General features: G+C 61.4%; 71 protein-coding genes, 9 tRNA genes and 2 pseudogenes (1 of these 82 running past the window's edge). 59 read left to right on the top strand and 23 right to left on the bottom strand.

Features of this window, described 5'->3' with window-relative positions:
* Nucleotides 1-663 carry the 5' end (the start) of a glycoside hydrolase family 15 protein gene (locus AB4N73_RS04240; protein ID WP_460142957.1) on the bottom strand. 1,164 nt of this gene lie to the left of the window's left edge, so 663 of the gene's 1,827 nt are visible here — the first part of the coding sequence; the start codon lies at nucleotides 661-663; its stop codon lies beyond the left edge, outside the window.
* The gene (locus tag AB4N73_RS04245) at nucleotides 656-1,456 is read right to left on the bottom strand and encodes a glucose 1-dehydrogenase (protein WP_252869101.1); all 801 of its coding nucleotides are present in this window, start codon (nucleotides 1,454-1,456) and stop codon (nucleotides 656-658) included. The genes AB4N73_RS04240 and AB4N73_RS04245 overlap by 8 nt, the downstream gene beginning before the upstream one ends.
* Nucleotides 1,457-1,690: 234 nt before the next feature.
* Here AB4N73_RS04245 and AB4N73_RS04250 point away from each other — a divergent pair, with 234 nt between their 5' ends.
* Nucleotides 1,691-2,863: an MFS transporter gene (locus AB4N73_RS04250; RefSeq protein ID WP_460093812.1), complete on the top strand. Its 1,173-nt coding sequence runs from the start codon at nucleotides 1,691-1,693 to the stop codon at nucleotides 2,861-2,863.
* 141 nt (nucleotides 2,864-3,004) lie between these two features.
* Here the strand turns inward: AB4N73_RS04250 and AB4N73_RS04255 are convergent, their stop codons facing one another.
* The gene (locus tag AB4N73_RS04255; RefSeq protein WP_460093810.1) at nucleotides 3,005-4,138 is read right to left on the bottom strand and encodes a cupin-like domain-containing protein; all 1,134 of its coding nucleotides are present in this window, start codon (nucleotides 4,136-4,138) and stop codon (nucleotides 3,005-3,007) included.
* A 136-nt stretch (nucleotides 4,139-4,274) separates the two neighbouring features.
* Here AB4N73_RS04255 and AB4N73_RS04260 point away from each other — a divergent pair, with 136 nt between their 5' ends.
* From AB4N73_RS04260 to AB4N73_RS04285, 6 genes are all read left to right on the top strand, one after another.
* Nucleotides 4,275-5,015, top strand: a complete 741-nt coding sequence (locus tag AB4N73_RS04260; RefSeq protein ID WP_056784290.1) for a thioesterase II family protein — start codon at nucleotides 4,275-4,277, stop codon at nucleotides 5,013-5,015.
* Between the two features lie 35 nt (nucleotides 5,016-5,050).
* Nucleotides 5,051-6,034, top strand: coding sequence for a TauD/TfdA family dioxygenase (locus AB4N73_RS04265; RefSeq protein ID WP_041479063.1), 984 nt, complete (start codon nucleotides 5,051-5,053; stop codon nucleotides 6,032-6,034).
* A gap of 187 nt (nucleotides 6,035-6,221) precedes the next feature.
* Nucleotides 6,222-9,623, top strand: a complete 3,402-nt coding sequence (locus AB4N73_RS04270; RefSeq protein WP_460142958.1) for an amino acid adenylation domain-containing protein — start codon at nucleotides 6,222-6,224, stop codon at nucleotides 9,621-9,623.
* Nucleotides 9,620-17,443, top strand: coding sequence for an amino acid adenylation domain-containing protein (locus AB4N73_RS04275; RefSeq protein WP_460142959.1), 7,824 nt, complete (start codon nucleotides 9,620-9,622; stop codon nucleotides 17,441-17,443). The genes AB4N73_RS04270 and AB4N73_RS04275 overlap by 4 nt, the downstream gene beginning before the upstream one ends.
* Before the next feature lie 13 nt (nucleotides 17,444-17,456).
* Nucleotides 17,457-29,771, top strand: a complete 12,315-nt coding sequence (locus AB4N73_RS04280) for a non-ribosomal peptide synthase/polyketide synthase (RefSeq protein WP_460142960.1) — start codon at nucleotides 17,457-17,459, stop codon at nucleotides 29,769-29,771.
* A gap of 69 nt (nucleotides 29,772-29,840) precedes the next feature.
* On the top strand, nucleotides 29,841-30,803 hold the full coding sequence (locus tag AB4N73_RS04285) for an alpha/beta hydrolase (protein WP_406228692.1): 963 nt from the start codon (nucleotides 29,841-29,843) through the stop codon (nucleotides 30,801-30,803).
* 892 nt (nucleotides 30,804-31,695) lie between these two features.
* Here the strand turns inward: AB4N73_RS04285 and AB4N73_RS04290 are convergent.
* The 5 genes from AB4N73_RS04290 to pvdM form a co-directional block, all read right to left on the bottom strand.
* Nucleotides 31,696-34,179 (bottom strand): TonB-dependent siderophore receptor, encoded by a 2,484-nt coding sequence (locus AB4N73_RS04290; RefSeq protein ID WP_177342708.1) that lies wholly within the window; start codon nucleotides 34,177-34,179, stop codon nucleotides 31,696-31,698.
* A gap of 114 nt (nucleotides 34,180-34,293) precedes the next feature.
* Nucleotides 34,294-35,943, bottom strand: coding sequence for a cyclic peptide export ABC transporter (locus tag AB4N73_RS04295; protein ID WP_150635778.1), 1,650 nt, complete (start codon nucleotides 35,941-35,943; stop codon nucleotides 34,294-34,296).
* Nucleotides 35,944-36,052: 109 nt separating this feature from the next.
* Nucleotides 36,053-36,940, bottom strand: a complete 888-nt coding sequence (gene pvdO, locus AB4N73_RS04300; RefSeq protein WP_460142961.1) for a dihydropyoverdine dehydrogenase — start codon at nucleotides 36,938-36,940, stop codon at nucleotides 36,053-36,055.
* Between the two features lie 36 nt (nucleotides 36,941-36,976).
* Nucleotides 36,977-38,263, bottom strand: coding sequence for a pyoverdine-tailoring periplasmic protein PvdN (gene pvdN, locus AB4N73_RS04305; RefSeq protein ID WP_460142962.1), 1,287 nt, complete (start codon nucleotides 38,261-38,263; stop codon nucleotides 36,977-36,979).
* Nucleotides 38,260-39,624, bottom strand: a complete 1,365-nt coding sequence (gene pvdM, locus AB4N73_RS04310; protein ID WP_460142963.1) for a pyoverdine-tailoring dipeptidase-like protein PvdM — start codon at nucleotides 39,622-39,624, stop codon at nucleotides 38,260-38,262. Before pvdM ends, pvdN begins: the two co-directional genes overlap by 4 nt.
* A gap of 207 nt (nucleotides 39,625-39,831) precedes the next feature.
* Between pvdM and pvdP the strand changes: the two genes are divergently transcribed.
* A complete protein-coding gene (gene pvdP / locus AB4N73_RS04315) occupies nucleotides 39,832-41,457 on the top strand; it encodes a pyoverdine maturation tyrosinase PvdP (RefSeq protein WP_460142964.1) in 1,626 nt (541 codons plus the stop codon).
* 580 nt (nucleotides 41,458-42,037) lie between these two features.
* Here the strand turns inward: pvdP and AB4N73_RS04320 are convergent.
* The 3 genes from AB4N73_RS04320 to AB4N73_RS04330 are packed head-to-tail and all read right to left on the bottom strand — an operon-like array spanning nucleotide 42,038 to nucleotide 46,574.
* The gene (locus AB4N73_RS04320; protein ID WP_460142965.1) at nucleotides 42,038-43,432 is read right to left on the bottom strand and encodes an efflux transporter outer membrane subunit; all 1,395 of its coding nucleotides are present in this window, start codon (nucleotides 43,430-43,432) and stop codon (nucleotides 42,038-42,040) included.
* Nucleotides 43,433-43,439: 7 nt separating this feature from the next.
* Nucleotides 43,440-45,410, bottom strand: a complete 1,971-nt coding sequence (locus AB4N73_RS04325) for a MacB family efflux pump subunit (RefSeq protein ID WP_310215382.1) — start codon at nucleotides 45,408-45,410, stop codon at nucleotides 43,440-43,442.
* The gene (locus AB4N73_RS04330; protein WP_460142966.1) at nucleotides 45,411-46,574 is read right to left on the bottom strand and encodes an efflux RND transporter periplasmic adaptor subunit; all 1,164 of its coding nucleotides are present in this window, start codon (nucleotides 46,572-46,574) and stop codon (nucleotides 45,411-45,413) included. It lies immediately after the preceding gene.
* A gap of 279 nt (nucleotides 46,575-46,853) precedes the next feature.
* Between AB4N73_RS04330 and AB4N73_RS04335 the strand changes: the two genes are divergently transcribed.
* The 10 genes from AB4N73_RS04335 to AB4N73_RS04380 all read left to right on the top strand — a co-directional run bounded on the left by AB4N73_RS04335 (nucleotide 46,854) and on the right by AB4N73_RS04380 (nucleotide 61,318).
* Complete coding sequence (locus AB4N73_RS04335) at nucleotides 46,854-47,336, top strand: sigma-70 family RNA polymerase sigma factor (RefSeq protein WP_041478511.1); 483 nt, start codon at nucleotides 46,854-46,856, stop codon at nucleotides 47,334-47,336.
* A gap of 133 nt (nucleotides 47,337-47,469) precedes the next feature.
* Entirely contained in the window at nucleotides 47,470-48,807 is a 1,338-nt protein-coding gene (locus AB4N73_RS04340) for a lysine N(6)-hydroxylase/L-ornithine N(5)-oxygenase family protein (RefSeq protein ID WP_460142967.1), read from the top strand.
* 560 nt (nucleotides 48,808-49,367) lie between these two features.
* The gene (mgtA, locus tag AB4N73_RS04345) at nucleotides 49,368-52,067 is read left to right on the top strand and encodes a magnesium-translocating P-type ATPase (RefSeq protein WP_460142968.1); all 2,700 of its coding nucleotides are present in this window, start codon (nucleotides 49,368-49,370) and stop codon (nucleotides 52,065-52,067) included.
* Between the two features lie 230 nt (nucleotides 52,068-52,297).
* A complete protein-coding gene (locus AB4N73_RS04350; RefSeq protein ID WP_375123381.1) occupies nucleotides 52,298-52,732 on the top strand; it encodes an ANTAR domain-containing protein in 435 nt (144 codons plus the stop codon).
* 125 nt (nucleotides 52,733-52,857) lie between these two features.
* Nucleotides 52,858-53,490 carry a response regulator transcription factor gene (locus AB4N73_RS04355; RefSeq protein ID WP_056784337.1) on the top strand — a complete coding sequence of 211 codons (633 nt, stop codon included), beginning with the start codon at nucleotides 52,858-52,860 and terminating at the stop codon, nucleotides 53,488-53,490.
* Nucleotides 53,491-53,500: 10 nt separating this feature from the next.
* Nucleotides 53,501-56,707 (top strand): transporter substrate-binding domain-containing protein, encoded by a 3,207-nt coding sequence (locus tag AB4N73_RS04360; RefSeq protein WP_460142969.1) that lies wholly within the window; start codon nucleotides 53,501-53,503, stop codon nucleotides 56,705-56,707.
* A gap of 158 nt (nucleotides 56,708-56,865) precedes the next feature.
* Nucleotides 56,866-57,732 (top strand): pirin family protein, encoded by an 867-nt coding sequence (locus AB4N73_RS04365; protein ID WP_110598727.1) that lies wholly within the window; start codon nucleotides 56,866-56,868, stop codon nucleotides 57,730-57,732.
* Between the two features lie 330 nt (nucleotides 57,733-58,062).
* Nucleotides 58,063-59,505, top strand: coding sequence for a mechanosensitive ion channel family protein (locus AB4N73_RS04370; RefSeq protein ID WP_110646436.1), 1,443 nt, complete (start codon nucleotides 58,063-58,065; stop codon nucleotides 59,503-59,505).
* Between the two features lie 83 nt (nucleotides 59,506-59,588).
* Complete coding sequence (gene xth / locus AB4N73_RS04375) at nucleotides 59,589-60,383, top strand: exodeoxyribonuclease III (RefSeq protein ID WP_252887644.1); 795 nt, start codon at nucleotides 59,589-59,591, stop codon at nucleotides 60,381-60,383.
* A gap of 101 nt (nucleotides 60,384-60,484) precedes the next feature.
* Nucleotides 60,485-61,318: an arylamine N-acetyltransferase family protein gene (locus AB4N73_RS04380; RefSeq protein WP_252883497.1), complete on the top strand. Its 834-nt coding sequence runs from the start codon at nucleotides 60,485-60,487 to the stop codon at nucleotides 61,316-61,318.
* Here AB4N73_RS04380 and AB4N73_RS04385 read toward each other — a convergent pair.
* Nucleotides 61,315-61,650: a BrnA antitoxin family protein gene (locus tag AB4N73_RS04385; protein ID WP_150741429.1), complete on the bottom strand. Its 336-nt coding sequence runs from the start codon at nucleotides 61,648-61,650 to the stop codon at nucleotides 61,315-61,317. The two genes, AB4N73_RS04380 and AB4N73_RS04385, sit on opposite strands and share 4 nt — an antisense overlap.
* Before the next feature lie 301 nt (nucleotides 61,651-61,951).
* Between AB4N73_RS04385 and AB4N73_RS04390 the strand changes: the two are divergent.
* A pseudogene (locus AB4N73_RS04390) lies at nucleotides 61,952-63,474 on the top strand (nucleobase:cation symporter-2 family protein).
* A gap of 113 nt (nucleotides 63,475-63,587) precedes the next feature.
* On the opposite strand, the gene AB4N73_RS04395 reads toward AB4N73_RS04390, so the two are convergent.
* A tRNA-Asn gene (locus tag AB4N73_RS04395) sits at nucleotides 63,588-63,663 on the bottom strand.
* 219 nt (nucleotides 63,664-63,882) lie between these two features.
* Here AB4N73_RS04395 and AB4N73_RS04400 point away from each other — a divergent pair.
* Nucleotides 63,883-64,113, top strand: a complete 231-nt coding sequence (locus AB4N73_RS04400) for a hypothetical protein (RefSeq protein WP_460142970.1) — start codon at nucleotides 63,883-63,885, stop codon at nucleotides 64,111-64,113.
* On the opposite strand, the gene AB4N73_RS04405 is transcribed toward AB4N73_RS04400, so the two are convergent.
* A complete protein-coding gene (locus tag AB4N73_RS04405; RefSeq protein WP_056784354.1) occupies nucleotides 64,110-64,310 on the bottom strand; it encodes a hypothetical protein in 201 nt (66 codons plus the stop codon). The two genes, AB4N73_RS04400 and AB4N73_RS04405, sit on opposite strands and share 4 nt — an antisense overlap.
* A gap of 224 nt (nucleotides 64,311-64,534) precedes the next feature.
* Nucleotides 64,535-65,731 (bottom strand): amino acid aminotransferase, encoded by a 1,197-nt coding sequence (locus tag AB4N73_RS04410; RefSeq protein ID WP_016773918.1) that lies wholly within the window; start codon nucleotides 65,729-65,731, stop codon nucleotides 64,535-64,537.
* A 337-nt stretch (nucleotides 65,732-66,068) separates the two neighbouring features.
* Between AB4N73_RS04410 and uvrB the strand changes: the two genes are divergently transcribed.
* The 13 genes from uvrB (at nucleotide 66,069) to AB4N73_RS04475 (ending at nucleotide 77,769) form a co-directional block, all read left to right on the top strand.
* Entirely contained in the window at nucleotides 66,069-68,084 is a 2,016-nt protein-coding gene (uvrB, locus tag AB4N73_RS04415; protein ID WP_071171644.1) for an excinuclease ABC subunit UvrB, read from the top strand.
* A gap of 164 nt (nucleotides 68,085-68,248) precedes the next feature.
* On the top strand, nucleotides 68,249-69,730 hold the full coding sequence (gene gltX, locus AB4N73_RS04420) for a glutamate--tRNA ligase (protein WP_071171803.1): 1,482 nt from the start codon (nucleotides 68,249-68,251) through the stop codon (nucleotides 69,728-69,730).
* Nucleotides 69,731-69,918: 188 nt separating this feature from the next.
* Nucleotides 69,919-69,994 (top strand) — tRNA-Ala (locus AB4N73_RS04425).
* A gap of 79 nt (nucleotides 69,995-70,073) precedes the next feature.
* Nucleotides 70,074-70,149 (top strand) — tRNA-Glu (locus tag AB4N73_RS04430).
* Between the two features lie 53 nt (nucleotides 70,150-70,202).
* Nucleotides 70,203-70,278 (top strand) — tRNA-Ala (locus tag AB4N73_RS04435).
* An 80-nt stretch (nucleotides 70,279-70,358) separates the two neighbouring features.
* Nucleotides 70,359-70,434 (top strand) — tRNA-Glu (locus AB4N73_RS04440).
* A gap of 182 nt (nucleotides 70,435-70,616) precedes the next feature.
* A complete protein-coding gene (locus AB4N73_RS04445) occupies nucleotides 70,617-71,156 on the top strand; it encodes a TetR/AcrR family transcriptional regulator (RefSeq protein WP_041478525.1) in 540 nt (179 codons plus the stop codon).
* 30 nt (nucleotides 71,157-71,186) lie between these two features.
* Nucleotides 71,187-72,020, top strand: coding sequence for an alpha/beta fold hydrolase (locus AB4N73_RS04450; protein WP_016773922.1), 834 nt, complete (start codon nucleotides 71,187-71,189; stop codon nucleotides 72,018-72,020).
* Nucleotides 72,021-72,066: 46 nt separating this feature from the next.
* Entirely contained in the window at nucleotides 72,067-72,510 is a 444-nt protein-coding gene (locus tag AB4N73_RS04455; RefSeq protein ID WP_460142971.1) for an acyl-CoA thioesterase, read from the top strand.
* A gap of 175 nt (nucleotides 72,511-72,685) precedes the next feature.
* Nucleotides 72,686-73,645 (top strand): tRNA dihydrouridine synthase, encoded by a 960-nt coding sequence (locus AB4N73_RS04460; protein WP_460142972.1) that lies wholly within the window; start codon nucleotides 72,686-72,688, stop codon nucleotides 73,643-73,645.
* Nucleotides 73,646-73,764: 119 nt separating this feature from the next.
* On the top strand, nucleotides 73,765-74,211 hold the full coding sequence (locus AB4N73_RS04465; protein WP_016773925.1) for an Hsp20 family protein: 447 nt from the start codon (nucleotides 73,765-73,767) through the stop codon (nucleotides 74,209-74,211).
* 193 nt (nucleotides 74,212-74,404) lie between these two features.
* Nucleotides 74,405-75,100 carry a DUF1266 domain-containing protein gene (locus tag AB4N73_RS04470; RefSeq protein WP_056784370.1) on the top strand — a complete coding sequence of 232 codons (696 nt, stop codon included), beginning with the start codon at nucleotides 74,405-74,407 and terminating at the stop codon, nucleotides 75,098-75,100.
* On the top strand, nucleotides 75,097-77,769 hold the full coding sequence (locus tag AB4N73_RS04475; protein WP_460142973.1) for a DUF805 domain-containing protein: 2,673 nt from the start codon (nucleotides 75,097-75,099) through the stop codon (nucleotides 77,767-77,769). Before AB4N73_RS04470 ends, AB4N73_RS04475 begins: the two co-directional genes overlap by 4 nt.
* On the opposite strand, the gene AB4N73_RS04480 is transcribed toward AB4N73_RS04475, so the two are convergent.
* The 3 genes from AB4N73_RS04480 to AB4N73_RS04490 all read right to left on the bottom strand — a co-directional run bounded on the left by AB4N73_RS04480 (nucleotide 77,766) and on the right by AB4N73_RS04490 (nucleotide 83,784).
* A complete protein-coding gene (locus tag AB4N73_RS04480) occupies nucleotides 77,766-79,457 on the bottom strand; it encodes an Hsp70 family protein (protein ID WP_460142974.1) in 1,692 nt (563 codons plus the stop codon). The genes AB4N73_RS04475 and AB4N73_RS04480 overlap by 4 nt on opposite strands.
* 94 nt (nucleotides 79,458-79,551) lie before the next feature.
* Nucleotides 79,552-82,830, bottom strand: a complete 3,279-nt coding sequence (locus tag AB4N73_RS04485; RefSeq protein WP_024012383.1) for a PAS domain S-box protein — start codon at nucleotides 82,828-82,830, stop codon at nucleotides 79,552-79,554.
* 63 nt (nucleotides 82,831-82,893) lie between these two features.
* Nucleotides 82,894-83,784, bottom strand: a complete 891-nt coding sequence (locus AB4N73_RS04490) for a LysR family transcriptional regulator (RefSeq protein ID WP_024012384.1) — start codon at nucleotides 83,782-83,784, stop codon at nucleotides 82,894-82,896.
* Nucleotides 83,785-83,923: 139 nt separating this feature from the next.
* Here AB4N73_RS04490 and leuC point away from each other — a divergent pair, with 139 nt between their 5' ends.
* From leuC to AB4N73_RS04605, 23 genes are all read left to right on the top strand, one after another.
* A complete protein-coding gene (leuC, locus tag AB4N73_RS04495; RefSeq protein WP_041478531.1) occupies nucleotides 83,924-85,354 on the top strand; it encodes a 3-isopropylmalate dehydratase large subunit in 1,431 nt (476 codons plus the stop codon).
* A gap of 2 nt (nucleotides 85,355-85,356) precedes the next feature.
* The gene (gene leuD / locus AB4N73_RS04500; protein WP_460142975.1) at nucleotides 85,357-86,001 is read left to right on the top strand and encodes a 3-isopropylmalate dehydratase small subunit; all 645 of its coding nucleotides are present in this window, start codon (nucleotides 85,357-85,359) and stop codon (nucleotides 85,999-86,001) included.
* Nucleotides 86,002-86,133: 132 nt separating this feature from the next.
* Nucleotides 86,134-86,901 carry a class I SAM-dependent methyltransferase gene (locus AB4N73_RS04505; protein ID WP_056784380.1) on the top strand — a complete coding sequence of 256 codons (768 nt, stop codon included), beginning with the start codon at nucleotides 86,134-86,136 and terminating at the stop codon, nucleotides 86,899-86,901.
* A 55-nt stretch (nucleotides 86,902-86,956) separates the two neighbouring features.
* Nucleotides 86,957-88,039, top strand: a complete 1,083-nt coding sequence (gene leuB, locus AB4N73_RS04510; RefSeq protein ID WP_016773933.1) for a 3-isopropylmalate dehydrogenase — start codon at nucleotides 86,957-86,959, stop codon at nucleotides 88,037-88,039.
* A 65-nt stretch (nucleotides 88,040-88,104) separates the two neighbouring features.
* The gene (gene asd, locus AB4N73_RS04515) at nucleotides 88,105-89,217 is read left to right on the top strand and encodes an aspartate-semialdehyde dehydrogenase (RefSeq protein WP_016773934.1); all 1,113 of its coding nucleotides are present in this window, start codon (nucleotides 88,105-88,107) and stop codon (nucleotides 89,215-89,217) included.
* A 245-nt stretch (nucleotides 89,218-89,462) separates the two neighbouring features.
* Complete coding sequence (locus tag AB4N73_RS04520; protein WP_041478533.1) at nucleotides 89,463-90,473, top strand: aspartate-semialdehyde dehydrogenase; 1,011 nt, start codon at nucleotides 89,463-89,465, stop codon at nucleotides 90,471-90,473.
* Nucleotides 90,474-90,682: 209 nt separating this feature from the next.
* Nucleotides 90,683-93,340 carry a FimV/HubP family polar landmark protein gene (locus tag AB4N73_RS04525; protein WP_460142976.1) on the top strand — a complete coding sequence of 886 codons (2,658 nt, stop codon included), beginning with the start codon at nucleotides 90,683-90,685 and terminating at the stop codon, nucleotides 93,338-93,340.
* 273 nt (nucleotides 93,341-93,613) lie between these two features.
* Entirely contained in the window at nucleotides 93,614-94,438 is an 825-nt protein-coding gene (gene truA, locus AB4N73_RS04530; RefSeq protein ID WP_016773937.1) for a tRNA pseudouridine(38-40) synthase TruA, read from the top strand.
* 64 nt (nucleotides 94,439-94,502) lie between these two features.
* Nucleotides 94,503-95,135 carry a phosphoribosylanthranilate isomerase gene (locus AB4N73_RS04535; RefSeq protein WP_460142977.1) on the top strand — a complete coding sequence of 211 codons (633 nt, stop codon included), beginning with the start codon at nucleotides 94,503-94,505 and terminating at the stop codon, nucleotides 95,133-95,135.
* 199 nt (nucleotides 95,136-95,334) lie between these two features.
* Complete coding sequence (accD, locus tag AB4N73_RS04540; RefSeq protein ID WP_016773939.1) at nucleotides 95,335-96,255, top strand: acetyl-CoA carboxylase, carboxyltransferase subunit beta; 921 nt, start codon at nucleotides 95,335-95,337, stop codon at nucleotides 96,253-96,255.
* Nucleotides 96,252-97,559 carry a bifunctional tetrahydrofolate synthase/dihydrofolate synthase gene (gene folC, locus AB4N73_RS04545; protein WP_460142978.1) on the top strand — a complete coding sequence of 436 codons (1,308 nt, stop codon included), beginning with the start codon at nucleotides 96,252-96,254 and terminating at the stop codon, nucleotides 97,557-97,559. Before accD ends, folC begins: the two co-directional genes overlap by 4 nt.
* Nucleotides 97,543-98,202: an SPOR domain-containing protein gene (locus AB4N73_RS04550; RefSeq protein ID WP_460142979.1), complete on the top strand. Its 660-nt coding sequence runs from the start codon at nucleotides 97,543-97,545 to the stop codon at nucleotides 98,200-98,202. Before folC ends, AB4N73_RS04550 begins: the two co-directional genes overlap by 17 nt.
* 98 nt (nucleotides 98,203-98,300) lie before the next feature.
* On the top strand, nucleotides 98,301-98,861 hold the full coding sequence (locus AB4N73_RS04555) for a CvpA family protein (RefSeq protein WP_016773942.1): 561 nt from the start codon (nucleotides 98,301-98,303) through the stop codon (nucleotides 98,859-98,861).
* A gap of 41 nt (nucleotides 98,862-98,902) precedes the next feature.
* Nucleotides 98,903-100,408, top strand: a complete 1,506-nt coding sequence (gene purF / locus AB4N73_RS04560; RefSeq protein ID WP_016773943.1) for an amidophosphoribosyltransferase — start codon at nucleotides 98,903-98,905, stop codon at nucleotides 100,406-100,408.
* A 71-nt stretch (nucleotides 100,409-100,479) separates the two neighbouring features.
* A complete protein-coding gene (locus AB4N73_RS04565) occupies nucleotides 100,480-101,691 on the top strand; it encodes an O-succinylhomoserine sulfhydrylase (protein WP_310215434.1) in 1,212 nt (403 codons plus the stop codon).
* A complete protein-coding gene (locus AB4N73_RS04570; RefSeq protein ID WP_252879799.1) occupies nucleotides 101,688-102,464 on the top strand; it encodes an SDR family oxidoreductase in 777 nt (258 codons plus the stop codon). Before AB4N73_RS04565 ends, AB4N73_RS04570 begins: the two co-directional genes overlap by 4 nt.
* 166 nt (nucleotides 102,465-102,630) lie before the next feature.
* Nucleotides 102,631-102,706 (top strand) — tRNA-Val (locus tag AB4N73_RS04575).
* A gap of 55 nt (nucleotides 102,707-102,761) precedes the next feature.
* Nucleotides 102,762-102,838 (top strand) — tRNA-Asp (locus AB4N73_RS04580).
* Between the two features lie 93 nt (nucleotides 102,839-102,931).
* Nucleotides 102,932-103,008, top strand: a tRNA-Asp gene (locus AB4N73_RS04585).
* Between the two features lie 490 nt (nucleotides 103,009-103,498).
* Nucleotides 103,499-106,330, top strand: coding sequence for a xanthine dehydrogenase family protein molybdopterin-binding subunit (locus AB4N73_RS04590; RefSeq protein WP_056784400.1), 2,832 nt, complete (start codon nucleotides 103,499-103,501; stop codon nucleotides 106,328-106,330).
* Nucleotides 106,323-106,862, top strand: coding sequence for a (2Fe-2S)-binding protein (locus AB4N73_RS04595; RefSeq protein ID WP_016773947.1), 540 nt, complete (start codon nucleotides 106,323-106,325; stop codon nucleotides 106,860-106,862). The genes AB4N73_RS04590 and AB4N73_RS04595 overlap by 8 nt, the downstream gene beginning before the upstream one ends.
* A gap of 2 nt (nucleotides 106,863-106,864) precedes the next feature.
* Nucleotides 106,865-108,100, top strand: coding sequence for a c-type cytochrome (locus AB4N73_RS04600; protein ID WP_460142980.1), 1,236 nt, complete (start codon nucleotides 106,865-106,867; stop codon nucleotides 108,098-108,100).
* Nucleotide 108,101: 1 nt separating this feature from the next.
* Complete coding sequence (locus tag AB4N73_RS04605; protein ID WP_460142981.1) at nucleotides 108,102-109,073, top strand: XdhC family protein; 972 nt, start codon at nucleotides 108,102-108,104, stop codon at nucleotides 109,071-109,073.
* Between the two features lie 129 nt (nucleotides 109,074-109,202).
* Here AB4N73_RS04605 and AB4N73_RS04610 read toward each other — a convergent pair whose 3' ends face one another.
* Complete coding sequence (locus tag AB4N73_RS04610; protein ID WP_460142982.1) at nucleotides 109,203-110,486, bottom strand: NAD(P)/FAD-dependent oxidoreductase; 1,284 nt, start codon at nucleotides 110,484-110,486, stop codon at nucleotides 109,203-109,205.
* 183 nt (nucleotides 110,487-110,669) lie between these two features.
* Here AB4N73_RS04610 and AB4N73_RS04615 point away from each other — a divergent pair.
* Together AB4N73_RS04615 and AB4N73_RS04620 are read left to right on the top strand one after the other, a co-directional pair.
* Nucleotides 110,670-110,746 (top strand) — tRNA-Val (locus AB4N73_RS04615).
* 463 nt (nucleotides 110,747-111,209) lie between these two features.
* Nucleotides 111,210-111,664, top strand: a pseudogene (locus AB4N73_RS04620) (DUF2214 family protein).
* Between the two features lie 219 nt (nucleotides 111,665-111,883).
* On the opposite strand, the gene csrA reads toward AB4N73_RS04620, so the two are convergent.
* Entirely contained in the window at nucleotides 111,884-112,078 is a 195-nt protein-coding gene (csrA, locus tag AB4N73_RS04625) for a carbon storage regulator CsrA (RefSeq protein WP_003179932.1), read from the bottom strand.
* A gap of 250 nt (nucleotides 112,079-112,328) precedes the next feature.
* Between csrA and AB4N73_RS04630 the strand changes: the two genes are divergently transcribed.
* Nucleotides 112,329-112,694, top strand: coding sequence for an SPOR domain-containing protein (locus tag AB4N73_RS04630; protein ID WP_056784413.1), 366 nt, complete (start codon nucleotides 112,329-112,331; stop codon nucleotides 112,692-112,694).
* Between the two features lie 84 nt (nucleotides 112,695-112,778).
* Here the strand turns inward: AB4N73_RS04630 and AB4N73_RS04635 are convergent, their stop codons facing one another.
* The 3 genes from AB4N73_RS04635 to AB4N73_RS04645 form a co-directional block, all read right to left on the bottom strand.
* The gene (locus AB4N73_RS04635; protein WP_041478547.1) at nucleotides 112,779-113,468 is read right to left on the bottom strand and encodes an endonuclease; all 690 of its coding nucleotides are present in this window, start codon (nucleotides 113,466-113,468) and stop codon (nucleotides 112,779-112,781) included.
* 4 nt (nucleotides 113,469-113,472) lie between these two features.
* Nucleotides 113,473-113,742, bottom strand: coding sequence for a DUF1654 domain-containing protein (locus AB4N73_RS04640; protein ID WP_016774035.1), 270 nt, complete (start codon nucleotides 113,740-113,742; stop codon nucleotides 113,473-113,475).
* A 197-nt stretch (nucleotides 113,743-113,939) separates the two neighbouring features.
* Nucleotides 113,940-115,028 carry an asparaginase gene (locus AB4N73_RS04645; RefSeq protein ID WP_460142983.1) on the bottom strand — a complete coding sequence of 363 codons (1,089 nt, stop codon included), beginning with the start codon at nucleotides 115,026-115,028 and terminating at the stop codon, nucleotides 113,940-113,942.
* Nucleotides 115,029-115,343 lie beyond the last annotated feature (315 nt).

Genomic DNA, 115,343 nt, shown 5'->3' on the forward strand with positions numbered 1-115,343 from the left:
ATAGTTGGATTGGCCGATCCAGCCGCGCCAGTATTTGAGGGTGCGCTCCATGCACAACTCGCCGGCGCCTTTGGCAAAACGCGGATCGTCGCTGCCGCCGAGCATGAACGCGGCGGTTTCATTGTGCTTGAGGGTGAACTGCGCGACGGCCGCTTGTGCATCGATTTGCAGTGCCTGATCTGAAGCCAGGCGTATCGACGGCTGGCCAGCGGCGTGAAACGTTACGTCTTTTTCGTCCATTTCTGCCCGGGTGTCGGCGCGGCCGTAGTCGTGGCGCACCGCGCAACGCAGATTGAACGTCGCCGAGCCGCTGACCACGCGCACCCGGCGCATCAGTAGCGGCAGTGCGTCGACATCGTCACCGATGGGCAACAGATCGGTGATTTCCACCACCGCGTGTTCGCTCAGCCAACGGGTCTGCAAGACGTTGGTGTCGGGCAGATAAATCTGTTCTCGGCGCGCGTCCGGCAAGTCTGGCGCGAGCTGGAAAATCCCTGCTTGCGGGGTGTCGAGCAGCGAGCAGAAGATCGTCGGGCTGTCGAACTCCGGCCAGCAGAAAAAATCCACGCTGCCCTTGTCATTGACCAGTGCGGCGCTGCGCATGTCGCCGATGATGCCGTGGGCACCGATGGGACTTTGTTGTTCCACTTTAGGCTCAGCCATTGCCGCGAAACTCCGGATAGAGGCTCATCCCGCCATCGATGAACAGGGTGGTGCCGACGATGTAATCGGACAGGTCGGAAGCGAGGAAAACCACTGCGTTGGCGACATCCTCGACATCGCCGATGCGCCCGTACGGAATCAGCTCAAGAAGTTTGTCGCCGGCCGCGCCTTCAGTGGCTTCTGTGTTGATAGCCGTGCTGATCGCACCGGGCGCGATGCTGTTGATGCGGATGCGCTGGTGGCTGACTTCCTGGGCAAGGCTTTGCATCAACTGATCGACGCCGCCCTTGGACGCCGCGTAATTGACATGCCCGGCCCATGGAATCCGCTGGTGCACCGAACTCATGTGAATGATCTTGCCCGCCGCGCGCGACACGCCTTCGCGCACGCCCTGACGCTGGAAAATCCGCAACGCCGCCCGTGCGCAGAGGAACTGCCCGGTGAGGTTGACGCCGATCACCGTGTTCCAGTCGTCGAGGGTCATGTCCACGGCGGCAGCGTCTTTTTGCAGACCGGAGTTGGCCACCAGAATGTCCAGCGAGCCGAAGGCTTCGACGGTCTCGGCGAACAGCCGCTCGACCTCGTCCTCTTTCGAAACATCGGCGCCGATAGCGAGGGCCTTGCCGCCCTTGGCGTTGATTTGCGCGGCCAGTTCTTCCGCAGGTTCAGCGCTGCTGTTGTAGTTGATCACGACCGCAGCACCGGCCGCAGCGAGTGCTTTGGCGGCGGCATGGCCGATGCCGGAGCTGGCACCCGTGACCAGCGCCACCTGATGAGCGAGGGAAATCTGCATGACGATTCGCGCCTTGGTTCCAGAGACTTAAGTAGCTGACTGATGGCAGACGCTGAGAGTTCATTTGCTGGATGCGGTGATTGCGCCGGCCCCTTCGCGAGCAGGCTCGCTCCCACCGGGGGACGGCATTTCGAATGTGCGAGCGAAGGGGCCTTCACAGACCGCTAACAATTGCGCGCTTCCACGGCATTCAAGGCTATGGCAACTTGGCCGCCCCTGATGAGGCTGCAATCGATGGCAAATCCCTACCGCGAATTGTTCACCGCCCCCGGCGCCCGTGCGTTTGTGCTGGCCGGGATGCTGGCGCGCATGCCCATTTCCATGACCGGCATCGGCCTCATCACCATGCTTGCGCAGTTGAACGGCGGTTATGCGCTGGCGGGGGCGGTGGCGGCGACGTTTGCCTTGGCCACGGCGTTTTGCGCGCCGCAGGTATCGCGGTTGGTGGACCGTTATGGTCAGGGGCGGGTGCTGCCGATCGCAGCGCTGACCGGTGGCGGCGGGTTATTGAGTTTGCTGCTGTGCACGCGTTTGCAGGCGCCGGACTGGACTTTGTTCGTCTTTGCCGCGCTGGCCGGGTGCATGCCGAGCATGTCGGCGATGGTGCGGGCGCGCTGGACTGAAATCTACCGTGGCCAGCCGCAATTGCAGACGGCGTATGCCCTGGAGTCGGTGCTCGACGAAGTGTGTTTTATCGTCGGGCCGCCGCTGTCGGTGGGCTTGTCGGTCGCGGTGTTTCCCGAGGCCGGGCCGCTGGCGGCGCTGTTGGCCCTGGCCATCGGCGTGACGGCGTTTGTCGCCCAGCGCAGCACCGAACCACCGGTGCACGCGCAGGAGTCGCAGCATCAGGGCTCGATCATTCGCTCGACCGACGTGCAATGGCTGCTGGCGTTGATGCTGGCGATGGGCGTGATCGTCGGAGTCATCGATGTGGTCAGCGTCGCTTTCGCTCAACATCAGGGCCAGCCGGCAGCGGCGAGTATTGTTTTGTCGGTGTACGCGATCGGCTCATGCCTGGCCGGCATCGCCTTCGGTGCGATGCGTTCGAAACTGCCGCTGCCGCGCCTGTTTCTCTACGGCGGTGTGGCGACGGCAGTGACCACGCTGCCGCTGTTATTGGCGAGCAATATTCTCGGCTTGTCGATCGCGGTATTTATCGCCGGGCTGTTCTTCTCACCGACGCTGATTGTGGCGATGGCGTTGATCGAACGCATCGTGCCACCGGCCAAACTGACTGAAGGCCTGACCTGGCTGGTGACCGGACTGAGCATCGGCGTGGCGATCGGCGCCGCCGGTTCCGGCGCGCTGGTCGATGCGTTTGGCGCGCGCAGCGGCTTCTGGCTGGCGATTGCGGCGGGGGCGGTGGTGCTGATTTCCGCGTTTCAAAGTTTCCGTCACTTGAAATAACAGTCCTGTTGTAGGAGCTGACGAGTGCAACGAGGCTGCGATCTTTTGACTTTGACTTTGGATTTTGAAGATCAAGATCAAGATCAAAAGATCGCAGCCTCGTTGCACTCGTCAGCTCCTACGCTCCTACAGGAAATGGGGTTACCAGCCGCGTCCTGAGTCGACCCAGAAGTTGACTGACAGCGAAGTCGACACCGACTCCACCTGATGGAACCAGCCCTCTGGCAAAAACAGCAGATCCCCAGCCTCCAGCGTCACCCGCAAAAACGTCACCTCCCGCGCTGCCGGGAAACGCTCATAGTCCGGCGCGTCCGGGTTGAAATCGCAGCCATCCAGGCCACCCTTGGGCGCGGTCGACCAGGTGCCCAGCGCTTCGCGATGATGTGGTGCGGCAAGGGTGAATTTTTTCTGCCCCCAAACCTGGGCGAAGAGGTTGTCGGTGTCATCGCGGTGCAACGGCGTCAGCGTGCCCTTGGGGCCGATCCAGATACGTGGCGGAATGAACAGCGACGTGTCGAAGTAGGGCGGGTACTGGATCTGCTGCAACAATTGCGCGGGCAGGATGTTGTTGCCCATGTACGCCGGCGGCTCGCCATCCGCGCCTTTGACCGCCGGGCTGTCCAGCGAGGCGATGAATTCGGCCATCGAGGTCGAGCGGAAATCACGCTCGGTGGAAAAGGTCTTCTTCACATAATCGCCATGGCGGGTGATGCCCTGCAGTTCAGCGAAATGCACCAGCGATTCCTCGCGGCTCAGGCTGAACAATGGCCAGTCGTGCAGGGCATTGCTGATCACCAATGGAATGCCGTTGGGCAGATACCGGGTTTCGAATTCGTGCCGGCTCAACCCTTCGCGCGCACGGCGTTCGATGCTGGTCTGCCGAGGCAGCGCGGCAGTGAGCTTTTCGCTGAAGCGCGGTGGCGTCGGGTAGCGCTTGTTCATGTCAACCTTTTCCACCGTGCCGCCACCCTGGCGAGCGTGGTCGATGATCTGCGGCAACATCGTCGCCAGGCCCATGTTGCCGCCGATCTTCAGGCGCCCGCTGGCGAACAGTTCCTCGACATTGACCACGCCGGCCATGATCCCGAGAAATTCCTTTTGCGCCACTTCGATGGTCACGTCCGGGCTTGGATGGCGCCCGATTTCCGTGCGCTGGCTGGTCTTGATGTCGTACCAGTACGCCTGTTGCGCGCTGAAGATGAACTGGAAAACGCCCTCGATGCCGACCGCGCCGGCGTTGGCGAACAACTTGCCCAGAATGCTCTGCAGGTCCACGGTGATTCCCTCGCGATTGTTGTTTTTTTCCTGAACAGGCAACGAGCGGCTGGCGGGGGAATTTAGCGACCGGGCGACTAATTTGTCCGGCGAGTGATCCGTCTTTCTTGCAGACACATTTTTCAAGGAAAGCGCGGTGACCAAGCTGACATTGCTGTGCCTGCCCTATTCGGGCGCCAGCGCCATGGTTTACAGCCGCTGGCGGCGTCAACTGCCGACGTGGCTGCAATTGCAACCGGTGGAACTGCCGGGACGTGGCGCGCGGTTCGATGAACCGCTGCAAACCGACATGCGCGCACTGGCGCGGCAACTGGCGCGCGAGCACAAGCCGGGGCTGCAAGGCCCGTATGCGTTGTTCGGGCATAGCCTCGGTGCATTGCTCGCCTGCGAAATGGCCCATGCCTTTCGCGAATTGGGTGTGCCGGAGCCGCTGGCGCTGTTCGCCTCCGGCACCGCCGCACCGTCCATGCGCAGCGATTACGACCGAGGCTTTGCCGAACCGCGCAGCGATGCAGAACTCATCGAACAGTTGCGCACTTTTCAGGGCACCAGCGAAGAAGTCCTCGCCAATAAAGAGCTGATGAGCCTGACCCTGCCGGTGCTGCGCGCCGATTTCATGATGTGCGGGCGCTTCACGCCTGCCGAGCGGCCCTTGCTCAATTGCCCGGTGCACGTGCTCGGTGGCAAGGAAGACCGCGCCACCACCGAACAATTGATCGGCTGGAGCAAAGAGACCCTGGGCAGTTTCTCGGTGGACATGATGACCGGCGGGCATTTCTTCATTCATGAGCATGAAGCGCGGGTCATTCGCACGATCAAGACGCATCTGGAAGTGCATCACCGGCGCCATGCGCAGGCCGCGCAACCGGCGTTCTGAGACGCGACCCATCTATCATTTTCAGGAGGCCAGTCATGGCTGTTGCTCTGGGGTTTTCCGTGCGGCCACTGCTGCCGCAGCGCGGGCGCTTGCCGCTGCTGGTCGAGGCGGGCGATGCCGACACCGATCTGTTGGCGGTATTCGATGAATTGAAGGCGTTGGTCGACGAGCACCTGCTGCGCGACGGTGGCGTGCTGTTTCGCGGTTTTCGCCTCGACGGCGCCGAGCAGTTCCGCCAGTTTGCCGCGAGTTTCGGCCATCCATTGCTCAACTACGAGTTCGGCTCGACGCCGCGCACCAACGTCACCCAAGGCGTGTACACCTCCACCGAATACCCGGCGCACCAGAGCATTCCGTTGCACAACGAGCAGGCCTATTCCCGCGACTGGCCGATGAAGATCTGGTTCTACAGCATGATCGCCGCCAGGTCCGGCGGTGAGACGCCGATTGCCGACAGCCGCGAAGTGTACCGGCGCATCCCGGTGGCGATCCGCGAGCGTTTCGTCAGCAAAGGCCTGATGTACGTGCGCAACTTCGGCAATGGCCTCGATGTGGCCTGGGAAGACGTGTTCAACACCGAAGACCGTGAAGTCGTCGAGGCCTACTGCAAGGCTCACGGCATTGTCTGCGAGTGGAAGGACGACGGTGAGCTGCGCACGCGCCAGATCTGTCAGGCGGTGGCGGTGCATCCGGTGACCGGCGACCACGTCTGGTTCAATCAGGCGCACCTGTTTCACATCTCCAACCTGCCAGCGGACGTGCGCGAAAGCTTGCTCGACATCGTCGACGAAGAAGACCTGCCACGTAATGTCTACTACGGCGACGGCTCGCCGATCGAAGACGAAGTGCTGGCGCAGATTCGCGCGGTGCTCGACGACTGTGCGATCAGTTTCCCCTGGCAGGAGGGCGATGTGCTGATGCTCGACAACATGCTCTCGGCTCACGCGCGCTCACCGTTCGAAGGGCCGCGCAAAGTCATCGTGGCCATGGCCGAGGGGCATTCGCAGGACGTGCGCTGACCTGTTCGCAACCCTTCAACTCAAATGCCGAATCCGGGCCTGTACCGGCTTCGGCATTTGTCTGTCTGGCCTTTGAACCGTCGGGCCGTGATTGCCGCTGGCGCGCTAAATCATCGCGCGGGCCATTCGTTCTTGTTGATACGACCGGGTCTCCAGGTCACGCCGCCGATCAGCAAGGACTCCACGCATGAATGCCGCAGACGCACAGAAACTAGCCCGCCGCTTTATCGAATTGCCCCAGGACAAACGCCGTCTGTTCCTCGCCGGCATGGCCCGCGAAGGCATCGATTTTGCGCAGCTTCCCATGACCGCCTGCGACGGCATCGCCGAGCGAGACGGCCTGTCTTACGCGCAGCAGCGCATGTGGTTTCTCTGGCAACTGGAGCCGACCAGCGCCGCCTACAACCTGCCGATGGCTGTGCGTCTGGATGGTGAGTTGCAAGTCGAGGCACTGGAGCAGGCCTTCAGCCGTCTGGCGGCGCGCCACGAATGTTTGCGCACCACCTTCGGCCAGAATGGCGAGCGGGCCTTCCAGCGCGTGGCCGAACCAAAGCCACTAAAACTGCCCGTCACTGACCTGAGCACGGTGCCCGAAGCCCAGCGCTGGCCGCTTGCGCAGCAGCACATGATGGCCGAGGCGACGCAGGCCTTCGACCTGCAGAATGGCCCGCTGCTGAGTCTGCGTCTGTTGCGCCTGGCCGAGCAGGAACATGTGTTGCTGCTGACCCTGCATCACATCATCGCCGACGGCTGGTCGATGAACATTCTGATCGACGAACTCATGCGCACTTACGACGCGTTGGTCGCCGGGCGTGATCCGACGCTGGCGCCGTTGAGCGTGCATTACCGCGACTACGCACTGTGGCAGCGCAGCTGGCTGGAGGCCGGTGAGCGCGAGCGGCAACTGGACTACTGGCACACGCAACTGGGCGACGAACATCCGGTGCTGGAATTGCCCACCGATCGCGCCTATCCGGCGCAGTCCAGCCATCAGGGCGCACGCCTGGAAACGGTGATCGACGCAGCCCTGCGCGAAGAGCTGAAAAACCTTGCCCAGCGTCAGGGCGTAACCTTGTTCGTGGTGTTGCTGGCAGCGTTCAAGACCCTGTTGCATCGCTACAGCGGCCAGACCGATATTCGTGTCGGCGGGCTGATCGCCAACCGCACCCGCAGTGAAACCGAAGGGTTGATCGGCTTCTTCGTCAACACGCAGATTCTGCGCAGCGTGGTCACCGCACAAACGCCCTTCACCGAGTTGCTGCAGAACCTGCGCCAGGCCGCCCTCGGCGCCCAGGCCCATCAGGATCTGCCGTTCGACGCCCTGATCGAAGCCCTGCAACCGGCGCGCAGCCAGAGCCACAATCCGCTGTTTCAGGTGATGTTCAACCATCAGCCGCTGGTCACCGATTTGCACCAGGCGCAACTCGCTTCCGGCTTGCGCGTGGGCTATCTGAGCGAGGAGCAACTGGCCGGCAGCGGCCGGCAACATGCGGCCACCAGTGACCTGATGCTCGACACTCGCGAGGAGGGCGAGCAATTGTTTGCTGCCTTCACTTACGCCACGGATATTTTTGATGCTTCAACCATCGCCGCGCTGGCCGGGCATTGGCGCAACATTCTCCAGTCGGTGTGCCGCGATCCGCAGCAGTTGATCGGCGAAGTGGCGATGCTTGCCGAAGACGAACGCCACGCCATGATCCAGGCCACCGCGCCAGCGCCTCGTTTCATTAGCGTGCAAAGCCTGTTCGAAGCGCAGGTCGCGCGCACTGGGCAAGCGCCGGCGGTGCGGTTGGCCACTGCGCCTGCGCCGGCATTCAGCTTCGACGAACTCAACAGCCGCAGCAATCGTCTGGCCCATCAATTACGCGTACAGGGTGTCGGCCCGGACGTGCTGGTCGGCGTCGCGCTGGGGCGTTCGCTGGAATTGGCGGTGGCGCTGCTGGCGGTGCTCAAGGCCGGTGGTGCCTATGTGCCGCTGGACCCACAGACCCCGGCCGAACGCCTGCGCCACGTGCTCGCTGACAGCGGCCTGAAACTGTTGCTCGGCGACCGGCAAAGCCTCGCCAGCCTGCCGCCGCTCGACGGCATCGAATGCCTGTGCCTGGAGCAGTTGCCCGCCAGCGAGCAGAGCGGCAACCTGCCGGTCACGGTCGAAGCCGACAACCTCGCTTATGTGATCTACACCTCGGGTTCCACCGGGCGGCCGAAAGGCGTGGCGGTCAGTCATGGCGCGCTGAGCGAGTTCATCGCCCGCGCCATCGACTACAGCGATTTGCGCGAAGGCGACCGGGTTCTGCAATTCGCCACCAGCAGTTTTGATGGCTTCGTCGAGCAGTTTTTCCCACCGCTGTGCCACGGCGCCAGCGTGGTCATGCGCGACGCGCCGTTGTGGGACAGCGCGACTTTGCATCAGGTCATCCACGATCAGGGCATCACTCTGGCCGACCTGCCGGCGGCTTATTGGTATTGGCTGGTGCAGGAATACGCGGCGAAACCCCCGGCAAGTTTCGGTGCGCTGCGGCAGATTCACGTTGGCGGCGAAGCCATGGCGGTGGACGGTTTGCGCTTGTGGCAACAGGCCGGGCTCGGCCATGTGCGCCTGCTCAACACCTACGGCCCGACCGAGGCCACGGTGGTCTCGACGATTCATGACTGCACCGCGCTGACCGCCCAAGACGTGTCGTGGCGCGGCATGCCGATCGGCCACGCACTGGCAGCGCGGCGTCTGTACGTGCTCGACGATGATCTGAACCTGCTGCCGCAAGGCGCGGTGGGCGAGTTGTACATCGGTGGGCCGGGTCTGGCGCGCGGTTATCACCGCCAACCGAGCCTCAGCGCCGAGCGTTTCATTGCCGACCCGTTTGCCGACGGCCAGCGCCTGTATCGCACTGGCGACCGTGCGCGGCTGCGCGGCGATGGCGCGCTGGAGTACGTCGGCCGGGTCGATCATCAGGTGAAGATTCGCGGCTTCCGCATCGAACTGGGCGAGATCGAATCGCGCCTGCAGCAATGTCCGGGCGTTCGCGAAGCAGTGGTGCTGGCGGTGCCGTTCGCGGGCGGTGCGCAACTGGTCGCCTACGTTGTGACAGAACCTGCGGTGCTCGCCAGCGCGGCGACGCAAGCGGCATTCCGTCAGCAGACCCGCGCCGCGCTGCAAGCCAGCCTGCCGGATTACATGGTGCCGGGGCATCTGCTGTTGCTGGCGAACCTGCCGCTGACGCCGAGCGGCAAGCTCGACCGCAAGGCCTTGCCAGCGCCGGATCCTGCGCAGTTGCAGGGCGATTACCGCGCCCCGCAATCACCGGCTGAACAATGTCTGGCGCAGGTCTGGGCCGAGGTGCTGCACGTGCCGCGTGTGGGCCTGGACGATCACTTTTTTGAACTGGGCGGCCATTCGTTGCTGGCCGCGCAGGTGATTGCCCGGGTCAAGGAGCAGATGGGCGTGGTGCTGCCACTGCGCAGCCTGTTCGAAAACCCGCTGCTGGCGGATCTGGCCGAGGTGCTCGGGCAACTGGCCGAGGTGAGCGGCGACGACGACTGGTCCGACATGGATCAGTTCATGAATGCTTTGCAAGGAGAAGAAGTATGAGCGGCACGATGGCGGAACGTATTGCAAAAAGGTTCGTCGGCTTGCCGCTGGAACAGCGTCGGCTGTTTCTCGCCAAACTGCGCGAGGAGGGCAAGGACTTCAGCCTGTTGCCGTTGCCGGTCAGCCGCCACGACTGCGGGCAGATTCCCCTGTCGTTCGCCCAGCAACGCCTGCTGTTCCTGTGGCAACTGGAACCGCACAGCGCCGCGTACAACATGGCCGCTGGCTTGCGTCTCAAAGGTTCGCTGAATGAGTCAGCCCTGAGCCGCTCGTTCGATCATCTGCTGGCGCGCCATGAAGTGTTGCGCACGGTGTTTCACACCGACGGCGATCAAGCGCATCAGCTGATCCTCGAGCAGCAAAGTATTGCGCTGCAACGCTTCGATCTGACCGGCACCGCCGCGCAAGAGCGCGAAGAACTGCTCGCGCAACACGTGCAAGACGTCACCGCGCAACCGTTCGATCTGCGCCACGGCCCGCTGTTGCGCGCCAGCCTGTTTGCTTTGGCCGACGATGAGTTCGTGCTGGTGGTGAGCATGCATCACATCGTCTCCGATGGCTGGTCGATGGACGTCATGGTCAAGGAATTCGTGCAGTGCTATCAGGCGTTCAGCCTGCAGCGCGAGCCGCAATTGCCGGCGCTGCCGTTGCAATACGCCGACTATGCGATCTGGCAGCGGCGCTGGCTGGAGGCCGGCGAGGGTGAACGCCAGCTCGACTACTGGCGTCAGCAATTGGGCGACGAACATCCGCTGCTGGAAGTGGCGCCGGACTTTGCCCGACCGCTGACGCAAAGCTTTGCAGGACAGACCCTGAGCTTTGATTTCGGCACCGACCTGTCGCAACAGCTCAACGTCTTCGCCCGCAGCCAGGGCATCAGCCTGTTCATGCTGGTGCTGGCCGGGTTCTCGCTGTTCCTTTCGCGTCTGGCCGGCGAGCGCGACATTCGTGTCGGCGTGCCGAATGCCAACCGTGGCCGCGCCGAAGTCGAGGGACTGATCGGTTTCTTCGTCAACACCCAGGTGCTGCGTTGCCAGGTCGATGAGCGCGGCAGTTTCGCCGATTTGCTCGCGCAGGTGCGTGAAGCGGCGTTCGGCGCACAGGCACATCAGGAGTTGCCGTTCGAGCAACTCGTCGACGAATTGGTCGCCGAACGCACCCTGGGCCACAACCCGCTGTTCCAGGCCAAGTTCAACCAGAACGTCGGCATGCAGAAACAACGCTCGATGGCCTTGCCCGGCCTGACTGTCGGCGAATACCCGCTGGCCAAGGACGGCACGCATTTCGATCTGGCCCTGGACATCACCGACGACAGCGCACTGATCCACGGTCAGATGACCTACGCCAGCGATCTCTATCGGGCGGAAACGGTCGCCGGTTTTGTGCCGATGTTGCTGGACCTGTTTACACAGTTGCTCAACTCGCCGCAGGCGCCATTGCACACCGTAGCCACGCGGCGGCCTGCTGCGCTTGCCATTCACCGCGAACCGGCGTTGACGGTGTTGCAACACTGGGCGCGTGAAGTGGCGCGGCAGCCACAGGCGCTGGCCGCTCGGGATCTCAAGCAAACGGTGACTTTCCAGGCGCTGGATGAACAAGCCAACCGTCTCGCCCATTATTTGCGTGCGCAGGGCGTCAATGTCGGCGAACCGGTGGCGGTGCTGCTGGAACGTTCGCTGGACTGGCTGACTTGCGTATTGGCGATTCTCAAGGCTGGCGCGGTGTACATGCCGCTCCACGTCAAGGCGCCAAGCGCGCGCCTGAAGCAGATGCTCGGCGCTGCGCAGGCGCGGGCGCTGATCGGTGCTGAAGGCGACGCACGGCTCAGCGAACTGGCGGCTGAGGGCTGTCAGGGTCTGGAGTTTGCGCCGGGGCAATGGCAGTCGCTGCTGGCATCCGCGCCTGAGCTGACGCTGTATGCGCAGTCGCCGGCCTACGTGATTCACACCTCCGGTTCCACCGGGCAACCCAAGGGCGTGCTGGTCAGCCACGGCGCGCTGGGCAGTTATGTGCGCGGTGTACTCGAGCGTCTGGCGCCGGCGCCGGAGGCGAGCATGGCGCTGGTCTCGACCATCGCCGCCGACCTTGGCTTCACGGTGCTGTTCGGCGCGTTGTGCTCGGGCCGATTGCTGCATGTGCTGCCGGAAGAACTCGGCTTCGATCCGGATCGCTTTGCCGAATACATGGCCCGCCATCGCGTTGGCGTGTTGAAAATCGTCCCCGGACATCTCGCCGCGCTGTTGCAGGCGGCCAAGCCTGCCGATGCGTTGCCGGAACACGCGCTGATCGTCGGCGGCGAAGCCTGTTCGCCGGCGCTGGTCGAGCGCGTTCAGCAACTTAAGCCGGGCTGCCGCCTGATCAACCACTACGGGCCGAGCGAAACCACCGTGGGTGTGCTGACCCATGAGGTCGAAGAACTCCCCGCCCAGGCGCGTAGTGTTCCGATCGGCGCAGCGCTGGCCGGTGCCCATGTCTATGTGCTCGACGATGTGCTCAACCCGGTAGCCGATCAGGTCGCTGGTGAGTTGTACATCGGTGGCGACAGCGTTGCCCTTGGCTACCTGAATCAGCCGGCGCTGACCGCCGAACGATTCCTGCCCGACCCGTTCGGCGCAGCGGGCGCGCGGGTCTACCGCAGCGGCGACCGGGTCCGGCGCAACCGCAAGCAGGCGCTGGAATTCATCGGTCGTGCCGACGACCAGGTCAAAGTGCGCGGCTACCGTGTTGAGCCTGCGGAAGTCGCGCGGGTGTTGCTCAGCCTCGACGGTGTCAGCGAAGCCGCCGTGCTCGCGCTGCCACTGGATGACGATCCGGCGCGCCTGCAACTGCTGGCATGGTGCGTGCCGGCAGTGGGCGCGAAGGTGCAGGCGCAGGATCTGCGCGAGCAATTGCAGGCGCGGCTGCCGGATTACCTGGTGCCGGCGCAGTTAGTGTTGCTGGAAAAGCTGCCGCTGACCGCCAACGGCAAACTCGACAAGCGTGCCTTGCCAGTGCCCGGCGTGGTCAGCCAGCAGTTCGTCGCGCCGGTCGGTGAGATCGAAGAGAAACTGGCCGCGATCTGGGCTGAGGTGCTCAAGCTTGAGCGGGTCGGCAGCAGCGATAACTTCTTTGAACTGGGCGGCGACTCGATCCTCAGCTTGCAGATCATCGCCCGGGCCAAGCGCCAGGGCATCAAGCTCAGCCCCAAGCAGTTGTTCGAAAAACAGACCATCGGCCAACTGGCTGCCGTGGCCAGACTGATCGAAGCCAAACCGGCTGCCGTCGCCGCACCTGTGGCACGCGGGCCGTTGCCGTTGCTGCCGATTCAGGTGCGCTTCTTCGAGACGCCGATTGCCCAGCGTCAGCACTGGAATCAGTCGGTAATGCTGCAACCGACCCTGGCGCTGGACGCCGTGCATTTGCGCAAGGCGCTGGCGACGTTGGTCGAACAGCACGAAGCGCTGGCCTTGAGCTTTGTGCAGTCGGGCGATCACTGGCAGGCACTGCCGCAGCCGCAGGGTGATGCCGAATTGCTCTGGGTACGCGAGCTGGACAGCCTCGATGCCTTGCCGGCCGTGGCCGACGCGGCGCAGCGCAGCCTGGATTTGCAACGCGGGCACTTGCTGCGCGCGGTGCTGGTCAACCTGCCGAACGCCGAGCAGCGCTTGTTGCTGGTGATCCATCATCTGGTGGTCGACGGCGTGTCGTGGCGCATTCTGCTTGAGGACTTGCAGCAGGCTTACCAGGCATTGGCGGCGGGGACGGCGCCGGTGTTGCCGGGCCAGAGCAGTTCGCTGCACAACTGGGCCGAGCAGTTGCATCGTTATGCACAGAGCGAAACGTTGGCGGCCGAAAGCGCTTATTGGCGCCAGACCCTGGCGGCGGCTGACGCGGCACTGCCACGGGATTTCGCCGAGGACAGCCAGACCCGCGCCCAGGCTGCCCGCGCCAGTACGCGCCTGAGCCAGACATTGACCGACAAACTGCTGAAAGTCGCCCCGGCGGCCTACCGCACGCAAATCAACGACCTGTTACTGACCGCATTGGCGCGGGTGTTGTGTGACTGGAGCGAGCAGCCTTCGGTGTTGATCCAGCTCGAAGGCCATGGTCGTGAAGACCTGTTCGACGACATCGACCTGAGCCGCACGGTCGGCTGGTTCAGCAGCCTGTTCCCGGTGCGCCTGACCCCGCAGGCCAATCCCGCTGCATCGCTGTGTGCGATCAAGGAGCAACTGCGCGCCGTGCCGGGCAAAGGCATCGGTTATGGCGTGCTGCGTTACCTCACGCGTGCTGCCGAGTTGCAGACGCTGGCGCAACCACGGGTGACCTTCAATTACCTCGGTCAGTTCGACGGCGCGTTCAGCGCCGAGCAAGGCGCGTTGTTCTTGCCAAGCAGCGACGGCACTGGCGCCAATCAGGATGGACAGGCACCGCTGGGCAATTGGCTGAGCGTCGACGGACAGGTTCTCGGCGGTGAGCTGGAACTGACCTGGACCTTCGGCACCGGCATGTACCGCGCCGAGACCATCGAGGCGCTGGCCGAGGCCTATCGCCGCGAACTGCAACGCCTGATCGAACATTGCTGCGCGAGCGGCGCAGGTGGCGTGACACCCTCGGATTTCAACCTCGCCAACCTGACCCAGGCGCAGCTGTCGGCGCTGCCGATGGCGCCGCGTGACATCGTCGATCTGTACCCGCTGTCGCCGATGCAGCAAGGCATTCTGTTCCACAGCCGCAACGAGCCGGACAGTCCGGCTTACACCAATCAGCTGCGCGTCGACGTCGAGCAGCTCGACGCCGAGCGCTTCCACCAGGCCTGGCAGCAGACCCTCGAAGCCCACGATATTCTGCGTACGGCGTTCGTCTGGCCGCAGGATGCCGCCGCGCCCGTGCAGGTGGTCCGCAGCCGTGTGCAGATGCCGTGGCAGGTGCAGGACTGGCGCGGTCGCGCTGGCCTGGATGCCGCGCTTGATCATCTCGCCGCTGAAGATCTGCACAACGGTTTCGATCTGCTCGACGCACCGCTGTTGCGCGTGACGTTGGTGCGCATCGATGAGCACACTCATCACCTGATCTACACCTGCCATCACATCCTCATGGACGGCTGGAGCACTTCGCAGTTGTTCGGCGAAGTGCTGCAACGTTACGCCGGCATCGTGCCGAGCACAGGGCAGGGGCGTTATCGCGATTACATCGAATGGCTCGGCCAGCGCGATCCGCAAGCCAGTCGGCAGTTCTGGAGCACGGCGCTGGCGGATCTCGAAGAGCCGACGCGACTGGCCAGTGCCATGCCGGTCAGGCTCGCGGCCAGCGGCTATGCCGATCACCAGCATGTGTTCAGCGAACCGCTGACCGCGGAACTGAACCGCTTCGCCCGCGAGCAGAAAGTCACCCTCAACACGCTGGTACAAGCGGCGTGGCTGCTGCTGTTGCAGCGCTACACCGGCCAGGATCACGTGGCGTTCGGCGCGACTGTCGCCGGGCGGCCGACGGATTTGCCGGGTGTCGAGCAGCAGATCGGCCTGTTCATCAACACCTTGCCGGTGGTGGCGGCGCCATCGCCGGAGATCGGCGTCAGCCAATGGCTGCAACAGGTGCAAGACCTCAACCTGGCCTTGCGCGAGCACGAACACACGCCGCTGTATGACATTCAGCGCTGGGCCGGGGCGGGTGCCGGCGCGTTGTTCGACAGCATTCTGGTGTTCGAAAACTACCCGATGGCCGAGGCCTTGGCTCAGGGTCCGCAGACCGGCCTGAAATTCTCGGCGATCCGCCGTCAGGAGCAGACCAATTATCCGCTGACCCTGGTGGCGATCACCGGCCGTGAGCTGAGTCTGGGCGTGAGTTACGATCAGGCCAGTTTCGACGCTCAAGCGATCAATGCGTTGAGTGCGCAGTTGCAAGGCCTGCTCGAGCAGTTCCTCGCCGACGCCACGCAGCCGCTGGGGGCGCTGCAACTGCTCGCCGAGCCACAACGGCAACAAGCGATCGAGTGGGGCAAGGCGCCGGTTACCACGCCGGATCAACGCACGGTGCTGGCGCACATTGCCGCGCAAGTGCAACGTCAGCCGCAGGCGAACGCGGTGCTGTTCGCTGAGCAATCCATCGCTTACCAAAACCTCGATGCCCGAGCCAATCGTCTGGCGCACAAGCTGCAAGGCATGGGCGTCGGGCCGGAAGTGCGCGTCGGCGTGTGCATGCGCCGCACGCCGGACATGCTGGTCGGCTTGCTGGCGATCCTCAAGGCCGGTGGCGCCTACGTGCCGCTCGATCCGGATTACCCGCAGGAACGCTTGCTGCACATGCTCGACGACAGCCGCGCGGCGGTGCTGCTCACTGAGCCAGCGGCATTGGCGATGCTGCCCGAAACCTTGAGTGCGCAGGTGCTGCTGGTGGACGAGAACGTCGCCAGCGAATGCCCGGCCACTGCGCCGCTGGTTAACCTCGCGGCTGAAAATCTGGCGTACGTGATCTACACCTCCGGCTCCACCGGCAAACCGAAAGGCGTAGCGATCAGCCACGGCAATCTGTCGGCGCTGATTCAGTGGTCAGCGGGTGTCTATCGCGAAGAACAATTGCGCGGTGTGCTGGCCTCGACCTCGATCTGCTTCGATCTGTCGGTGTGGGAAATCTTCGTCACGCTGGCCTGCGGAGGCTGTCTGGTATTGGCCGACAACGCTCTGGCGCTGGCGGATTTGCCGGCGCGCGAGCAGGTCACCCTGATCAACACTGTGCCGTCGGCGATTGCCGCGTTGCAACGGGCCGGGCAGATCCCGACTTCGGTCGGCACCATCAATCTGGCCGGCGAGCCGCTCAAGCAGAGTCTGGTCGACAGCCTCTACGCCAGCACTCAGGTGCAGCAGGTCTACGACCTCTACGGGCCGTCGGAAGACACCACTTATTCGACCTTCACCCTGCGCACGCCGCAGGGGCAGGCGAACATTGGCCGGCCGCTGGACAACACCGTGGCCTACCTGCTCGACAGTCAGTTGCAGGCGCTGCCCGAGGGCGTGGCGGCCGAGCTGTACCTCGCTGGTGCCGGGGTGACGCGCGGCTATCTGCGCCGCGCCGCGCTGACCGCCGAACGCTTTGTGCCGAATCCTTACGCGAGCAATGGCGAGCGCCTGTACCGCACCGGCGATCTGGTGCGCCAGGGCGACGATGGCAACATCGAGTACATCGGTCGCGCCGACCATCAGGTGAAGATTCGCGGTTTCCGCATCGAACTCAGCGAGATCGAAGCGCGCCTGCTGGAACTCGACGATATCGGCGAAGCGGTGGTACTGGCGCAGGACGGCGCCGCTGGCAAACACCTGCATGGCTACCTCGTCGCCGCGCCGGACAGCGAGCGGTCGACGCTGGCCGAGCGGGTACGCAATGCCTTGGCCAGTCGCTTGCCGGCGCACATGCTGCCGGGGCATCTGCACCTGATCGATGCGATCCCGCTGACGCCCAACGGCAAGCTTGATCGCAAGGCGCTGATGGCGTTGGGCGAGAGCCCGACGCAGGAGCAATACCAGGCACCGCAAAGCGACTTGCAGTGGGAGGTCGCGACGATCTGGCAGCAAGTGCTGGAAGTCGAGCGGGTAGGGCTGGCGGACAACTTCTTCCAGCTCGGCGGCCATTCGTTACTGGCGACGCTGGTGGTGACCCGGGTGCAGGAGCGTCTCGGCGACAAGGTGCCGCTCAAGGCGCTGTTCGAAACCGACACCCTCAAGGATTTCTGCGCGCGGATCGAAGCGCTGCGCGTCGAAATGTCGCCCGTTCAGGATGAATTGGCTAAATCACTGGAGGCCCTCAAACGTCTATCCCTCGATGATCTGGAAAAACTGATTTCTTGAGAGGGAAAAACGCGTGCAAGAGTTAATCGAGTCGGTAGGACAACTTTCGGCTAAGCAAAGAAAGGCTCTGGCGGTTCTGCTCAAGCAGAAAGGCGTCAACCTCTTTGACATTGCCCCGGTTTTCAAGCGCACGGCTGAAGAGCCGTTGCTGCTGTCCTACGCTCAGCAGCGCCAGTGGTTCCTCTGGCAGTGGGCACCGCACAGCGCGGCCTACAACATTCCGACGGCCCTGCGCTTGCAGGGGCCGCTGGATGTGCCGGCACTGGAGCGCAGCATCGCGGCGTTGATCGAGCGCCACGAAACCTTGCGCACGGTGTTCTCTCAAGACAGCGCGCAACCCTTGCAAGTGGTCCTGCCCGCAGGACCTTTTACCCTCGATATTCATCACCTGAGCGCTGATCTGGCGAATGACCCGGAGCGTTCGATCGAGGCTTTCGTCCAGACCCAGAGCCAGAAGACTTTCGACCTGCAGCACGGCCCGTTGCTGCGTGCCGCGCTGCTACAGGTCAACCCCGCTGAGCATGTGCTGGTGCTGACCCTGCATCACATCGTTTCCGATGGCTGGTCGCTGCAAGTGATGATCGAGGAACTGGTGCAGCTCTATGCCGGTTTCAACCTCGGTCACGACGCCGGTCTGCCGGCGCTGCCGATTCAATACGCCGATTACGCCTTGTGGCAGCGCCAGTGGATGGAGGCCGGTGAGCAGGAGCGGCAGCTGGCCTACTGGCAGGCAAAACTCGGCGGCGAACAACCGGTGCTGGAGTTGCCGCTGGATCGCCCGCGCGCGGTCGATCAAAGCTTCGCCGGCGCCAGCCATAACCTGATTCTTGATCCGGCGCTGAGCCATGCCCTCAAGGCCTTTGCCCGGCAGGAAAACGTCACCCTGTTCGTGTTGCTGCTGGCTTCGTTTCAGGCCTTGCTGCATCGCTACAGCGGGCAAAGCGACATCCGTGTCGGCGTGCCGGTGGCCAACCGTGGCCGAGTGGAAATCGAGCGCCTGATCGGCTTCTTCGTCAACACCCAGGTGCTCAAGGCGGACATCGACGCAGAGCTGCCGTTTGTCGAACTGCTGCGTCAGGTCAAACAGACCGCGCAGGAGGCGCAGGCGCATCAGGACTTGCCCTTCGAGCAACTGGTCGAAGCGCTGGAGCCGGGCCGCAGCCTCAGCCACAGTCCGCTGTTCCAGGTGATGTTCAACCACCAGGCCGAGCGCCGCGCAAGCGTCGCCACACGCCTCAACGGCCTGAACATCGAACCGCTGGAATGGCAGAGCCAGACCGCGCAATTCGACCTGACCCTCAACACTACCGAACAGGCGCACGGTATCGAAGCGGTACTCAAGTACGCCACCGACCTGTTCGACGCAGCGACCATCGAGCGACTGGCGCAACACTGGACCGCGCTGTTGCAGGCGATCGTCGCCGAGCCGACCCGGTGCATCGGCCAATTGCCGATGCTCGACGCCGGCCAGCAGCAACAGCTGTTGGCGCAATGGAATCCGTCGCTGATTGAACAACCGCTGACGCCGTGCATCCAGCAAGCCATTGAGGCCCAGGCCGAGCGGCATGCCGACGCGGTGGCCGTGACCTTCGCAGGACAACGCCTGACCTACGCTGAACTCAATCGCCGCGCCAACCTGTGGGCGCATACGCTGCTCGAGCAGGGCGTCGGCCCGGACGTGCGCGTCGGCGTGGCGGTGGAGCGTTCGCTGGACATGATCGTCGCCATTCTCGCGGTGCTGAAAGCGGGCGGCGCCTATGTGCCGCTGGACCCGAGCTACCCGGATGAGCGCTTGAGCTACATGATCGACGACAGCGGTATTCGATTGCTGTTGACCCAAGGCCATTTGCTCGGGCAATTGCCGCTGCCGCCGGGGCTGGTCTGCCTCGATCTGAATCAGGCGCCGGAACACGGCATCTCGAGTAACCCGCCATGCCTGACCACGCCGGACAATCTGGCCTACGTCATCTACACCTCCGGTTCCACCGGCAAACCCAAGGGCGCGTTGCTGCCGCACGGCAACGTCATGCGCCTGTTCAGCGCCACCGCGCACTGGTTCGATTTCGGCGCGCAGGACAGCTGGACGCTGTTCCACTCCTACGCGTTCGACTTTTCGGTGTGGGAGATTTTCGGCGCGCTGTTGTACGGCGGCAAACTGGTGGTCGTGCCCCACGACGTCAGCCGTTCGCCAGAGGATTTCTACACGCTGCTGTGCGATGAAAATGTCACGGTGCTGAACCAGACACCGTCGGCATTCAAGCCGTTGATGCAAGTCGCCTGCGAGTCGAGTCGCAGCAATGCCCTGCGTTACGTGGTGTTCGGCGGCGAGGCGCTGGAAGTACAGAATCTGCGTCCGTGGTTCGAGCGTTTTGGCGATCACGCGCCGACGCTGATCAACATGTACGGCATCACTGAAACCACCGTGCACGTGACCTACCGGCCATTGTCGCTGGCGGATATGCAGAGCAATCACAGCAGCCCGATTGGCGCGCCGATTGTCGACCTGTCGTGGTACTTGCTCGACAGCTCGCTCAACCTGGTGCCGCAAGGCTGCATCGGTGAGTTGTACATCGCTGGCGCCGGTCTCGCCCGTGGTTATCTGAATCAGGCCGGAATGAGCGCCACCCGCTTCGTGCCCGACCCGTTCAATCGCAAGGCAGGCGAGCGCCTATACCGTACCGGCGACCTTGCACGGCTGCGCGGCGACGGGGTGATCGAGTACATCGGCCGTATCGACCACCAAGTGAAGATCCGTGGCTTCCGCATCGAGCTCGGCGAAATCGAAGCGCAACTGCTCAAGCATCCACAGGTGCGCGAAGCGGTGGTGCTGGCGGTGGACGGTCTCAGCGGTCAGCAACTGGCGACCTGGGTCGTGCCCGTCGAGGCAGTGAACGCGGACGAGCAGGGCGCCCTGCGCGATTCGATCAAGGCGCACCTGCGCGAAACCCTGCCCGATTACATGGTCCCGGTCAGTTGGGCGTTCCTCGACCGACTGCCGCTGACCGCCAACGGCAAGCTCGATCGCAAACAACTGCCGCAGCCGGACGTTGCGCAAGTGCAAGAGGCTTATGCGGCGCCGCGCAGCGAACTGGAACAGCGTCTGGCGGAGATCTGGCAGGACGTGCTCAAGGTCGAGCGGGTCGGGCTTCACGATAATTTCTTCGAGCTGGGCGGCGATTCGATCATTTCGATTCAAGTGGTCAGCCGCGCGCGGCAGGCCGGCATTCGCTTTACGCCCAAGGACATTTTTCAGCATCAGACCGTGCAGCGTCTGGCCACCGTCGCGCAACAGAGCGACGCCGTGCAGACGGAGCAGGGTGAAGTGCTTGGCGATGCGCCGCTGACGCCGATCCAGCAGTATTTCTTCCACAGTGACATCCCGGCGCGGCATCACTGGAACCAGTCGATCCTGCTGTCCCCGGCGAAAACCCTGCAAGCCGCAGCGCTGCAACAGGCCCTGGCGCAGATGCAAAAACAGCATGACGCCTTGCGTCTGCGTTATCGCCAAACCGAGCAGGGCTGGCAGCAAAGCCACGGCGCGGCGGATCAGCCACAAGCGTTATTGCGCACTTTCACGCTGGACGACGGCGCGGCATTGCCAGCGCTGTGCCTTGACCTGCAACGCAGCCTCGACCTGCACAACGGCCCGCTGATCCGCGCGGCGCTGGTCGATATGCCGGACGCCAGTCAGCGTCTGTTGCTGGTGATTCATCACCTGGTGGTCGATGGCGTGTCGTGGCGAATCCTGCTCGAAGACCTGCAAAGCGCCTATCAGCAGATCAGCAGCGGACAGAGCGTGCATCTGCCGGCCAAGACCAGCGCGTTCAAGGACTGGGGCTTGCGCCTGCAAGAACATGCGCGCAGCGCGGCGCTGGGCAGCGAACTGAGCTACTGGCGCGAACAGTTGCGCGACGTTCCGCTCGGTTTGCCGCTGGATAATCCGCAGGGCCAGTTGAACAACCGCTTCGAACGCAGCGTCGACACGCGGCTGGACGCCGAACGCACTCGCCAGCTGCTGCAACAGGCCCCGGCGGCCTACCGCACTCAGGTCAACGACCTGCTGCTGACCGCACTGGCGCGGGTGCTCTGCGAGTGGACCGCTAGCGACAGCACGTTGGTGCAGCTCGAAGGCCATGGCCGCGAAGACCTCTTCGATGACATCGACTTGAGCCGCACCGTGGGCTGGTTCACCAGCATGTTCCCGGTGCGCCTGACACCAAACGCCAGCCTGGAAACCTCGATCAAAGGCATCAAGGAGCAACTGCGCGCGATCCCGAACAAGGGCATCGGCTTCGGCTTGCTGCGTTATCTCGGTACCGCCGAAGCACAAGCGGCACTGCATGAACTGGCGCAACCGCAGGTAACGTTCAACTACCTCGGCCAGTTCGATAACAACTTCGACGAAGACGCCTTGTGGCGGCCGGCCACCGAAGACAAGGGCGCCGGTCAGGACGCAAACGCGCCGATGGCCAATTGGCTGACCATCGATGGCCGGGTTTATCAGGGCCAGTTGAGCCTGACCTGGACCTACAGCAGCGACGTCTTCGAGGAGGCGACCATTGTCGGTTTGGCCCGCGCCTACGAAGTGGCGCTGAGCGAATTGATCGAGCACTGCCTCAGTCATTCCGGGGGGCTGACTCCGTCCGACGTGCCGCTGGCCGGTTTGTCCCAGGCGCATCTGGACAGCCTGCCGATCGCCGCCCAGCGCATCGAGGACATCTATCCGCTGGCGCCGATGCAGCAGGGCATTCTGTTCCACAGCCTGTACGACGCGGATGCCAGCGCCTACGTCTATCAGATGCTGCTGGACATCGACGGCCTCGACGTCGCGCGGTTCCAGCAAGCCTGGCAACGGGTGGTCGATCGCCATGAAGTGCTGCGCGCCGGTTTCATCTGGGGCCGCGATGGCCTCGATGCGCCGTTGCAGGTGATCAACCGCCAACTGACCCTGGAAATGCCGGAAATCGATGTGCGCGATGCCGCCGATCTGCCGGCGGTGCTTGAAGCACGGGCGCAGGCCGACCGCGAACGTGGCTTCGATCTGCAGAATCCGCCGCTGTTGCGCCTGTGCCTGCTGCGCACTGCCGACGATCGCCATCGACTGATTTTCACCTGCCACCACATCCTCATGGATGGCTGGAGCAACTCGCGGATGTTCGGCGAGGTGCTGCAGGATTACGCCGGCCAGCCGGTGCCGAGCGCGCAGGGTCGCTATCGGGATTTTCTGGTGTGGCTACAGGGCCAGGACAAGGCGGCCGCGCAGGAATTCTGGCGCGGGCAACTGGCCGAACTCGACGAGCCGACCCGACTGGCCTCCGCCTGCCACGGACGCACCGTGCCGGGGCCGGGCAAACAGATGCATCGTCTGCATTTCGATGAAGCGTTGACCCAGCGTCTGAACAGCTTCTCCCGTCAGCAACAGGTGACCCTCAACAGCCTGGTGCAGGCGGCATGGCTGCTGGTGTTGCAGCGCTATACCGGCCAGGCCACCGTTGCGTTTGGCGCCACGGTATCCGGGCGTCCGGTGGATTTGCCGGGCATCGAAGAACAGCTGGGGCTGTTCATCAACACTCTGCCGGTGATCGCCAGCCCTCAGGCCACCCTCAGTGTGGGCGACTGGGTGCGCAGCGTGCAGGACAAGAACCTGCTGTTGCGCGACTACGAACAGACGCCGTTGCAGGACATTCAGCGTCTGGCCGCATTGAGTGGCGAAGCGTTGTTCGACACTTTGCTGGTGTTCGAGAACTACCCGGTGTCCGAAGCGCTGGAGGGCAATCCGGGCGGGCTGCGCTTTTCCGGTCTGGAGCATCGCGAGCAGACCAACTACGGTCTGACCCTGATCGCCGGCGCCAGCCAAGTGCTCAACCTCGATTTCAACTACCTCACCGAACACTTCGCCGAGCGCAGCGTGCTTGGTCTGGCGGCGCATTTGCGTGAAGTGCTCGAGCAATTTATCGCAGCGCCGCAGCGGGCACTCGGCGAGATCGGTCTGCTGCCGCTGGCCGAACGGCAGACGCTGGCGCAGTGGAACGACAATCACGCGGCTTATCCGGCCGAGCGGCTGATCTCGCAGAGCTTTGAAGCAAGGGTCGCAGCACATCCGCAGGCACTGGCGTTGAGTCATGCCGGCGTGGCCCTGAGCTACGGCGAACTGAACCGGCGGGCAAACCAGTTGGCCCGGCATTTGGTGACGCTGGGTGTCACCGCCGAAGTGCGCGTCGGCGTGGCGCTGCCGCGTTCGGCGGAACTGGTGATCGCCCTGATGGCGGTGCTCAAGGCCGGCGGCACCTACGTGCCGCTGGACCCGGACTACCCGGCCGACCGCGTGGCCTACATGCTCGACGACAGCCAGGCGAAAGTTCTGCTGACCCAGCAAGCGTTGCTGGCGCAACTGCCATCCAGCGAAGCACACGTGGTGCTGGTCGAGGCCGGCGGCGAGGCGTTCGCCGCGCAGGCACCTGACAACCTGCCGGCGCGCGCCGATTCGGCCAATCTGGCCTACGTGATCTACACCTCCGGTTCCACCGGCAAACCGAAAGGCGTGGCCATCGCCCATCGCAACGTGCAGGCGCTGATTCATTGGTCCGCCGAGGTCTACAGCGAGGACGATCTGCAAGGCGTGCTGGCCTCGACGTCGGTGTGCTTCGACCTGTCGGTGTGGGAGATTTTCGTCACCCTTGCGCGCGGCGGATCCATGGTCATCGCACGCAATGCTCTGGAGCTGGCGGACTTGCCCGAGCGTGATCAGGTGCGCCTGATCAACACCGTGCCATCGGCGATTGCCGCGCTACAACGCATCGGCCAGATCCCGGCGGGCGTGCGCATCATCAATCTGGCCGGCGAGCCGCTCAAACAGGCGCTGGTTGACACCTTGTACCGCGAGACTTCGGTCGCCCACGTTTACGATCTGTACGGGCCTTCCGAAGACACCACGTATTCGACCTGGACCCGCCGCGAACTCGGCGGCCAGGCCAATATCGGCCGGCCACTGCGCAACACCACCGCGTACCTGCTCGACGGGCAATTGCAGGCAGCACCGCTCGGCATCGCAGCGGAGCTGTATCTGGCCGGTGAGGGCATCACCCGTGGCTATCTGTTGCGCCCGGGCCTGACCGCCGAACGTTTCGTGCCCAACCCGTTGGCGAGCAACGGCGAGCGCATGTACCGCACCGGCGACCTGACACGTTTTCTGGATGACGGCCGTATCGAATACGTCGGCCGCATCGACCATCAGGTCAAGGTGCGCGGCTTCCGTATCGAACTGGGGGAAATCGAAGCGCGTCTGCTGGCCCAGGCCAGTGTGCGCGAAGGCGTGGTGCTGGCGGTGGATGGCGTTGGCGGCCAGCAACTGGTGGCTTATGTGGTGCCGGCCGAGGCTGATCAGAGTCTTGCGCAACTGGACGCGCTGAGCACTGCGCTGCAAACCGCGCTCAAGGCGCATCTGCCGGACTACATGGTGCCGGCGCAGTGGCTGTTCCTCGAACAGTTGCCGCTGACACCCAACGGCAAACTTGATCGCAAGGCTCTGCCGGCACCGGACGCCAGTCAGGCGCAACGCGATTACGTCGCGCCTTCGACGCCGCTGGAGCAGCAGTTGGCCGAGGTCTGGCAGGACATTCTGAAGATCGAGCAGGTCGGCGTGACCGACAACTTCTTCGCCCTCGGCGGCGATTCGATCATCTCGATTCAACTGGTCAGCCGCGCTCGGCAGCAGGGCATTTGCTTCACGCCCAAGGACCTGTTCCAGCAGCAGACGGTGCAGAAACTGGCCGCAGTGGTTTCGCTTGAAGACGCGCAATCCGCCAGCGTCAGCGACTACCCGTTGGCGCAATTGGATCAGGCGCAACTCGATGCCTTGCCGGTGCCGGCGGAACTGATCGAAGACGTCTATCCGCTGTCGCCGATGCAGGAAGGCATGCTGTTCCATACGCTGTCGGATAACGGCAGCAGCCTCTACGTGCAACAGGTCAGCCTGCCGATCAAGGGCCTCGACGTGGAGCGTTTCCGCAAGGCCTGGGAATTCATCATTGTCCGTCAGGCGATCCTGCGCACCAGTTTCCATTGGCAGGATGGGCTGGCCAAGCCGCTGCAGGTAGTGCATCGCCAGGCGCCGTTGCAGATGCAGGTGCTCGATTGGCGTGGGCAGGACTGCAGCGAGGCGGCGATTGCCGAATTTGCCAGTGCCGACCGCGCGCTGGGCTTCGACTTGTCCGAGGCGCGTTTGCAGCGGGTGACCCTGCTGCAGCTGGGCGACGAGCAGTACCAGATGATCTGGACCAGCCACCACATTCTGATGGATGGCTGGAGCAGTTCGCGGTTGTTCGGCGAGGTCTTGCAGTTCTATTCCACGGGCCAGGTGACTGGCGAAAACGGCCGCTATCGCGACTTTATTGCCTGGTTGCAGGCGCAGGATCAGGATGCCCAAGAGCTGTTCTGGAAGGCGCGTCTGGCGGTGGTCAACGAACCGACCGCGCTGAGTCAGGCGATGCACCCGCGCCACAGTGCCGACGTTACCGGTCACGATGCGCTCTATTCAAATTGGGACAAAGCGCAAACCGCGCGCCTGCTGGAGTTCTGCCGCGATTTGCGCATCACCCCCAACACGCTGATTCAGGGCGCGTGGCTGCTGCTGTTGCAACGCTACACCGGCCAGCAGACGGTGACCTTCGGCGCCACCGTATCGGGGCGTCCGGAAAGTCTGCCGAACGTCGGCAACATGCTCGGCCTGTTCATCAACACGTTGCCGATCATTCAGACCCCACAGGCCGATCAGCGCCTGGCCGACTGGCTGGGCGAAGTGCAGGCCTACAACCTCGACATTCGCGATTACTCCCAGGCACCGCTGGCCGATGTGCAGCGCTGGTCGAACCTCGGTGGTCAGGCGCTGTTCGACAGCATCGTGGTGTTCGAGAACTTCCCGATCGACGAGCGCTTGCAGGAAGAAACCGACACCGAGCTGACCTTCGGCAAATCCATCGGCCACGGCGTGACCAACGTGCCGATGGACCTTGCGGTGATGCTCGGCGACGAATTGTCGATCGAGTACCTGTACCTGCGCAGCCACTTCAGCGCCGAGGCGGTAGAAGGCATTCGCCTGACCCTGGAAAACACCCTCGCGGCGATGATGGCCGCGCCGTATGAGCGGCTGGGCAACTTGCAGCGTCTGTCCGCCGAACAATGGCAAGCGGCGCAGACCTGGAGCGCCGAGCCGGCGCACCGCCATGAACCTCGCCTGTTGCCGGAGTTGATCAGTCGTCATGCGCAACAGCAGCCCGACGCGATCGCGGTGCAATGCGCCGGCGAAAGCCTGAGCTACGCAGAGCTGGAGCGGCAGGCCAATCGACTCGCGCAGTGCCTGATCGCGCACGGCGCCGGGCCGGAAGTGGTGATCGGCGTGGCGTTGCCGCGCTCGCTGGAAATGCTGGTGAGCTTCCTCGCCGTGCTCAAGAGCGGTGCGGCGTACGTGCCGCTGGACATCGATTATCCGCCCGAGCGCTTGGCGTACATGATCGAAGATTCGCGCATGGCGCTGCTGCTGACGCAAACCAGCCTGCGTGCGACGTTGCCGGCGCCTAACGGCGTGCGGCGTCTGGAAATCGATCAGCTCGATCGCAGTCTTTACAGTGACGCGGTCCCGGTCTGCGATGTTCATGAGCAGAGCCTGGCCTATCTGGTTTACACCTCCGGCTCCACCGGACGGCCGAAAGGCGTGGCCGTGACCCAGGGACCGCTGAGCATGCACTGCCAGGCGATCGCCGAGTTGTACGAAATGGACGCGAGCAGTTGCGAGCTGCACTTCATGTCCTTCGCTTTCGACGGCGCTCACGAACGCTGGCTGAGTACGCTGTACAGCGGCGGTCGTCTGGTGATCCGCGACGGTTGTTTGTGGACGCCGGAGCAGACCTATCAGGCCCTGCACGATTACGGCGTGACCATCGCTTGTTTCCCGCCGGCCTATCTCAAGCAACTGGCCGAGTACGCAGCCGCCAGCGGCATTGCGCCGCCGCCAGTGCGCATCTACTGCTTCGGTGGCGATGCGGTGCCGGAGCAGACTTTCGAACAGGTGAAAGCGGCGTTGCGTCCGCAATACTTCACCAACGGCTACGGCCCGACCGAAACCGTGGTCACGCCGATGCTCTGGAAAGTCGCCATCAGCCAGCAGTGCGAAGCGGCATACGCGCCGATTGGCCGCGCGGTCGGTGCGCGTTCGTTGTACGTGCTCGACGACGATCTGAATCCGCTGCCGCCGGGTTTTGCCGGTGAGTTGTACATCGGCGGTTACGGCGTCGCCCGTGGTTACTACGGACGCCCCGATCTGACCGGCGAGCGCTTCGTGCCCAACCCGTTTGCGCCCGGCGAACGCCTGTACCGCAGCGGCGATCTGGTGCGCCGTCGCCCGGACGGCGTGGTCGATTACGTCGGGCGCATCGACCATCAGGTCAAGGTGCGTGGCTTCCGCATCGAGCTGGGCGAAGTCGAGGCCAGCCTGCGTCAGTTGCCGGCGGTCAGCGATGCGCTGGTGATTGCCCGCGACAATGCCTCCGGCAAGCAACTGATCGGTTATGTGGTCACTGCCACGGGTGATGATATCGGCGATGAACTCAAGGCCGGGCTGCGCGCTTCGCTGCCGGAATACATGGTGCCGGCGCAGATCGTCTGCCTCAGCGCGTTCCCGGTCACGCCCAACGGCAAGCTCGATCGCAAGGCCTTGCCGGAGCCGGAGTTCAAAAGCGACGAATATGTTGCCCCGCGCACCGAGCAGGAACGCCTGCTGGCGGAAATCTGGGCGCAGGTGTTGCAGGTCGAGCAGGTCGGTATCAGCGATAACTTCTTTGAACTGGGCGGCGATTCGATCCTCAGCCTGCAAGTGATCTCGCGGGTGAGAAACCACCCGACCCTGCAGATGGAGCTGAAGCTGCGTGATCTGATGCGCTATCAAACCATCGCCGGCATCGTAGAGCAGCAAGTGGCGAAGGAGGGCGCCGGGCAAGCGTTGCCGGACCTGACTCAGGTCGCTGCAGAGGGTGCGTTCAATTTGCTGCCGATCCAGCAATGGTTCTTCGCCGAAGGCATGGCCGAGGCGCATCACTACAACCAGTCGTTGCTGCTCAGCGCACGTCAGCCGCTGGATCTGGATGCACTGGAGCAGGCCCTGGGCTTGATCGAACAGCATCACGATTCGTTGCGTCTGCGTTTTTCCAACGACGGCGGGCGCTGGTTGCAGCGCTATAGCAGCAGCGCGTCCGACGAGGCTGTGCTGTGGCGCCGTGAAGCGCAAAGCAGCGAAGAGGTCGAAGCCTTGGCCAACCTCGCGCAGCGCAGCCTCAAACTCGATGACGGGCCGGTCTGGCGGGTCATGCATGTGGCCTTGCCGGATGGCCAGGCGCGGTTGCTGGTGGTGATTCATCACCTGGTGGTCGACACCGTGTCGTGGCGGATTCTGCTCGACGATCTGAAAGTCGCTTATGAGGCGTGCGTGCAGGGGCTGGCGCCGCAACTGCCGATTCGCACCAGCAGTTATCGTTCGTTTGCCGAGGCATTGCAGGCGCAGGCGCCGGTGATTGCCGAGCAGGAATTGAGCTATTGGCTGGAGCAACTGGATCAGCCCGGCGTTGATCTGCCGTGCGACAACCCGCGCGGCAAGAACCTCGTGCGGCAACAGGCGCAGGCGCGGCTCAAGCTGTCCCGCGAGCACACCGAACAACTGCTCAAACAGGCCCCGGCGGTGTACGGCACGCAGATCAACGACTTGCTGTTGTCAGCGCTCAGCCGCGCCCTGTGCCGCTGGAGCCAGCAACCGTCGGCGTTGATTCTGCTCGAAGGGCACGGGCGCGAAGACCTCTTCGAATCGATCGACCTGAGCCGCAGCCTCGGCTGGTTCACCAGCATGTTCCCGGTGCGTTTGCGCCCGGACAGCGATGACATCGGCCAGTCGATCATCGATGTGCAGGCGCAACTGGCGGGCGTACCGCAGAAGGGCATCGGCTATGGCGTGCTGCGTCATCTGGCCGGGCCGGAAATCTCGGCGCAACTGGCTGCATTGCCGCAGGCACGGGTGACGTTCAACTACCTCGGGCAGTTCGACCAGAGCTTCGATGAACAGGCGTTGCTGGTGCCGGCACTGGAAGAAACCGGCGACAACTACAGCCTCAAGGCCAACCTGGGCAACTGGCTGGAAATCGTCGGCCAGGTCTATGACGGGCAACTGGCCTTGCGCTGCATCTACAGCAGCCAGCGTTACCGCGCCGGCACCATGGATGCGCTGATGAGCGATTACCAGCGTGAACTTGAAGCGTTGATCGAACATTGCATGGCGCGTGTGGGTTGATCGCCCGGTCTTTTGCGCGGGCGCTGCCCAGGCGCGCCCGTCTTATTGCGGATACAAGGATTTTTAACGATGTCGTTACACCCTGATCTGGAAGCTTTCCTTGACCTCGCTCAAGACAGCCAGGACGCCGGCCTGCCGGCCATGCACCAACTGACCCCGAGCGAGGCCCGCGCCACCTTCGAGCAGACCACCGCGCAACTGCGCTGGCCGGCGCCGCAGGATGTTGAAGTCACCGAGATCGAAACACAGGCCCGTGACGGTGCGGCGCTGGCGTTGCGTTTGTATCGGCCCAACGGTATTGAATCGCCGCTGCCGGTGCTGGTGTATTTCCACGGTGGCGGGTTTGTGGTCGGCAGTCTGGATTCCCACGACGGCGTCTGCCGCGAGTTTTGCCAGCGCACGCCGTGTGCGGTGCTCTCGGTCGGTTATCGACTGGCGCCGGAGCATCGCTTTCCGACAGCGCTGGAGGATGGCGAGGACGCTTTGGCCTGGCTGGCCGAAGAGGCTGCGAGCCTCGGCCTGGATGGTTCGCGCGTTGCGTTTGGTGGCGACAGCGCGGGTGCCACGTTGGCGACGGTGCTGGCGATTCAGGCAGTGGTGCAGCCGCACACGGTGGCTATCGCGCCCAAGGCGCAGTTGTTGTGTTATCCGGTGACCGATGCTTCGCGGGTGCATGATTCGCGGCTGTTGTTTGGTGAGGGGTACCTGCTCGAGAACGACACGCTGGAGTGGTTTTATCAGCACTATGCGCGAGGGCCGGAGGATTATCTGGATTGGCGTTTTTCGCCGTTGCTGGCGGAGGATTTGCGTGGGGTGGCGCCGGCCATTGTCGTATTGGCCGGGTTTGATCCGTTGCTGGATGAGGGGCAGGCTTATGTCGACAGGCTGCGTGGGCAGGGGGTTGAGGTCGAGGTCGAGGTTTGTGCCGGGTTGACTCATGATTTGTTGCGGTTGGGGACGGTGGTGCCTGGGGTTCTGGAGGTTTATTCGAGGGTGGGTGGGGCGCTTGCGCGGGCTTTTTGGATGGGGTGAATATCCGTTTTTTTTGGTGTTGCTGCTGGCGGTTTCGCCCTTACGGCGACTTACTTTTTTACAAGCGCCTAAAAAAGTAAGCAAAAAACGCTAGCTCCTGCGTTCGGCCCTCGCAGGCTCGGGTTCCTTCGCTGCGGGATCGATCCGGGCGCAGCGGCTCCGGTTTGCTTCGCTGCACCTACACTCGCTGTGTTCGACTTCGTCGAACGGTCGCTGCGCTCCCACCCCCGGATCAATCCCTCCACTCAGCCTTCCGACGTCGCCGGTGGATCAAGATCAAAAGCACTCGAGCTAACGCTCATTGTTGAGTGGTGAAAAGCGTGTGGTCTGCTTTGGATCTGTGTTGGATTCGCCCCTCACCCCAGCCCTCTCCCGAGGGAGAGGGAGCCGATTTTTGCGGTGTTCAAAACCTGCATTCGACTCGGTATCGCAAGTCGGCGTGTTTCGCCCAAACACCTCGGTCAGTCCCCTCTCCCTCTGGGAGAGGGCTAGGGTGAGGGGCTCTTGATCTGGCTTTGGCTTTTGCTTTTGATCTTTTGCCCCCTCGGCAGGCTTCGTTACGGGATCGATCCGGGGGTGGGAGCGTAGCGACCGTACGACGCAGTCGTACACAGCGAGTGTAGGTGCAGCGAAGCCAACCGGAGCCGCTGCGCCCGGATCGGTCCCGTAACGAAGGTACCCCGAGCTCCAGCGAGCGGGCCGTACGCCGGGGCAAAGCCTTTTGGGTTACCTTTTCGGCGTTTGGAAAAGGTGACTCGCTGTAAGAGCGAAACCGCCAGCGGCAGCACCCGCAGCAACGGATATGCCCCCCAATCCCCAATCCCAAAAACCAAAAAGCCCCGCATCTCACAATGCGGGGCTCTCTCACAGCTCAAATCAAAAAATCAAAAAATCAGAAATCAGCCTTCACCGACATCACAAAATTGCGCGGATCACCGTAGAAGTTACCGAACCCCTCGGTACCAATGGTCGCGTAATAACGCTTGTCGAACAGGTTGTTGCCGTTCAACGCCACCGACCAGGTGTCATCAATCCGATAACCAATGCGACCGTTCCAGACCGCATAACCCGCGCCGTCGACATTGTCCCCGCCCAGAGGCGAAACCCGGTAGGTGCCCGTCTGCGCATTGACACCCGCACCAATCGTCACACGGTCCAGCGGCCCGCTCAGGGCGTAATCACCCCAGACGCGCAACAGGTGACGCGGCACGTAGGAGTTGTAGACCGCGCCATCCTGAGTGGCATCGGCATCTTCCAGCACCTTGGTCTGGGTGTAGGTATAACCGGCCAACAGTTGCAGGCGGTCGATCACTTCACCGCTGACTTCAGCTTCAAAGCCCTGGGCGCGGACCTTGCCCGAGTTGATCTGGCACGAACTGTCTTCGCACCGCAGGTCATCCTGGGCCGCGTCTTTCTGGATGGTGCGGAACAGGTTGAACGTGGTGTTCAGACGACCGTCGTACCACTCACCCTTGATCCCCAGCTCGTAGCTCTGGCCAATCAGCGGCTTGAGCGTGCTGCCGTCGATGGTTTTGTACGAGCCTTGCGGGGTGAAGATGTCGGTGTAGCTGGCGTAGGCGGTCAGGTTGTCGTTGAGGTCGTAGAGCAGGCCGGCGAAGGGCGTGACCTGGCCGGTTTCGGTGGACTGGGTGTTGACCTCGGTGCCTTCGCCACGGAAGTACTGCACCGAGTCAGTGTCGGATTTGTACCAGCTGACCCGGCTGCCGAGTACCAGGGTCATCGGGTCGGCGAGTTTCAGGCGGGCGATCGAGTAGGCGCCGTATTGCTTGATGTGCATGTCCACCGGGCCGCCACGGGAGGCGTTGGCCAGGTAGTAGCTTTCATCCGGCTGCGGGATGTTGTGGTTCGGGTTGAACACGTTCTGGCGCTGTGGCAATGCCGCCACCGCGTAGAAGTCGTCCTTGTGCGAACGGCTGGCGTTGGCGCCGACGATCAGTTCGTGCTGCTGGCCGAATGCGTCGAATTTGCCGTCGACGTAAGCATCGAAACCGTAGTCGCGCTGATCGTAATCATAGGTACTGCCGAGCATCAGCGTGTTGGTGGCGGTCGCGCCCAAGGGCACTGTGCCGCTCGGGAAGGAATATTCCATGTCCTGGGTGTTGCGCGAGTACACGCCAGCGACTTTCAGCGACCAGTCATCGTTGAACTGGTGTTTGACGTCGGCGAAGTAGGTGGCGCGTTTGCTGCGCTGGTTGTTCCACGAGGTGTTCAGGCAGGTGGAGCGTTTCAGGTGCAGGTCGGAGCCGTCGGCGTAGCGCGGCAGGCCGCCCCAGCACGGGGTGGCGTCGACGTCTTCATAGGCCATGCCCAGACCGAGGGTGGTGTCGGGGCTGAGGTCGAAGTCCAGGGCGCCGTAGTAGATCTGGTCGCGGCGTTCAGCCACATCGTAGAAATACTTACGGGTCTGCTGGGTCACCACTGCGCGGCCACGGACAGTGCCGGCGTCGTTCAGCGGTCCGCCGGTGTCGACCTGGCCGCGGTAGTTGTCCCAGGTGCCGGCCGACAGCGACAGCTGCGTGTGCGGGGTGTCCTGGCCGCGCTTGCGCACGAAGTTGACGCCGCCGGCGGTGCCGCCCGCGCCCTTCATCATGCCCGCCGCGCCGCGGAGGATTTCCACGCGGTCGTAGATGGCCATGTCGCTGTTGAAGCTGTCCGCCTGCACGTAGCTGCTGCCGATGTCCAGCGGCACGCCGTCGTACTGGTACTGGCCGGTCATGCGGAAACCGCGCGAGTAGAAATATTTGCCGCCCATGGGCGAGTCGTAGACGGTGATGCCCGGGGTCTTCTCCATCACCTGTTCGATGGTGTTGAGGTTCTGGTCGTCGAGCATCTTGCGGGTCATCACCGTGACCGACTGCGGCGTTTCCTTGAGCGAGTGCACGCCTTTGCCGATGGTCACGCCGCCGGTGGTGTAGGAGTTGCTGCCTTCGGTGGTGGCGCCGAGGCGGTTGGCGTTGACGTTGGTCGGCGCCAGTTCCATCGCGTTGCCGCTGGTGGCCGGGCCGAGCACGGTGACGGTGTTGCCGTCACGCTGATAGCGAATGCCGGTGCCGCTGAGCATCGCCTTCAGTGACTCGTCATCCTGGTAGCGGCCGTTGAGGGCGCTGGAGCGCAGGCCTTGCAGGCTTTCCGGGCTGTAGATGATTTGCAGGCTGGTCTGCTGACCGAGGGTTTGCAGGGCCTGGGCCAGCGGTTGGGCCGGGATGTTCAGGGTCCATTCCTGGGCCTGGACATACGGCGCTGCCGCGAGGGTCAGTGCCAGACCCAGGCCGCTACCGGCCAGGCGTGTGCGGGTCGCGCCGTGCATCAGCAGGGCTCGAGTCAGAGGGCGAAGCATGAAACGGGATGCGGACATGAGGTTAAGACCTTGGCAGGTATAGTTGTTAATGGTTCTTATTCATCTCATTAAGACGAGGAAGCCGCGGCAAACCGGAAAAGTTTTTCTCCGGCCCGGTCGCGGCTGCTTCGATCAAGCGGTTTGCAGTTCGCTTTTGACCTTGCCGGCCTCCATGCGCACCAGTTGATCGGCGACGTCGAAGTAACGGTCGTCGTGGGAAATCACGATGATGGTTTTGCCCAGACGCTTGAGGTCGGGCAGCAACTCGGTATAGAAAATCCGCCGGAAGGTCGGGTCCTGATCCGCCGCCCATTCATCGAACACCAGCACCGGGCGCTCTTCGAGCCAGGCGTTGACCAGTGCCAGGCGTTTGCGCTGACCGGTGGACAGGTCGGTAGTGCTGAAGGCGCCGTCGCGCACGCTGACCTTGTGCGCGATCTCCAGACGTTCCAGGTAGCGGGTGGCATCCTGCGGCACTTCACGATCGCCCTGAATCAGATCATCGAACAGGTAGTAGTCGGCGAAGATCGTCGTGAAGTTCTGCCGGTAATCATCGCGATTGACCGCAGTGATCGGCTTGTCGTTAACGCGAATTTCGCCCTCGGTCGGCGCGTACAGGCCCAGCAGCAATTTGATCAGCGTGGTCTTGCCGCAGCCGTTCTCACCGACGATAAACACAATGTCGCCCTGTTCGATGCGCAGGTTCACCGGGCCGAGGCGGAACGGCTCGCTGCCTTCCACCGCCGGGAAGGCGTAGCGCACGTTGCGCAGTTCCAGACTATTGACGGCGGCCGGCTTGCCGCCCTGATCCTGCAGCAACAGGTGCGGTTCCGGTGAGGAGAACTGTTCACTCAGCTCGGCGATGCGGCGGAAGGCAATCTGCGCGCGGCTGATGATCGGCAGGGTGCTGATCAGGTGTTCCAGCGGTCCCTTCATGTACAGCAGCACCAGAACGAATCCGCTCATCACCGCTTTGTCGGCACTCGGCCACAGCGATTGCAGGGCCAGGGCCATGCCGATGACCACGAAGAACAGCATCGAGCCAAACGACTTGGCGATGACGAAGGTGTTGATCGATCTGATTTGGGTGTCGCAGATTTTCTCGGCGGTTTTCTGAATGCCGGCGACGAACATGCGCTGGCGGCGCGGGCGGTGAATGCGCAGTTCCTTGGCGCCTTCGGCAATTGCGTTGTAGTGCTTCTGCAGTTCGTCTTCGGAATCGCGGGCGGCGTAGAAACCGCGCATGCCTTTGGCCCGGGCGATGGCCTGGATGGTGGTGCCGATGGCGATGGCCACCAGCATCATCAGGAACATCGGCCACGACAGCATGGCCAGATAGCCGAGACAACCAAGGGTCACGGTCATGGAAATCGCCAGCGGCGCGAAGGCGAAGGCGAAGTCGCTGATGGTGTCGACGTCGTGGGTCAGCACCGGAATCAGGCGATGGCTGCGATAGCGTTCGATCTGGTCGATCGGCGCCGACAGGACCTTCTCCCCCAGCTCTTTGCGCAGTTTGGCGATGATGTGCTGGCCGACGTAGTTGGTGCCGATGTCCGACAGGATCGTGGTCAGCAGGGCCAGGGCACAGAGGCCGGCAAAGATCATCACCACGGTGCGGGTCAGGCCGTCATCGGAATGCAGGGCGTTGTTGATGGTCGCCAGCAGCACGGTGACGCTCAGGCCGCCGAGCATGCCGAGCACGATGGACGCCGAGACGATCAGGCGGAAGGGCTTGAGCAGGGCGAACAATTCGTTGATCGCCCCACGCGTAGGCTTGGTCATGGAGGATTCCTGCTTCGATGCGGAGGGAGTGCCGGTACTTAAGGAAAACGAATGGTCGCGGAGTTTCTTTAACCGAGCGCAGGCGTGGCTGCGCTCGTCGAGGGCGGGATCAGAGGTCGCGTACTACGCGAAAGCCCAGCCAGTCGCCCTTGCTGGTCGGCCAGCTGCTGTTGCGGTTGCCCGAGCGCGAGAAGATCGGCGCCTCGCCCCAGTCGTTGCCGCGCATGACTTGGCGTTCGCAGTTTTCCTGGGTCCATGGGCGACCGTCGGCGGGCACGCCGGAGTAGTCCGGGTGGTAGCAGTCGGCGGTCCATTCGTAGACGTTGCCGTGGGCGTCGAACACGCCAAACGCATTGGCCGGGAAGGTGCCGGCCGGCGAGGTGAAGTTGTAGCCGTCGGCTGCGCCATAGGTGTTGGCGTGTTTGGATATCTGGTAATCCTTGCCCTCATCGAACGGGAACGGGAAAGGCCCGGTGCTGCCGCCCCGGGCGGCGTATTCGCGGATCGATTCGCTTTGCAGGCGATAGGCGTGCCCGGTCTTTTTCGACAGCCAGTCGATGTAGCCCTGGGCTTCGGCGACGTTCATGCACACGGCCGGGTCGCGTGGCGTCTGTTTGAATTCCGGCTTGCCGGCGGTGCAGCGGCGGCCGGGGCGGTCATCGAAGTCGTAAGGTTTGTTGCCGGTCTCGCGGACATAGGCGTCCCATTCGCCCACCAGCACCTGCGAGCGGCTGATAGCGAATGGTTTGCTGAACGTCACCGTGTGCAGCGGGCCTTCGTCGGGCTGCCGGCCGACCTCATCGTCCGGTGTGCCCATGGTGTAGCTGCCGGTCGGCAACACGACCATTTCCGGGCAGTCCTTGCAATCCTTGAACACTTTGCCCGCAGCGGGTGCTGTCGCCGCGTGCGCGGTGCCGGGCATCAGTGCGCCGCAGAGGGCGCTGAGCGCCAGTGCGGGCAGGGTTTTGGAGAGGAGTGACGCGTGAGGCTTTTTCATGGGTCGTCTCTTTGAAAGGAAAACGGCAGTCGAGGGTCAGGCACGCAGCTTGGTGCCGAGGATGTCCATGAAGCGATCCACTTCGGCTTCGTTGTTGAGCAAGCCCGGTGCGGTGCGAATCACCGGCCCGACGTCGCGGCTGACCGCGTCGCAGATCACCCGGTTCTGCATCAGCCAGGCAGCTACTTCATCGCTGTCCTGGCCCTTGATCCGGAAGAAAGTGAAGCCGGCGGAGAACTGCGAGTCGAGCGGGGTGACCAGTTCGATGTTGCGGTGCTCTTGCAGGCGTTGCTTGAGGTAACTGTTGAGCTGATGAATGCGCGTCTGCACCTCGGCCTTGCCCAGTTGCAGGTGCAACTTGAAGGCTTCGTCCAGCGCCCAGCGATGCTCGAAGGCGTGGTAGCCGCCCGGGGTCATGATGGTCGAGAAGGCCGTGGCCTCGGAGAAGGTCGGCACGCTGGGGCTGACGTATTTCAGTTCTTCGGCGCGGCTGCAAACGATGCCGGTGCCGCGCGGGCCGAACATCCACTTGTGCGTGCCGGCGATGAAAAAGTCGCAGTTCATCTGCGGGAAACTCAAGTCGTCGACGCCAAAACCGTGCACGCCATCGACCACGTAGATCAGCCGGTCCTGGTCGTCGCGCTGACGGTTGTGCTCGTCGACCAGCCGCGAGATGTCGCTGATCGGCAGCTTCACGCCGCTGCCCGAATGCACCCAGGTCATGCCCAGCACGCGGGTCTCGGGGCGGATGTTGCGATTGATCGTGTCGAGTACCTGATCCAGAGAAATGCTCTGCGGGGTTTCGAACAGCTTGAGTTTGCGCACGCGCGTACCGTCACGACGGCTGCGGAAATCGAGAATGTTGCGCGTCGAATAATGTTCGTGAACCGTGGTGAGAATTTCCTGATCCGCGCGCACCTGCACGCTGCCGTAGATCATCGCGAGGCCTTCGGTGGTGCTGCCGGTCAGGGCGATCTGCGCCGGTTTGGCTTGCAGATACTGGCCGGCCCAATGGCGCACGTTTTCTTCGCGCTTCTCGGTGACGCCCAGATCCCAATCCATCGCCAGACCCGGATTCAGATCCAGCGCCGCGCGATGGCGTTCGATCGCTTCGCGCACCGGTTTCGGATGCGAGGTGACGAGGAAATTGGCGAAGTGAATCGCTTGGGGATCCTGATCGAACATTTGACGCAATTGCGCCCATTTGTCTCGCGACGCAGTCGGCACGGCAGCGATGGCCGCCGGAGCACTCAGGCTGGCGCCCAGGGGCAGGGCGGCGGCGAGCAGGCTGGCCTGCTTGAGAAAAGTGCGACGATCGGTCATGGCCGGGCCACCTCCTGGCGTGACGCCAGCGCCGGTTTCGCGGCTTTTTGCACCTGATCCCAAACGCGCATGAAGTTGCCGCCCCAGAGCTTGGCGATGTCCGCTTCGGAGTAGCCGCGCTGCAGCAGTTCGGCGGTGACGTTGCGAATCTCGCCGACGTTTTCCCAGCCCTTGATGCCGCCGCCGTCGTTGAAGTCCGAGGCGATGCCGACGTGGTCGATACCGATCTTGCGCACTGTGTAATCGATGGCGTCGCCGAAGTCCTTTAGGGTGGCTTTCGGTTCTTCTTCGAGGATCGCGTAGAGGCCGCTGGCGTATTGGCCGAGCTTCTGTTCCGACCAGGCGGTGATGATCGGATCGCCCGGCATCAGTGCCATGGCCAGATTGGGCAGTGGCGGCAGATCGAAGCGCGCACGCAACGCATTGAGTTTGTCCTGCGTGCCCTGGGTCAGCGGTTTCAGGTACTGCGAGAAGGCGACGACTTGCACCACGCCGCCACTGTTTTTGATCAGTTGCAGTTCTTTGTCGCTGAGGTTGCGCGGGATATCCACCGCCGCCCGTGGCGCCGAGTGCGAGGCCACCAGCGGTGTACGGCTCAGTTCGGCGACTTGCTCGAGGGCCTTGGTCGACATCTGCGAAACGTCGATGATCACGCCCAGATCGTTCAAGCGCTGCACCGCTTGTTTGCCGATGTCCGACAGACCATCGAGGGCGTCGGGCGAATCATTGAAAAACGGCAGCGGCCGCGACGAGTCGGCCCAGCTGTTGTTGCCGATGTAACTGAAACCGAACATGCGCATGCCGCGCCCGGCCCACAGGTCGAGCTTGCTCAGGTCATTGCCCAGCGGGTAGGCGTTGAGCATGCTGATGAAAATCGCAAACTTGCCTTCGCCATGCAGGCGGCGGAAATCATCCGGCGTGTAGGCGATGCCGGCCTGATTGGGAAAGTCGCGGACGATCCCGGAAATGATCTTGTAGCGCACCTCCTGCTGATTGCGCGCTTCTTCGACAAAACCCTCGGTCGGACGGTGCGGGGCATTCGGGCCGTTCCACATTTCCGGCCAGCCGAACACCGTCAGCGCGGCGCCGGACAGGCGTCCGCGATTGGCCTTGATGAGGTCGAACTGGCCCGAGCCATCCTTGTCGGCTTCGTGGTCGTGGCTGCCGAAACTCAGCGGTACGGTGATGTGGCTGTCGAACGACAGCAGGCGATCCTGCAACTCCGTCGCCTGTTTCATCACCTTCACCGGATAGCCGGGGTTGTTCAGGTAATCCCAGGCCAGAAATCCTGCGCCGGCACTGATCGCCAGGGCCAGCGGCAGGCCGATGAATAGAGCCTTTTTCCAACGCGGTTTTGTCATTGCCATCTCATTCAGGTTCGCCGTCGAGGTACAGGCGCAGGGGCCTTTGCTATCTGGGAAGAACGAGTGGCTGAACGGCTAATTTAGGTGTGCGTTACAAATGCTCGGCGGCGGCGCAGGGATGTTTTGCCGGCGGCGTAAATTTCCCCGCCGAGCAAACGTTCTAGCTTGGATAAAGCCTGCTTCATGGCTGACACAGGTAGGGCAATGACGATCTCTCGACGCTGGTTCATGGCGGGCATGGCACTCACGGGCGCCGCGCTGCCTGCCGCTTTTTATGCACATCGTGAACTGACTCGCGAGGAGTTTCCGATCACCCCGGGCGAGGCCACGGTCGATCTGGCGGACACCGCCGGGCAACAGCTGGCGGACAATTTGCGTGGGGTCTGGGACATTCGCTTTACCGGTGCGGCGGCCGGGCTTGATGGTTTGCCGGCGCAAGGCCTGGAGCTGTTTCTCGACATCGCCCACCGTGGTCGCGGCCTGCGCGGTTATCTCGACACCGGAGCGAATCTGCGTGCCGAAGGGCCTGTGCGTTATCAAGTAATTGGCGATCTGGCACCGGGCAACGGCGCCGAGATGTATTGGCGCCTGCTGCGCACCGAGGCGCCACTTGCGCCGCCGGTGTATGAATTCAAAGTCAAACTGGATGAAGTCTGGGCGGCGTTCGGCAATGCCGGCAGCGCCACGTTCACCGGGGAAGTGCTGCGTCTGGATCGGCCGTTGGAGTTGCCCGAGCTGGACAACCAGTTCATCGCCATCAAACGACGTTTTCCCGAGGCCCGCGAACGCACCGGGCTTAATCCGCAACTGTTGGCCTGGCTGGTGGCGCCCGAGCATCGGTTGTTCCACCAGCTCTGGCACGCCACCCGCGACAAGTGGCACAAGCTCCCGGAGAAAAAACGCGAAGCGCTGCGCGGCATCGGCTGGCAGCCCGGGCCGCGTGACAAGGAGCGCGACGCCCGTGGGCCGAGCAAGGATCGCAATGGCTCGGGCGTGGACTTTTTCTTTATGCATCGGCACATGCTCGGCATCGCCCGCTCGATGCAGGATCTACCTTCCTGGCCGGCGTTCCCGCAGCCGCAGCCTGAGCTGGAGCGGGACCGCCAGGGTTTCGCCCGTTACTTCGACAATCATGACGGCAATTCGCTGCCGCCGACCTGGCTGGCCGAGGGCGATGACGAGTACACCAAGTGGGTCAGCGACATCAAAGCGGCGGAGACTTTCCAGAGCAATTTCCTGGTCTGGGAATCGCAGTACCGTGACCCGCGTTACTTGTCGAAATTGACCCTTGGCCAGTTCGGTTCGGAAGTCGAACTGGGCCTGCACGACTGGCTGCACATGCGCTGGGCTTCGGTGGCGCGTGACCCATCCAACGACATTCCAGTGCCGATGGCGCGCGATCAGGCAGACTTCGCTGCGCGCTGGTATGCGCCGGAAAACGACTTTCTCGGCGACCCGTTTTCCTCCCATGTGAATCCGGTGTTCTGGCGTTTCCATGGCTGGATTGATGATCGCCTGGAAGACTGGTTCCGCGCCCATGAACGTTTTCACCCGGGCGAAGTGAGTCGTCTGGAAGTCAACGGCGTGCCGTGGTTTGCACCGGGACGCTGGGTGGAAGTCGCCGACCCCTGGCTCGGCCCCGACACCCACGGCTGCAGCACCGTGCCCGGCCTGCAAGTCGGACGCTCAGTGGAGATGGACCCGGAGACCATGAAGCTGGCGCTGCGTATCACCTTCGGCGATGAAGACAACATGACCGAGCTGTTCCGCAAAGTGCCACAGCGCCCTTGGTATGCGCGGCACCTGAAGGTCAAGGGCCGACAGCTCTAGATTGGTTCAAACACACACACTCTCTGAATTGGTCGCAATCCCTTGTAGGAGCGAGCTTGCTCGCGGAGGCTTTTTTTGGGGCGGTGGGGGCATTTTGAGTGAGTACATATCCATCGCTGCGGTAACGACTACCTAAGGTTTCGCCCTTACGGCGACTCACTTTTTTTACAAACGCCTAAAAAAAGTAAGCAAAAAAACGCTTGCTCCTGCGTTCGGCCCTCGCAGGCTCGGGTTCCTTCGCTGCGGGATCGATCCGGGCGCAGCGTTTCCGGTTTGCTTCGCTGCACCTCCTTCCGCTGTGTCTGGCTGCGCCAGACGGTCGCTGCGCTCCCACGCCCGGATCAATCCCTCCGCTCAGCCTTCCGACGTCGCCGGTAGATCAAGATCAAAAGCACTCGAGCTAACGCTCATTGTTGAGTGGGGCGGCTTCGCCGCGGGCAGCTGCGCTGCTTTGCTTTTCTGTGGGAGCGAGCCTGCTCGCGATAGCTATCTCAAAGATACGAATGAACAGCAGATTTACCCTGATCCCTGTGGGAGCTGGCTTGCCAGCGAAGGCGTCAGTTCAGTCGACGCATCGCCCTCAGATCACTTCCCAACCACCCCCCAGCGCTTTGTACAAGGCAATGCTCGCCTGCAACCGCGACAGGCGCAGTTGGACGTTCAGGTCTTGCGCCGCATACAGCGTGCGCTGAGTTTGCAGGACGGTGAGCAGGTCTTCGGCGCCGGCCTGGTAGCGGCTCTGGGCGATGTCGAAAGCGGTCTGTGCCTGGTTCAGTTCTTCGCTTTGCCATTGCCGCTGTTCGTCGAGGCCGCGAATGCTGCTGAGGGCTTTTTCGACGTCGGCGAAACCGTTGATGATTGCCCCGCGATAGGTCTCCAGCAGTTCATCCTGGCGGGCCTTGGCCTTGTCGCGTTCGGCGCTGAGGCGGCCGTTGTTGAAGATCGGCGCGGTCAGCCCCGACGACAGGTTGTAGAACGTCGTGCGCAGCAGGTCGGCGGCAAGGTCGGCGCCGCTGCCGAGGCTGGCGGTCAGGGTGATTTTCGGCAGCATCGCGGCGCGGGCGACGGTGACATCAGCCTGGGCTGCGGCGAGCTTGGCCTCGGCGCTGGCAATGTCCGGACGCCGACTGAGCAAGTCGCTCGGCACGCCACTGGCGATGTCCGGCCAGTGCAATTGGGCGAAGGATTGCTCGGGCAACGGTAACGCTTGCACCGGTTGGCCGAGCAGGGCGGCGAGGCTGATCAGTGCTTCGCGGGCCTGTTGTTGCACCAGCGGCAGGCGACGCTGTTGTTCGGCCACCAGGCTTTTCTGCTGGGCCAGTTCCAGCGCGGTGGCGCTGCCGGCGTCGAAACGGGTCTGCACCAGATGCAGCACATTTTGCGCATTGGCCAGATTGAGTTCGGCGATCCGCGCCTGCTCACGCAAGGCCAGGGTTTGGGTGTAACTGTTGGCGACGCCGCTGAGCAAGGTCAGCTCGACGGTGGCGCGGTCGAACTCGCTGGCCTGCACACCGAACACGGCACTGTCACGCGCGGCACGCTTGCCGCCCCAGAAATCGATCTCGTAACTGGCGCTGAGCTCGGCGTCGTAATAATCCAGCGAGCGATTCTCGGGACTGACATCCAACTGGCTGTAGCCCTTGCCGTGGATCAGTTTCTGCCGGTTGGCGTTCAGCCCGGCCTTGAGTTCGGGCAGCAGCGGGGCGCCGGCAATGGTTGCGCTGGCCTCGGCCTGTCTGACCCGTGCCACGGCGGCGGCGAGGTCGTAGCTGCCCAGCCGCGCCTGTTCCACCAGCCGCTCCAGCTCGGGGCTGCCGAATTGCGTCCACCATTGCCGATTGCTCTGCAGCGCGCCGGGGGTGTCGGCGGACTGCCACGCGCTCGGTGGCTGCACGCCGCTGTCGAGGCGCGGCGCCGGGCTGCTGCAGGCTGCCAGCAACAGGCTGGCGGCGAGGAACGTCAGTCGCACTTTCATAGGTCGATCATTCACTGGTAAGGGCCGTGACCGGGTCAAGCCGGGCAGCTTTGCGGGCCGGCATGAAGCCGAAGATGACACCGGTGACCAGCGCACAGGCAAACGCACCGATCACCGCCAGCGCTTGAAAGGCGATCGCCACGCCACTGAGCAACAACACGCCGCCGACCAGCAGCGCCAGGCCGATTCCGGCAATTCCGCCGACCACCGAGAGCATCAAGGCTTCAGTGAGAAACTGACGGAGGATGTCGCGCTGACGGGCGCCGGTGGCCATGCGAATACCGATCTCGCGGGTACGTTCGCGCACGGTCATGAGCATGATGTTCATCACGCCGATACCGCCGACCAGCAGGGAAATCGCCGCAATCGCCCCCAGCATCAGCGACAGCGTGCCTTGCGTGCGCGCTTCGGCCTGGATCATCGCGGCATTGTTGGTCAGCTCGAAATCCTTCTTGCCGTGGTGTCGACGCAACATCGCCTGTTCGATGGCCTGTTCGGCGTCCTTGACCTTGCGCGCGTCCTTGGCGGCAATCACCACGTATTGTGGATTGCGGCTGCCGAACAGGCGCGTGCTCGCCGCCGAGTAGGGAACGGCGATGCGGTTGTCGCTATCGGAGTCGCCGGAGCTGGCGCCTTTTTCCGCAAGCACGCCGAGGATCTGGAACGGCACGTTTTCGATGAGGATGTATTGACCGATGGGGTCGGCGACATCCTTGAGCAACTTGTCGCGAACCTTGGTGCCGATCACCGCGACGGCGGCGGCGCTGTCCTCGTCGGCCTGGGTGAAGTAGCTGCCCTGAATCACCGGCCAGTTGAAAATCTGCGGAAAGTTGGTGTCATTGCCGCCGACGTAACTGCTGTGGTCGGCGTTGCCAAAGCGCACCCCGGCGGTCGAGCCGTTGACCGGCATGATGCGCTCCACCTGGGGCAGGGCGGACAGTTCGGCGACATCGTCGAGGGTGATGATGCCCTCCGGCGTACGCGGGTTCGGCGCCGAGCCGCTGAGGTAAATGATGTTCGAGCCGAACGCACCCATTTGCGCCATGACCTGACGCTTGCTGCCTTCGCCGACGGCGAGCATGACCACCACCGAGGCCACGCCAATGACGATGCCCAGCAGGGTCAGCGCCGTGCGAAAGCGGTTGATCCACATCACCCGCCACGCCGCTTGTACAGCGTCGAGCAGTTCACCTTTCCAGGCGCCGGTCTGGCTGCTGCCGTTGCTCAGGCGCTGGCGCAGGTCGACCGCTTGCAACGCCCCGGGATTGGCCGCAGGCGGCGCGCACGCGTGCTCGGCGCTGTCGCTGATGATCAGGCCGTCACGGATTTCGATGATGCGTTTGGCCCGTTGCGCCACTTCGCGGTCGTGGGTGATGAGGATCACCACATGACCCTGATCGGCGAGTTCGTCGAGCAGGCTCATGACCTCGGCGCCGCTGTGGCTGTCGAGGGCGCCAGTCGGCTCGTCGGCGAGGATGATATGGCCGCCGTTCATCAGCGCACGGGCAATCGACACCCGCTGTTGCTGGCCGCCGGAAAGCTGATGCGGACGATTGCCAGTGCGAGTGCCGAGGCCGAGACGTTCCAGCAGCGCGTGAGCTCGGGCATGCCGCTCGGCGGCCGGGGTGCCGGCGTAGATCGCTGGCATCTCAACGTTTTCCTGGGCCGAGCCGGAGGGAATCAGGTGGTAGCCCTGAAAGACAAAACCGAAGGCTTCGCGGCGCAGCCAGGCCAGTTCATCGCTGTCCAGATGCGCGACATTTTCCCCGGCGAACAGATACTCGCCGCTGGTGGGACGGTCGAGGCAACCGAGGATATTCATCAGCGTCGATTTGCCCGAACCGGAGGCGCCGACAATCGCAACGAATTCGCCGGCGTGGATCGACAGATCGATCCCGCGCAGCACTTCCACCCGCGGGCTGTCATCACCGCCGTAGGCTTTGCGGATCTGCCGCAGGTCGATCAGGGGCGTGTGCATTCAGCCTCCATGACCAGCGGCCGGCGCGCTGAGAACATGCTCGCCCTCGGCCAGACCTTCCAGCACCTGGGTGCGCAGGCGATCGTTGATGCCGGTGCGCACTTCCCGCGTTTGAATATCACCGTTGGCAGCGACGATCTGCGCCCGCTGCCACTGCGGACGCGAGCCCGGTTGCAGGGCAGCAGTCGGCACGGTCAGGGTGTCTTGCGCCTGTTCGGCGACGAAGAACACCTGGGCGGTCATGTCGGTCATCAGGCTGTGATCGGCGTTGTCGACGTCGAGCAGCACGGTATAAAGAACCACGCGTTCGCTGCCGCTGCGACCACTGGTAGGGCTGCCGCCCTGATTCTGTTCAAGCGGACGTGGTGGCACCGGCAGTATCTGCCGCACCGTGCTGCTCCAGCGCCGGCTGCCGCCGCTGAGGGTGGTGAAGTAGGCGGTCATGCCGGGTTTGACGTGGCCGATGTCGGCCTCTGAAACCTCGGCCCACACCGTCATCGGCGACAGCCGGGCGATGCGCAGGATCAGCGGGGTCTGTTGTTGCGCGTTGAGGGTCTGGCCTTCGCGCGCACCGATGGCGACCACGGTGCCGCTCATCGGCGCGTAGATGCGCGTGTAACCGAGCTCCGCTTCGTCGCTGCGCAGGCTGGCCTGCGCCTGGCGGATCTGCGCCTGGAACATGTCGATGCGCGCCTGGGTTGCGCGGACCTCGGCGCGGGCGGTCTGCACGTCTTCTTCGCGGGTGGCGCCACCGGCGGCGAGTTTCTGCTGGCGCTGGTATTTCTGCTGCGCCAGATCGTGCTGGGCGCGTTGCTCCTGCAACTGCGCCTTGAGGTTTTCGATGGAAAAGCGCCCGGCATCGAGCTTGGCTTTCTGTGTCGACGGGTCGATTTCCACCAGCAACTGGCCTTCCTTGACCGTATCGCCAGCCTCGACGTGAATCTTCTGAATCTGCCCCGAAGCCTGTGCGCCGACATCCACGTAGCGGCGCGGCTGCAAGGTACCGAGCGCCGTCACGCTGTTTTCGATATCGCCCCGGCTGACCTGCACAGTGGCAACGGCGTCGCGACCGGGTGGCAAAACCTGCCAGGCAGCAACGGCGATCACGGGAATCAGACAGAGGGCGGCAAACAGCGCGCGACGGGCGGGGCGGGGACGATTCATGCAGGGTTCCGGCCAGTGGTTGCGGCCCGTCGCAAGGCACGACAGACACAGGGGCTGTCCTGTAAACGAGGCATGGGCGACGGAATTTAGCCGCAGACACATCGAGTTACCGTAGCCGGGCGACGACTATTTGTCCGGGATATGGAATCAACTCTTTAAATCTATATGAGAATTACTATAAATTACGCACCTCAAGTTGCCACTATCTTGCTACTGCGTGATCCGCAGGTCTGATCAGTGCGCTCAAGGACAGAAACGGCATCGATGCGGTCGGGAGTCATGTTGGAAAACTACTATCGTGAGCTGGTGTGTTTCCTCAACGCCAGACTGGGCAACCGTCAGGTCGCCGAGGATGTGGTGCATGACGCCTATGTACGCGTGCTGGAGCGCTCCAGCGAGGTGCCGATCGAACAACCCCGGGCCTTCCTCTATCGCACCGCATTGAACCTGGTTATCGACGATCACCGTCGCAACGCGCTGCGTCAGGTCGAATCGCTGGACGTGCTCGACAACGAAGAGCGCTATTTCACCCCGTCCCCCCACGGCACCCTCGATCACGGCCAGCGTCTGGAAATGCTCCAGCGCGCACTGGCCGAGCTGCCGCCGCTGTGCCGCGACAGTTTTCTGCTGCGCAAGATCGAAGGCCTGTCCCATCCGGAAATCGCCCAGACCCTCGGCATCTCCCGGGCGCTGGTGGAAAAACACATCGTCAACGCCATGAAACATTGCCGCCTGCGCATCCAGCAATGGGATGGCCAGTGATCCGCGCCGGTTAAATTTCCTCTCATCGTCCTCGTTCCTACTCAACAGACGACCTGCTGACCTGATTCAGGCCGGTCAGGCCACCCAGGCTTTATTTCCCCGCGTTGAGGGGTTCATCCAGAGGACACTGGAAATGACACAGGCAATTGCATCGCCCATCGTTCACGACCTGATCGGCGTCGGTTTCGGCCCTTCGAACCTGGCACTGGCCATCGCCCTGCAAGAGCGCGGCCGGATCCAGGGCGAACTGGATGTGCTGTTCCTCGACAAGCAGGCCACTTACAGCTGGCACGGCAACACCTTGTCGACGCAGAGCGAGTTGCAGATTTCCTTCCTCAAGGACCTGGTGACCCTGCGCAATCCGACCAGCCCGTACTCGTTCGTCAATTACCTCAAGCACCACGGGCGTCTGGTCGACTTCATCAACCTCGGCACCTTTTATCCATGCCGCATGGAGTACAACGACTACCTGTGCTGGGTGGCCGGGCAGTTCACCGAGCAGAGCCGTTACGGTGAAGAAGTGCAGTTCATCGAACCGGTGTTGCACAACCAGCAGGTTGAAGCGCTGCGGGTAATTTCTCGGGGCAGCGACGGCCAGCAATTCGTGCGTACCACACGTTCGGTGGTGGTCAGCGCTGGCGGCACACCGCGCATTCCGGAGGCGTTCAAGGCGCTGAAGGGCGATCATCGCGTGTTCCACCATTCGCAGTATCTGTCGCAAATGGCCAGACAGCCTTGCGTGAACAATCAACCGATGAGCATCGCCATCATCGGAGGCGGACAGAGCGCGGCGGAAGCCTTTATCGATCTGAACGATTCATTCCCGTCGGTGCAGGTCGACATGATCCTGCGCGGCTCGGCCTTGAAGCCTGCGGACGACAGCCCATTCGTCAACGAAGTGTTCTCGCCGGAATTCACTGATCTGGTGTTCCAGCAGAACAGCGTCGAGCGCGAGCGTCTGGTCAACGAGTACCACAACACCAACTATTCGGTGGTCGACATCGACCTGATCGAACGCATCTACGGCATCTTCTACCGGCAGAAGGTTTCCGGGATTGCCCGCCATGCGTTCCGCACCCTGACCACCGTCGAGAGCGCCACTGCCACGGCAAACGGTATCGAACTGGCAGTGCGCAACAATGCCACCGGCGAAGTCACGGTGCGAATCTATGACGCCGTGGTGCTGGCCACCGGTTACGAGCGGCAGATGCACCGCAAGTTGCTCGCGCCGCTGGAGGAATACCTCGGCGAATTCGAAGTGGATCGCAACTACAAACTGATCACCGACGAGCGCTGCAAGGCCGGCATATATATGCAGGGCTTCTGCCAGGCCAGCCATGGCCTGAGCGATACGCTGCTGTCGGTGCTGCCGATTCGCGCCGATGAAATCGCTGGCTCGTTGTACGAGCATGGCAAGCAGCGCGGGCACAGTCGCTCGGTGGCGGAGCTGTTGTTGGCGACTGCCAGCTGAAGTATGCGGCGCCTGTCACACCGCTTTCGCGAGCAGGCTCGCTCCCACAATGGTTCTGTGAATGCAGGCCAGAATGTGGGAGCGAGCCTGCTCGCGAAGGGGCCATGGAAAGCCCCACAGATCCTGAATCTGAACCCTTCCTGAACACCCCCCACATTCCCGGCAAACACCTCTTCCAGCGGTTTAGCTGCGGGCGTAAGCTGCGCGCGTTTTCATCAATTGCGGAGACCCACAGTGGGTACTTGTTCGAGTGACAGTTGTCGGCCGGTCTCGATCACCGGCAGATTCTCGGCAAGATAACGCGCAGCCTTTCCCTGCCGTTGTCTCGCCGTAACAGCGAGCAGCGGCATCCCGTGCACGACCCGTTCCGGATCGTGTCTCGACGTCCTTCTCATCGACGCTGAACCAAGCGTGCTGACGACCTCAGTCGTCATCGCAGCCTATCGACACGCCTGTCATTCCCGACGGGCGCGCTACGCCTTGCCGTGCCGGTTGTCCCGGTGCCAGGGCGCGGCGGTACCTGCTCGACGGTTTCCCGGCTGACCACAGGGGACACAGCCATGAAACTTACACTCAAGGAATTTTTCGCAGGCTTTCTGCGCAGCCGTCACATCGCCCGGCACTTCCGTCGCCTCGCGTTGCTGGATTCGATCAACGACACCGGGGTCAACCGTGAAGTGCCGCCGACGCTGGCCAGTACGCTGGTGGCTGCCGCCCATGCCGACAGCGCCGCGCTGCTGTCGTCGTTGGGCACGCACGGCGAGGGGCTCACCGAGGTCGAGGCCGATGCACTGCGCGCGCAACACGGCCTCAACGAAGTCGAACACGAGCAGCCGCTGCCGTGGTGGACCCATCTGTGGCACTGCTACAAAAATCCGTTCAACCTGCTGCTGACCTTGCTCGCGGTGATCTCCTGGCTGACCGAAGACCTCAAGGCGGCCGTGGTGATTTTCTCCATGGTGGTGCTGTCGACGCTGCTGCGCTTCTGGCAAGAGAGCAAATCCAATCAGGCCGCCGATGCGCTCAAAGCCATGGTCAGCAACACCGCCACGGTGCTGCGCCGCGATGGCCCACGCCGGGAGCTGCCGATCAGGCAACTGGTGCCCGGCGATCTGATCGTACTCTCGGCCGGCGACATGATTCCCGCCGATTGCCGCGTGCTCAGCGCCAAGGACCTGTTCGTCAGCCAGGCAGCGATGACCGGTGAATCGATGCCGGTGGAGAAATTCACCCGGTACACCGATCGCGACACGCGTAACCCGCTGGAGCTGGACAACATTCTGTTCATGGGCACCAACGTCGTTTCCGGCAGCGCGATTGCGCTGATTCTCACCACCGGCAACAGCACCTATTTCGGTGCGCTGGCGCAACGGGTCGGCGCGACGGACCGCGCGGTGACCTCGTTCCAGCAGGGCGTCAACAAGGTCAGCTGGCTGCTGATCCGCTTCATGTTCGTCATGGCGCCACTGGTGCTGTTCATCAACGGTTTCACCAAGGGCGACTGGACCGAAGCGCTACTCTTCGCGCTGTCGATTGCCGTCGGCCTGACCCCGGAAATGCTGCCGATGATCGTCACCTCGACCTTGGCCAAAGGCGCCGTGTTTCTATCGCGCAAAAAGGTCATCGTCAAACGCCTCGACGCGATCCAGAACTTCGGCGCGATGGACGTGCTGTGCACCGACAAGACCGGCACTCTGACTCAGGACAAGATCTTTCTGGCGCGTAATGTCGATGTCTGGGGTGAGGATTCTGACCATGTGCTGGAACTGGCCTACCTCAACAGCTACTACCAGACCGGCCTGAAAAACCTGCTGGATGTGGCGGTGCTGGAACACGTGGAAATCCATCGCGAATTGAAAGTCGGCAGTGCCTTTCGCAAGGTCGATGAAATCCCGTTCGATTTCAATCGCCGGCGCATGTCGGTGGTCGTGGAGGGCCGCGGTCAGCCCCACCAATTGATCTGCAAAGGTGCGGTTGAAGAAGTGCTGGCGGTGTGCAGCCGGGTGCGTCACGGCGAAGTTGATGAGGCTTTGAGCGATGAATTGCTGGCGCGGATTCGCCAGGTCACCGGCGCTTTCAATGCCGAAGGTCTGCGCGTGGTGGCGGTCGCGGCTCGCTCAATGCCAGCAGGCCGCGAGATTTACAGCCTGGCCGATGAGCAGGAACTGACGCTGATCGGTTACGTGGCGTTCCTCGATCCGCCGAAGGAAAGCACCGCGCCAGCGCTCAAGGCCTTGGCCGAGCACGGCGTGGCGGTCAAGGTACTGACCGGCGACAACGAGCTGGTGACGGCGAAAATCTGCCGTGAGGTCGGCCTCGCGCAACAGGGTTTGCTGCTGGGCAATGACATTGAGCGCATGAGCGATGCTGAGCTTGCGGTGGCGGTCGAGACGACCAACGTCTTCGCCAGACTCACGCCGTCGCACAAGGAGCGCATCGTCCGTGTGCTCAAGGGCAACGGCCATGTGGTCGGGTTCATGGGCGATGGCATCAACGACGCGCCGGCGCTGCGCAGCGCCGACATCGGCATTTCCGTGGACAGCGCGGTGGACATCGCCAAGGAAGCGGCGGACATCATCCTGTTGGAAAAAAGCCTGATGGTGCTGGAGGAGGGCGTGCTCGAAGGGCGGCGTACCTTCGCCAACATGCTCAAGTACATCAAGATGACTGCCAGCTCCAACTTCGGCAATGTGTTCTCGGTGCTGGTGGCCAGTGCATTCATCCCGTTCCTGCCGATGCTGCCGATGCACCTGCTGGTGCAAAACCTGCTGTACGACATTTCGCAGATTGCCATTCCGTTCGATAACGTCGACGACGAGATGCTGAAACAGCCGCAGCGCTGGCAGCCGGCTGACGTCGGGCGCTTCATGCTGTTCTTTGGCCCGATCAGCTCGATCTTCGACATCACCACCTTCGCCTTGATGTGGTACGTGTTCGACGCCAATACCCCGGATCACCAGACGCTGTTCCAGTCCGGCTGGTTCGTGGTCGGGTTGCTGACCCAGACGCTGATCGTGCACATGATCCGTACGCCGAAGATTCCGTTCCTGCAAAGCCGTGCAGCCATGCCGCTGATGGTGATGACGGCGATTATCATGGCAGTCGGCATCTTCCTGCCCATGGGCCCGCTGGCGCATTACTTCAAGTTGCAGGCATTGCCGTCGCTGTATTTCGCGTTTCTGCCAATGATTCTGCTCGCGTACATGGCTTTGACCCAAGCGGTGAAAGGCTTCTACATCCGTCGATTCGGCTGGCAATAGCAGCCATGGAATGCTCTCCCCTGTGGGAGCGAGCCTGCTCGCGAAGGCGCCGTGTCAGTCAATACGTCTCTGACTGGTATAGCCCCTTCGCGAGCAGGCTCGCTCCCACAGGGGATATTGGTGCGTCTGGGGCGCCGGATGAATGGCCTGCTTTTTAGGAAAAGTCCTACAGAGCTATCCCCGACGCTTGCGTAGTCTTGCCCTCCCCAAACCTCACCGGGAGAATGACCATGAGCAACAAAGCGTTGCGCATCCTGATCGCCGACCCGCAGCATTTTCATCGCATGAAAATCGAGCGCCTGTTCAACTCGCTCGGCTACTACCGCGTCGCCCCGGTGCAGAATCTCGGCGAATTGTTGACCCTGGTCGACTACGGCTGCGAGCCGTTCGATGTATTGGTGATCAATGCCGAGCTGGCGGCAGGCTCCCTGGATCTGTCGGGCTTTCTGCTCGATCACCCACAGGTTCGCCACGCTCTGATCTACAACGAACCGTCGGCGCCCTTGCTGGCGGTTGCGGGGTTTGCTCAGGAAAACGCGCAGATCAGCCCGACGCCATTGCCCAATTTACAGCTCATCGGGCAGGTGATGGCGAGAGTCGAAGCTTGCGACGAACGCCAGGCACCGCCCGACTCTCACGCGTCGTTGCGCCATGCCAATGCATAAAAAACCACTCTGCACAACTGTCAGACCTGACAGGTGATTCTCTTGCTCATCCATGTAACAGTGCCGGCGCGGCCACCGACTCCGGGACAGACTGTTGCGGTGTCTTCGATTTTGCAGGAGTACCAATGAAGTCAGCGCTGATCGTCGATGATCACCCAGTCGTGCGCGCGGCCATTCGCATTGTCCTGCAGGCTCAAGGCTTCACGCAGATTCATGAAGCGTCCAATGGCAATGAAGTCGTGCCGTTGATTTGCGCGCATGATCCACACCTGGTCGTGCTCGATCTCGGCTTGGGGTCCATGGACGGGCTGGAAGTGCTGACGCGAATCCAGATCAAAGCGCCGACGGCACGCTGCCGGATCCTGGTGTTCAGCATGCATGAGCCCACGCATTACCAGGAGCGCTGTTTGCGCGCGGGCGCGCGGGGTTACGTGACCAAGAGCAACCATCTGACGCTGCTGCACGACGCTATCAAGGCACTGATGTCCGGCCACACCTATTTCTCCGCCTTGCCCAATACCAGCGGTCTGTACAACGCGGTGCAACGCACTGAACAGGAGCTGATCGCGCAGCTGTCCGATCGAGAGTTATGCATTTTCGTGAACCTGGCGTTGGGCAAACCAAACAAAGCCATCGCCCAGGAGATGCACCTGAGTCACAAGACCGTCAGCACCTACAAGACCCGCATGATGGCGAAACTTGGCCTGGGTTCGCTGGTGCTTCTGCGTGAGTTCGCCAAGCGCAATCACTTGATCTGAGTACCTCGACATGACGCAGGGGCTGCGGGTTTTAGGACTGTGGCTGGGGCTTGTTGCCTCGGTCGGGGCGAATGACCAACCGCAGACACTGGAGGTGCTGGCGCGCCTCGAACCGGGGGGTATCCAGGTCCGCCTCGATGATCGGGAGCGCCAGTGGCTGCGTGAGCATCCAGTTTTGCGCATGGGCATCTCCGGCCCGGATTACCCGCCCTTCGAAATCACCCGCCAACAGCATGAGCTGGAAGGGCTGACCGCCGATTACGCCGATCTGCTGGCGCAACTGCTCGGCATCAGGATCGAAGTGCGGCGTTTCGCCGATCGGCCGGCACTGATGGCCGCACTCAAGCGCGCTGACGTTGATCTCTTGGGCACCTCGAACAGTTTCGAAGCGGCGGATCCGGCCTTTGTTCTGTCGCGGCCGTATGCTGAAGATCAGCCTATGCTGGTCACGCGTCACGACGAGAAGCTGACCGCCGACCTGACGGCCAAACGCATCGCCATGGTCGAGGATTACCTGCCACTGGCCCATGTTCAGGCGTTCTACCCCGGCGCCCACGTGCAGCTTTATGCTTCGGCCATGGATGCACTCGGCGCGGTCGCCTTCGGTGCCGACGACGTGTACCTGGGCGACTTCATCAGCGCCAATTATCTGATCAACACCAACTATCGCAACGACCTGCAATTGGCCGGGCCGTCGGGGCTTGATGCCAATCCGTTCGCCTTTGCGTTGTTGCGCAGCGATGTGGCGCTCAAACGCATCGTCGACAAGGCCTTGCTGGCCGTGCCCATGGAACGTCGGCATCTGATCGAACAGCGCTGGAGTGTCGGCCTTGCCGAGATGGCCGAACAGTCGCGGGTACAGCTCAGCGCCGCTGAACAGCAGTGGCTTGATCAGCACCCGGTGGTGCGGGTGGGCGCGGTCGAAGACTTCGCGCCGTTGGCGTTTTTCGATGCCGATGGACGCTTCAACGGCCTGGCAGCGCAGTTGTTGAGCCTCATCGCTCAGCGCAGCGGGCTGAATTTCGAGATCGTGCGTGGCACCTCGTTGAACGATCAGTTCGAGCAGCTCCAGGCGGGTGAACTTGATGTCCTGCCGGTGGTGACGCCGAGCACCGAGCGGGAAGCGCAGCTGCAATTCACCCGCGCCTATCTGAACAATCCGTTCGTGCTGGTCAGTGCGGCGAACGGGCCACATCCATTGCCGCTCGACGACCTGGCGGGCAAACGCCTGGCCATCTATCGCGGCCACCCGTTGCGCGAATACCTGCTGCAACGCGTGCCCGGACTACGTCTGGTCGAAGTGAAAAGCCCCGCCGAAGGCATGGCGCTGATTGCCCGAGGACAGGTCGACGTAACGGTGAGCTCGTTGCTGGTGGCGCGTTTTCTGATTGCCCGGCAGTACCGCGATCGCCTGCGAATCACCGGCACCGTTGGCGATCAGCCGGCGCGCATCGCATTGGCCACGGCGCCGCAATCGGCATTGCTGCACTCGATCCTGAACAAGGCGTTACTGAGCATTGCGCCGCAGCAAATGGATGAACTGGTCGAGCGCTGGAGCCACGATGTAGTGGTCGAGAACAGCTACTGGCTGCGCCACCGTCAGGAGATTCTGCTTGGTTTCGCCAGCGCAGCTGCCTTGCTTCTGTTGGCACTGCTGTGGATTGGCTGGCAGCGCCGGCAGATCCACCAGCGTCAGCAATGGTTGCTGCAACTGCAACAGGCCAAGGACGCGGCGGACGAAGCCAGTCGGGCCAAGAGCACTTTTCTGGCGACCATGAGCCACGAGATCCGCACGCCGATGAACGCCCTGATCGGCATGCTCGAACTGGCCCTCAAGCGCGCAGAGGAGGGCGTGACCGATCGACTCGCCATTCAGGTGGCGTCGAATGCCGGCCAGCAATTATTGGCGTTGATTGGCGACATTCTCGATATCGCTCGTATCGAATCGGGGCATTTGTCCCTCGCGCCCGAGCGGGCCAACCTGCGGGAGACGGTGTCGTCGGTATGTCGGGTGTTCGAAGGGCTGGCGCGGCAGAAGCGCTTGTTGTGGCGCATCGAGCTTGATCCGCGCGCCGACGTGGATGTGCTGATCGATCCGACGCGCTTCAAACAGGTGCTGTCCAACCTGTTGAGCAATGCGATCAAATTCACCGAGGCAGGCGAGGTCAGCCTGCGTCTGCAGATCGTTGCGATATCGGACGAGCAAGTGAATGTGCAGGTGCTTATCGAGGACAGCGGCATCGGTATAAGTGCCGAGGATCAAAAGCGCCTGTTCAGCCCGTTCGTTCAAGCGAGCAATAGCCTTCAAGCGGCGCGCAGCGGTTCCGGCCTGGGGTTGGTGATCAGCCGTAATCTCTGCGAAATGATGGGCGGCACGCTGGGTCTCGATAGTGATCTCGGGCAAGGCACGCGAGTAAAAATCAATATCCAGTTGCCGCTGCTGACGTCGGTGACGACCACACTGGCAACGCACGAGGCGGCAGCCGCGACGTGTGCATTAAGCGTGTTGGTGGTGGACGATCACCCGGTCAACCGCTTGCTGATGTGCTGGCAATTGAGCGAACTCGGGCATCACACGGTAGATGTGGGCGATGGCGAACAGGGGCTGGACCGCTGGCGAACCCAGGCCTTCGATGTGGTGATCACCGACTGCAACATGCCGCGACGCAATGGCTATGAACTGGCACAGGCGATTCGCAACGAAGAAGCCGCCAGCGGCCGCAGGCCCTGTCTGATCCTCGGTTTTACGGCCAACGCGCAGATCGAAGAGCGCCTGCGCTGTCTGGATGCCGGCATGGACGGCTGCCTGTTCAAACCGATTCGCTTGCATGATCTGGCTGAAGCCATGAACGGCGCCCGCCGTTGCGAGCTTCACGAAGATGAACCGCCTGGCGCCGAGTCGGTCGAGATTGACCTGAGTGCCCTGGAGCAGATGGCCGGGACCGATCACTCGTTGATCGAGCGTTTGCGCAAGGAAGTCGGCAATAGCCTGCGTGATGATCTCCAGGCTCTGGATCATATCCACGTCGGCGACCGCAACGGCCTGCGTGAGCTGGCCCATCGCATCAGGGGCGGCGCGCAAATGGTCGGCGCTGCGCGGGTTGTTGCGGCGTGTGCAGATCTGGACACGGCGTGCCGAGACGGTGATAACGCGTTTATCGAGCGTGCCATCGGCAAGCTGCGCGACGCCATGTACGGCCTCGCACGGTGCCTCTGAACCAATGCAGTCTGCTGTGGGAGCGAGCCTGCTCGCGAAATGCGCGCTGCTGACCCAATTGTTCTGCACATGGAACACTCAAGCCGGTTTTCACCGTCTAGTCGAATATTCGATATGCCTTTAGGCTTAATCCAATGCATTTACCCATTGGAGACCCCATGAAAAACATCATCGGCATTTACACCAGCCCGCGCGGCCATTGGGTCGGCGATGGTTTCCCGGTGCGCACACTTTTCTCTTACGACAACCTGGGCAAGCACATCAGCCCGTTTCTGCTGCTCGATCACGCTGGTCCCGCCGAATTCACCCCGACCACTGAACAGCGTGGCGTCGGCCAGCACCCGCACCGTGGTTTTGAAACCGTGACCATCGTTTACGACGGCGAAGTGCAACACCGCGACTCCACCGGCAGCGGCGGCACCATCGGCCCGGGCGACGTGCAGTGGATGACCGCAGCGTCCGGTATCCTCCATGAAGAGTTTCATTCGGAGAATTTCGCCAGAACCGGCGGCAAGCTGGAAATGGTCCAGCTATGGGTCAACCTGCCGGCCAAGGACAAAATGGCCGCGCCGGGTTACCAGACCATTCTCGACCGCGACATTCCCAGCATCGCGCTCAAGGACAACGCCGGCAGCCTGCGTCTGATCGCCGGTGAATTCGACGGGCACACCGGACCTTCGCGCACCTTCACGCCGATCGACGTCTGGGATCTGCGTCTCAATGCCGGCAAGTTGCTGACGCTTGATCTGCACGAAGGACGCAATACCGCACTGGTGGTGCTGAAAGGTTCGGTGCAGGTCAACGGTGCGGAATCGGTAGGGGTCGGGCAGTTGGCGCTGTTCGAACGCGACGGTGATCGACTCACTCTCCAGGCCAGCGAAGACGCGGTGGTATTGCTGCTCAGCGGCGAGCCGATCGACGAACCGATCGTCGGCCATGGCCCGTTTGTGATGAACACCGAGCAGGAAATTCATCAGGCCTTCGCCGACTTCCAGTCCGGGCGCTTTGGCCAGATGCACGCCTGACCCCGAGCTTTACTGGCAACTGAAACACCCCTGTGGGAGCGAGCCTGCTCGCGAATGCTCTGATTCAGTCGAAGAGGTAGTGACTGACAGGACGCCTTCGCGAGCAGGCTCGCTCCCACAGGTTTTTCAGCGTCTGATCGTTCCCACACTCTGCGTGGGAATGCAGCCGGGGACGCTCCGCGTCCCACATCTTCAAGATCGCAGCCTTCGTCAGCTCCTTCAGGGTTTTGCAGTGTTTGTAAGCCGGTGCTCATCCACCGAAATCAATTGCTCCTACACTGTGCCAATCTGTGCGATCTTCTCGCGATTGGCCTTTGTCGGAGTTGTTTGATGCTGTCTCTGCTGACCGAACACCCGTTGTTTAGCGCGTTGATCCTGATCCTGCTCGATCTTGGCTTGTGGCGGCTGATCAGCTCTCGCGGCAGCGAATGGAAGCTGCTGGTGCGGGTGCTGATTTTCGCCCTGTTCAGCATTGTGCTGTTCAACGAAGGTCTCAACCCGATGGAACCGGCGCCGTGGGCCGACAACGTGCCGCTGCATCTGGCGGCCACCGGGTTGCAGATCGGCTGGTGGCTGTTTGGTGCGCGGACCCTGACGGTGCTGATCGGCGCGGTGATGATGCAGCGGGTCGGCCACACCGGCCGGCTGTTGCAGGACTTGCTCGGCGCGGTGATTTTCCTCATCGCGATCATTGCGGCGCTGGCGTACGTGCTCGATCTACCGGTCAAAGGCGTGCTGGCGACGTCCGGCGCGTTGGCGATCATCGTCGGTCTGGCCTTGCAGAGCACGTTGAGCGACGTGTTCTCCGGCATCGTCCTCAACACCACCAAGCCCTATCAACTCGATGACTGGATCTCCATCGACGGCACCGAGGGCCGCGTCACCGACATCGACTGGCGCGCCACGCGTCTGCAAACCAGCCAGGGCAGCATGGCCGTGATACCCAACTCGCTGGCGGCGAAAGCCAAAATCATCAACTTCAGCCGACCGAGCAATATGTTCGGCGTTTCCGTCAGCGTGCCTGTCAGCCCCCATGCCCGGCCCAGCTCAGTGATCGAGGCGCTGGAGCGGGCAATGCAGGGTTGCCGGCAATTGCTCGACACGCCGGCGCCGAGCGTATCGTTGAAGAGTTCTGCCAGCGGCGGCGCGGAATACGAAATCAGTGGATTTGTCGCCTCGATGGGCGAGAAGCGCGTGGTGCGCAATCAGTTGTTCGACCTCGCTTACCGGCATTTGCAGGCCTCCGGCGTCAACCTGCTGTCGAGCAACGAGACCAGCGCCGCACCGCAGTTGTCGCGGCCAAGGGCGTTGTTAGAAAGCTCACCGATCTTCTCGACTCTGCGTGAAGAAGAGAAAGACACCTTCAGCCAGAACATGACCCTGCAAACCTTCCGCGCCGGCGAAACGATTCTGGCGGGCGGGGAGGTCAGCGATCATTTGTTCATCATTGAATCCGGCGTGGTTTCGGTGACGCTCAAGCGCCATGGTGCACCCCTGGAATCCGGGCGCATGGGGCCGGGCGAGGTGATCGGCGAGGCCGGGATTCTTTCCGACACCGCGTTGCCGGCGGATTTTTCCGCGAAGACTTTCTGCGCCCTGTATCGCATCGAGAAGTCCTACCTGAAACCGTGCCTGGACGCGCGCCATGACATCCATGATGCGATGCAGGCGTTGCTCGATTTTCGTCTGCACAAGGCGCAGTCGCTGACCGAGGACGCGCCCGTGGTCGCGCCGAAAAGAGGCTTCCTGCAATGGCTGCGTAATCGCGTCTGAGCTGTCGCATTGTCATTCGATGCAACCTGCGCGGCGTTCTCAGGGTCACAATTTGCAATCCCACCGGGCAGGAGTTGCAGACGATGAAAAACCTGCGGATCGCCACCTTCAACGTCAACGGCATGCGCGCGCGGCTGCCGAATCTGCTGGAGTGGCTCAAGCGCGAGCAGCCGGACATCGCCTGCCTGCAAGAGCTCAAGTCAGTCGACAGCGCGTTTCCCGCCGCCGAACTGGAGGCCGCCGGTTACGGCGCGATCTGGCAGGGCCAGGCGTCATGGAATGGCGTGGCGATTCTGGCGCGTGATGCGCAGCCGCTGGAGAGTCGACGCGGTTTGCCCGGCGATCCCGATGACACGCACAGCCGCTATATCGAAGCGGCGGTGCACGGTGTGCTGGTCGGTTGCCTGTATCTGCCCAACGGCAACCCGCAGCCGGGGCCGAAATTCGATTACAAACTGGCCTGGTTCGAGCGTCTGATCAATTACGCCAAAGACCTGCAAGGCAGCGATCACCCGGTGGTGCTCGCCGGTGACTTCAATGTCGTGCCCACCGACATGGACATCTACAACACGCGATCCTGGCTCAAGGATGCTTTGTTGCAACCCGAAAGCCGCGAGTGCTATCAGCGCCTGCTGGGCCAGGGCTGGACCGATTCCCTGCGCCACGTGTATCCCGAAGAACGCATCTACACCTTCTGGGATTATTTCCGTAACCATTGGCAAACCAACTCCGGCCTGCGCATCGACCACCTGCTGCTCAATCCGGCATTGAGCCCGTATCTGCATGATGCCGGCGTCGACGCCTGGGTGCGCAACGAACCGCACGCCAGCGACCATGCACCAACATGGATTCGCATCGCTTCGCGGAAAAAGCGCTGAGCGGGCGATTGGCGAAATCAATTGTCGGAAGCCGTGCCTGATCCCGTATACAGGGCAATATCCACGCAGTGTTCTGCGGCCCCACGCATAAGGATCGAGCAATGAGTGCGCTACGGCTGAGCAATACCAATCTGTATCTGCAACGTTTGGGTTTCGATGCGCCGCCGCCACCGACACTGGATACGTTGCGTCAGTTGCAACTGCGCCATACCGCCGAATTTGTTTTCGAAAATCTGGCTACGATCATGGGTGAACCGGTGTCGATCGACCTGGACTCCATCGAAAGCAAGGTGCTGCAGCAGGGGCGGGGCGGCTACTGCTATGAGCTCAATCATTTCTTTTATGCGCTGCTGCTTGAATTGGGCTTCGACGCGCGGGCGATCAGCGGGCGCGTGGTGATGAATCAACCGGAAGGCAGCTGGACGGCGCGCACCCATCGTCTGAGTCTGGTCACCATCGACACAGTGCGTTACATCACCGACGTCGGCTTTGGCGGCATGGTGCCGACCGCACCGCTGCTGCTCGACAGTGAACATGAGCAACTAACCCCGCACGAACCCTACCGCATAGACAAGCAGAACGATGGCTACCTGCTGCGCGCCCAGGTCGCAGGCGAGTGGCGGCCGATGTACCTGTTCGATTTGCAACGCCAGGAAGACATCGATTACACCGTTGGCAACTGGTACGTCTCGACGCATCCCGAGTCACCTTTTGCCCAGCGCCTGATGCTGGCGCGCACCGGCGCTGGTTGGCGCAAAACCCTGAACAACGGCAGTTTTGCCATTCATCACATGGGCGCGGACAGTGAGCGGCGCGAGGTGGCGGATGTCGACGAGCTGATGAAATTGCTGCGGCGTGAGTTTGATCTTCAAGTGCCTGATTCACCGCGTGTGCGGCAAGCGCTGGCTCGGGTAATCGCGCCAGCCTCCATCTAAGGCTTTACATCAGGCTCCAATACGCGACGGATCTCCCCGATTGCCGCTGACAGCTTTCTCTCGAGACTCTTGAGATCGGTGGCGGTGATGCCTTTCTTGAATTGCCCCGTCAGACCTGAATCGTCAGCGCTTTCCTGTTGGCGTGCGCCATCAAGCAGAGCATGGCGCAGGGTGTTGTTGATCACAGTCTGGTAGCCAAAGCCCTCGGTTTCTGCGGCGCTACGCGCCGCTTCGATCACCGCGTCATCAAGCATGATGGTGATGCGGGTCTTGCCCTTGTTCGGCACTACTGCGCCGCGTTTACCTGCGGAAAAGTCATATTCGTCTTTCATCGGTCAAGCCTCCTTAACTCCGGTCGTAACTGAATCTCCTCAATTTCATTATGCATACTTTATATGCATAAAAAAGAGCGCAACTACACCGTCGGTCGCCGTAGACACTTCAGCCTAGTGGGCACTGGCGCGAGCGCAGCGGGGATGTGTTGCCGAATTTGTTGGGGCAAGAAGCGCAGACTAGAAGGTTGGATGGCTACCTAACCATTATGTGACTGAAAAGTTGTATACAACTCTATGGACATTTGTCCTGAGTATTGAATACAGTGTGCGCATAACAAAAACCAGGGAACCCCCCACCATGAAAACGCCCCATGTTTCACACCAACGGCCCGAGGACGAAAACCTCGGGGTCGGCGCGAATATGGCTTACGGCCTGCAACATGTTCTGACCATGTACGGCGGTATCGTTGCGGTGCCACTGATCATTGGCCAGGCGGCCGGTCTGTCGCCGGCGGACATTGGTCTGTTGATTGCTGCTTCATTGTTTGCGGGGGGCTGGCGACGTTGCTGCAAACCCTGGGTCTGCCGTTTTTTGGCTGTCAGCTGCCGCTGGTCCAGGGCGTATCGTTCTCTGGTGTGGCGACCATGGTCGCGATCGTCAGCAGTGGCGGGGAGGGCGGTTTCCAATCGGTGCTGGGCGCGGTGATTGCCGCCTCGTTGATCGGCTTGCTGATCACGCCAGTGTTTTCGCGCATCACCAAGTTCTTTCCGCCGTTGGTCACCGGCATTGTGATCACCACTATCGGCCTGACGCTGATGCCAGTGGCCGCACGCTGGGCAATGGGTGGCAACAGCCACGCGCCGGACTTCGGCAGCATGCAGAACATCGGTCTGGCAGCGGTGACGCTGGTGCTGGTGTTGCTGTTGAGCAAGGTTGGCAGCGCGACCATTTCTCGGCTGTCGATTCTGCTGGCCATGGTCATCGGCACGGTGCTGGCGGTGTTCCTCGGCATGGCGGATTTCTCCAGTGTCACCACCGGTCCCATGTTCGGCTTCCCGACACCGTTCCACTTCGGCATGCCGACCTTCCATTTCGCCGCGATCCTGTCGATGTGCATTGTGGTCATGGTGACGCTGGTGGAAACCTCGGCAGACATCCTTGCCGTGGGCGAAATCATTGACACCAAGGTAGATTCCAAACGCTTGGGCAACGGCCTGCGCGCCGACATGCTGTCGAGCATGTTTGCGCCGATCTTCGGTTCGTTTACGCAAAGTGCTTTCGCGCAAAACGTCGGCCTGGTGGCGGTGACCGGGATCAAGAGCCGATTCGTGGTCGCCACCGGCGGCCTGTTCCTGGTGGTGCTCGGCCTGCTGCCGTTCATGGGCCGGGTGATTGCCGCCGTGCCGACTTCTGTCCTCGGCGGCGCAGGGATCGTGCTGTTCGGCACCGTGGCGGCGAGTGGCATTCGCACGTTGTCGAAGGTGGACTACCGCAACAACGTCAACCTGATCATCGTTGCCACTTCGATCGGTTTCGGCATGATCCCGATCGCCGCGCCGAACTTCTACGATCACTTCCCGAGCTGGTTCGCGACGATTTTCCATTCGGGCATCAGTTCATCGGCAATCATGGCGATCCTGCTCAATCTGGCGTTCAACCACTTCACGGCCGGCAACTCGGATCAGCAGTCGGTGTTCGCTGCAGCCGAAGAGCGCACGCTGCGTTATCGCGATCTGGCCGCGCTGCGTGAAGGCGATTACTTCAGCGACGGCAAGCTGCATGATTGCGATGGCAAGGAAGTGCCGGTGATCGAGCCGGATGACCATGATCATGGCCACGGCGCGCCGAAGGTGCAGGTGAAAAGCAGCGAACATGTCTGACCGCTGCGTCTGAAACAGGAAAGGCCGATCTGCCCAAACAGATCGGCCTTTTGGTATTTTTAATGCGCCCACAAAAAAGCCCCTGAACCTTGCGATTCAGGGGCTTTGCTATTTGGCTCCACAACCTGGACTCGAACCAGGGACCCAGTGATTAACAGTCACTTGCTCTACCAACTGAGCTATTGCGGAATTGGTGCGTATGTTACTGATTCATAAAGAGAAGTCAAGCGTCGCCTGGCAACTTTTGCGATTCATGGGGACGGACGGCATTTTGTCAGCGATTGGCGGTTACCAGAAAGACTTCAGAGGTCTACCATGGCAGCCCGGAAGTGGTCACACGCGCTGCCGGCCATTCGCCGCAAAGGTACGCGCCATGACTCAAATCACCCGTAACATCGAGGTGCTCGCATGAGCACTGCACAGATCAGCCTGCCCAAACGGATCGGCCCGCACGCCGAAAAACTCTTCGAGGCAATCACCGGCGCCAGTACCGCCGAAGAATTGAACCGCGCCGGCGGCAAGGCCGAAGGTTTCGTCCTCGGTCTCGAAAGCAGCAAGGCCATCAAAAGCCAGGTCGCCGAATCGCTGTATGTGATTTACGACGATGCCGCCACCCAGCGCTCGGCTGAACTGGCTTAACTGCCGAAAGTAATCGTGCCGAGCATCAGCTTGGCATAGACCGCTGTCGCCGCCAGTTGCACCAGCCACAGGGCCAGGCCACCGAGGAATACCCCGGTGGCGACTTGCAGCACCAGGCTCTTTTCACGCTTGGCCGGAGCGCGCGGGACGAAATCATCCAGGTCGTCACGGTCGGCGCGCAGGTTGTCGTTTTTCATGTGGGTTCTCGCAAGGTTCCGGGTTCGGCTCATGTCCTGTGGGAGCGAGCCTGCTCGCGAAAGCGTCTTGTCAGATGACATAACATCAACTGGTCGACCGCATTCGCGAGCAGGCTCGCTCCCACAGATTTGAATTGTGTGCAGTCTAGAGGTTGCACGGCGGTTCCAGGGACAAATAAAAACGGGAAGCCCAAAGGCTTCCCGTTCTTCATCGCGCGGCGAAATCAGATGACCTGAACGATCGCGTCCGTCACAGCCTTGATGTTGCTCTGGTTCAGCGCAGCCACGCAGATGCGGCCGGTGTCCAGGGCGTAGATCCCGAACTCGTTGCGCAGGCGATGCACTTGTTCAGTGGTCAGGCCGGAGTAGGAGAACATGCCGCGCTGACGACCAACGAAGCTGAAATCGCGGCCCGGGGCTTTTTCCGCCAGCAGGGCAACCATCTGCTCGCGCATGCCGCGAATGCGCAGGCGCATCTCGGCCAGCTCGGCTTCCCACTGTGCGCGCAGTTCCGGGCTGTTCAGCACCGCAGCAACAATGCTGGCGCCGTGGGTCGGCGGGTTGGAGTAGTTGGTGCGGATCACGCGCTTGACCTGCGACAGCACGCGCGCGCTTTCTTCTTTCGATTCGCTGATGATCGACAGTGCGCCAACGCGTTCGCCGTACAGCGAGAACGATTTGGAGAACGAGCTCGAGACGAAGAAGGTCAGACCGGATTCAGCGAACAGGCGCACAGCGGCGGCGTCTTCATCGATGCCGTCGCCGAAACCCTGGTAAGCCATGTCGAGGAACGGCACGTGACCTTTGGCCTTGACCACTTCCAGTACCTTGTTCCAGTCCGCCGGGGTCAGGTCGACGCCGGTCGGGTTGTGGCAGCAAGCATGCAGGACAACGATCGAGCCGTTCGGCAGGGCGTTGAGGTCGTCGAGCATGCCGGCACGGTTCACGTCGTGGGTGGCAGCGTCGTAGTAACGATAGTTCTGCACCGGGAAACCGGCGGTTTCGAACAGCGCGCGGTGGTTTTCCCAGCTCGGGTCGCTGATCGCCACGACAGCGTTTGGCAGCAGTTGCTTGAGGAAGTCGGCACCGATTTTCAGTGCGCCGGTCCCGCCGACGGCCTGAGTGGTGATGACGCGACCGGCGCTGATCAGCGGCGAGTCGTTGCCGAACAGCAGTTTCTGCACGGCCTGGTCGTAGGCAGCGATGCCATCGATCGGCAGGTAACCGCGCGAAGCGTGTTGCGCGACGCGAATCGTCTCGGCTTCGATCACCGCGCGCAGCAGTGGAATTCGCCCCTCTTCGTTGCAGTACACGCCTACGCCCAGGTTGACCTTGGTGGTCCGGGTATCGGCGTTGAATGCTTCGTTGAGGCCCAGGATTGGATCGCGGGGTGCCATTTCGACAGCGGAGAACAGGCTCATTATTACGGCGGCTCTGAATGGAGAGTGGAGGGACGTGTAGCGCTCCAGCCGAATGCACTAGAGCGGTGCACAAACGGGGAGCTAGTATAGAGGCCATCACCGCGCAATGGCGACAGGCGAATCGGCTTTTGGGGTAAGTTTTTCCGATTATTTCTGGACCGTTAGTCGATTGACTTTGTCAGACTCTTTACCGGATGTAGGACGTTTGCCTTGAAAGGTCAGGCAATCGCCACCACATTCAGCACAATCCAGGTTTTTTCTTGCGCGACATCGGTCGTTTGCGGTCGTCCTCGTGGTGCTCCGTCTGACGCGGAGCGCCGCGAATCCAGAGGTGTGTATGTCGGAATTCCAGCTAGTCACCCGCTTCGAGCCTGCCGGCGATCAGCCGGAAGCCATTCGCCAGTTGGTTGAGGGCATTGACGCCGGGCTGGCGCACCAGACATTGCTCGGTGTGACCGGCTCGGGCAAGACCTTCAGCATCGCCAACGTCATCTCCCAGGTACAGCGTCCGACGCTGGTTCTGGCGCCGAACAAGACCCTGGCCGCGCAGTTGTACGGTGAGTTCAAGGCGTTCTTCCCGAACAACGCCGTTGAATACTTCGTTTCCTATTACGACTACTACCAGCCCGAAGCCTATGTGCCGTCGTCCGACACCTTCATCGAGAAGGACGCGTCGATCAACGACCACATCGAGCAGATGCGACTGTCCGCGACGAAAGCGTTGCTGGAGCGCAAGGACGCGATCATCGTCACCACGGTGTCGTGCATCTATGGTCTGGGCAGCCCGGAAACCTATCTGAAAATGGTCTTGCACGTGGATCGCGGCGACAAGCTCGATCAGCGCGCGCTGTTGCGGCGCCTGGCTGACCTGCAATACACCCGCAACGACATGGATTTTGCCCGGGCGACGTTCCGCGTGCGCGGTGATGTGATCGATATCTTCCCGGCGGAATCCGATCTGGAAGCGATCCGCATTGAGCTTTTCGACGACGAGGTCGAGAGCATTTCCGCGTTTGATCCGCTGACCGGCGAAGTCATCCGCAAGATGCCGCGCTTCACTTTCTATCCGAAGAGCCACTACGTGACGCCTCGGGAAACCCTGCTCGACGCCATCGAAGGCATCAAGGTCGAATTGCAGGAGCGCCTCGAATACTTGCGCAGTAACAACAAACTGGTGGAGGCCCAGCGCCTGGAGCAGCGCACCCGTTTCGACCTCGAGATGATCCTCGAACTGGGTTACTGCAACGGCATCGAAAACTACTCGCGCTACCTTTCCGGGCGTCCATCCGGCGCGGCGCCACCCACGCTTTACGACTATCTGCCTGCCGACGCCTTGCTGGTGATCGACGAATCCCACGTCAGCGTGCCGCAGGTCGGCGCGATGTATAAGGGCGACCGTTCGCGCAAGGAAACCCTCGTTGAGTACGGCTTCCGCCTGCCTTCGGCGCTGGACAACCGGCCAATGCGTTTCGACGAGTGGGAAGGGGTCAGCCCGCAGACCATTTTCGTTTCGGCGACCCCCGGCAACTATGAAGCCGAGCACGCCGGGCGCGTGGTCGAACAAGTGGTGCGGCCGACCGGCCTGGTCGACCCGCAGGTTGAAGTGCGGCCGGCACTGACTCAGGTCGATGACTTGCTCTCGGAAATCACCAAGCGCGTGGCGATCGAAGAACGTGTGCTGGTCACCACGCTGACCAAGCGCATGGCCGAAGACCTGACCGATTACCTCGCCGACCACGGCGTGCGCGTGCGGTACCTGCACTCGGACATCGATACCGTCGAGCGCGTCGAGATCATCCGCGATTTGCGCCTCGGCGTGTTCGATGTGCTGGTCGGGATCAACCTGCTGCGTGAAGGCCTCGACATGCCGGAAGTGTCGCTGGTGGCGATTCTCGATGCCGACAAGGAAGGCTTCTTGCGTTCCGAGCGCTCACTGATCCAGACCATCGGCCGCGCGGCGCGTAACCTCAATGGCCGGGCGATTCTCTACGCCGATCGCATGACCGGTTCGATGGAGCGGGCGATTGGCGAGACCGAGCGCCGTCGCGAGAAGCAGATCGCTTTCAACCTTGAGAACGGCATCACCCCGAAAGGTGTGATCAAGGACGTCGCCGACATCATGGAAGGCGCCACCGTACCGGGTTCGCGCAGCAAGAAGCGCAAAGGCATGGCCAAGGCCGCCGAAGAGAACGCCAAGTACGAAGCCGAGCTGCGCTCGCCAAGCGAAATCACCAAACGCATCCGCGCGCTGGAAGAGAAGATGTACCAACTGGCGCGGGATCTGGAGTTTGAAGCGGCGGCGCAGATGCGCGACGAGATTTCCAAACTGCGCGAACGATTGCTTACGGTATAAGGGATCGTTCCCTGTGGGAGCGAGCCTGCTCGCGAATGGGGGCGACTCGGTATAAGCGAGTCCCGGTCTCCGGCTTAAATACCCTGCCCGCTGGAGCGGGGCGGGTGTCGCCTGTTACCATTCGCCGCTTGATTGTTCTGCTCTTCATTTTTTCGAGACAAGCCATGACCACCGTCCGCACTCGCATCGCGCCATCGCCTACCGGGGACCCCCACGTAGGTACCGCTTACATCGCATTGTTCAACTACTGCTTTGCCAAGCAGCACGGCGGTGAGTTCATCCTGCGCATTGAAGACACCGATCAGTTGCGTTCGACCCGCGAGTCCGAACAGCAGATCTTCGACGCCCTGCGCTGGCTCGGTATCGACTGGAGCGAAGGTCCGGATGTCGGCGGCCCGCACGGCCCGTATCGGCAGAGCGAGCGCGGCGACATCTACCAGAAGTACTGCCAGCAACTGGTCGACATGGGCCATGCGTTCCCGTGCTTCTGCACCGCTGAAGAACTCGATCAGATGCGCGCCGAGCAAATGGCTCGTGGCGAAACTCCGCGCTACGACGGCCGCGCGCTGCTGCTGTCGAAGGAAGAAGTCGCGGCGCGCCTGGCCGCTGGCGAACCGCACGTGATTCGCATGAAGGTGCCGAGCGAAGGCGTCTGCGTGGTGCCGGACATGCTGCGTGGCGACGTCGAGATCCCGTGGGATCGCATGGACATGCAAGTGCTGATGAAGACCGACGGCCTGCCGACTTACTTCCTCGCCAACGTCGTCGACGATCACCTGATGGGCATCACCCACGTGCTGCGTGGCGAAGAATGGCTGCCATCGGCACCGAAACTGATTTTGCTGTACGAATACTTCGGCTGGGAACAACCGGAGCTGTGCTACATGCCGCTGCTGCGTAACCCGGACAAGAGCAAGCTGTCCAAGCGCAAGAACCCGACCTCGGTGACGTTCTACGAGCGCATGGGCTTCATGCCGGAAGCGATGCTCAACTACCTCGGGCGCATGGGCTGGTCGATGCCGGACGAGCGCGAGAAGTTCTCGCTGCAGGAAATGGTCGACAACTTCGACCTCAAGCGCGTTTCCCTCGGCGGGCCGATCTTCGATATCGAGAAGCTGTCGTGGCTCAATGGCCAGTGGCTGCGCGATCTGCCGGTGGAAGAGTTTGCCGCCCGCGTGCAGAAGTGGGCGTTCAATTCCGACTATATGATGAAAATCGCGCCGCACGTTCAGGGCCGTGTTGAAACGTTCAGTCAGGTCGCACCGCTGGCGGGGTTCTTCTTTGCCGGCGGCGTGAATCCGGATGCCAAGCTGTTTGAGTCGAAAAAGCTCTCCGGCGATCAGGTTCGCCAGTTGATGCAATTGATCCTGTGGAAACTGGAAAGCCTGCGGCAGTGGGAGAAGGACAGCATCACCGCGACGATCCAGGCGGTGGTCGAGTCCCTCGAGCTGAAACTGCGCGATGCGATGCCGTTGATGTTTGCTGCGATCACCGGGCAGGCCAGTTCGGTGTCGGTGCTCGATGCGATGGAAATCCTCGGCCCGGACCTGACCCGTTTCCGTCTGCGCCAGGCGATTGACCTGCTGGGCGGCGTGTCGAAGAAAGAAAACAAGGAATGGGAAAAGCTCTTGGGCGCCATCGCCTGATTGCTTTTGCTTCTCTGCAGGACTGCCGAAGGCTGCGATCTTTTGATCCTGCCTTCGGCGTTTCTCCCGAATTTACGGGGGAGGGCGGTAAGTGATTGTTATCCCGGCAAAAAATTTTGAAATTTTTCAAAAATAAGTTTGACAGGCTTTCGATACGCCCTTAAGATTCGCCCCGTCCTCAGCGATGAGGGGCTATAGCTCAGCTGGGAGAGCGCTTGCATGGCATGCAAGAGGTCGACGGTTCGATCCCGTCTAGCTCCACCAATTTACACTTCGAGGTCTGGCCACACCGGCCTTGAAGCGATCAACACTCAGCGTTGATCAGTTGTATAGAAGGGTTTGCGTCCCCTTCGTCTAGTGGCCTAGGACACCGCCCTTTCACGGCGGTAACAGGGGTTCGAGTCCCCTAGGGGACGCCAGTTTTACAGAAGTGATGTTGCAAGAGATCACTCCGCCGCGAGGCGAAAAATCCGGGGCTATAGCTCAGCTGGGAGAGCGCCTGCATGGCATGCAGGAGGTCAGCGGTTCGATCCCGCTTAGCTCCACCAATTTTACAGTTCAAGGTCTGGCCACACCGGCCTTGAATCGATCAGCTCTCAGCACTGATCAGTTGTATAGAAGGGTTTGTGTCCCCTTCGTCTAGTGGCCTAGGACACCGCCCTTTCACGGCGGTAACAGGGGTTCGAGTCCCCTAGGGGACGCCACGATTACCCGCTCTGCGGGATTTTATAAGGGTCATTCAATTATTGAATGGCCCTTTTGTTTGTCTGGCGTTTGGCCAACTCTCCTTTTTCCTTACACTGTGCTTCAGACCAGCGGTCATATTCATGACTTGCGGAATATTATTATGCGAATAATATTCTAGTCGTAATATTCGGAGGCAACGATGAACGATAAAAAAGCTCAAACCCGCGAACGCATCCTCAAGGCTGCCAGCGCCGCATTGATTCAACGCGGCCCGGCAGACCCGAGCGTGGGTGAAGTGATGGGCGCCGCCGGGCTGACTGTCGGCGGCTTCTATGCGCACTTCGAAAGCAAGGACGCGATGATGCTCGAGGCGTTCAAACAGCTGCTGGGCCGCCGTCGCGACCTGATTGCCGACATGGACGCCGATCTGACCGGCGAAGAGCGTCGCGCTTTGGTGGCTGCGTTCTACCTGTCACGCAAACACCGGGATTCCAGCGAGGCTGCATGCCCGATCCCGGCCTCGATTGGGGAGCTGGGGCGTTTGCCGGAGTCGTTCCGCATTGCGCTGAACGAGCATTTGGAATTGATGGTCGCGCAACTGGCGGCCAGCCCTGAAGACACCGACAAGGCTTTGGCCGATGTCGCGTTGATGGTCGGTGGTCTGGCCTTGGCCAGAGCGCTGGGTCCGGGAGATTTATCCGATCGATTGCTGCGCGCTGCCAAGTCGGCGGTGCGTTGACCTGAAGGCAACAAGCCTGAGGAGAGTGCGATGAACGCGTTGAAGTGGGTTCGTGGCGTTAACGGTACCTTGGGCTGGTTTGCACCGAAACTGGTGGCAAGCAAAATGCGTCTGGCGTTCATGACGCCCCGCGCGCTACCGCTGCGCGATTGGGAGCTGCCGCTGTTGGCCAGCTCCGAACGCATCACATTGCGCTTCGGTCTGTCGGCGCTGCGTTGGGGCCAAGGTCCTACAGTGTTGCTGATGCATGGTTGGGAAGGGCGGCCAACGCAATTCGCTTCGCTGATAAACGCTTTGGTTGATGCTGGCTATACCGTCGTCGCGCTCGATGGCCCGGCCCACGGTCGCTCCCCTGGGCGAGAAGCCAATGTAGTGCTGTTCGCCCGCGCCATGCTTGAAGCCGCTGCCGAATTGCCGCCGCTGCAAGCGGTTATCGGCCATTCCATGGGCGGCGCCAGCGCGATGCTCGCCGTGCAATTGGGGCTGCGCACCGAAACCCTGGTCAGCATCGCCGCACCGTCGCGCATCCTCGGCGTGCTGCGCGGTTTCGCGCGCATGGTCGGCATGCCGCCGCGCGCGCGTTCGGCGTTCATTCGTCAGGTCGAGCAGGACGTCGGCATGCGCGCCGCGACGCTGGACGTGGCCCACTATCAACTGGATATGCCCGGCCTGATCGTGCATGCCGAGGACGACAATTTTGTCTCGGTCAAAGAATCGCAATTGATTCACGAAGCCTGGTTCGACAGCCGCCTGCTGCGCCTCGAAAGCGGCGGCCATCAACGCGTGCTGGCCGACCCTCGAGTGATTGATGGCGTGTTATCACTGCTCGCCGGTCGCAGTCTTCAGGCGCGCCAATCGGCCTGAGCTCCGTTACACTGCCCCGGTTGAATACTTTGACCGGGAGTGGGGCATGGGCTGGGATCGGGCAACGCCGTTTACCATTGATCTGCAAGTAGGCGCCGAAGACATCGACGGGCTCGGGCACGCCAACAACGCCGTTTACGTGACCTGGCTCGAGCGCTGCGCCTGGCGCCATTCACAGCGCCTCGGCCTGGATCTGGTCGAATACCGGCGGCTGGATCGGGCGATGGCGGTTGTCCGCCACGAAATCGATTACCTGGCCGCCGCCTATGAAGGTGATGAGCTGCAACTGGCGACCTGGATCGTCGACTGGGATCAGCGCTTGAAAATGACCCGGCATTTCCAGCTCAAACGCCCCAGCGACAACGCCACGCTGTTGCGCGCACAGACCACGTTTGTCTGCATCGAACTGTCGACCGGCAAGCCCAAGCGTATGCCGGCTGAATTTATCGACGGCTATGGCCCGGCGATCCAGATTGCAGAAGCCATGTGAATCTCACCCTGTGGGAGCGAGCCTGCTCGCGAAAGCATCGCGTGAGTTACGCATGCGTCAACTGACAGACCGCCTTCGCGAGCAGGCTCACTCCCACAGAGATATGTGTAGTTCTGCGGATTTGTGCGATATCCAGTAAACTGCCGCACGTTTTTTCTTCAAGTAGTGTTTCCCCATGCAAATTGCTCTGGCGCCCATGGAAGGGTTGGTCGACGACATCCTGCGCGACGTGTTGACCCGCGTTGGCGGCATCGATTGGTGCGTGACCGAGTTCATTCGGGTCAACGACCAGTTGCTCACGCCGGCCTATTTCCACAAGTTCGGCCCCGAGCTGCTCAACGGCGCTCGCACCGCGTCCGGCGTGCCGCTGCGCGTGCAATTGCTCGGTTCCGATCCGGTGTGCCTGGCGGAAAACGCGGCGTTGGCCTGCGAGCTTGGCTCGGAAGTGATCGACCTCAACTTCGGCTGCCCGGCCAAGACCGTCAACAAATCCCGTGGCGGCGCTGTGCTGCTGAAGGAGCCGGAGCTGCTCAACCAGATCGTCGAGCATGTCCGTCGCGCCGTACCGGCGCATATACCGGTTACCGCGAAAATGCGCCTGGGTTTCGACAGCCCGGACGGCTCGCTGGTCTGCGCCACGGCACTGGCCGAAGGCGGGGCAGAGCACATCGTCGTACATGCGCGGACGAAAATGGACGGCTACAAACCGCCGGCGCATTGGGAGTGGATCCCGCGTGTGCAGGATGTGGTCAAGGTCCCGGTCTTCGCCAACGGAGACATCTGGAGCGTCGAAGACTGGCGCCGTTGCCGCGAAATCAGCGGCGTCGAAGACATCATGCTCGGTCGGGGGCTGGTCTCCCGCCCGGATCTCGCTCGGCAGATCGCTGCCGCTCGCGCTGGTGAAGAGGTCGTCGAGATGACCTGGGCCGAGCTGACGCCGCTGATTCAGGACTTCTGGCTGCAGGCCAAGGCGCAGATGACCGCGCGCCAATCGCCCGGTCGCCTCAAGCAATGGCTGGCCATGCTGACGCGCAACTACCCGGAAGCCGCCGAGCTTTTCACCGTTCTGCGCCGTGAAACCGAGCCGGATCAGGTCTCGCGCTTGCTCGGATTGCCGCTCGTCGAAGCCGCATAAAAAATCTCAAAATATTCTCTTGAAATCAAAACAGCGGTCCCTATCTAAGGGTTACGCGATGCCGAATTCGGGTCGCGGAGACACAAAACCTTGCTGATTGTTTTCAGGAGATTTGAATCATGAGTACTGCATTTTCTCTCGCGCCACTGTTCCGTTCCTCGGTAGGTTTCGACCGTTTCAACGACCTGTTCGAAACCGCCCTGCGCAACGAGCCAGGCAGCAGCTATCCACCCTACAACGTCGAAAAACACGGTGATGATCAATACCGTATCGTCGTCGCGGCCGCCGGTTTCCAGGAAGAAGACCTGGACCTGCAGGTCGAGAAGGGTGTGCTGACCATCAGTGGCGGCAAGCGTGACACTGACGAAAGCGTCACGTTCTTGCATCAAGGCATCGCCCAGCGAGCCTTCAAGCTGTCGTTCCGTCTGGCCGATCACATCGAGATCAAGGACGCTGCGCTGCGCAACGGCCTGCTGAGCATCGACCTGCTCCGTGTGATCCCGGAAGAAGCGAAAGCCAAGCGCATCCCGATCAATGGAGCGCAGCAGCCGGCGTTGCAGCATTGATTCATGTGCTGACACACAATCGCCCGAATCGGCGATAAGCCGCTGAACGAAAGGCCCCGATACGTCGGGGCCTTTTTTGTGCGCGCAAAGAAAGCCGACGCAACGTTTGCTGCTGGCTTTGTGGCTCTTTACAATCCGCGCCATCAAGGCCAGCCCCCCCCCTTAATTCCCGCTGGCCCCGGAGCCTTTGTTCATGGACGAAATGGAACAGCGCTGGCTATACGCGCTTTCTGCGCCTTTGGTCGCCCTCAATCCCGACGCCGATTACACCGCACCCACCTATTGCTTTGACCTCAAACATGTCGATGTCGAAGGTGGTTGGGGCATCACTACGCGCGAACAGCTGTTGGACATGCTGCGTACTGCCGATGACGGCCACGCTACGCAGTTGAACGAAGCCTATCGGCAGTGGCAGAGGTGTCTGCCGTCCGAATGGCAGGCCTTGCTCGCAACACTCGACACTCGCCAGCGAGCTTTCTACGAATTCGCCAGTCGCACATTTGGCGAGTGCGGTTCAGGTGGCATCCGTGCCTGGGACCTTGGTCGCATGGGTTTTCTGCTGCGTTCTGCAGTGCTGCACGGCTGGATTGATCTCACCGAAAGCCTTTGGCTGCATGGTCGCATGGCGGCACGCGCGCGCTACTACTACGACAGTTGGACGAGCTACCTTAACGGCTTTGTCTTCGGCAAAGCCTTCTGGCATTGCCTGGGCAACAAGGATGAAGAGCTGGAGCACGAATATGACCGGCAAGGCGATTACATAGGCACCACCGTGGTCATCAGAAAGCTTGATCGTGATGCGCGCGCGCTGTTCGCACAATTGCCTTGGGACATGCCCTTGTATCCACCCGAGCGGCCTGATTCGCTAGGGGAGTTCGACTGGTCATGAGCTGCTGGATTCGCTTGGGTATCGAGCCCACCAAAGACAACGACGTCATTCGCGGCGCCTATCGCGCACGCTTGCCGCAGCACCATCCGGAAACCGATCCGGAAGGTTTTCAGGCGCTGCGTGAGGCTTATGAGCTGGCATTACGCTTTGCCCGCGAGGAAGCCGGGGAGCCGGATCAACCGGTTGCCGATGAGATCAGTCCTGCCGATCAGACGATGGCCGACTTTGAAGCATTGCTGCTTGATCCAGCGCGTCGCTTCCAACCGGTGGCCTGGCAGGCATTCAACCTTGAGCTGGACCGCCTGCCGCTGGAGGTGCTGGACGAAGTTTGCTGGCCATTGCTGCGCGAATTGCTCGACGCCGGCCCGATTTCCCATGTCTGCGCCCGTTTGTTGGCCCAGCGCCTGGGCTGGGCGAGCCGCATGCTGGATCTGGATTTCGACAACGCACGGCATGTCGACGAGTTTTTGCAGCGGATCAGCGCGGCGGATCCGTTCGACACCTCGTTGATGAGCCATTGGCCCGCTGTCGCGCAGTTGGAAACTCTCTGGTATGTGCGAACCCTGAATCACCTGCACCGAGAGGCGTCGCTCGACGACTACCGTCATTTCGCCGGCCTGCACACTTGCATCCCCCTGCCTGCTGATGACGGGTTATTGCAACGCCTGGCCATACAGTTCAGTCAGGCTGATATCGCCAACAAAGACTTTCTCGACATTATCAGCGAGCAGCATCGGCTTGCGCCTGAAGATGTCGACTGGCTGTATCTGTTGGCCTGTCAGCGCAGTGCGCTGGGAATGGAAGAGTTGGCACTGCAGGCATGGGTGCGGCTCTGGCGCGAACATCAGCATCCGAAAGCGGCGACGTGGTTACTGGCGTTGTGCGCGCGACATCAGCCTCAGCGCCTGCCGCTGCTGATTCAGGCCTTTGATCGTCTGGAAAACTTCCGCGACTGGTCCGAGGATCTAGGTGATGTCACTCAAGAGTACGGCAGTCCATCACAGCGCCCGGAAACACTCGGGCGTTGGTTCAGGGCCAAGCAGCTCGAGTTGCAGGACATTGCCGGTGCATTTGTCGAATGGCGTGTCAGTGGTGACGAGTTGCCGTTGTTGGCGGCGCTGATCATTGACAGTGATGACCGTCCGTTGCAAACGCTCTACCAGCATGCCTGGGCTTTGCACCGTGGTGATGTGCCATTGCTGCGACGCATCATGCAGGCATCCGAGCCGGGGGATGTGCTCGATCAACTGGTGCTGGAAGGCTTGCAGTATCAGGCCGGGCAGCAGATCTGCTGGTTGACCCGAGCGCCGATTCCTCAGGCCCTGGAAGCGTTTCTGGCCAGCGACTCGGCATCGATACTGCCGTCGGCGCTGGAAAAGGGCGAACCGCTTGAGCTCAGTCTGCTGTGGATGCGCCGTTTGCGTGCTTACGACGCCCGATCGCTGGCGCGGCTTGCCGAAGCGTTCAGTCTCGACAAGCGTGACGAACGGCTTGCGGGGCTCAAGTTGCAAGCGCAACTGGCCGCGCAAGGCATGCTGCTTCCGGCGGTCGATAGCTACTCTGATGTCTGGGAATGGCATCGTCAGGCGATTTACCTGCTGGCCACCCTCGACGATCCGACGCGTTGGCTGGGCGCGCAATCGGGACACTGCGTCGACGCCATGAGCATTGCGCGTGAACACCCCTTGGCCCGTTTGCAGCCGCTGCTCTGTCGCCTGAGTCGCGAGCAGGGCAGCGCCAGTGGCCTGCTCGGCTGGCTGCAAGCGGCGGATCCGGTGCACTCGCTGCTCGCGCGCAAGTTGTTCAGTGTGCATGAGGCGCTCGATAGCACTCGGCTGTTGGGTAATGACCGTTTGTTCGAGTGCATGCGCAGCGACATCGTCAGCTTCAACGAAGATTTGCTCGGGCGCATGCTCTTGGGTGGAGTCCTTTACCACGATCCGTTGCTCACTGCGCAACAGCGTAAATACCTGCTGGAAAGTATCACCGAGGTGGTCAATCCACAGGACTGGTTCGACGGCTTCCGTCACAGTCTGATCAAGGGTGAGCCTGTTCACCCGCCCCGTGAGGCTCTCGCGGAGGAGGGTGTCAGCGACGCCTTTTACCTGGCGCTGGATGTGCTGAAGGATCTGGTGCGTTTTGGCAATCTGGGCTTGCCAAGGCAGAAGGTTCTGTTACGCATGCAGCGGGCCAAGGATGACTCGGAAAATGGACTCGGTTTGCGCTTCGCATTCAGTGCATTGCTGTCGTGGTCTGAGCGTTTGCTGTTAGCCAAGGCAACGACCCGTCCAACCCCCGCAGCTGCGTTCTGGAGCCTGGGTACCCGGCTGGGGCGCGGGGCGTTTATCTGGCAGGTCATTGGCGCGTTGCTGGTGACGCCCGTGGCGGCGCTGCTCAGCGGTACGCCCGTATCCGGCATCGTCGTGTTGCTACTGGGCCTGGCGTTTCTGCTCGGTGCGGTCCTGCGCCGTTTGCATGACATGGGGCGGGGCATTCCGATGTTGCTGATTTTGGTAATGCTGTCGCCGGTATTGCCGTTTCTGCCGCTGATACTGTTCGGTTTTCCCGGAGAGAAGCTGCCCAATCGTTATGGCGTGCCACCGGACAGTGGCGGTGAAGATACCTTGTCCGGTGGTTTGCAGGCGACCTTACGGCGACTTATCGGCTAGAGGCGTAACTCATCCAGAACCTTGTTGAGTTGTGAGCGGTGGCTGGCGATTTCTTCCGATCGCTGGTCGCCCAGCACCGTGGTGAAACTGTCCAGCCAGTCGGCAATCCGCTGGCGTTCTTCGCCCAGACTTTGCGTCCACGCCCGTTCCAGTCGAGCCAGCAGGGTTCGATTGGGCAGAGTGTCGCGGGGGTGAATTTTCAGCGTACTCAAGCGTTCATGACTGGTTTGCCGCGATTGCGCATCGAGTCCGGTCGGGCTGCGGTCAATGCTGTGGCTGTGGCGTTCGCCCGTCCTTGGCAGGGTGACGTCAACTTCGAGCAAACCGTTGATGTCATAACTGAACCGCACATCCAGCGCCTGGATATCATCGCTCGGCGTCAGCGTGACATCGAAAGCATCGATAAAAATGTTGTCGCGTACCCACGGACGTTCGCCCTGATAGACCGCAATACGGATGACTTCCTGTCGTGGAGATGTCGTGTGGTAACGCTCCACCCTTGAGGTCGGGATGATGGTGTTGCGCTCGATGATCGGCGAGAACGCGCCACTGACGCCTTCGCCACGATTGGTCGAAATCCCCAGCGTATACGGACAGACATCCGTCAGAATCAATTCCTCGACCGCACCGTCCCGCGCCTTGCATGCCGCCTGCGTCGCTGCGCCCAGCGCCACGATGGTGTCCGGATCAAGATGCCGATAAGGCAGGCGTCCAAACAACGTGGCGACCATTTGCTGTACCGCCGGCATGCGCGTGGCGCCACCGACCAGCACCAGGCTGTCGAGGTCGCGCGGTTTCAGTCGGGCATCGCGCAGAGCCTGTTCGATTGGCGCGCGCAAGCGGGCCAGCAACGGCTCCCAGATTTTCACCGCAGCGGCTTCATCCAGTTCCCATTCGAATGTCTGCTCGGCATACCGCCAGCTCAAGTGCTGCGCGCCTTCGCCGAGTTTGCATTTCAGCTGTTCGAGGGCATCACCGAGGCTGGCCATGGCTTGTGCATCGATCGTTGAGGGGGCGAGTTGCCAGTGTTTCAGGCAGGCCTGCAACAGGGCGGCGGTGAAGTCTTCGCCGCCGAGAAAGTTGTCGCCAGTGGAGGCATGCACTTCAATCAGCGGCAATGCGTATTCGAGCACGGTGACGTCGAATGTGCCGCCGCCGAGATCGAAAATCAGCGTGCGTTCGAACTTCTGTTCGTGCAGGCCGTACGCCATGGCGGCCGCGGTCGGTTCATTGATCAGGCGCGTCACGGACAGCCCGGCCAGTTCGGCGGCGAACAAGGTGCGCTTGCGCTGCTCGTCACTGAAATATGCCGGTACCGAAATGACCGCTTCTGTGACCGCTTGGCCGAGAAAGGCCTCCGCGTCCTGCTTGAGTGAGCCAAGTACCAGCGCCGACAACTCTTCCGGGCTGAACTGGCGAGAGCCGAGCTGGATTTGCCTGTCGCTGCCCATGAAACGCTTGAACGCGGCGGCAGTGCGTTCCGGGTGCGTGGTCAGGCGGGCGCGGGCGGCTTTGCCGACCAGAATCGTGTCGTCTTCATCAAGGCTGACCACCGACGGTGTCAGCACATCGCCGAGGGCGTTGCGGATCAGTTCGGCGCGGCCTTCACGCCAGACGGCGATCAGGCTGTTGGTGGTGCCAAGGTCGATGCCCAGCAGGGCCGGGCGGGGAAGGGATGCATCCTGCATGGTTGATCTCGAAGCGGCGCAAAAAACGCGACCCTACAGGCTGACGCAAACCGTGGCAATTGTTGCTCTGTTGCCAGTCTGTGCGACCGCCGATTCAGGGCAGCAGTTTTTTCAGATCCTCCAACCCCACCGGTCGGCTGTGCAGATAGCCCTGATACAAATGGCATTCCAGCCCCTGCAAAAACGCCAGCTGTGCTGGCGTCTCCACTCCTTCGGCAATCACTTCCAATTCCAAGCTGCGCGCCATCGCGACAATCGCGCGAATGATCTCGGCAACATTGGAGTCAGTGGTCGCATCGCGGATGAACGACTGGTCGATCTTCAGGGTGTCTACCGGCAGACGCTTCAAATAAGTCAGCGACGAATAACCGGTGCCGAAATCGTCCATGGCGAAGCTCACGCCGAGCTTTTTCAGACGACGCATTTTGCTGATGGTGTCTTCCAGATTCTGAATGACGATGCCTTCGGTGATTTCCAGTTTCAGCAGAGAGCAGGGCAGGCCGTGGCTGGTCATGCTGTGTTCGATGCGTTCGACGAAATCGTTCTGGCGGAACTGCCGGGGACTGATGTTCACGCACAGGCTGAAGTTGAGCGGGTCGACCAGTTTCAGTGCGATCAGTTGTTTGAAGGCGTTGCAGGCTTCATCGAGGATCCACGTGCCGACTTCGAGAATCAGGCCGCTGTCTTCCAGTACCTTGATGAACTCGGTGGGCGATTGCGCGCCGAGTTCGGGATGATTCCAGCGCACCAGGGCTTCGGCGCCAATGATGCGGTTGTCGCGGGCATCGACCTGTGGCTGAAAGTGCACGTTGAACTCGCCGCGCGACAGCGCCAGGCGCAGGTCGGTCTCCATGCGCAGGCGTTCGCTGGCCGCTTTCTGCATGGTGTTGTGATACATCTGCGTGGTGTTGCGCCCGGAATCCTTGGCCCGGTACAGGGCGATGTCGGCGCGTTTGAGCAGGTCGGTCGGGGTCGAGCCGTGATCGGGGATCAGCGCGACGCCAATGCTCGGCGTCACTTGCAGGCGCTGGCCATCGAGGAACATCGGCTCCGAGAGCAGTTCGCGAATGGTGTCAGCCAGCGCGCGCACTTGCTCGCTGACTTCACTGCGCGATCCTTCGAGGCCGCTGAGCAACACCACAAACTCATCGCCACCGAGGCGCGCCACGGTGTCTTCCATGCGCACACTGGCTTCGAGCCGCGCGGTGATGATTTTCAGCACGGTGTCGCCGACCGGGTGGCCGAGGGAATCGTTGATGTGCTTGAAGTGGTCGAGGTCGAGAAACAGCAAGGCGCCGCGCAGATTGTGGCGCTTGAGCAGGGCGATCTGCTGACTCAGGCGATCCATCAGCAGGGCGCGGTTGGGCAGGTTGGTCAGCGGGTCGTGATAGGCCAGGTGACGAATCTGCGCTTCGGCGTTCTTCAACAGGCTGACATCGCGCGCGGTCAGCAGCAGGCACGCGGTTTCATTGAGGGTGATCGGCTCGACCGAGACTTCCACCGTGAGCAATTCGCCGCGTTTGTTGCGCCCGAGCATTTCCTGATGATGCACGCGGCCCTTGATCTGTAACTCGGCGAGTAAGGTCGAGCGCTGTTTCTCTTCGGCCCAGATCCCCACCTGATAAACGGTTTTGCCCACTACTTCGTCGGCGCGGTAACCGGTGAGGCGACAGAAACCGTCGTTGACCTCCAGATAACGCCCGGTGTCGCGTTCGGTGATGGTGATCGCGTCTGGACTTGAGTGAAACGCCTTGGCGAACTTTTCTTCGCTAGCCTTCAGCGCTGCTTCCGAGCGTTGTTGCTGAGTAATGTCGCGCAGGGTGGTGACGATGCACGGCTGATCGCCGACGCTGATCTGCCGGCTGGAAATCACGCAGGTCAGCGACTGGCCGTCCTTGTGCTGGACGAGAATGGCCACGTTGCTCAGGCCTTGTTCGCGAATCACCCGTTCGATGCGTTGCAGGCTTTTCGCCGAGGCGTCCCACAGGCCGATTTCCTCGGCGGTGTGGCCAATCACATCGGCGGCACTCCAGCCAAAAGTCTGGCTGAAGCTCGAATTGATCTCGATGAACTCCCCGGTTTCCTGGCGCGTCACGCAGATCGGATCGGGGCTGACCTGAAACAGCGTGGCGAATTTCTCTTCCGAGGCTACCAGCCGCTGCTCGCGCTCGACCTGATCGGTGATGTCCAGCAACGTGCCGGCCATGCGCAGCGGCGCGCCGTTGTCGTCGCGATAGAGTCGCGCGCGGCTTTCCAGATAGCGCGAGCTGCCGTCGGGCAATTGCACGCGATAGGTCAGTTGATAATTGCCGGCGGGGCCTTCGCGCAGGCTGCGGTAGGCGTCGCGCATGCTGTCGCGTTCCTCGCCCGGCACGCCTTCGAAAAACTCCTCGAATGATTCATGGAATGGAATCGGCTCCAGCCCGTGCAATTGCGCAGCGCGCGCCGAGCCGTAAAGCATGCCGCTGGGGATGTGCCAGTCCCAGGTGCCGAGTTGCGCCGAGTCCAGCGCCAGGTCGAGGCGTTCCTGGCTGTCCTTCAAGGCCAGTTCGGCGGCTTTGCGTTCGGTGGTGTCGAGGAACGTGCTGAGCAGATAGGGCTGGCCTTCGAGCTCGACCTTCTGCGCGCTGAGGATGCCGTCGTGCACCTGGCCATTGCTGGCGCGAAACTGCACTTCCATGCTGATCAGCTCGCCCTTGGCTTTGGTTTTCTTCACCAGTTCGGCGCGTTGCTCGGGGTGCACCCACAAGCCCAGTTCCAGGGTGGTGCGGCCGATCGCGCTTTGCACCGGCCAGCCGAACAGGCTTTCGAAATACTGGTTGGCCTCGCTGATCAGACCGTCATCCTGACGGGTCAGCAGAACCATGTTCGGGCACAGGTGGAAAAGTGTCGCGAAACGTTTCTCCGAGCTGCTCAGGGCCTGCTCGCGCTGGCGTTGGTGGGTGATTTCGCGAATCACCCCGATCATTCGGGGCCGGCCGTTCTTGTCTGGCAGCAGGCTGCCGCTGATCTCCAGCCAGTGCAGGCTGCCGTCGGGCCAGCGAATGCGGTGATGCATCGCCTGCTCCAGAGGGGCGCCGGCGATCACCGCGTGGAAAGCACGCACGGTTTTCGCACGGTCTTCCGGCGGCAACAGGTCGAGGTATTCCAAATCGGCGGGTAATGGCTGCCGTGGATCGAAACCGAACAATGCTTGAGTGCCCCGCGACCAGCTGATTTGCCCGCGCTCGATGTCCCAATACCAGGCACCGAGCCGCGCGCCGTTGAGCGCGGCGAGCAATTGCGGCGCGCTTTCCCAGCTCTGCTCGGAATGGCGCGGATCGACAGCCTGGATTCGCGGCATTGGCGGAGTTCGGTCAACAGATTTCGGCATTGTCAGCGGGCCTTGAGCTGAGTGGCGTTAGGCACAGGAGCGGCTCTATAGGAGTAGCACAAGTCAGGCCGGGATCCCTGGCCGATCGATTTGTGCATCCAGCAGGGCCATGAAGGCGCGTGCTGCATTCGATAGCGTCCGTTCGGTGTGCAAGATATAGCCTAGCTGGCGAGTGAGCTGTATGCCCGGCAATGCGATGCTTGCCACTTGTTCGTCGAGCATCGTGCGCGGCAGCACGCTCCAGGCCAGGCCAATGGAGACCATCATCTTTATGGTTTCCAGATAGTTGGTGCTCATGGCGATGTTCGGCGTCAGGCCCTGAGCTTCGAACAAACGCTGGACGATGTGGTGGGTAAACGTGTTGCCGCCGGGGAAAACCGCCGGATGGCCGGCGATGTCCGCCAGACTGACGGCACCGTTGTTGATCAGCGAATGCTCCGGGGCGACGACGAAATCCAGCGGGTCGTCCCACACCGGCGTGGCTTTGACCAGGGTGTGCGGCTCTGGCGCGAGGGTGATGACCGCCAGTTCTGCGCGGCCGTGGAGAATTTCCTCGTAGGCCACTTCCGAATCAAGGAACTGAATATCCAGCGCAACCTGTGGGTAGCGGCGGGTGAACTCCCTTAATAGAGGCGGCAAGCGATGCAGACCGATGTGGTGACTGGTGGCCAGGGTCAGGCGGCCACTGACCTCGCCGGTCAGGTTGGTCAGGGCGCGGCGGGTGTCGTCGAGCACATTGAGAATCTGATAAGCCCTTGGCAGCAGGGCGCGACCCGCCTCGGTCAGACCGACTTCGCGACCCAGTCGATCAAACAGGCGTACCTTCAATTGCTGCTCAAGCCCGGCGATGCGCTTGCTGATCGCCGGTTGGGTCAGATGAAGGCGTTCGCCGGCGCCGGAGAAGCTGCCGGTCTCGGCGATGGCAATAAAAGCATTCAGGTTAGCCAGATCCATGTCGCATTCCAGTTGGTTATCCAAAGCATAAAAAATATGAATTTGAGTTATTTAATCTAACCCCATAGGATCGGCCTCACAAGCCAAAGGGTTATTGATAAGCCCAGGGCATAGAAACAAGCTGATGAGGAACCGTCTGATGGCCGGCAAAACGCTCTACGACAAGCTCTGGGATTCGCATTTGGTCAAGCAGCGCGACGATGGCTCGGCGCTGATCTACATCGATCGTCACATCATCCACGAAGTGACTTCGCCGCAAGCTTTCGAAGGCTTGCGTCTGGCCGGGCGCAAGCCTTGGCGCATCGATGCCAACATTGCGACCCCGGACCACAACGTACCGACCACTCCGGAGCGCAAGGGCGGCATCGAAGCCATTGCCGACCAGGTTTCGCGTTTGCAGGTGCAGACCCTCGACGACAACTGCGATGAATACGGCATCGTCGAATTCAAGATGAACGACGTCCGTCAGGGCATCGTTCACGTGATCAGCCCGGAGCAGGGCGCGACCTTGCCGGGCATGACCGTGGTCTGCGGTGACTCGCACACTTCGACCCACGGCGCATTCGGGGCATTGGCCCACGGTATCGGTACATCTGAGGTCGAGCACGTGCTCGCCACCCAGTGCCTGGTCGCAAAAAAAATGAAAAACATGCTGGTGCGCGTCGAAGGCCAATTGCCGTTCGGCGTGACCGCCAAGGACATTGTCCTTGCGGTGATCGGCAAGATCGGCACCGCCGGCGGTAACGGCCATGCCATCGAGTTTGCCGGCAGCGCGATCCGCGATCTGTCCGTCGAAGGCCGCATGACCATCTGCAACATGTCCATCGAAGCCGGCGCCCGCGTGGGCCTGGTGGCGGCAGATCAGAAGACCATCGACTACGTCAAAGGTCGTCCATTCGCGCCGAAGGGCGAGCAGTGGGACATGGCCGTCGAAGCCTGGAAAGATCTGGTCTCCGACGCCGATGCCAAATTCGACACCGTGGTCGAGCTCGACGCCGCGCAAATCAAGCCGCAAGTCAGCTGGGGCACTTCGCCTGAAATGGTCTTGGCCGTGGATCAGAATGTGCCGGATCCGGCCAAGGAAATGGATCTGGTCAAGCGTGACTCGATCGTTCGCGCCTTGAAATACATGGGTCTGACCGCCAATCAGGCGATCACCGACATTCAGCTTGATCGCGTATTCATCGGTTCCTGCACCAACTCGCGCATCGAAGACTTGCGCGCCGCTGCGGTCATCGCCAAGGGCCGCAAGGTCGCCTCGACCATCAAGCAGGCAATCGTCGTGCCGGGCTCGGGTCTGGTCAAAGCGCAGGCTGAAGCCGAAGGGCTGGACAAGATTTTCCTCGAGGCCGGTTTCGAATGGCGCGAGCCGGGTTGCTCGATGTGCCTGGCGATGAACCCGGACCGTTTGGAGTCCGGCGAGCATTGCGCCTCGACTTCCAACCGTAACTTCGAAGGCCGTCAGGGCGCCGGTGGCCGTACCCACTTGGTCAGCCCGGCCATGGCGGCAGCAGCAGCGGTGAACGGCCGTTTCATCGACGTTCGTGAATTGATCCAAGGAGCACAGTAAAGATGAAGGCATTTACTCAGCACACTGGTCTTGTCGCGCCTTTGGATCGTGCCAACGTCGACACCGATCAGATCATTCCCAAGCAGTTCTTGAAGTCGATCAAGCGCACCGGTTTTGGTCCGAACCTGTTCGACGAGTGGCGTTATCTGGATGTCGGCCAGCCGTACCAGGACAACTCCAAGCGCCCGCTGAACAAGGATTTCGTCCTCAACGCCGAGCGTTATCAGGGTGCCAGCGTATTGCTCGCCCGCGAGAACTTCGGCTGCGGCTCGAGCCGTGAACACGCGCCGTGGGCGCTGGAAGAGTACGGTTTCCGCAGCATCATCGCGCCGAGTTACGCCGACATCTTCTTCAACAACAGTTTCAAGAACGGCCTGCTGCCGATCATTCTCAGCGATACAGAAGTTGATGAACTGTTTAAGCAGGTTGAAGCCGAGCCGGGTTATCAATTGCAGATCGACTTGCAAGCGCAGACCGTGACCCGCCCGGATGGCAAGGTGTACAGCTTCGAGATCGATGCGTTCCGCAAGCACTGCCTGCTCAACGGTCTGGACGATATCGGCCTGACCTTGCAGGACGGCGATGCGATCGCGACGTTCGAGGCCAAGCATCGAGTTAGCCAGCCGTGGTTGTTTCGCGACGCGTGATTCGAGATTGATGTAGTCAGGGCTGGCCCCTTCGCGAGCAGGCTCGCTCCCACCTTGGAATGCATTCCCCTGTGGGAGCGAGCCTGCTCGCGAAGACGGCAGCGCAAACAACATAGATACCAGGATGTGCCCATGACCAGTACCGCCCAACACACTCAGGTCGTACAAAAGCAATTCGGTGAACAGGCCGCCGCCTACCTGAGCAGCGCGGTTCACGCTCAAGGCACCGAATTCGCATTGCTACAGGCTGAGCTGGCCGGGCAGGGCGAGGCTCGTTTGCTGGACTTGGGTTGCGGCGCAGGCCATGTCAGTTTCCACGTCGCTCCATTGGTCAAGGAAGTGGTGGCTTACGACCTGTCGCAGCAAATGCTTGATGTGGTTGCCGGCGCTGCCGTTGATCGCGGCTTGAACAACATCATTACCGTCAACGGCGCTGCCGAGCGCTTGCCGTTCGTTGATGGCGAGTTCGATTTTGTGTTTAGCCGGTACTCGGCGCATCACTGGAGCGACCTCGGTCTCGCCTTGCGCGAAGTGCGCCGGGTGCTGAAGCCGGGCGGGGTGGCGGCTTTCGTTGACGTGTTGTCACCGGGCAGTGCGTTGTTCGACACTTACCTGCAAAGCGTCGAAGTGCTGCGCGACACCAGCCATGTCCGCGACTACTCCGCCGCCGAGTGGCTGCGCCAGGTCAGCGAGGCTGGTCTGCATGTGCGCAGTACCACCCGGCAGCGCCTGCGTCTGGAGTACAGCAGCTGGGTCGAGCGCATGCGCACACCTGACGTGATGCGCGCGGCGATCCGCCAGTTGCAGCAGTCGATGGGCAACGAAGTGCGTGAGTATTTTGAGATAGATGCCGACGGCTCGTTCAGTACCGATGTGATCGTACTGATGGCCGAGCGATAGGAATTTTTCCCGGCGCGCCGTTCACTGGCGCACCGCTTGAAGACACGAGGAAAGCATGAGCAAGCAGATTCTGATTCTCCCGGGTGACGGTATTGGTCCGGAAATCATGGCCGAAGCGGTCAAGGTGCTGGAATTGGCCAATGACAAGTACAGCCTGGGCTTCGAGCTGAGCCACGACGTGATCGGCGGCGCGGCCATCGACAAGCATGGCGTGCCGCTGGCCGACGAAACCCTTGATCGCGCCCGCGCTGCCGACGCCGTGCTTCTGGGCGCGGTCGGTGGCCCGAAATGGGACACCATCGAGCGTGACATCCGCCCTGAGCGCGGTCTGCTGAAAATCCGCGCGCAACTGGGCCTGTTCGGCAACCTGCGCCCGGCGATCCTCTATCCGCAACTGGCCGACGCGTCGAGCCTGAAACCGGAAATCGTTGCCGGTCTGGACATCCTCATTGTCCGTGAGCTGACCGGCGGCATTTACTTCGGCGCGCCGCGTGGCACCCGTACGCTGGACAACGGCGAGCGTCAGTCCTACGACACGCTGCCGTACAGCGAAAGCGAAATCCGCCGCATCGCCCGTGTCGGTTTCGACATGGCCATGGTTCGTGGCAAGAAGCTCTGCTCGGTGGACAAGGCCAACGTCCTGGCATCCAGCCAGTTGTGGCGCGAAGTGGTCGAGCAAGTGGCCAAGGATTACCCGGAAGTCGAACTGAGCCACATGTACGTCGACAACGCCGCCATGCAGTTGGTGCGCGCACCCAAGCAGTTCGACGTGATCGTCACCGACAACATGTTCGGCGACATCCTCTCCGACGAAGCGTCGATGCTCACCGGCTCGATCGGCATGCTGCCGTCGGCCTCGCTGGATTCCAACAACAAGGGCATGTACGAGCCGTGCCATGGTTCGGCGCCGGACATTGCTGGCAAAGGCATTGCCAACCCGCTGGCGACGATCCTGTCGGTATCGATGATGCTGCGTTACAGCTTCAATCTGCACGACGCTGCCGATGCCATCGAAAAAGCCGTCAGTGTCGTGCTCGATCAGGGCTTGCGCACTGGCGACATCCACTCGGCCGGTTGTACCAAAGTCGGTACGCAGGAAATGGGCGACGCAGTAGTCGCCGCGCTGCGGAATCTGTAATCTCTCGGGCCCGCTGCGAAATTCAATACAAAGCAGCGGCCCACTTTCAAGAAGGTGTAGTTGCGATGAAACGTGTAGGTCTGATCGGTTGGCGCGGGATGGTCGGTTCCGTGCTCATGCAGCGGATGCTGGAAGAGCAGGATTTCGATCTTATCGAGCCGGTGTTTTTCACCACGTCCAATGTCGGTGGCCAAGGCCCGTCCGTGGGCAAGGACATTGCTCCGCTCAAGGACGCTTACAGCATTGACGAGCTGAAGACCCTCGACGTGATCCTGACCTGCCAGGGCGGCGACTACACCAGCGAAGTATTTCCCAAGCTGCGCGAAGCCGGCTGGCAGGGTTACTGGATCGACGCGGCGTCGAGCCTGCGTATGAACGATGACGCGGTGATCATTCTCGATCCGGTCAACCGCAAGGTCATCGACCAGCAACTGGACGCGGGCACCAAGAACTACATTGGCGGCAACTGCACCGTCAGCCTGATGCTGATGGGTCTGGGCGGTCTGTTCGAGGCCGGTCTGGTCGAGTGGATGAGCGCCATGACCTATCAGGCGGCCTCCGGTGCCGGCGCGCAGAACATGCGTGAACTGATCAAGCAGATGGGCGCGACCCACGCCGCTGTCGCCGATCAACTGGCCGATCCGGCCAGCGCGATCCTCGACATCGACCGTCGCGTGGCCGAAGCCATGCGCAGCGACGCGTACCCGACCGAAAACTTCGGCGTACCGCTGGCCGGCAGCCTGATCCCGTGGATCGACAAGGAACTGCCGAACGGCCAGAGCCGCGAAGAGTGGAAGGCCCAGGCCGAGACCAACAAGATCCTCGGTCGCTTCAAGAGCCCGATCCCGGTCGACGGCATCTGCGTGCGCATCGGCGCCATGCGCTGCCACAGCCAGGCGCTGACCATCAAGCTGAACAAGGACGTACCGATCGCTGATATCGAAGGGCTGATCAGCCAGCACAACCCTTGGGTCAAGCTGGTACCGAACAACCGCGAGATCAGCATGCAGGAGCTGAGCCCGACCAAGGTCACCGGCACCCTGAATGTACCGGTCGGTCGTCTGCGCAAGCTGAACATGGGTTCGCAATTCGTCGGCGCCTTCACCGTCGGCGACCAGCTGCTGTGGGGTGCGGCCGAACCGCTGCGCCGCATGCTGCGAATCCTGCTCGAGCGTTGATCGCTTGAAGCCATGAAGAAGCCCGTGCCTTGAAAGAGGTGCGGGTTTTTTTATGCCAAGGATTTCTCCGGTGTCTGTACTGCCGTTTTCGCGAGCAGGCTCGCTCCCACATTGAAATGCGGTCCCTGTGGGAGCGAGCCTGCTCGCGAAAGGGCCGGCACAGCCGCCGCAAATCCCGCAGAAATTGCCTGCGCGCCACCCACCCGGTAAAGTGCCGCTCCCCCCGTTTTGCCAGAGGTAGCTCCATGACCCAGACTTTCGATATCGCCGTTATCGGCGCCACCGGTACTGTCGGCGAAACCCTCGTACAGATTCTCGAAGAACGCGACTTCCCGGTCGGCAACCTGCACCTGCTGGCCAGCAGTGAATCGGCCGGCAGCTCGGTGCTGTTCCGCAACAAAAACGTCCGCGTGCGCGAGGTCGACGAGTTCGATTTCAGCAAGGTCAGACTGGTGTTCTTCGCCGCCGGCGCTGCGGTGTCGCTGAGCTACGCCGCTCGCGCCCATGCTGCCGGTTGCTCGTTGATCGACTTGTCCGGCGCCTTGTCCACCGATCAGGCGCCACAGGTGGTGCCGGAGGCCAATGCCGATATTCTCGCCAGTCTGAAAAGCCCATTCCAGGTCAGCAGCCCAAGCCCGTCTGCTACGACGCTTGCAGTGGTGCTGGCGCCGCTGCTCGATCTGCTCGATCTGCAATACGTCAACGTCACCGCCAATCTGGCCGTTTCGGCGCAAGGCCGCGAGGCGGTCACCGAGCTCGCGCGGCAGACCGCCGAGCTGCTGAACATGCGTCCGCTGGAACCGACGTTCTTCGACCGGCAGATGGCCTTCAACCTGCTGGCACAAGTCGGTACGCCTGATGCGCAGGGCCACACGCTGCTGGAAAAACGATTGGTTCGAGAGCTGCGCCAGGTTCTGGCAAAACCTTTATTGAAGATTTCTGCCACTTGCGTTCAAGCCCCGGTGTTTTTTGGCGATAGCTTTAGCGTGACCTTGCAGTCAGGCAGCGCTGTTGACCTGGAAAAGGTCAACGCAGCGCTTGAGGCTGCACCGGGCATCGAGCTGGTCGAGGCCGGTGATTATCCGACCGCGGTCGGCGATGCGGTGGGGCAGGACGTGGTCTACGTAGGCCGCGTGCGGACGGGCGTCGACGACCCGGCGGAACTAAATCTTTGGCTGACGTCAGATAACGTACGCAAAGGCGCGGCGCTCAACGCCGTGCAACTGGCTGAGTTGTTGATAAAAGACCTGCTGTAAAAGATACTTGGCAACAATTTGTCGACTGATTCTAGGTGAGCGCTATGCTTGCCCGAAGCGCGTCGATGACGAGTCACCCTCCGGGACTTTCCGGGGCAGCACCGAAATGATCGCGCGCGGCGACCCCCGTCGTCGCGCGCAATGCCTTACGGCAGCGGTATTCAAAAGCTTCTCGCTGGCCGAGGAACGTTCAAACAAAGGATGAGGCTATGGTTCAAGTTCGCAAACTGGTGTTAGCAATAGCGGCCGCCTCGGCGCTGTCCTCCGGTATGGCGCATGCCCTCGGGCTCGGGGAGCTGACCCTGAAGTCGACCCTGAACCAGCCGTTGGTGGCTGAAATCGAGCTGCTCGACGTCAAGGATCTCACCGCTGCCGAAGTGGTGCCGAGCCTGGCTTCCCCTGAAGATTTCGTCAAGGCCGGCGTCGACCGTCAGGCTTTTCTCAATGACCTGACGTTCACCCCGGTACTCAACGCCAACGGCAAAAGCGTGTTGCGCGTGACCTCGAGCCAACCGCTGTCGGAACCGATGGTGAAGTTCCTTGTGCAGGTGATGTGGCCCAATGGCCGCTTGTTGCGTGATTACAGCGTGCTGCTCGATCCGTCGAAGTTCTCGCCGCAGACCGCAGACGCCGCCGCGCAACCGGCGCCGTCGCAGACCATCACTGCGCCCACCACTGGCGCCACCCATCGCAATCAATACACCACCACGCCGCGCGATACCCTGTGGGAAATCGCCGCGAAGGCGCGCAACGGCGGCTCGGTGCAGCAGACCATGCTGGCGATTCAGGCGCTCAATCCGAATGCCTTTATCGACGGCAACATCAACCGTCTGAAAACCGGCCAGGTGCTGCGTCTGCCGGATCCGGTACAAAGCACGGCGCTGCCGCAGTCGGCAGCCATCGCTGAAGTGGCGGCGCAGAACGAAGCCTGGCGTCAGGGCCGTCGTTATGTGGGCAAGCCTGGCACCGGTCAGCAGCAGCTGGATGCGACCAATCGTGGCCGTGGCAATACCGGTGCAGCGGCCAACACCCAGGACAATCTGAGCTTGGTCTCGGCGGAAAGCGCCAAGCCCGGTGCGAAAGGCCCGGCCGGCGACGCCAAGGCGCTGAGCAACAAACTGGCAATTACTCAGGAAAACCTCGACACGACCCGTCGTGACAACGAGGAACTGAAAAGCCGCATGGCTGATCTGCAGAGCCAGCTGGACAAGCTGCAAAAGCTGATCGAGCTGAAGAACAATCAACTGGCGAAGATGCAGGCCGACGGCGCCGGCGCTGCGCCTGGCGCCACTGCTGCTGTGCCGCCGGTGCCGGCGATCACTGCCGAACTGGCCGCAACACCGCCAGCCACCCCGGCCGACGCCGCAGCGGCTTCACCGACTCCAGAGTCGGCCATCGCGCCGCCAGCGGAAACCCCGGTTGAGCCGGTCGTCGAGCCGGTGGTCGAAACCACGCCTGCTGCCGCCGATGACGACAAAGCCTTCAATGAACTGCTGACCAATCCGATTCTGCTCGGCCTGATCGGCGGCGGTGCGGTGGTTCTGCTGCTTCTGCTGTTGCTGCTGGCGCGCCGTCGCAAAGCCCAGCAGGAAGCCGAAAAGCACCTGCGCATGGCCCGCGCTCTGGCTGAAGAGCAAGAGTTCTCCGCTGAGCAGGATCTGCCGGAAAGCAGCTTCTCCGGCCTGGAAACCCCGGCAGCCAGCGTCAAGCTCAACACGCCAGCTCCGGCACCTGCGCCAGCCCCTGCACCGGTCGTCACTCCGGTGGTGATGGCTGCGCCGATTGCCGCACCACTGGTGGCCCCGGCCGGCGAACGCTCTGATGATGTGCTCGACAAAGCGCAATCGCACATCAATGCCGGCCGCCTTAATCAGGCCGCTGCGCTGCTGGAAGAGGGCGTCAGCCTTGAGCCGGAACGCAGCGATCTGCGCCTGAAGCTGATGGAAGTCTACGGTCAGCAGGGCGACCGCGATGCGTTCGTTGCGCAAGAGCGTCAACTGGTGGCCAATGGCGATAACTTCGCCAAGGTCGAAGCGCTGAAAAGCCGCTTCCCAGCCATGGCTGTCGTCGCTGCCGGTGGGCTGGCAGCTGCCGCCGTCGCTGCCGAACTGGACGCGCAGTACGTCAAGGAATTGCTGCAAGACGAGCCGCAAGCGCCCGAGGCTGCCGCTGACGATCTCGACACCGCGTTCGATTTGAGCCTGGACGACCTCGACAACATCACCCCGGTCGATCCTGCGCCAGCGGTCGAGCCAGAAGCGCCTGTCGAGCTCGACGCATTTCCGGCCGAAGACGATCTGAGCTTCGCTTCGGTGCTGCAAGAGCAGACCGAGATGAAAGACAATCTCGACGATCTGTCGGACTTCGATCTGGACATGGATCTGGGCGCCGAACCATCGCCGGCTACGTTGGCTGAAGATGACTTCCTGCTGGATCTGGACGACGGCGTGAAGGACTTGCCACCGGTCGAGACGCCGGTAGTTGCTGACGTGCCGCAGGACGATCTGGAACTCCCAGCCGATTTCGACCTGTCGCTGGCCGACGAAATGGACACCAACCCAGCCGCCGAGCCGGATGCTTTCGCGGCCGAGCTTGACGACGTCAATGCCGAGCTGGATCGCCTGTCGCAAAGCATGGCCGAACCGAGCTTCACCGAAGCGGACGCAGCGTTGGGTGATGACCTGGGTGAAGATGATTTCGACTTCCTCGCCGGCACCGACGAAGCAGCGACCAAACTCGATCTGGCCCAGGCTTACATCGACATGGGCGACGCTGACGGTGCGCGTGACATCCTCAACGAAGTGTTGACCGAGGGTGACGAGAAGCAGCGGGGCGAGGCCAAGGAAATGCTTTCCAACCTGGCGTAAGTTAAGCGGTAAACAACAAGCGGCAGCCCGGTGGGGCTGCCGTTTTTGTTTGTGCCGGATGAAGGGTTGTGAGTGCCGTCGTCATCGCTGGCAAGCCAGCTCCCACAGGTTGGGTGCACGCCGCAAATCAATGTGGGAGCTGGCTTGCCAGCGATGGCGGCAGATCATGCGATAGAGAACTCTGGCATCCCCAGCCCACCGCCTTATAATGCCCGCCTTTGCAAATCAGCAGGCTGTCCCACCTTGGCAAACATAGATAACCCGGTCGCCGAAATGGCGCCCGACGGCTTTTACCGCGTCGCGCTGGGCGTTGAGTACAAAGGCTCGCGCTACAGCGGCTGGCAACGGCAACTGACCGGAGTGGCGACGGTGCAGGAAGAGCTTGAAAAAGCCCTGTCGAAAGTCGCCAATTCGCCGGTTTCCCTGCAATGCGCCGGGCGTACCGATGCCGGCGTGCATGCCTGCGGCCAAGTGGTGCACTTTGACACCCAGGTTGATCGCTCGCTGAAAGCCTGGGTCATGGGCGCCAACATCAATCTGCCCCACGACATCAGCGTCAGTTGGGCCAGGGTCATGCCGGCACATTTTCATGCTCGGTTCAAAGCCATTGCCCGGCGTTATCGCTATGTGATCTACAACGATCAGATCCGCCCGGCGCACCTCAATGAAGAAATCACCTGGAATCACCGTCCGCTCGACGCCGAGCGTATGGCCGAGGCCGCGCAGTACCTGATCGGTACCCACGATTTCAGCGCATTCCGGGCCGGTCAGTGCCAGGCAAAGTCGCCGATCAAGAAGATGCATCACCTGCGCGTGACCCGTCACGGCAAGATGATCGTGCTCGACATTCGTGCCAACGCGTTCCTGCATCACATGGTGCGCAATATCGCCGGTGTGCTGATGACCATCGGTGCCGGTGAGCGTCCGGTGGAGTGGATGAAGGAAGTGCTGGAAAGTCGCGAGCGTCGCTCCGGCGGGGTGACGGCGCATCCGTACGGGCTGTATCTGGTGCAGGTCGAGTATCACGACGAATTCCCGTTACCCGAGCGCTTTATCGGGCCACATTTCCTTACGGGTTTCTCCGAACTTGACGGCTGACGCCCTCGGGCGCTTTTGTTACCATCCGGGACGTTTTCGGATTTTGCCTTGAGGTTTTCCTGACATGTCAGCTGTTCGCAGCAAGATCTGCGGCATTACCCGCGTCGAAGATGCGTTGGCCGCCGTCGAAGCCGGTGCCGACGCGATCGGCCTGGTGTTTTACGCCAAGAGTCCGCGAGCGGTGAACGTGCAGCAGGCGCGGGCGATCATCAAGGCGCTGCCGCCGTTCGTTACCACCGTGGGGCTGTTCGTCAATGCCAGCCGTTGCGAGCTCGGAGAAATCCTCGATGCGGTGCCGCTGGATCTGCTGCAGTTCCATGGCGACGAAAGTGCGGAGGAGTGTGAAGGCTGGCATCGTCCGTACATCAAAGCGCTGCGGGTCAAGGCGGGTGATGACATTGCTGCTGCCTGCGATGCCTTTCCCGGCGCCAGTGGCGTACTGCTCGACACCTATGTCGAAGGGGTGCCCGGTGGAACCGGCGAGGCGTTTGACTGGTCACTGATTCCGCAACACTTGAGCAAACCGCTGATTCTGGCCGGCGGCCTGACGCCGGAGAACGTTGCCGACGCGGTAGCACGGGTCAAGCCCTACGCGGTGGATGTCAGCGGCGGGGTAGAAGCGAGCAAAGGCATCAAGGATCACCACAAGATTCGCGCATTCATCAACGCGGTGCGCGGCAATACATCGTCGATGTGACGGCTGGCAGTCTGCCGCCGTCCATCAATGCACTTGCACAAAGCAGGCGCGGCTGAGGGTTGCTGAATCGTACGCAGGTCATGTTCCGCGCTGACCGCCACTGTTCGGCAACCATCGCCACACACATGAATTTAGCTCAAGGGCATACGCGGGGCTGCGAACCAGAGCGTTCGGGCCGCCGGTACTGGAGAAAGAAAGCATGAGCAACTGGTTAGTAGACAAACTGATCCCTTCGATCATGCGCTCGGAGGTCAAGAAGAGCTCGGTGCCTGAAGGTCTGTGGCACAAATGCCCGTCCTGCGAGGCGGTGTTGTACCGTCCGGAGCTGGAAAAGACCCTGGACGTTTGCCCCAAGTGCAACCATCACATGCGCATCGGCGCACGTGCGCGCATCGACATCTTCCTCGATCCGGAAGGCCGCAACGAACTGGGTGCTGACCTGGAGCCGGTTGACCGTCTGAAATTCCGCGACGGCAAGAAGTACAAGGATCGCCTGGTTGCCGCGCAAAAGCAGACCGGCGAAAAAGACGCGCTGATCTCGGTCAGCGGTACCTTGCTGGGCATGCCGGTAGTGGTTTCGGCATTCGAATTCAACTTCATGGGCGGTTCCATGGGCGCCATCGTCGGTGAGCGCTTCGTTCGCGCTGCCAACTACGCACTGGAAAACCGCTGCCCGATGATCTGCTTCGCCGCCTCCGGTGGTGCACGCATGCAGGAAGCGCTGATCTCGCTGATGCAGATGGCCAAGACTTCGGCCGTGCTTGCGCGTCTGCGTGAAGAAGGCATTCCGTTCATTTCCGTACTGACCGACCCGGTCTACGGCGGCGTTTCCGCCAGTCTGGCGATGCTTGGCGACGTCATCGTCGGCGAACCGAAAGCCCTGATCGGCTTCGCCGGTCCGCGGGTAATCGAGCAGACCGTGCGCGAGAAACTGCCGGAAGGCTTCCAGCGCAGCGAGTTCCTGCTCGAGCACGGCGCGATCGACATGATCATTCACCGTCAGGAATTGCGTCCGCGTCTGGGTAACCTGCTGGCACAGATGACCGGCAAGCCGACGCCGAAGTTCGTCGCCGCGCCGATCGAACCGATCGTGGTGCCGCCGGTGCCTGCCAACGTATGACCCAGCGCACCCTTGGTGAATGGCTCGCCTACCTTGAGCAGTTGCATCCGTCGGCCATCGACATGGGCCTGGAGCGTTCGCAACAGGTAGCGTCCCGCATGCGGCTGGGCCAGCCGGCGCCTCGGGTGATCACGGTCACCGGCACCAACGGCAAGGGTTCGACCTGCGCGTTCGTGGCTTCATTGCTGCGTGCGCAGGGCCTGAGCGTTGGTGTCTACAATTCTCCGCACCTGCTGCGTTACAACGAGCGGGTGCAGCTCAACGGCGTCGAAGCCACTGACGTGCAGCTCTGCGAAGCCTTTGCTGCGGTCGAGGCGGGCCGCGGCGACACTTCCCTGACTTACTTCGAAATGGGCACTCTGGCAGCGTTCTGGCTGTTCCAGCAGGCGGCGCTTGACGCTGTGGTGCTTGAGGTCGGGTTGGGCGGGCGTCTGGATACCGTCAATGTGGTCGATGCCGATATTGCGCTGGTCACCAGCATTGGCGTCGATCACGCCGATTATCTGGGCGATACCCGCGAATCCGTGGCCTTCGAGAAGGCCGGAATTTTCCGCCAGGGCAAGCCTGCTCTGTGTGGCGACCTGAATCCTCCGCAACCACTGCTCGACAAGGCGCACGAACTGGCTTGCCCATTCTTTCTGCGTGGACGCGATTTCGATCTCGGCATCACTGACCAACACTGGCAATGGCGCGGCACCGATGCCCTGGGCCAAGTGGTCGAGTTGCGCGACTTGCCGCTGCTCGATCTGCCGATGGAAAACGCCGCGCTGGCGCTGCAAGCCTATCTGCTGACAGGTTTGCCGTGGAATGCCGAACAGATTGTCCCTGCATTGCAGGCGACGCGCGTGGTCGGACGCCTCGATCGTCGGTCATTCGAATGGAATGGCAAGCGCCTGAACGTTTTGCTTGATGTTGGTCACAACCCGCACGCCGCTGAGTATCTCGCCCGGCGTCTGGCCGCGCGGCCGCCGGTTGGCAAGCGTCTGGCGGTGTTCGGATTGCTGGCCGACAAGGATCTGGATGGTGTTGTTGGCGAATTGAATGCTAGTGTCGCGCATTGGGCTGTCGCGCCGCTGGATTCGCCGCGCGCGCGTCCGGTGGCTGAGCTTGAGGCCGCGCTGCAGAACCTTGGTGCTTCGGTTACGTCCTATGCCAGCGTTGCGGCCGCTCTGGAAGGGCAGTGCGCGATTGCGACCAGCGACGACGAGATTCTCTTGTTCGGATCATTTTATTGTGTCGCCGAGGCCCTTGAATGGCTGGCCCGGCGCTCCACGGAGGAAGCGGCAAATGGCTTTGCTGGATAAAGCGTACAAGCAGCGCATGGTTGGCGCGCTGGTGCTGGTGGCGCTGGCGGTGATCTTCCTGCCGATGCTGTTTTCCCGTCAGGACGAGCAGCGTCAGGTGACCGTCGAGGCCCCGGCTGCGCCTCAGCCTTCGGCCATGCCGCAAGTGCAAATGGACCCGGTCGCCGTGCCCGAGCCGCAAGCCTTGCCGCAAGAGCCTGTGCCGACTGACGAAGAAGTTGCTGAAGAAGCGGTGCCTGCGGCCCCGGCTGCACCGGCTGCGCCAGCACCGACCATCCCTGCGCAGATAGCCCGTCCGGCAACGCCGCCACCGGTGGCCAAGCCGATTCCGGCGCCGGCTCAGCCGATCACATCCGCAACCAGCAAGCCTGACACCACGCAGAGCCGCGTCGATGCCAACGGTCTGTCGGTGAGCTGGTCGGTGCAACTGGCCAGTCTGTCGAGCCGCGCCAGCGCCGAGAGCCTGCAGAAGAACCTGCGCAGCCAGGGTTATAACGCCTACATTCGTTCTGCCGATGGCAAGAATCGGGTGTTCGTCGGTCCGCTGATCGAGCGTGCCGAAGCCGATCGTCTGCGCGATCTGCTGAGTCGTCAGCAGAACCTCAAGGGCTTCGTTGTCCGTTTTCAGCCTGAACGTGGCTGAAATCTATCACCTCGATTGAAAAGCACTGACAATCGCAGCTTACCGACAGCCATGCGCTCTGCTAAAATGCGCCGCCTTATCCGTCTGTAGGCTGCACTGTGCCATTTACCTGGGTTGACTGGGCGATCGTTGCAATCATCGCCATCTCCGCTTTGATCAGTCTGAGCCGCGGCTTCGTTAAGGAAGCTTTATCGCTGCTGACCTGGATCATCGCAGGAGCGGTTGCCTGGATGTTTGGTGGCTCACTGTCCGAGTACCTCGCCGGATACATCGAAACCCCATCGGCTCGCGTGATCGCGGGCTGTGCCATCATGTTTGTCGCCACACTGATCGTGGGCGCAATGATCAATTATCTTATCGGCGAGTTGGTTCGCGTCACCGGGTTGTCCGGGACCGATCGATTCCTCGGCATGGCCTTCGGCGCAGCGCGTGGCGTGTTGCTGGTGGTCGTGGCGGTCGGGCTGTTGAGCCTGGGGCCGGTACAGCAGGACGGGTGGTGGAAAGAATCACAGCTCGTGCCCAAGTTTCTATTGGTCGCCGACTGGTCCAAAAACCTGATACTGGGGTGGAGCAGTCAGTGGCTTGCCAGCGGAATCAGCGTACCCGCTGAGATTCCGTTCAAGGAGCAGCTCTTGCCGACGGCGAAAACGCCTCAGTGAGTGCTGTTCAGTTCAGATCCATTAAGTAGGGGTTGCGTCGCATGTGTGGCATCGTCGGTATCGTCGGTAAGTCGAACGTCAATCAGGCGCTGTATGACGCGCTAACCGTGCTCCAGCACCGCGGCCAGGACGCTGCCGGTATCGTGACCAGCCATGATGGCCGGTTGTTCCTGCGCAAGGATAATGGCCTGGTGCGTGACGTGTTCCAGCAGCGTCACATGCAGCGTCTGGTCGGCCACATGGGTATCGGCCACGTCCGTTACCCGACTGCCGGCAGCTCGACGTCGGCCGAAGCCCAGCCGTTCTACGTCAACTCGCCGTACGGCATCACTCTGGCGCACAACGGCAACCTGACCAACGTTGAACAGTTGGCCAAAGAGATCTACGAATCCGATCTGCGTCACGTCAACACCAGCTCCGACTCGGAAGTGCTGCTCAACGTGTTCGCCCACGAGCTGGCCCAGCGCGGCAAGCTGCAGCCGACCGAAGAAGACGTGTTCGCCGCCGTGACCGACGTGCACAACCGTTGCGTTGGGGGTTACGCCGTGGTGGCGATGGTCACCGGTTACGGCATCGTCGGTTTCCGCGACCCGCACGGCATTCGTCCGATCGTGTTCGGCCAGCGTCACACCGACGAAGGCGTCGAGTACATGATCGCCTCGGAAAGCGTTTCTCTGGACGTGCTCGGTTTTACCCTGATTCGCGACCTCGCGCCGGGTGAAGCGGTGTACATCACTGAAGACGGCAAGCTGCACACCCGTCAGTGCGCAACCAACCCGTCGCTGACCCCGTGCATTTTCGAACACGTCTACCTGGCGCGTCCGGACTCGATCATCGACGGCGTGTCGGTTTACAAGGCGCGTCTGCGCATGGGCGAGAAGCTTGCCGAGAAGATCCTGCGCGAGCGCCCTGAACACGATATCGACGTGGTCATCCCGATTCCGGACACCAGCCGTACCGCAGCGCTGGAGCTGGCCAATCACCTGGGCGTGAAATTCCGCGAAGGTTTCGTCAAGAACCGTTACATCGGTCGCACCTTCATCATGCCGGGCCAGGCTGCGCGCAAGAAGTCGGTACGCCAGAAGCTCAATGCCATCGAGCTGGAATTCCGTGGCAAGAACGTCATGCTGGTCGATGACTCGATCGTGCGCGGCACCACCTGCAAGCAGATCATCCAGATGGCCCGCGAAGCTGGCGCGAAAAACGTCTACTTCTGCTCGGCGGCACCTGCGGTGCGCTTCCCGAACGTGTACGGTATCGACATGCCGAGCGCCCACGAACTGATCGCGCACAACCGTTCGACTCAGGACGTGGCCGACCTGATCGGTGCAGACTGGCTGATCTATCAGGACCTGCCTGACTTGATCGAAGCGGTCGGCGGCGGCAAGATCAAGATCGAGCACTTCGATTGCGCAGTGTTCGACGGCAAGTACGTGACCGGTGACGTCGACGAGGCTTACCTGAACAAGATCGAGCAGGCGCGCAACGATGCCTCGAAGGTCAAGACCCAGGCAGTCAGTGCGATCATCGATCTGTACAACAACTGAGTTTCCACCGGCCCTGAGGGGCCGGTTTTGTATCTGATATTTATTGTTCGAGAACAGCAAGGAGAGACAGCATGAGTCAGGAATGGGATGCCGGTCGGCTGGACAGCGACCTCGAAGGCGTAGCGTTCGATACCCTGGCCGTCCGTGCCGGTCAGCACCGCACGCCGGAAGGCGAACACGGTGACCCGATGTTCTTCACCTCCAGTTACGTGTTCCGCACCGCTGCCGATGCAGCGGCGCGCTTTGCCGGCGAAGTGCCCGGCAACGTCTATTCGCGCTACACCAACCCGACCGTGCGCGCGTTCGAAGAACGCATTGCCGCGCTGGAGGGCGCCGAGCAAGCCGTCGCCACGGCAACCGGCATGGCCGCGATCATGGCGGTGGTGATGAGCCTGTGCAGTGCTGGCGATCATGTGCTGGTGTCGCGCAGCGTGTTCGGATCGACCATCAGCCTGTTCGAGAAGTATTTCAAGCGCTTCGGCGTCGCAGTCGATTACGTCCCGCTGGCCGATCTGTCAGCCTGGGACACGGCGATCAAGTCCAACACCAAACTGCTTTTTGTCGAGTCGCCGTCCAACCCGTTGGCCGAGCTGGTGGATATCGCCGCCCTGGCTGAAATCGCTCATGCCAAGGGCGCGCAGCTGGTGGTCGACAACTGCTTCTGCACCCCGGCGTTGCAGCAGCCGCTGAAGCTCGGCGCGGACATTGTCGTGCACTCGGCGACCAAGTTCATCGACGGTCAGGGCCGCTGCATGGGCGGCGTTGTCGCCGGTCGCGGTGAACAGATGAAAGAAGTGGTGGGTTTCCTGCGGACCGCCGGGCCGACCCTCAGCCCGTTCAACGCGTGGATCTTCCTCAAAGGCCTCGAGACCCTCAACCTGCGCATGAAAGCGCATTGCGCCAACGCTCAGGCGCTGGCCGAATGGCTGGAGCAGCAGGACGGCATCGAGAAGGTCCATTACGCCGGCCTCAAGAGCCATCCGCAGCACGAGTTGGCCCAGCGCCAGCAGAAGGGTTTTGGTGCGGTGGTCAGCTTCGAGGTCAAGGGCGGCAAAGAAGGCGCCTGGCGCTTTATCGATGCTACTCGGTTGATTTCGATCACCGCCAACCTCGGCGACAGCAAAACCACGATCACCCATCCTAGCACCACCTCCCACGGCCGTCTGGCGCCGCAGGAGCGTGAAGCGGCGGGGATTCGCGACAGCCTTATCCGCGTGGCGGTTGGTCTGGAAGATGTCGCTGACCTGCAGGCTGACCTGGCGCGCGGTCTGGCGGCATTGTGATCGAGTTGTCCACACCGGCGGCCAATACCCATGGCCGCGTGGCGCTGGTCACCGGCGCTGCACGCGGTATCGGCCTCGGAATTGCCGCCTGGCTGATCAGCGAAGGCTGGCAAGTGGTGCTGACCGATCTTGATCGGGTGCGTGGTTCGAAAGTGGCGAAGGTGCTCGGCGAAAACGCCTGGTTCATCGCCATGGACGTCGCCGAGGAAAATCAGGTCGCACTGGGCGTGGCCGAGGTGCTGGGGCAGTTTGGTCGCCTCGATGCGTTGGTCTGCAACGCGGCGGTGGCCGATCCGCACAACATCACCCTGGAAAGCCTCGATCTGGCGTATTGGAATCGGGTGCTGGCGGTGAATCTGAGCGGGCCGATGTTGCTGGCCAAGCACTGTGCGCCTTATCTGCGTGCGCACAACGGTTCGATCGTCAATCTGGCCTCGACCCGTGCGCGACAGTCGGAGGCGGACTCCGAGGCGTATGCGGCGAGCAAGGGTGGGCTGTTGGCGCTGACCCATGCGCTGGCAATCAGCCTTGGACCGGAAATCCGCGTGAATGCGGTCAGTCCGGGCTGGATCGATGCGCGTGATCCCTCGGTGCGTCGCGCCGAGCCGTTGGCCGATGCCGATCACGCCCAGCATCCGGCGGGCAGGGTGGGGACGGTCGAAGACGTGGCGGCGATGGTGGCGTGGTTGCTGTCGCGCAATGCGGGATTTGTCACCGGGCAGGAATTCGTCGTCGATGGCGGCATGACCAAGAAGATGATCTACACGGAATAACAAGCGAAGCCGCGTCCTGTGGGAGCGAGCCTGCTGGCGAATGCGGTCCATCGGTCGATGGCTTCTTCAGGAATGAAGCAATTTCGTCTTTTTCAGAAAAACTCCAATCCTGCTATTGACTTAGCTTCGCCACCTGCGTAAATTTCGCGGCCTCGGAGATGCAAACGGGTGATTAGCTCAGCTGGGAGAGCGTCTGCCTTACAAGCAGAATGTCGGCGGTTCGAACCCGTCATCACCCACCACTCCCGAGAAGCTTGCGCAAGCAAGAGAGTAGGCTGAAAGTGCCTGCACCGACGCGCAGCGGTAGTTCAGTCGGTTAGAATACCGGCCTGTCACGCCGGGGGTCGCGGGTTCGAGTCCCGTCCGCTGCGCCATATTTTACGAGTCAGATTCATCTGGTTCGCGATTGCAAGGCACCGAAGCCGGCAATCAAAACGAGTTACTTGAGCGCAAGCTCAAAGCGATACGCAGCGGTAGTTCAGTCGGTTAGAATACCGGCCTGTCACGCCGGGGGTCGCGGGTTCGAGTCCCGTCCGCTGCGCCATATCTGTTTCAAGGACCACTGAACGCCTTGAAGCGCCGAAATCAGCCATTGGCTGAATCGGATCGATAGCAAAGACCCTGGTCGAAAGACCGGGGTTTTTTGTGTCTGAAATTTGGTTATTCCTCATTCCTCTCTCCTTAAGTCCATGCGAATCCCTGTGGGAGCGAGCCTGCTCGCGAAAGCGCCGGCACGTTCAAAATCTGTATTGCCTGGAAAAACGTTTTCGCGAGCAGGCTCGCTCCCACATAGGCACGCTCTGTTATCTCGGCAGATCGGATGCGGTGCTACGTCGCATTGATTTTTTGATTATTTAGTCAGGTTTTTGTAACTGGTTGTTTGCTGTGGGCGCAGAAACCTTTAAAGTTAACCTTTCGGTCAGCTTTGCACTGTCAACACAGCTCTTTGCTTCGCCAGAAAGAGCTTCTGCACGACTCGAGATCCCCAGTAGATAACCACAAGGGCGGACCTATAACCGCCCAGAGGATGATCCATGTCCAACCGTGAAATATCCCGGCGCTCGTTCCTCCAGGGCGGGCTGGTGGCGGGTGTGAGCGTTACGCTTACGCCGCTCAGCAGTCAGGCGCTGGCTGCCTTGATGGAAAACAGCGTCACCGTGCCGTCCGAGAAATGGCTCGGCAATAACGGCAAGGCCCGTCAACGCAACGATGCCTTGTCCAAGGTCTGCGGCAGCAAGGTGTTTGCCCGCGACATCCGCGCCAAGGACATGCCTGGCTGGCCCGAGCAACAGGGCCACGCGATGCTGCTGAAAACCATCAAGGCCGACCATATCTACGCAGGTTACGACCTGTCGTGGCTCGGCGCCGATCTGCAGCCGGACCGCATCGTCACCGCTGCCGATCTGGACAAGGACGGTATCCACTTCCCCGAAGAGCACGCGCCTGATCCATTGCTGCCCGAAGGCAAGGTGCCGATGTTCATCGGTCACCCGGTGGCGATCCTGATCTGGAACGATTTCGAGCGTTTCCGTCGGGCCAAGAACCAACTCAAATTCAATGACAAAGCGATTCGTTACGGCGCCAAAGTGCCGTTCTACGAAGGTGATCCCTACGGCAGCTTCCGCTATGTGCGCGTCGGTGGCGCGACCTCGGCGGATGAAGACGAGTTCGCCAGCCTCAAGGATTCGATTCTGTTCCCGATGCTGAAGAACCGCCGTCCAGTGTGGAATGCATCGCCGAACCTGCATGGCAACCTCACCGAGCGCGGTCTGTTCTACGCCGATCGCATGAAGCAGGAGATCGACACGCCGCCAGACAACTGGCTGGTGTTCGATGAGCGCTACAAGACGCCGTCGATCGAACCGGCCGCCCTTGAGCCGGACAACGGCAACGGCTGGTACGACCCGAAAACCAAAACCCTGCATTTCGTCGTGGCGACCCAGTGCCCGCTGGAAGTCGCGACCGAGACAGCGAAGATGATCGGGCCGTCGCGTTTCGGCCTGGCCAACCTGAACATGCATCCGGGCTATACCGTCGGGTATGGCTCCAAAGACCACAACATTTTTGTCTACTATGCAGCCCTGGCCGCGCTGTACGGCGCCGGTGTGCCGGTGCGTCTGGCCAACGACCGCTATGAGCAATTCCAGAGCGGCATCAAGCGTCACCCGTTCGACATCCGCTACCAGTTGGCCGTGGACAAGAATGACTACACCTTCAAGATTTTCCGCGCGGAAATGAGCGTCGACGGCGGCGGTCGGGTCAACTACAGCCCATCGGTGGCAGCGGTTGGCGCCACGGCTGCGCAGTCGATCTACTACATGCCGCAGAACGATCTGCAGGTCACCGCCTATCACTCGCGCGCAGTCGAAGCGGGTTCGATGCGCGGTTACGGCACCCTGCAAAGCATGGCGGCGACCGAAATGATGGTCGACGAAATCGCTAATCGTCTGGGTGTCGACGCCATCGATTTGCGCCGCAGGAATGCACTGCGGTCCGGCATGAAAAACACCCAGGGCGCAATCCCGGCCGGTGCACTGCGCCTGCACGAAATTCTCGACAAGGCCTCGGTGCACGAAGTCTGGAAAAACCGTGACACGATCAAGCAACAACGTGAAGCGGCAGACCCGGATAACTGGTACGGCGTCGGTTTCGCCATTTGCCAGAAAGACTTCGGTACCGGCTCCGAAGCACCGATGGCCAGCATCGAATTCACCGCTGACGGGCGCATCACCCTGCGCCATATCGGTATCGAAATCGGCACCGGCATGTCCACTTCGCAAGCCTTGGTCGTCGCCGATTTCCTCGGCAGCCCGGCGCATGATGTGAAGACCGGAGAAACCGAGTGGCAGGAAATGCAGCTGATCACCAGCGGCAACCCGTACATCATGAGTCAGGCCGAGCAGGATAATCTGCTGCGCAACCCGCGCTGGGTCGGCAAGCTGGCGTCGGCGTCTTCGGCGACCAACTCCGCCTATTACTTCAGCCATGCAACCCGTGAGGCCGCGCGCGTGCTGTTCAACCATGGTTTGTGGCCCGCGGCGCTGGAGATATGGCGTCAGGGGCCGTACGGCGGCCAGGCCAACCCTTACGTGGTGCGTCGCGAAGATGCACATTGGGTCGACGGCAAGCTGACCGCCAACGGCATGCAGCCGCTGAGTTTCGAAGAGCTGGCCAAGCGCGCCCACGAACGCGGGCTGGTGACGGGCGCCACGGTGCACGGTTTCAACCGTTGGAGCTGGGCCGAAGCCGAATACAGCATCGACGGCGTGCGCGAGCGCTTGCCGCTCGACGGTCTGGCGGTGAAATACGGCGATGGCGCGCCACAAGCGAAGAAAGCGCAGATGAACAGCGCCGGCTTCCACTTGCTTGATCGGCAGAACGTCAACTACCCGGTAGTCCAGTTGAACAACGCTGCCGTGACCTATTACAGCCCGGTCGCCACGTTGGTCGAGCTGAAGGTCAACAAAGGCTCGGCGGAGGTTCAGGTGCTCAACCACCATTCTTGGATCGAGTGCGGGCGCGTGTTGGTTGAAGAGTTGGTCAAGGGCCAGCTCGAAGGCGGTATCGCCATGGGTATTGGTCATGCGCTGATGGAAGAAATGCCGTTGTACGAAGGCGGGCCGGGGGAGGGTGACTGGAACTTCAACCGTTATCGTCTGCCGATGGCCCGTCACGTTGCCGTGTGGAAGCAGACTGCGGAGATTCTGCCGCCGCTGTCGCCGAGCGATCCGTCCAAGGGCATCGCCGAAGTGGTGATGATCCCGATTGTCGGTGCCATCGGTAACGCCGTGGCGCACGCCATCGGTAAACGTGTTCGTGACTTGCCTATCACCGCTGCGCGCATCAAGGAGGCCCTCAATGGCTAACCGTCCGCTTCAACTGACCCTCAATGGTCAATCCGTCGGCCCGGTGGACATCCCTGATGACCTGCCGATGATCGACTACCTGCACGAATACAAAAACCTCACCGGCTCGCGGCTGGGCTGCGGTCAGGGGATCTGCCACGCCTGCGTGGTGATCGTCGATAACCCCGACGGTACCAGCGAAGAAGTGCGCACCTGCATCACCGGCGCGCACTACTTCGAGGGCAAGAAAGTCCGCACCATCGAAGGCCACGCCACTCGCGACGAGCAGGGCCAGGTCACCGAGCTCAATCCGATTCAGCAGCGCTTTGTCGACGAGTTCGCCTTCCAGTGCAGCTACTGCGCGCCAGGCTTCGTCAACGCCGCGACGGTGTTGGTCGAGAAGCTGCAGCGCCAGCCGATTGTCAAAAGTCAGCTGGAACAGGTGATCGAGGACAGTCTCGGTCATCACGTCTGCCGCTGCACCGGGTACGTGCGTTATTACAACGCCACGCGCAACGTGCTGACCGATCTTGGTCTGGTCAAGGAGGGTTGAGCATGAAGCGTTTACTGACCCGCCTGACTTTTGCGGTCGGACTGGCTGCGCCGCTTTTGGCGGTCCACGCCGACGATCAGATCAAGCGCGGCGAATACCTCGCCCGCGCCGCTGATTGCATGGCTTGTCACACCGCACCCGGTGGCGCGCCCTATGCCGGCGGCCTGCCGATCGTCTCGCCATTCGGCACGATCTACGGCACCAACATCACCCCGAGCAAAGAGCACGGCATCGGTCTGTACAACGATGACGAGTTCTTCGCTGCGCTGACCGAAGGCAAACGGCGCGACGGTGCGAATCTGTATCCGGCGATGCCGTACACCTCGTATCACCTGATGCCGCGCGCCGATTCCGATGCGATTCACGCGTATCTGAAAACCATCGAGCCGATCGAACGCGCCGCGCCGGTGACCAGCCTGAGCTTTCCGTTCAATGTGCGTCTGGGCCTGACCGGCTGGAACATGCTCTACGGCAAAGACGTCAAGCTGGAGCCCGCCGAAGGCAAAAGTGCGGCGTGGAAGCGTGGCCAGTATATGGTCGACGTCCTCGGCCATTGCGGTGAATGCCACACGCCACGTGGCCTGCCGGGCGCGATGCAAATGGACAAGCGCATGACCGGCGGCATTCTCAATGGTTATCTCGCGCCGAGCCTGCTGGCCACCGACCTGGCCGCGCGCGGCTGGAATCAGCAGGATCTGAGCACGTTTCTGAAGCATGGCATGAGCGCGCAAGGAACGATGTTCAACGAAATGTTCCCGGTGTTTCACAACAGCACTCAAGGTCTGAGCGATGCTGATCTGGCGGCAATGGCGACGTTCCTGCTTGGCGAGCAACCGCCACCAGCCAAAGAGCTCGTCGAAGTACCGCTGGACAAGCTCAGCGCGAGTGCTCAGCGCGGCCGTCAGGAATATCTGAACGTCTGCGCCGGTTGTCACGCGGCTGGCGGTGAAGGCAAACCGCACATCGCAGTGGCCATGCGCGGCAACACCACGTTGCGTCTGGAAGATCCGCGCAACCTGTTGCGAGTGATCGAGGACGGCATCGGCGAACAGAAGTTCTCCGGGTTCGAGCGCATGCAGCCGATGCCGGGGTTTGCTGAAAAGCTCAGTCCTGAGCAATTGACCGATCTGCTCAACTACCTGCGTCAGGGTTGGGGCGGCCAGAGCGCTGAGCTGGCAGTAAGTGAAGTGCAGAAGCTGCAAGCCGACGCGCCGAGCGTCGAGCACAAGGCCCACTGATATGCAGCATCTCGATCTGCAAGTGGTGCGTAAGGCGCTGGAATGGTCGGTGGCCGGGCAGCGAATCTGGCTGTGCACGGTGCTGACCACTTACGGCTCGGCACCGCGCGCGCCGAGTTCGCTGCTCGCGGTGAACGAAGGCGGGCAGTGGATCGGTTCGCTGTCGGGCGGTTGCGTTGAGGAGGATTTTCTTCAGCGCGTTGCCGAAGGTGCGTTTCTCCAAGCAGTAAGCGTCGTGCGTTACGGCGAAGGCGATGATCCGCGCTCGCGGGTCAGTCTGCCTTGCGGTGGCATTCTTGATGTGCTGGTTGAGAAACTTGACGCCGACTGCGCGGTGCAGGCGCACCTGCGTGAACTGGAATCGGCGCTGCTGGGGCAGCGTCGTCTGCTTCGCGAAGTTGATCTGGCCAGCGGTGCGCGCACTCTTTTCGCTGACCGCGAGCAGGGTGCGCGGATCGAGCGTGAGATTGATCGGGTGCGCATCCGTATCGGTGCAGCACAGCGCTTGTTGCTCGCCGGCTACTCCAGTGTGGCGCAGGTCTGTGCCGAGTTCGCGGTAGGACTTGGCTTCGAAGTGATTCTCTGCGATCCGCGCGAGGAGGTGCTGGAAGGTGTGGTGCTCAATGGCGTGGAAATCCGTCGGCAGTTGCCTTCGGTGTTTATTGCCGACGGTGGTTGTCATCGCGATACGGCGGTAGTGGCGTTGACCCACGATCCGCGTATCGATGATCTGGCGATGATGGAGGCGGTGCGCACCAAGGCGTTTTACATCGGTGTGATGGGGTCGCTGCAGACATCGCAAAAACGCTTTGAGCGCTTGCGTCGCATTGGTGGTTTGAGCGAGGCGGAGCTGGCGCGGATTCATGCGCCGATCGGCCTCAACCTCGGCAGCAAGACCCCGGCGGAAATTGCGCTGGCGGTGCTGGCGGATATCCTGCGGATTCGCAGCGGGATCGCTCGGGATCAGCTCTGATCCTAAGCCTTGCTGAATCTACTGTGGCGAGGGGATTTATCCCCGTTGGACTGCGTAGCAGTCCCCTCCTGCTCAAGAGGGGGCGCTTCGCACCCCCAGCGGGGATAAATCCCCTCGCCACAATGGTGTTTATAGACCGTACTTATCGCGCAGCCCGTAATACCAGGCCCCCAGCGCGGCAAACGGTGTGCGCAGCAATTGCCCGCCGGGGAAGGGGTAGTGGGGCAGGTCGGCAAAGGCATCGAAGCGCTCGGCCTGACCGCGCAATGCTTCGGCGAGGACTTTGCCAGCCAGATGCGTGTAGGTGACGCCGTGACCGCTGCAGCCCTGCGAGTAGTAGATGTTGTCGCCCAGGCGCCCGACCTGCGGTAAGCGCGAAAGGGTCAGCAGGAAGTTGCCGGTCCAGGCGTAGTCGATCTTCACCTCCTTGAGTTGCGGGAAAGCTTTGAGCATCTTCGGGCGAATGATCGCTTCGATGTTCGCCGGATCGCGAGCGCCGTAAACCACGCCGCCACCGAAGATCAAGCGTTTGTCGGCGGTCAGGCGATAGTAGTCGAGCAGATAGTTGCAATCCTCCACGCAGTAATCCTGCGGCAAAAGCGCCTTCGCCAGCTCATCGCCCAGCGGCTCGGTGGTGATCACCTGGGTACCGCACGGCATCGATTTGGCCGCCAGCTCGGGCACCAGATTACCAAGATAGGCGTTGCCGGCGACGATGATGAACCTGGCCCTGACCTTGCCTTGCGGTGTATGCACAACCGGATTGGCCCCGCGCTCGATGCGCACGGCAGGTGATTGCTCATAGATGGTGCCGCCGAGAGACTCGACTGCCGCTGCTTCACCGAGCGCCAGATTCAGCGGATGGATGTGGCCGCCGCTCATATCGAGCATGCCACCGACGTATTGATCGCAACCCACCACTTCACGGATGCGGCGTTGATCCATCAATTCCAGCTGGGTGTGGCCGAAGCGTTCCCACAGGCGCTTTTGCGATTCCAGGTGGCCCATTTGTTTGGCGGAAAGGGCGGCGAATACACCGCCGTCTTTCAGGTCGCACTGGATGTTGTATCTGGCCACACGCTCGCGAATGATCCGGCCGCCTTCAAAGGCCATTTCGCCGAGCAGTTGCGCCTGCTTGGGGCCGACCGTGCGTTCGATGACATCAATGTCGCGGCTATAGCTGTTGACGATCTGCCCACCGTTTCGGCCTGAAGCGCCAAAACCGACTTTCGCCGCTTCCAGCACGGTTACGCGAAAACCGTTCTCCAATAGGAACAGGGCGGACGACAGCCCGGTATACCCGGCGCCGATCACACAGACGTCCGTCTCCACATCATCCTGCAGCACAGGGCGTGGTGGTACGGCATTGGCCGACGCAGCGTAATAAGACTCTGGGTATTGGTTGTTCGCCATCCTGCCGCCTCTGTTTAATATATTTTACGAGTGCGTCGATCCTACCCGAGTTGAAAAACCTCCGCCAGCTACCGAAAAATCTTCGTCGCTGAGGCGAAATTAAATATTTTGCATATTCATAGGGTTAGGTGAAAAAAAGGTGTTGACACCCCTCCGGAATTCCGTAGAATGCCGCCTCACAGCAGGCACGTAGCTCAGTTGGTTAGAGCACCACCTTGACATGGTGGGGGTCGTTGGTTCGAGTCCAATCGCGCCTACCAAACAAAATCCGCTCTGCTGGGCGGTCTGGAAGGGCTCACCGAAAGGTGAGCCCTTTTTTGTTGTCTGCGATTTGCGCAACGCTTGTTCCCGGTCATTTCCACTTCGCTCTGATCAGCTCTCCATTCATTACTATTTGGGCAAAGTGATCAAGCGCCATTTTGGTGCGTTTTCTACCATTTTGTTGTTGAAAACACCTGAATATCCAAAGGCTTACAGCTATTTTTCTCCAACCGGTTATCGAAAAAGCCTTGTTGCATATTGGGAATTTAAGTAACATCCGTTCCGCGTTCACCACCACGGTTTATGCATTTTTAAATCCCAAGCTTCCATCAGCTGCTTGGGATTTTTTTTGCCTGCGTTTTGGCGTTTGGCATCTGTCTCGCCGTCAGCTCCAAGCGAGGCCCCGCTTTTTCGTCTACTACTGACTGGCCGATTTTCAACTCTTTGTAAGGGGGTGCGTCGATGCTGAGTCAGTGGATCCTTGCGGCTGTTCATCTATTCGCGTTTGCCTTGGCTTTCTGGGCGGTACTGACGCGCGGCACAGCGTTCAGCCAGCTCTCGGCGGGCACGGGAGAGCTCAAGCGCGTGCTGCTCGCGGATAACCTCTGGGGCTTTCAGCTTTGACGCTGCTTATTACCGGAGCGATGCGCGCATTTGGTGGTTACGAGAAAGCCTCCGACTATTACCTGCATCAGCCGCTGTTTCATCTGAAGATGACGCTGTTCTTGCTGATACTACTGATGGAGCTTGCACCGATGATCACGCTGATCAAATGGCGCATCGCATCGTCGCGCGGGGTAGCGCCTGAAGCCGGGCGTGCGAAGTTGTACGCGCGAATCAGTCATGTTGAAGCGCTGCTGCTGATCCTGATGATGGTCGCGGCGACAGGCATGGCGCGTGGCGTGATATTCGCTTAGAAGGCGAAATTCGCCGTGCTCTATCGGAAACGTCCGACAGCCAGCTCCAGGAGTGAAAGGTAATATCGGCGTAAGAAAGGAGGGAGGGGCAAGTGAAAGGAGTCAGCATGCTTCAGGCGCCGTGCCCAGCGGGGTGAAATGCGGATGGCTAAACGGCGCGTGAATCTTTAGCCAGTCTTGCGCGGGGGCAAAGGGACTGGCTACGTAATGCAAAGTGGCTCAGGGCGTTTGCGGCTTGTCCGGAGCGGTCAGGCCGGCCTGAATGCGTTGGTAAATTTCTTCACGGTGCACTGCCACGTTTTTCGGAGCGTTGATGCCGATGCGAACCTGTTGGCCGCTGACTCCGAGGATGGTGATCGTGATGTCATCACCAATGTTTATGCTTTCACCGACTTTGCGGGTGAGTATCAGCATGGTCTTCTCCTTGATTGCTTTGTAGGGCACCTGATTCAGACAGTGCAGAGGTCGGTGGTATCTATAGATTAGTGCGAAGTCTCACGGTTTGGGTGCCTCTTTCTGACGCGCAGATGCGGCATTAATTCCCAGGGCGTAACTATACAGAGGCTGCAATCATCATTCTCGTTGTTTTGTGCCCATTTTGCGGGGCTCGCGAAGTATTTATGAATGATAAGATCGCCGCTTTGTGAATTCCGAGGAAAGCGTTGTGCGCAAATTGGTTTGGCTGGTAGCGGCACTGGCATTGGCAGGCTGCGGTGAAGGCAAGAGTGTAGATGCGCCCAAGCCTGAGACAAAGGTCGCGGCAGCGCCGGCGGCCGCCGCGCCACAGTGGGATCTGGAAGTGCGTGGCGAGACCCCTCAGGCCGTCAGTGACCTGAGCGGCTGGTTGATCGAGCACGCTTTCGTTCCGACGGTCGTCAAGGACGGCAGCGGTAAAACACGAATTCTGATCGGTCCGTTCAATTCCCAGGCTGACGCCGAGGCGCGAAAGGTGCAGGTCGATGCAGCGCTGGTTAAAGCCAAGAAACAAAATATCGAATCGGTGGTGATTGAGCATCCGCTCACGCCATAAGCGTAGCGCCTTCAAACAGATTGAACGCCAGACATGAAAAAGGCCTCGAGCATAACGCTCGAGGCCTTTTTATTTGTGCTGCGATCAGCCGCAGGCTTTCAGATTTACCGAGCCGACAAACTCGTTGCCACGCCCCATCACGCACGCCACGCTCTGGTTGCGCTGACGTTCCCAGTCCTGCACTGGATAGGTCTTGTCCCACGCCTCGTACAACTGCCGATCCTGCTTCGACAGGCGCAGTCCGTATTGTTTGCTCATATAAAAATACGTGCGGGCGATCATGCCGCGAATCGAAGGGCGGGGCATGACTTTCTTCGCTTTGAAGTCGACCTGGGTCAGGCAGGATCCATACTGACCGGACTGCACCGGCAACCAGCCGTAGCTGAAGTTGCTGCGATCACCGTTGACCTCACCGATGCTCGGTACCAGGTTGTGCAGGTCAGCTTCGGCCTTTTGATAAACCGGATCGTAACGCGTGCAATTCTTGCGTCCGCCTTGCTGCCAGCACTGCCGCTGATGCCCGATCTGCCACGCCGGCACGATGTGCTCCCACTCGATCCTCGATGCACGCTTGGCGTTCTTGCGCGGCACATAGCCGCAAGCCTTGAGATCGACGCGGTTGCCGGTGTACTTGCAGCCGCAGTAGAACTCCGTGGACTGCGGCGCATAAAGTTTCCATGCGGCTTTCTTGGCTTCGGAAAATGTACGTGGGGCGCCAGCCTGGGCGCCCACGGCGAAAAACAACAACAGCAAAGCAACACAGCGGACACTCATTGAATCAATCTTCCTTCGGCACAACCCAAAAAATCTGCACGCCACCGTCATCGCGATAGGCGAGGGTGACGTTGTCGTTCTCGTCGATTTCCTCGAGCAAGCGCTCCCAGTCGTCCATCGGCTCATCCGGCAGACGGAAAATCAGTGCGGCTTTGGCTTTTTGGGCGGTGGGGGAATTGATGATTTTCTGAACGCGCATACCCATGCGTTCATAAGCGTCAGGAGCAGCAGGAGAGGTGGCCACGAGGTTATCCTTATTAAGCTGTACGTGCATACAGTATTTAACTGTAAGCGATTTCGCAACTGCTTAAAATTCAAGAAAATCCTCTGACAGCGGGTTTCCGATTTTGGTGTAGGACTTGTCGAGATTTTTGTGGGAAAAGTATTGGAAGGGTGTAAGCGGGGCACCACCTGCCAAGCTGACAGGTGATGCGCAATTGCCCGATCGAGAAGTGATCAGGCGATGTTCAATCAGTATTCCCAGAACATCCGTTGCAGCTCTTTGCTGTCGTTGGTCTTGGTCAGTGCAACCATCGCCAGGATGCGGGCTTTCTGCGGGTTCAGGTCGTGAGCGACAACCCAGTCGTATTTGTCGTCGGGCTGTTCGGCGTTACGCAGGACAAAGCCGCCGGCGTTGACGTGGGACGAGCGAATGATCTGCACGCCATCCTTGCGCAGGGCTTGCAGGGATGGAACCACGCGAGAGGATACCGAACCGTTGCCAGTGCCGGCGTGGATGATGGCTTTGGCGCCGGCTTGAGCCAGTGCCTTGTAGGCGGTATCGCTGACGTTGCCGTAGGAGTAGGCAATTTCTACGTCAGGCAGGCTCTTGATGTCCTTGATGTCGAATTCCGAATCCATGGTGTGACGCTTGGCCGGCAGGCGGAACCAGTAGGATTTGCCTTCGACCACCATGCCCAGCGGACCCCAGGCGCTTTCGAATGCTTCGGTCTTGATGTTGATCATTTTGCTGACGTCGCGACCGGACTGGATCTCGTCGTTCATGGTCACCAGCACACCTTTGCCGCGTGCTTCTTTGCTGCTCGCCACGGCGACGGCGTTGTACAGGTTAAGCATGCCGTCTGCCGACATGGCAGTGCCCGGACGCATCGAACCTACGACGATGATCGGCTTGTCGGTCTTCTCGACAAGGTTCAGGAAGTAAGCGGTTTCTTCGAGGGTGTCGGTGCCGTGGGTGATAACGATGCCGTCCACGTCCTTGCTGTCAGCCAGTTCGGAAACGCGACGACCCAATTGCAGCAGGTTGTCGTTGGTGATGCTTTCCGAAGCGATCTGCATGACTTGTTCGCCACGCACGTTAGCCAGTTTGCTCAACTCGGGAATGCCGGCAATCAGTTGTTCGATACCGACTTTCGCTGCCTGATAAGTGGCGCTGTTGGCAGCACTGGCGCCGGCGCCAGCGATGGTGCCGCCTGTGGCGAGGACGACGACGTTGGCCAGTTTCGTCTGGGTTTCGGCTTCTTTTGCCTGAAGGGCAGCAGGCAGGAGCAGGAGGAGGGCCAATGCGCCCGGAATCAAAGTATTGAAAGCAGATTTCATTATTTTTCTCTCTAGTCGTGAGACGGTGCTGATGCAGGTTCATCTAGATGCGCCCCAAGCCGATCTGAATGCTCGAGGTGCAAGGACGGGAGCAGGATTCATACCATGCGTAATGTGCTGGCGGAAAATGTTTAACCCAATGATTTAAATCAATATTTGTCGAGGGCTGGAGCATCGTTGAGGATCCATCCATCCGGGATTCCGAACGACAGGCGGATTCGTGTTCGGCTCGCCGATAGGCAATCTCTGAAAAGCCAGGCGGGTGACAAATCCCCGCTAAAGAAATGTGCTCTCAGGCCGATGCGTCCTCAAGGA

The sequence above is a fragment of the Pseudomonas sp. S3_B08 genome (genome assembly GCF_054667725.1).

What these genes read in the sequence shown, in the direction of transcription:
- AB4N73_RS04365 (WP_110598727.1), top strand. Translation starts at nt 56,866, where the DNA reads ATGAAAAACATCATCGGCATTTACACCAGCCCGCGCGGCCATTGGGTC.
- AB4N73_RS04465 (WP_016773925.1), top strand. Translation starts at nt 73,765, where the DNA reads ATGAGTACTGCATTTTCTCTCGCGCCACTGTTCCGTTCCTCGGTAGGT.
- AB4N73_RS04410 (WP_016773918.1), bottom strand. Translation starts at nt 65,731, where the DNA reads ATGAGCCTGTTCTCCGCTGTCGAAATGGCACCCCGCGATCCAATCCTG.
- leuC (WP_041478531.1), top strand. Translation starts at nt 83,924, where the DNA reads ATGGCCGGCAAAACGCTCTACGACAAGCTCTGGGATTCGCATTTGGTC.
- AB4N73_RS04475 (WP_460142973.1), top strand. Translation starts at nt 75,097, where the DNA reads ATGAGCTGCTGGATTCGCTTGGGTATCGAGCCCACCAAAGACAACGAC.
- pvdM (WP_460142963.1), bottom strand. Translation starts at nt 39,624, where the DNA reads ATGACAAAACCGCGTTGGAAAAAGGCTCTATTCATCGGCCTGCCGCTG.
- AB4N73_RS04600 (WP_460142980.1), top strand. Translation starts at nt 106,865, where the DNA reads ATGAAGCGTTTACTGACCCGCCTGACTTTTGCGGTCGGACTGGCTGCG.
- pvdN (WP_460142962.1), bottom strand. Translation starts at nt 38,263, where the DNA reads ATGACCGATCGTCGCACTTTTCTCAAGCAGGCCAGCCTGCTCGCCGCC.
- accD (WP_016773939.1), top strand. Translation starts at nt 95,335, where the DNA reads ATGAGCAACTGGTTAGTAGACAAACTGATCCCTTCGATCATGCGCTCG.
- AB4N73_RS04400 (WP_460142970.1), top strand. Translation starts at nt 63,883, where the DNA reads ATGAGCACTGCACAGATCAGCCTGCCCAAACGGATCGGCCCGCACGCC.
- leuD (WP_460142975.1), top strand. Translation starts at nt 85,357, where the DNA reads ATGAAGGCATTTACTCAGCACACTGGTCTTGTCGCGCCTTTGGATCGT.
- AB4N73_RS04645 (WP_460142983.1), bottom strand. Translation starts at nt 115,028, where the DNA reads ATGAAATCTGCTTTCAATACTTTGATTCCGGGCGCATTGGCCCTCCTC.
- AB4N73_RS04405 (WP_056784354.1), bottom strand. Translation starts at nt 64,310, where the DNA reads ATGAAAAACGACAACCTGCGCGCCGACCGTGACGACCTGGATGATTTC.
- pvdO (WP_460142961.1), bottom strand. Translation starts at nt 36,940, where the DNA reads ATGAAAAAGCCTCACGCGTCACTCCTCTCCAAAACCCTGCCCGCACTG.
- AB4N73_RS04245 (WP_252869101.1), bottom strand. Translation starts at nt 1,456, where the DNA reads ATGCAGATTTCCCTCGCTCATCAGGTGGCGCTGGTCACGGGTGCCAGC.
- AB4N73_RS04335 (WP_041478511.1), top strand. Translation starts at nt 46,854, where the DNA reads ATGTTGGAAAACTACTATCGTGAGCTGGTGTGTTTCCTCAACGCCAGA.
- AB4N73_RS04295 (WP_150635778.1), bottom strand. Translation starts at nt 35,943, where the DNA reads ATGACCAAGCCTACGCGTGGGGCGATCAACGAATTGTTCGCCCTGCTC.
- AB4N73_RS04595 (WP_016773947.1), top strand. Translation starts at nt 106,323, where the DNA reads ATGGCTAACCGTCCGCTTCAACTGACCCTCAATGGTCAATCCGTCGGC.
- AB4N73_RS04250 (WP_460093812.1), top strand. Translation starts at nt 1,691, where the DNA reads ATGGCAAATCCCTACCGCGAATTGTTCACCGCCCCCGGCGCCCGTGCG.
- AB4N73_RS04505 (WP_056784380.1), top strand. Translation starts at nt 86,134, where the DNA reads ATGACCAGTACCGCCCAACACACTCAGGTCGTACAAAAGCAATTCGGT.
- leuB (WP_016773933.1), top strand. Translation starts at nt 86,957, where the DNA reads ATGAGCAAGCAGATTCTGATTCTCCCGGGTGACGGTATTGGTCCGGAA.
- AB4N73_RS04455 (WP_460142971.1), top strand. Translation starts at nt 72,067, where the DNA reads ATGGGCTGGGATCGGGCAACGCCGTTTACCATTGATCTGCAAGTAGGC.
- AB4N73_RS04275 (WP_460142959.1), top strand. Translation starts at nt 9,620, where the DNA reads ATGAGCGGCACGATGGCGGAACGTATTGCAAAAAGGTTCGTCGGCTTG.
- AB4N73_RS04380 (WP_252883497.1), top strand. Translation starts at nt 60,485, where the DNA reads ATGAGTGCGCTACGGCTGAGCAATACCAATCTGTATCTGCAACGTTTG.
- AB4N73_RS04485 (WP_024012383.1), bottom strand. Translation starts at nt 82,830, where the DNA reads ATGCCGAAATCTGTTGACCGAACTCCGCCAATGCCGCGAATCCAGGCT.
- mgtA (WP_460142968.1), top strand. Translation starts at nt 49,368, where the DNA reads ATGAAACTTACACTCAAGGAATTTTTCGCAGGCTTTCTGCGCAGCCGT.
- AB4N73_RS04445 (WP_041478525.1), top strand. Translation starts at nt 70,617, where the DNA reads ATGAACGATAAAAAAGCTCAAACCCGCGAACGCATCCTCAAGGCTGCC.
- AB4N73_RS04525 (WP_460142976.1), top strand. Translation starts at nt 90,683, where the DNA reads ATGGTTCAAGTTCGCAAACTGGTGTTAGCAATAGCGGCCGCCTCGGCG.
- asd (WP_016773934.1), top strand. Translation starts at nt 88,105, where the DNA reads ATGAAACGTGTAGGTCTGATCGGTTGGCGCGGGATGGTCGGTTCCGTG.
- AB4N73_RS04265 (WP_041479063.1), top strand. Translation starts at nt 5,051, where the DNA reads ATGGCTGTTGCTCTGGGGTTTTCCGTGCGGCCACTGCTGCCGCAGCGC.
- AB4N73_RS04490 (WP_024012384.1), bottom strand. Translation starts at nt 83,784, where the DNA reads ATGGATCTGGCTAACCTGAATGCTTTTATTGCCATCGCCGAGACCGGC.
- xth (WP_252887644.1), top strand. Translation starts at nt 59,589, where the DNA reads ATGAAAAACCTGCGGATCGCCACCTTCAACGTCAACGGCATGCGCGCG.
- pvdP (WP_460142964.1), top strand. Translation starts at nt 39,832, where the DNA reads ATGACGATCTCTCGACGCTGGTTCATGGCGGGCATGGCACTCACGGGC.
- AB4N73_RS04330 (WP_460142966.1), bottom strand. Translation starts at nt 46,574, where the DNA reads ATGAATCGTCCCCGCCCCGCCCGTCGCGCGCTGTTTGCCGCCCTCTGT.
- AB4N73_RS04550 (WP_460142979.1), top strand. Translation starts at nt 97,543, where the DNA reads ATGGCTTTGCTGGATAAAGCGTACAAGCAGCGCATGGTTGGCGCGCTG.
- folC (WP_460142978.1), top strand. Translation starts at nt 96,252, where the DNA reads ATGACCCAGCGCACCCTTGGTGAATGGCTCGCCTACCTTGAGCAGTTG.
- AB4N73_RS04470 (WP_056784370.1), top strand. Translation starts at nt 74,405, where the DNA reads ATGGACGAAATGGAACAGCGCTGGCTATACGCGCTTTCTGCGCCTTTG.
- AB4N73_RS04285 (WP_406228692.1), top strand. Translation starts at nt 29,841, where the DNA reads ATGTCGTTACACCCTGATCTGGAAGCTTTCCTTGACCTCGCTCAAGAC.
- AB4N73_RS04450 (WP_016773922.1), top strand. Translation starts at nt 71,187, where the DNA reads ATGAACGCGTTGAAGTGGGTTCGTGGCGTTAACGGTACCTTGGGCTGG.
- AB4N73_RS04520 (WP_041478533.1), top strand. Translation starts at nt 89,463, where the DNA reads ATGACCCAGACTTTCGATATCGCCGTTATCGGCGCCACCGGTACTGTC.
- gltX (WP_071171803.1), top strand. Translation starts at nt 68,249, where the DNA reads ATGACCACCGTCCGCACTCGCATCGCGCCATCGCCTACCGGGGACCCC.
- AB4N73_RS04290 (WP_177342708.1), bottom strand. Translation starts at nt 34,179, where the DNA reads ATGTCCGCATCCCGTTTCATGCTTCGCCCTCTGACTCGAGCCCTGCTG.
- AB4N73_RS04320 (WP_460142965.1), bottom strand. Translation starts at nt 43,432, where the DNA reads ATGAAAGTGCGACTGACGTTCCTCGCCGCCAGCCTGTTGCTGGCAGCC.
- AB4N73_RS04605 (WP_460142981.1), top strand. Translation starts at nt 108,102, where the DNA reads ATGCAGCATCTCGATCTGCAAGTGGTGCGTAAGGCGCTGGAATGGTCG.
- AB4N73_RS04270 (WP_460142958.1), top strand. Translation starts at nt 6,222, where the DNA reads ATGAATGCCGCAGACGCACAGAAACTAGCCCGCCGCTTTATCGAATTG.
- purF (WP_016773943.1), top strand. Translation starts at nt 98,903, where the DNA reads ATGTGTGGCATCGTCGGTATCGTCGGTAAGTCGAACGTCAATCAGGCG.
- AB4N73_RS04590 (WP_056784400.1), top strand. Translation starts at nt 103,499, where the DNA reads ATGTCCAACCGTGAAATATCCCGGCGCTCGTTCCTCCAGGGCGGGCTG.
- AB4N73_RS04350 (WP_375123381.1), top strand. Translation starts at nt 52,298, where the DNA reads ATGAGCAACAAAGCGTTGCGCATCCTGATCGCCGACCCGCAGCATTTT.
- AB4N73_RS04635 (WP_041478547.1), bottom strand. Translation starts at nt 113,468, where the DNA reads ATGAGTGTCCGCTGTGTTGCTTTGCTGTTGTTGTTTTTCGCCGTGGGC.
- AB4N73_RS04325 (WP_310215382.1), bottom strand. Translation starts at nt 45,410, where the DNA reads ATGCACACGCCCCTGATCGACCTGCGGCAGATCCGCAAAGCCTACGGC.
- AB4N73_RS04565 (WP_310215434.1), top strand. Translation starts at nt 100,480, where the DNA reads ATGAGTCAGGAATGGGATGCCGGTCGGCTGGACAGCGACCTCGAAGGC.
- csrA (WP_003179932.1), bottom strand. Translation starts at nt 112,078, where the DNA reads ATGCTGATACTCACCCGCAAAGTCGGTGAAAGCATAAACATTGGTGAT.
- AB4N73_RS04385 (WP_150741429.1), bottom strand. Translation starts at nt 61,650, where the DNA reads ATGAAAGACGAATATGACTTTTCCGCAGGTAAACGCGGCGCAGTAGTG.
- AB4N73_RS04610 (WP_460142982.1), bottom strand. Translation starts at nt 110,486, where the DNA reads ATGGCGAACAACCAATACCCAGAGTCTTATTACGCTGCGTCGGCCAAT.
- AB4N73_RS04535 (WP_460142977.1), top strand. Translation starts at nt 94,503, where the DNA reads ATGTCAGCTGTTCGCAGCAAGATCTGCGGCATTACCCGCGTCGAAGAT.
- truA (WP_016773937.1), top strand. Translation starts at nt 93,614, where the DNA reads ATGGCGCCCGACGGCTTTTACCGCGTCGCGCTGGGCGTTGAGTACAAA.
- AB4N73_RS04640 (WP_016774035.1), bottom strand. Translation starts at nt 113,742, where the DNA reads ATGCACGTACAGCTTAATAAGGATAACCTCGTGGCCACCTCTCCTGCT.
- AB4N73_RS04370 (WP_110646436.1), top strand. Translation starts at nt 58,063, where the DNA reads ATGCTGTCTCTGCTGACCGAACACCCGTTGTTTAGCGCGTTGATCCTG.
- uvrB (WP_071171644.1), top strand. Translation starts at nt 66,069, where the DNA reads ATGTCGGAATTCCAGCTAGTCACCCGCTTCGAGCCTGCCGGCGATCAG.
- AB4N73_RS04360 (WP_460142969.1), top strand. Translation starts at nt 53,501, where the DNA reads ATGACGCAGGGGCTGCGGGTTTTAGGACTGTGGCTGGGGCTTGTTGCC.
- AB4N73_RS04480 (WP_460142974.1), bottom strand. Translation starts at nt 79,457, where the DNA reads ATGCAGGATGCATCCCTTCCCCGCCCGGCCCTGCTGGGCATCGACCTT.
- AB4N73_RS04460 (WP_460142972.1), top strand. Translation starts at nt 72,686, where the DNA reads ATGCAAATTGCTCTGGCGCCCATGGAAGGGTTGGTCGACGACATCCTG.
- AB4N73_RS04355 (WP_056784337.1), top strand. Translation starts at nt 52,858, where the DNA reads ATGAAGTCAGCGCTGATCGTCGATGATCACCCAGTCGTGCGCGCGGCC.
- AB4N73_RS04340 (WP_460142967.1), top strand. Translation starts at nt 47,470, where the DNA reads ATGACACAGGCAATTGCATCGCCCATCGTTCACGACCTGATCGGCGTC.